The following is a 98,236-nucleotide window of genomic DNA, read 5'->3' on the forward strand; positions in this document are numbered from 1 at the left end:
GGAAAGCGGCGCCTTCTTTGTGCATGTCGATGAAGATCTCGCCGATGCGGCCGTCGTCGAATTCGCCCGTGCGCAGGTAGACCTTGTGGCCGCCGACGACTGCCTTCTGGGTGTAGCCCTTGCGGCGATTCGGCAGTTTTTCACGATCGCGGTAGAGGCGTTCGATGACGCGCTCGACGATCTTCTCGGTGACCTGCACGGCACGCTGTGAAGCGGGCGCCGCGATCAACTGCTCGACCGCATCGTCCTCGTCGTCCTCGCTGTCGGCGAGCAGCGACGAATTGAGCGGCTGCGACAGCTTCGAGCCGTCGCGATAGAGCGCGTTGGCCTTCAGCGCCAGCTTCCACGACAGCATGTAGGCGCCCTTGGCGTCTTCCACCGTCGCATCGTTGGGCATGTTGATGGTCTTGGAGATGGCGCCGGAGATGAAAGGCTGTGCCGCCGCCATCATCTGGATGTGGCTGTTGATGGACAGCGAGCGCTTGCCGATCTTGCCGCACGGGCTGGCGCAGTCGAACACCGCGAGATGCTCGGCCTTGAGGAAGGGCGCGCCTTCCAGCGTCATCGCACCGCAGACATGGATGTTGGCGGCTTCGATGTCCTTCCTGGAGAAGCCGAGCGCCGGCAGCATCTCGAACGAGAAGTCGTTGAGCTGCTCGTCGGTGAAGCCGAACGTCTCCTTCACCCAGTCGGCGCCGAGCGTCCACTGGTTGAAGACGAACTTGATGTCGAAGGCCGACTTCAGTGCTGCATTGAGCGCCGCGATCTTGTCATCGGTAAAGCCCTTCGCCTTGAGCGAGCCGGGGTTGACCGCCGGCGCCTGGTTCATGTTGCCGTGACCGACCGCATAGGCCTCGATCTCGGCGATCTGGCTTTCTGAGTAACCCAGCGTGCGCAGCGCTTCCGGCACGGCGCGATTGATGATCTTGAAATAGCCGCCGCCGGCAAGCTTCTTGAACTTCACCAGCGCGAAGTCGGGCTCGATGCCGGTGGTATCGCAATCCATGACCAGGCCGATCGTGCCGGTCGGCGCAATCACGGTCGCCTGCGCATTGCGGTAGCCATGCTCTTCGCCGAGTTCGATGGCGCGGTCCCAGGCAGCCTTGGCGTGGACGAAAAGGTCCTGCTGCTTCAGGTCGGAAGCGACCAGCGGCACCGGGTTGACGGCGAGCTTCTCATAGCCGCCCTTTTCGCCATAGGCAGCGCGGCGATGGTTGCGCATCACGCGCAGCATGTTCTGCGCATTGCGGTCGTAGTCGGCGAAGGCGCCGAGTTCGGACGCCATCTCGGCCGAGGTGGCATAGGCGACGCCGGTCATGATGGCGGTGAGTGCTGCGCAGATGGCGCGGCCCTCGTCGGAGTCATAGGGAATGCCCGAGGTCATCAGCAGGCCACCAATGTTGGCGTAGCCGAGGCCGAGCGTGCGGTATTCGTAGGACTGCTTGGCGATTTCCTTCGACGGAAACTGCGCCATCATCACCGAGATTTCGAGGACGACGGTCCACAGCCGCACCGTGTGCTCGTAAGCGGCGATGTCGATCGTGCCGTCGGCGTTGCGGTAGGGGAGCAGGTTGATCGAGGCCAGGTTGCAGGCCGTGTCGTCGAGGAACATGTATTCCGAGCACGGGTTCGACGCCCGGATCGCACCGGCCGAGGCGCAGGTGTGCCAGTCGTTCATCGTCGTGTTGAAATGCAGGCCCGGATCGGCCGACGCCCAGGCGGCGTAGCCGATCTTTTCCCACAGGTCCCTGGCCTTCAGCGTCTTCAGCACCTTGCCGTCCTTGCGGGCGGTCAGGTGCCAGTCGGCATCGTCCTCGACGGCGCGCAGGAAATTGTCCTTCAGCGACACCGAATTGTTGGAGTTCTGGCCGGAAACGGTGAGGTAGGCGTCGGAATCCCAGTCGGTGTCGTAGGTCTTGAACGACATCGAGGTGTAGCCTTGCTTGGCGAACTGGATGACGCGGTAGATGTAGTTCTCCGGCACCGCCGACTTCTTGGCCGCCTTGATCTCGCGCTTCAGCGCGGTGTTGAGCGCCGGGTCGAAGCAATCGTCGTCATGGCCTTCGCAATTGATGCAGGCCTTCATGATCGCTTCGAGGTGCTTCTTGACGATCTTGGAGCCGGTGACCAGCGACGCCACCTTCTGCTCTTCATTGACCTTCCAGTCGATGAATTCCTCGATATCGGGGTGATCGGCGTCGACGATGACCATTTTCGCCGCGCGGCGCGTCGTGCCGCCCGACTTGATGGCGCCCGCCGCGCGGTCGCCGATCTTGAGGAAGCTCATCAGGCCGGACGAACGACCGCCGCCCGACAGCTTTTCGCCTTCGCCGCGCAGCATGGAGAAATTGGAGCCGGTGCCCGAGCCGTATTTGAACAGGCGCGCTTCACGCACCCACAGGTCCATGATGCCGCCTTCATTGACGAGATCGTCCTGCACGCCCTGGATGAAGCAGGCATGCGGCTGCGGATGCTCGTAGGAGGACTTCGACTTGGTCAGCTTGCCGGTGAACGGGTCGACATAATAGTGGCCCTGGCTCGGGCCGTCGATGCCGTACGCCCAGTGCAGGCCGGTGTTGAACCATTGCGGCGAATTCGGCGCCACGCGCTGGGTGGCGAGCATATAGGCAAGCTCGTCGCGGAAGGCGCTGGCGTCTTCTTCCGACTTGAAGTAGCCGCCCTTGTAGCCCCAATAGGTCCAGGTGCCGGCCAGCCGGTCGAAGACCTGGCGGGCGTCGATCTCGGAACCGTAGCGCTCGGCTTCCGGCAGTTTTGCCAGTTCGGCCTCGTCGGCAACGGAGCGCCACAGGAAGGAGGGGACGTCGTTCTCCTCGACCTTCTTCAGGCGCGCGGGGACACCGGCCTTGCGGAAATACTTCTGTGCCAGGATGTCGGCTGCAACCTGCGAGAATTGCGCCGGCACATCGATGTTATCGAGACGGAACACCACCGAGCCATCCGGATTCTTGATCTCCGAAAGCGCCTTGCGGAATTCGATCTCCGCGTAAGCCGATTGCCCTTGCTTGGTGAAACGACGCTCGATGCGCATTGGTCCGGTCCCTTTTGTCTATATATAGCGCTTTTCCCCAGGGATTTCTGCCCCCAATGCGAAACGCGCATGTCCGCCGTCTGCCGGCGTTCGAAAACACCGGCTCTCCTAGTCGCACTCTTCGTCGCCTTGCTGGTCGAGCTTCTTACGAAGCCGCTGTTCCAACTCTGCGCCGAACCCTGCGGGTCCCTCAAAACTGAATTTTTCCTCGATTCCCTCGACCGAGGGAAATTCACACTATCTAGCGTCGAACCTGCCTGCAAACACTAAATATAGTGTTAACAGACAATTTATTCCAGTCCGACAAATCTCCCTTTTCGCTCCCGAAGCCCCACGATCCAACGCTTCCGCCAGCCTCGTAAACAGGCGGAAATCATGGCCAAAACGCACAAAATCCGGGAAAATGACCGGGCTCGAAACTCTCCGGTCGCGCCCTCAACAAGAGCACATGGCACATAAAAGGCGACTCGGTTTGCGTCGTCAAGGATTCGTTTGCGTAGCTTTTGTGACCCCAACATCTTGTGTGTCACATATGTGGATAACGGGGACAAAAAGCGGCTGAGGGAAGCCCGATTCTGCCGGCGTGGACCGCTGGTGAGCGGTTCACCCGAGACAGGCCCGGCCGGATTCTGGCTCACAGCCTTTTCATTTTAGCTGGCGTGCATTATGTCTTTGGCGTCGCGCGGGGGCGCGTCTTGTCAATTCCAAGAGCATCCGTTACGCCCCGCCCATGACAGTTACCGTCCGTTTTGCCCCCTCACCAACCGGCCGCATTCATATCGGCAATGCCCGCACCGCCTTGTTCAACTGGCTGTTTGCCATGAACAACAAGGGCCGTTTCATCCAGCGCTTCGACGACACAGACATTGCCCGCTCGAGGCAGGAATTTTCCGACGCCATCCTCTACGACCTGCACTGGCTGGGCATTTTTCCCGACGCCACCGAATACCAGTCGCGGCGCTTCGAAACTTACGACGCGGCAGTGGAGCGGCTGCAAAGGGCCGGCGTTGTCTATCCCTGCTACGAGACCCCCGAAGAACTCGACCTGCGCCGCAAGGTGCGCCGCACGCGCGGCCTGCCGCCGGTCTATGGCCGCGAGGCGCTGGCGCTTTCGCAGCAGCAGATCGCCGAATACCGCTCCGATGGCCGCCGGCCGCACTGGCGCTTTCTGCTGCCGAATTTCAGCAGCGATCCGCTGCAGCCCGAACGCACCGAAATCCACTGGAACGATCTGGTGCGCGGCGAGGAAACCGTCGATCTGGCCTCACTGTCCGATCCGGTGCTGCGGCGCGAGGACGGCACTTATCTCTACACGCTGCCTTCGGTCGTCGACGACATCGAGATGGGGGTCAGTCATGTCATTCGCGGCGACGACCACGTCACCAACACCGGCGTGCAGATCGCGCTGTTCAAGGCATTGGGCGCCGAGCCGCCTGTCTTCGGCCACCACAATCTCTTGACCACGGCCTCGGGCGAGGGCCTGTCGAAGCGCAGCGGTGCGCTGTCGATCGAAAGCCTGCGCGAGGAGGGCATCGAACCGATGGCTGTGGCTTCGCTGGCCGTCCTTGTCGGCACCTCGGAAAATGTCGCGGCGGTGCATGACATGCCGGCACTGGCCGCGCGCTTCGATCCCGCCGCTACGTCGAAATCGGCGGCCAAATTCGACCCGGACGAGCTGTTCGTGCTCAATCGTGCGCTCATGCACCACATGCCGTTTTCCGAGGCGCGGGATCGGCTGATCGTGCTCGGCATCTCCGGCGACAAGGCCGAGCCGTTCTGGCTGGCGGTGCGTGGCAATCTCGACCGGCTGAGCGACGCGGTCGGCTGGTGGCGTATCCTTGCCGACGGCCCGCAGCCCGCGCCGGAATTTTCCGACGAGGATCGCGACTTCCTGCAGCAGGCCTTCGACCTGCTGCCGGAAGAGCCGTGGACCGGCACGGTCTGGAAAGACTGGACGGCCAGGATCAGGGAAGCCAGCGGCCGCAAGGGCAAGGCGCTGTTCATGCCGCTCAGGTTGGCCCTTACCGGACTTGCTTCCGGGCCGGAGCTTGCAGATCTATTGCCGCTGCTGGGTCGGGAAGGAACGCTGGCCCGACGACCCTGACCTTGCGCTGGTCCGGCGGGATCAGCGACACCGGCGACACCACCGGCTTGACGGCAAGGCGCTTGATGGCGGCGCGGTCGAGCCCGCCTTGTACGTTCGCCAGCGTCTCCGGATCCGCGCCCGGATCGGGTTTGGCCGCCGGCACCGGAATGAATGGCGTTGTCTCGGTATCAGGCTGCGATTGCTCGGGCGGTGGCGGGTTGCCGCCGATGATCTCGAAATTTCCGGCCTGCGCATTGCAGCCACAAGCCAGCGGCCGCGACATGTTGGGCTGTTTGTAGAGATAGGCGGTCGGCAACTCGCTGTAGGGCCTGCCGGTCACCGACGACGTCATGTTGGCCGAATCGTCTTCCATGCCGCGCGAATAGAACACCTGCATTTCGGTGCCGGGGCAGCTCGATTCGCAATTCTTCTGATCGCGCTCGAAATCGCCGAGCGAAGCCGAGTTCGACATCGGGAAGAAATAGCCGTCGCAGGTGCGCACGCAGCTCGTATGGAACTCGCCGCCGACCGTCGGGAAATCCGGCACGCCGGGCTGATTGAGCACCCGGCGCACATTGCGCTCCTCGCCGGGATCATCGGGCTGATCGAGCGTGTCGATCTGCCGGTTGCCGCCGAAAAGCTGGTCGAACAGATTGCCGTCGTCGGGTTCGCGGCTGGCTTCCTGCAGCGGCTCCCGGTGCGGCGCGGGCTCGTCGCGGCAGCCATTGGCGTCGAGCGCGGCCAGGATGCGGCCGCGGTCGCCCCGCGAGCCGCCGCCGGCAAGCTGCGCGCGCTTGGCTTGCAACGCATCGAGATTGGCGTTCATGCGATCGATGCTGCTGTTCAGCGCAGCACATTGGCTGACATTGCGCGAAAACAGCGAAAACCCGCAATTCGCATCGCTCGCACGACCGCGCACCTTTGATAGCTGTTCGAACTGGCGGGAGATGGCCTTGTCATACTTCCGCACCATGCTGGAATTGCCGCCGCCATTCGATGAAGAAGCAAGCTCGGCTTCCAGTTGACGGCAAACGCGGGAGGCGGCCTGCGGTTCAGTGGTGGCGACGGCCGAAAGCACAAGCGCGCCGAGCAGCGCAGCCAGATGCTTCAGCCTCCATCGTCCGCCCGTCATTGCCCGAACCCCGCTTGCCTGCCTGTCTACCGGATTCGCGGTTAACCGTTCCCTCAATCTACAACCAAAGATGGTCTTAGCCCATAGACGCGTTGCAGGAGGCGTTTGGATAGAGCGGCAACTGTGCGATCTCACCGCTGCATGAAAAAGGCGCAATCGCCCCGGAATTATCCCACGATCCAGCAATGCCCCGGGGAGCTGGCATGATCGCGATTACCCGTCGAACCGCGCTGCAGTTCGGTCTGTTGTGCCTGGCGGTGCCCGCCGCCCGGGCGCAGGAAAATCCAGCCGCTCCGGACTGGCGCAGCAAATTGGTCGAAGCCGCGCGTGAGCAGATCGGCATCACCACCTTCTACGACCCGGCCTATGTCCGCCTCGGCTATCCCGGCGGCGACGTCGCGCCGGATCGAGGCGTGTGCACGGATGTCATCGTGCGCGCCTATCGCCGCGCCTTCAATCTCGACCTGCAGAAACTGGTGCATGAGGATATGGCCGCCAATTTCGCCGCCTATCCCAAGACCTGGGGCCTGAAAGCGACCGACCGCAACATCGACCACCGACGGGTCGGCAATCTTGCCGCTTTTTTCGGGCGCAACGGAGTTTCCTTGCCCGCCAGCGAGTATCCTCCCGACTTTCAGCCGGGCGATATCGTCACCCAGATGCTGCCCGGCAACCTGCCGCACATCGTCATCGTCTCATCCGAACGCACGGCGGACGTGCCGGAACGAGCGCTGGTCATCCACAATATCGGGTCGGGCGCCCGCGAGGAGGACACGCTGTTCGCCTTCAAGCAGACCGGGCATTACCGCTTCGCGCCTGCGTGAGAAACTCAGCCGAAATGAACCACCGCCTGCGCCTTGTGCGCCGCCTCGACCACCGCCAGCGCCGTCATATTGACGACGCCGCGCGACGTCACCGACGGCGTCAAAATATGCGCCGGCTTGTCGGTGCCAAGCAGGATCGGACCGACATGCAGCGCATCCATCATCGTGCGCAGCGCGGTCAGCGTGATGTTGGCGGAGTCGAGGTTGGGGAACACCAGGAGATTGGCTTCGCCCTTCAGCCGCGAATGCGGATAGACGCGCTGGCGCAGATGCTCCGACAGGGCTGAATCGGCATGCATCTCGCCGTCGCATTGCAGGTCGGGCGCAACGCGCGCCAGGATCGCCGCTGCCTGCCGCATCTTCAGCGCGCTGGGAGAATCGCGCGAGCCGAAATCCGAATGCGACAGCAGCGCCGCCTTCGGCTCGATGCCGAAGCGCTGGATTTCCTCCGCCGCCAATATGGTCATTTCGGCGATTTCCTCGGCCGTCGGGTCGACCGAGACATGGGTGTCGGTGAGGAAGATGATGCCGCGCTGCGAGATCAGCATCGACAGCGTCGACAGGTCGCGGTCCTTGACGCCCGCGCGTGGTCCGATGACCAGCGTCACATTGCGCAGATGCCGCTCGAAACGGCCCTCGAGGCCGCAGATCATGGCGTCGGCGTCGCCGCGCTTCAGCGCCAGCGCGGCAATCACCGTATTGTCGGTGCGCACCATGGTGCGCGCGGCTTCCGTCGTCACGCCGCGCCGGCCGGCAAGCTCGATCAACAGGTCGACATAATGGCGGTAGCGCGGATCGTCTTCCGGGTTGATCAGGCCGAAATCGACGCCCGGCTTGATACGCAGGCCGTAGCGCTTCAGCCTGACCTCGATGACGTGCGGGCGGCCGATCAGGATCGGCTCGGCAATGCCTTCCTCCAGCACCACCTGGGCTGCGCGCAGCACGCGCTCGTCCTCGCCGTCGGCATAGATGACGCGCTTGGCGTTCGAAGCCTTGGCCGACGAAAACACCGGCTTCATCACCAGGCCGGAGCGGAAGACGAAGCGGTTGAGCTGGTCGATATAGGCGGCGAAGTCGGTGATCGGCCGGGTCGCGACGCCGGTGTCGCAGGCAGCCTTGGCCACTGCCGGCGCGATGCGCAGGATCAGGCGGGGATCGAAGGGCGAGGGGATAAGGAAGTCGGGTCCGAAGATCGGCGTCTCGCCGGAATAGGCGCGGGCGGCGACGTCGGATGGTTCCTCGCGGGCAAGGGCAGCAATTGCCCTGACCGCGGCCATCTTCATCTCCTCGTTGATGGCGCTGGCGCCGCAATCCAGCGCACCGCGGAAGATGTAAGGAAAACAAAGCACGTTGTTGACCTGATTGGGGAAATCGGAACGGCCGGTGCAGATCATCGCGTCGGGACGAGCGGCGCGCGCGACCTCCGGCATGATTTCGGGATTGGGGTTGGCCAGCGCCAGGATCAACGGCTTAGGCGCCATATGATCAAGCAATTCCGGCTTCAGCACGCCGGCGGCCGACAGGCCGAGAAAAACGTCGGCGCCAGGGATCACATCGGCCAGCGTGCGCGCCTCGGTGTCCTTCACATATGGGTCTTTCCAGCGATCCATCTCGTCGGTGCGGCCCTTGTAGGCGACGCCGAAGCGGTCGGTGACCCAGATATTCTCTACCTTGGCGCCAAGCGAGACCAACAGGTTGAGGCAGGCGAGCGCTGCCGCACCGGCGCCTGAGGTGACGATCTTGATGTCGGAAATGGTCTTGCCGGCGAATTCCAGCCCGTTGAGCACGGCGGCGGCGACGATGATGGCGGTGCCATGCTGGTCGTCATGGAAGACGGGAATGCCCATGCGGGCCTTCAACTGCGCCTCGACCTCGAAGCATTCGGGCGCCTTGATGTCCTCGAGATTGATGCCGCCGAAAGTCGGCTCCAGCGCCGAGATCGTCTCGACCATGCGCTCTATGCCCGGCGCGTCGATCTCGATGTCGAAGACGTCGATGCCGGCGAATTTCTTGAACAGCACCGCCTTGCCTTCCATCACCGGCTTGGAGGCGAGCGGGCCGATATTGCCGAGCCCGAGCACGGCCGAGCCGTTGGAGACGACGCCGACCAGATTGGCGCGCGCTGTATAATCGGCCGCGGTTGCCGGATTGTCGCGGATTTCGAGGCAGGGCGCGGCAACACCCGGCGAATAGGCCAGCGCCAGATCGCGCTGGTTGCCGAGCGGCTTGGTCGCCTGAATCTCGAGCTTTCCCGGCCTTGGATGCTTGTGGAAGTAGAGGGCGGCTTCGTCGAGGTCCGAACGTGCCGTCTTCTTGTTCTCGCCTTCCATGCGGCCGCTCCCTCAAACCTGCTTTGCAGCCTTTTAGCACGCAAAAATGGTTTTTCGCGACGCCAAATAACGCAAGGGCGGCTAAAACAACTGGGGCCGGAAAGATCGAACTATTTCAAATGATTGCGCTGAAATCCTGCCGATTATCCATCGAGCCCATTAGAACGCGCTGACATAGAGGCCGCCATCGACCGGGATGTTCTGACCGGTGAGATAGCCGGCATGGACCGAGCACAGAAAGGCGCAGATCTGGCCGAACTCTTCCGGCGTGCCGAGCCGCTTGGCCGGAACGTCGGCGCTGATGCGGGTCTTGCGCGCTGCGGCCGCTGCCGGGTCTTCCATCGTGCCGGCCTCATGCGGGCCGCGCAGCCGGTCGGTGTCGAGCTTGCCCGGCAGCAGGCTGTTGATGGTGACGTTGCGGTCGATCACCGTTCGCGCCACGCCGGCGAGGAACGAAGTCAGCCCGGCTCGCGCGCCGGACGACAGATCGAGGCCGGGAATCGGGACGTAGACCGACAGCGAGGTGATGTTGACGATGCGGCCGAAGCCGCGCTTGGCCATGCCGTCGATGACGGCCTGCACCAGTTCGATCGGCGTCACCATGTTCTGCGTCACGCCTTCGAGGATCTTTGCGCGGTCGAGTTCGCGGAAATCGCGCAAGGGCGGGCCGCCATTGTTGTTGACCAGGATATCCGGGTCGGGGCAGGCGGCAAGGAGCGCGTTCTGCACGTCGGGTTTCGAGACGTCGCCGACGATCTCGGTCACCTTCACGCCGTGGCGTTCGCGCAGTTCGGCTGCGGTTTTTGCCAGCAGCTCGGCATTGCGGCCGTTGACGACGAGATCGCAGCCGGCCTCGGCCAGCGCCATGGCGCAGCCGCGGCCCAGCCCTTTGCTCGATGCGCAGACGATGGCTTTCTTGCCCTTGATGCCAAGATCCATGACGATTTTCTCCTGTGAATGGCGCGGCACGCTAGCCCTTTGGCTGGCCCAATCGCAACCGTCATACGGTTGTTGCATGAATCGGGGCATAGCCTGCGCGAAAGCAACGGTGACGATCTGATGTCCGGTACAGAAACCCGCACTTTCCGCAGCATGTTCATATCCGACCTGCATCTCGGATCGAAGGCGGCCAAGGCCGAGTTCCTGATCGATTTCCTGCGGTATCACGACGCCGATATCATCTATCTCGTCGGAGACATCGTCGACGGCTGGCGTCTGCGGCGCAGCTGGCATTGGCCGCAGAGCCACAATGACGTCGTCCAGAAACTGCTGCGCAAGGCGCGCAAGGGCACCTCGATCACCTATATCGCCGGCAATCACGACGAATTCGCGCGCCAGTTCCAAGGCGTGCATTTCGGCGGCATCGTCGTTGCCGACCGCGCCATCCACGAAACCGCCGATGGCAGGCGCCTGCTGGTCATCCACGGCGACCAGTTCGATACCGTCGTCCACAATGCACGCTGGCTGGCCTACCTCGGCGACTACGCCTATGACGCCGCGATGGTGGTCAACCGCGTGGTGACGAGGCTCCGCCATATGCTCGGCCTTCCCTACTGGTCGTTCTCGTCCTGGGCCAAGGTCAAGGTCAAGAAGGCGGTGAACTTCATCGGCTCGTTCCAGACGGTGCTGACCGAGGAGGCCCGCCGCTCGCATGTCGACGGCGTCATCTGCGGCCACATCCATCACGCCGCGATCGAGACTTATGAGGATGTGCAGTACATCAACACTGGCGACTGGGTGGAGAGCTGCACGGCGGTGGTCGAACATTTCGACGGCAAGATGGAGATCATCCACTGGGCGCTGGTGCTGCCCGAAGCACCGGACGAGCCGCTCATCCCCTTGCTGATCGAAGACAGGGTCGTCGAAGCGGCATAACCCTCCTGTTAATCGACTGGCCCAGGCAGTTTCGGACCGCTTTCGCGCATGTTAAGGGATCGATCTGCGTTGCAGCCCTTTGTGCAGCGTAATTGGATCGATTCATGTCGCTGCCGCCGCTCTCGCCCGAACAACTCGTCAAGCCGCGCCATTTCGAACTGCGCATGAGTCTGATCTTCGCGACATTATTCGTGTCGCTGGGAACGCATGTGCCTTATTTCCCGCTGTGGCTGCATGCCCAGGGTTTCCACGCCGAGCAGATCGCCATCATCCTGGCGGCGCCGATGTTCCTGCGCGTGGTGACGACGCCGCTGCTGACCGCGCTGGCGGACCGGGCGAAGGACAGGGCCGATGTCTATATTGCGCTGGTGGCCGCGACGATGGTGCTTTCCGCCGGCTATTTCCTCACTCCCACCTATGCGGCGGTGCTTGCCGTATCGCTGGCGCTGACGGTGGTGTGGACGCCGCATTCGCCGATCGCCGATTCGCTCGCGCTGTCGGGCGTGCGCCGCTTCGGCTCGAACTACACCGCGATGCGCAAATGGGGCTCGATCTCCTATCTCTGCGCCAACGTCGCAGGCGGCTTTATCCTGGCCTGGACGAGCCCGCAGGCCGTGCCGGTAATCATCTTTGCGGCATTGTCTGCCGCGCTCGTCGCCGGATTGCTGGCGCCGCGGCTTGGCCGCCCGCGCCGGGCTTCGCCGCTTTCGGCCGCCGACATCCAGCATCAGGCGCCGAGCCTTCTCAATCCGTATTTCCTGTATTTCACCCTCGGCGTCGGCATCATCACCGCCAGCCATGCCTTCCTCTACGGCTTTGTCTCAATCTACTGGAAATCGGTCGGCATCAGCGATTCCGTCGTTGGCCTGCTGTGGGCCTGGGGCGTGGTGGCCGAGGTCTGCATGTTCGTGTTTTTCAACCGTATTTTTGCCTCCGTCTCAGTCGTCAAGGTGATGCTGATCGCCGGCGTCGGCTCCATCGTGCGCTGGATCGCCTTTCCGTTGATCTGGCCACTCGGGCTTGGCGTTGCCGGTTTCTTCGGCGTCCAGACCCTGCATTCGGTGTCGGTGGCGATGGTGTTGATCGGCCTGCAGAAGATGATCGGCGAAACGGTTTCGGAAGAACGCACGGGTGCGGCGCAAGGCATTGCCTATTTCTTCAACGGCTTCTTCATGGCGGCGGTGACGCTGGCGTCCGGCCCGCTTTACGAGCGCTACGGCGTCGACGGCTTCCTGGCGATGATCCCGATCGCCATCATCGGCCTGGCGCTGATCGGGCTCGCCGCGCGTTCAGCCCCACAGCATCCTGTCAGGCGGTAACACCAGCGACCCCTGGTACACGAGGCCGGGCTGGCGGTCGCGGGCAAGCAGCAGCGGACCGTCGAGGTCGACGAAGTCGGCGCCTTGCGCCAAAAGCACTGCCGGCGCCATCGCCAGCGACGTGCCGACCATGCAGCCGACCATCACGCCGAATCCCAGCTCCCGGGCGCGGTCGCGAAGGGTAAGGGCGGCGGTCAGGCCGCCGGATTTGTCGAGCTTGATGTTGACGGCGTCATAGAGGCCGACAAGCGCTTCGAGGTCCTTCGCCTCGTGGACGCTTTCGTCTGCGCAGATCGGCACCGGATGCGCGATGTGGCGCAGGATGGCATCATGGCCGGCGGGAAGCGGCTGTTCGATCAGGGCTATGCCATGTTCGCCGGCGAAAGCGAGATTCTCGATGATGTTGGCATCGGTCCAGCCTTCATTGGCGTCGAGGATGATGCGGCTGTCGGGCGCCGCTTCGGTCACGGCGCGGATGCGGGCCATGTCGTTGTCGCCGCCAATCTTGACCTTGAGCAGCGGCCGCCCGGCATTGGCGCGGGCTTGCGCCGCCATTGCCTCCGGCTCGCCTAGCGACAGCGTGTAGGCCGTCTCCAGCGCCGACAAGGGCACAGCGTGGATGGCGTCCGCGACCGCAACGCCGCTGATCTTGGCCTCCAGGTCCCACAAGGCGCAATCGATGGCGTTGCGGGCAGCACCCGCCGGCATCGCATCGAGCAGGTCCTTGCGGCTGATGCCGCCTTCTATCTGCCGGCGCATGGCCTCGGTGGCGTCGCGCACCCCCTCCATAGTCTCGCCATAGCGCTTGTAGGGGACGCATTCGCCCCATCCGCGATTGTCCCCATCGCTGATCGTGCAGGTAATGACTTCGGCTTCGGTCTTCGACCCGCGCGAGATGGTGAAGGTGCCGGCAATGGGAAAACGCTCGGCCTCAACCGAAATGACACGCGCCATAATTTTCTGCTCCGGCTATGCGACAACGCGTCGTCGGCAAATCGACAGGTACGACCCGTCAGGCTAAACAGGACGCCATGTTGACCATCGGCAAACGCGACGCAAGCGGCAACGCCGCCAAGGAGGCCGACCACCAGCCCCGCGTTGCGGTCGGCGAGGAGGGCGGCGTCCTCGGCTGCGCTTTCTCCGGCATATGGACGACGACGACAGTGGCGCTGATCGACGCCGAGATGCGCAAGATCGAGCAGCGCAAAGGCTTCCAGACGCTCGCTTTGGATCTTTCCCACATCGAGAAGATGGACACCGCCGGCGCCTGGCTGATCGATCGCCTGGTCAGCGTGTTCGAAAAGAAGGGTGTCGAGATCAAGATGCAGGGGCAAAGCGATGTCGCCTCGATCCTGCTCGGCGCCGTTGGCGAAGCTGTCCGGCGCGAGCCCGAATCGCGCGGCGTCCGGCGCCCCAACATTATCCTCCGCGGGCTGGAGGCGGTCGGCCGCCGCATCTATGAGATGCGCGACGATTTCCTCGCCTCGATGAACATCCTCGGCGCCACCATCGGCGGCGCCCAGATGAAGCTCGGGCGCGGCCATGCCATCAACCCTGCGGCGATCTTCAACCAGATCGATCGCATGGGGGTCGGCGCCATCCCCGTGGTGGTGCTGATGTCGGCGATCGTCGGCGCCATCGTCGCCCAGCAGGGCGCCTACCAGCTCAACTATTTCGGCGCCAACATTTTCGTTGTCGATCTGGTCGGCGTGCTGATCCTGCGCGAGCTCGGCGTGCTGATGACCGCCATCATGATCGCCGGCCGTTCCGGCAGCGCCATCACCGCCGAGATCGGCTCGATGAAGATGCGCGAGGAGGTCGACGCGCTGAAGGTCATCGGCCTCAACCCGATCGGCGTGCTGGTGTTTCCGCGCCTGGTGGCGCTGGTGATCGCGCTACCCTGTCTCACCATCGTCGCCAATTTTGCCGCTCTTGGCGGCGGCATCCTAGCCGCCTGGCTTTATTCCGGTATTGCGCCGACGGCCTTCATCGACCGGCTGCGCGGCGCGATCGATATCAGCACCATCTTCGCCGGGCTGATCAAGGCGCCGTTCATGGCCATGATCATCGGCACCATTGCTTCCGTAGAAGGCATGAAGGTCGGCGGCAGCGCCGAATCGCTGGGTCTGCACGTCACCGCCTCGGTGGTGAAGTCGATCTTCGTCGTCATCATCCTCGATGGCCTTTTCGCCATCTTCTACGCGTCGATCGAGTTCTGACATGATGCGCAGAAACTCAAAGGCGACCAAGGCTATGCAGGGAACGGGCGAAAGCGATATCGTGCTGTCGGTGCGCGACATCACCGTTGCCCTGGACGACAAGCTGATCCTCGACAAACTGGCGCTCGACATCAAGCGCGGCGAAATCCTCGGTTTCGTCGGCGCCTCGGGCGCCGGCAAATCGGTGCTGCTGCGCACGATTCTCGGCCTGCTGCACAAGCAGTCCGGCACGATCAAGCTGTTTGGTCTCGACCTCGAAAAGGCCAGCGACATCGAGCGGTTGCGCATCGACATGCGGCTTGGCGTGCTTTTCCAGCACGGTGCCCTGTTTTCGGCATTGACCGTGCAGGAAAACGTGCAGGTGCCGATGCGCGAATATCTCGATCTGCCGAAGAAACTGATGGACGAGCTGGCCTTGCTCAAGATCGAACTGGTCGGCCTGCCGCCGGACGCCGCGCAGAAATTTCCCTCGGAGCTTTCGGGCGGCATGATCAAGCGCGCCGCCCTGGCACGGGCGCTGGCGCTCGACCCCGATATCGTCTTCCTCGACGAGCCGACTTCCGGCCTCGACCCGATCAGCGCGTCCGAATTCGACGAATTGGTGGTGAAGTTGCGCGATACGATGGATCTGACGGTCTATATGGTGACGCACGATCTCGACACGCTGTTTACCGCTTGCGACCGCGTGGCGGTGCTCGGCAACAAGAAAATCCTGGTCGAAGGCACGATCGACGACATGCTGAAAAGCGAAGAACCGTGGGTCAAATCCTATTTCCGCGGAAAACGCGCTCGGCAACTTGATCTTGCCGCGCGCGCATAGACATAAGTGGGGCAATGGAAACCAGAGCCAACTACGTCATTGTCGGCATTTTCACCCTGGCTGCGATCCTGGCGGCGTTCGGGTTCGTCTATTGGACCGCCCAGATCGGTGATCGCGGCGAGACGGCGGAGCTGCGCGTGCGCATTCAGGGTTCGGCCTCCGGCCTCGGCCCCGGCAGTCTGGTGCTGTTCAACGGCGTCAAGGTCGGGGTGGTCAAGCGCGTCTATTTCGACCGCAATGACCCCAATGCCGCCATTGCTACGACCGAGATCGACCAGACAACGCCGCTCACCAAATCGACGCAGGCCGATATCGGCATCGCCAGCCTTGCCGGCCAGGTCAACATCGAATTGAAGGGCGCCGATCCCAAGGAACCGAACCTGCTGGAAGAGGCGGCAAAGGAAGGCAGGACGGCCGAGATCATCGCCAATCCGTCAGCGGTCACCAACCTGCTGCAGACGGCGCAGAACATCTTCACCCGCGCCGACAAGGTGCTTTCCGACCTAGAAGGTTTCACCAGGGACGTGCGCGGGCCGCTGACCCAGACCGTCAAGAACGCCCAGACATTTTCCGATGCGCTGGCCAGGAATGCCGACGGCATCGACAAGTTCCTGACCGCCGTCAGCGCGCTGTCGGATGAGCTGAAGGGTGTTTCCGGCAAGCTCGACGGCACGCTGAAGGCTGCCGAAGGCCTGCTCAATGCCGTCGACAAGGACAAGATCAAGAGCATCGTCGCCAATGTGGACGCCGTCACCGCCAATCTGAAGGAGACCAGCGGACAGCTCGACGGCGTGATCAAGAACGTCGATACCGCGGTCGGCTCGGTCAACGATTTCGCCACGCGCACGCAAGGCACGCTGGCAAAGGTCGACAATGTGCTCGACGGCATCGATCCGGCGCAGGTGCGCGTGGCGCTCGCCAACATTCAGAAGGCCAGCGAAAATGCCAACAAGGCCGCCGCCGACATCGCCAAGGTGACCGACAAGTTCGCCGACCGGGCCGACGACATCGACGAGACGATCAAGGACGCCAAACAGCTTGCGTCGCGCCTCAACGATGCCTCGGTGCGCGTCGACGGCATCCTGAAAAGGGTCGATACGCTGCTCGGTTCGGGCCAAGCCGACGGCGTCATGGCCGATGCCAGGGACACGCTGAAGTCGTTCAAGCAGGTCGCCGACACGCTGAACGCCCGGCTTGGCACGATCACCGACAACATCGCGCGCTTCTCGGGCCAGGGCCTGTCGAATGTCGAGGCGCTGGTCCAGGACAGCCGGCGTTCGATCAGTCGCATCGAAGAGGCGGTGACCGATCTCAGCCGCAACCCGCAGCGCATCCTGTCGGGCGGCGACGGCGAGGTCCGGCAGTTCGATGGCAGGGCACGGCGTTGACTTCCGTGCCCGCCCGCAGCAATTACATGGACCGCGGATGCGGATTCATCATACGATCCGGGGACAGTGGGGATCACGCGTGACGTTCGGGTTGGGTGGGTATAAATCGGCGGCCGTTTTGCTTGGCCTGACGCTGGCTGGTTGCGCGGCATTGGGAGGCAAGCCGGCGCCACTCGATACGTTCGAGCTGTCCGCCCCGTCGATCGACGCCCATGGCCACAGCCGCCGCCAGATCCTGATCGCCCAGCCATCCGCGCTCAAGGCGCTGGACAGCCAGAACATCGTCATCAAGCCGTCAGATCGCTCGATCCAGTATCTCAAGGGCGCGCAATGGGCCGACCGGCTGCCGCTGATCGTGCAGGCGAGGCTCGCCGAAACCTTCCAGCGCTCCGGCAGCTTTGCCGGCGTCGGCAAGCCGGGCGAGGGGCTGGCGATCGACTACCAAATTATCGTCGAGATCCGCTCCTTCGAAGTCCGCGTCAATGGTGGCGAGCATGCCGAGGTCAATCTCTTCGTACGCATCCTGAACGACCGCAACGGCGAGGTGCGCGCCTCGAAGAGCTTTACCGCATCCGCTCCCGTCTCCGGCAGCGGCAATCCGGCCTATGTCAACGCGCTCGACAGCGCCTTCGGCGAGGCGGCGAAGGATATTGTGGGCTGGACGGATTCGGTTATCTGAGCGAACCCGGCGAGGCGCTTGAGACCCAGGAACCTTAGCCGCCTGCCAGACGGTTGGTGACCAGTTCTGCCTTCATCCAGTGGGTTTCACTCTGGACATGTCCTGCCCGTACATATTTGCCCATGCGAATGGGCATGTCTGCCTCAGCAAATGCTTCGGCAACCCTAGCCACAAAGCCTTCTTGCTTGGCCTTATCCAGGGACGCAGCCAGATTATCGAAGAGGTTGGGGCTGAAAGGCCCACGATAGAGCGTGGGAACAGGAGTGATGCCCAGTTCCTCAAACCGGGCCAGGGTCAAATCCCACGGTTGAATCTCGGTCCCGATGATCCATGCAAAGCCAAGAAAAAATGACGGCAGCGCATCATACGCAACCGAATGTCGGGCATAGAGGTTCTCGCCCACAATCCGTTCATCGTCAGCAAGTTGCGGTGAAACATTTGCTGCAAATGCCTTCAGCCAGTCTCGGGATGGATGATAACGGCTATCGGGACTGCGCGCGTGAGAGCCATCGCGATGAAGGGTTGTGTTCTCTCCATCCATCTTCTCGGTGACCACAAGATCAGCCACCCTTAGTCCTTCAAGCGACGCCATGACCTTGTCGTCGCTGGTGGCTCCGACCGATATCGGCAGATGAAAGGTGCGACCGTATTTCCTCATGCTGGAGGCATAGCTTGCAGCCCATCGCGCCAGCAAGGGCAGCCTGAGTTCTTTGCGCTCGTCATTGTTCGATCCATGACAAACGAAAAAGGCGGGAAATTTCCCGCCTTTTTCATTTTGATGCAGCAATCGTAGCTAGTGCAAACGGCCGCTCGCATGGGCCAGCATGGTGTAGACCTTGCCGGTGTCCGACGTCAGGTAGGTCTGCGCCATGATGTTGTCGCGGTCGTTGCGCGAGACGTCCTTGAGCAGCTTCTCGAAATCGTCGCAGTAGCGGTCGACGGCGGCGCGGAACTCCGCCTCGGCCTGATATTTGCGGCGGATTTCGTCAAAGGTCTGCTGGCCCTTGAGTGTGTAGAGGCGGCGCGTGAACACGTCACGCTCGCCGCGCCGGTAGCGGTTCCACAGCTCGATCGAGGCGTCGTGGTCGATCGCCCGGGCAATATCGACCGAGAGCGAGTTGAGCGACTCCATGACATGCAGCGGCGAGCGCTGGGCGGGAGTTGCGCGCGGTGCTTCCGCGGGCGCTGCCGGCCTGGCGACTTCCTCCTCGCGCGATGCCCCGGTCAGGAGATCGCGCACCCAGCCGCCTTGCGGCGTGCGGGCGTTGGCGTCGCGCTGGCGCGGTGCTTCGGCAGGGCGTTCGATATCGAGCGTGCCACGCAGGCCGCCGACCGGCGCCTGCGGAGCAGGGCGCTCCGGCTGTGGCGCCGGCGGCGGGCGGCGTACCGGCTCGGCCGGGCGCTGCACTGGCGCCTGCGGCGCCGGGCGCAGGGCGCGCGGTTCGGCATTGTCGCCGCCGCGTCCCGATTTCGCAACGATATCCGAAAGTTCCTTGAGCGCGTTGATCTGCTCGGCAACGGCACGGCGGATCGCCGAGGTCGATTCCTTGGCCTCTTCCGGCATCTCGATGACGCCCTTCTTGAGCTCGGCGCGGGTGAGGTCGAGCTCGCTCTTGATCGAGCTTGCGGTGCGCCGCATCTCCTCGGTCGCATCGGCGAACCGGCTGGTTGCCGAATCGACCACTTCCGTTATGGCGATGCGGATCTTGTCGGCTGATGCCAGCGTCTTGCCTTCGGCATTCTGCATCGTCTGGCCGACAAGGTTTTCGAACGAACGCATCACCTTCTCGAGGTCTTCCGACTTCTTGACCAGGCCGACGGCGAGATCTTCGAGCGACGATTGCCGCTCAAGCGTGTGCTCCAGATTGCTCTGCGCCGAGCTCAACAGATCCGAAGCCGAGGACAGCAAGCGGCTGTGCTCGTCGAACTTGGTGGCGATCGAGGCCACTTCGCGCAGGGTCGACGACGACAGTTCGGTAAGCCGCGTCGTGTTCGAATCGACCAGGCGTGCCGAGCTGGCGAAGGTCTGCGCGGCCTTTTCGGTGGTTGCCGCGAAGCTTTGCGTGCTGCCGCTCAGACGTTCGTCAACCTGGCCGAGGTTGATCGCCGCCTGTTCGATCAGCTCACCAAGCTGCGAGCTGGAGACGCTCATGCGGCCGATGAGGTCGGCGACGCTATCGGCGAGCGACGAGCGCGCGCCTTCGACGGCCGACAGCGTTTCGGCGGTGCGGCTGGCGAGCGCGTTGACGAGGGCGGCATTTTCGCTGCGCAGCTTCTCGGTCGCGCGTTCGGTGACCTGTTCCATGCTCTTTTGCAGTTCCGAGCCGCCCTGGGCGAAGCGCTCGACCAGCGGCCGCGCGGTTTCGTCCAGGATCTTCGCCATCTCGGCCGAACGCGCCGCCAGCATCGTGTTGAGCTCGCGGGTATTGGTGCCGATTGTCTTGGCAGCGTCGTTGGTGCTTTGGCCGATGTGCTGGCCGACCGCGGTAAAAGTCTCCGCAATCGTGTTGGCGCGCGAGATCAGCTGAGCTTCTGCGCTGGAAACCTGCTCGTTGAGCTTCTGGCCCATCGTCTCCGTCGTATAAAGAAGGCGGTTCTCGACGTTGGCGACCTGTTCCTCGACGCGCGAAGCTGCGGACGCAACGCTCGCGGCCAGCCGCTCATCGGCGCCGGCAAGAGCCTGCTCCATCTCGCGGGCGTGGACGGCAAGTTCCTGGCCGGTCTGGCGTGCACGTTCGGCAACACGCTGCTCGGTGCTGGCGAAGGCGCCGACGATGTTGTCGGCATGCTCGCCGATCGTCGAAGTGGAGTCGGCGATGCGCGACACCAGGCGGTGATCGGCCTCGTCGAAGATGCGGCTGATCTCGGTGGCGCGGGCTGACAGCGCGTCCGAACCCTCGGCGATGCGCGAGATCAGCTGTTGGTCGGCGGCGTCGAAGATGCGGCCAAGGTCCGAGGCGCGGGCGGCCAGCGCTTCGGCGGATTCGCCGATGCGCATGCTCAGCCGCTGGTCGGCACCCTCGAAGTTACGCAGGATGTCGCCGGCGCGGTCGGCCAGCGACTGCGCCGTCTCGACCGCGCGGGCGACCAGCTTCTGGTCGGCGGCGTCGAACGTGCCGGCGATCTCGCCGGCGCGGGCAGCCAGCCGTCCGGCCGTTTCTTCGGCGCGGGCGAGCAGCGAGTTCGACGTCTCGTCATGCCGGGCAAGCAGCACGCTCGTCGTGTCTTCGGCGCGAGCAAGCAAGGCATTCGTCGTATCCTCGGCGCGAGCAAGCAGGGCGCTCGATGTGTCCTCGGCACGGGCGTGCAGACGGCGATCCGCGTCCTCGAAGGTCCGGGCGATGTCCTCGGCCCGGGCCAAAAGGGCGGCCGAGGTCTGCTCGGCACGCTCGGCGATCTTGCGGTCGGCATCACTGAAGGCAGCACCGGCCTGTTCGTGCAGCGCGCTGGTGACTTCCATCACCTTCTCACGGAGCGCGCCGGCAACGAAGACGGCGCTCTTTTCAAGCACGCTGCGGACATTGTCGACACCCACCGACAACGCGCGCTCCATGGTTCCGGCGCGCTCTTCGATGATGCCGGTCTGCTTGCTGAAGGCCTGCTCGATTTTCTCGACATCGGCAGCGATTGCCGCCGAGATATCGGTGCTTCTGCCGGCAATCTGGTCGATATGGCCCGACAGAGAGCGGTCGACGTCCTTGCGTATGTCGGCGAGCTTTGCCAGATCGTCTTCCAGCGCCTGGGTCAACATGTTGCGGCCTTCGGCCAGCTTGCCGACATGGCCGGCGATGATGTCGTCAACCTCACCGCGGCTTGCCGACAGCTTCTGCAGGTCGGCTTCCAGCGCACGTTTCAGGATGTCTCGGCCCTCGGCCAGCTTCTCGACCTGGCCTGCGACCAGTCCGTCGATGCTCGACCGGCTCTCGGCCAGCTTGGCGAGGTCGTCCTCGAGAGCCTTCGACAGCGTCGCGCGATCCCGGACGAGCTTGTCGCTGTGGCCCTCGATCAGGCTGTTGACATTTTCCAAATCCGCTTCCAGCACCCGTGCGAACTCGCCACGGTTTTCGCTCAGCTTCTGCGACTGGTCGGCAATGGCGCTCCTGATCGCATTGAGATCGGCTTCGAGCGCCCGTGTGAGGATGTCGCGGCCCTCGGCGAGCTTCTCGACCTGTCCGGCGACCAGCCCATCGATGCTGGAGCGGCTCTCCGCCAGTTTGGCGATGTCGTCTTCCAGTGCCTTTGAGAGCGCCGAACGGTCCTGGACGAGCCTGTTTTGATGATCGGCCATGATGCCGCTGACATTGTGCAGATCGTCCTGAAGCGCCTGGGATAGCGTCGAACGATCCTGGACAAGCCGGCTCGAGTGGTCGGTGATCAGGCTGTTAACATTCTGAAGGTCATCCTTAAGCGCCTGGGATAGCGTCGAACGATCCTGGACAAGCCGGTTCGAGTGGTCGGCGATCAGGCTGTTCACATTCTGCAGGTCGGCCTCCAGTGCCCTGGAAAGCTGACCGCGCTCTTCCGCCACCTTGTCGGAATGACCCGCGATGGCGCCCTTGATGGTGTTGAGGTCGGCTTCGAGCGCGCGCTTGAGGATATCGCGCCCCTCGGCCAGCTTCTCGACCTGGCCGGCGACCAGCCCGTCGATGCTCGACCGGCTCTCGGCGAGCTTGGCGAGGTCGGCCTCGAGCGTCTGTGACAACAGGCCACGATCGTCGGCAAGCCGGCTCGAATGGTCGGAGAGCAGGCCCCTGATGCCGGATAGGTCGTTCTCCAGCGCCTTGCTGAGTTCGGTGCGGTCCTCGGCCAGTTTCGCCGAGTGGTTCTCGATCACGCCCTTGATGCCGATAATGTCGTTTTCGAGCGCCTTGGTCAGGATGGCGCGGCCTTCGGCGATCTTTTCAACCTGGCCGGCGACCAGCCCGTCAATCGAGGCGCGGCTGTCGGCGAGCTTGCCGAGATCGGCTTCCAGGGCGCGCGACAGAATGTTGCGGCCTTCGGCCAGTTTACCGACATGTCCGGCGACCATTTCGTCAATGATCGTACGGGCTTGCACAAGTTTTCCGGAGTCTTCATGCAAAGCCTGGTTGAGCCGGTTGCGGCCTTCTTCAAGCCGCTCGAGATGGCTGCCCAGCGACGCGTCGATGGCGGCGCGCGACTCGTTGACCTTGCGCAGATCCTCTTCCAGGGCGCGCGAGATCAGGTTGCGGCCTTCGGCCAACTTCTGCACCTGGTTGGTTACGGCCGCATCGATGCCGGCACGGCCCTCGGCGAACTTCGCCAGGTCCGCCTGCATGGCAGCCGCCATGCGTTCGCGGCTTTCGGACAGCTTGCGGCTGTGGTTTTCGACGGCGTCCTCGATGCCGACGCGGGCATCGGCAAGACGCTGGATATCGGTGTCGAATGAGCGCGACACGACATGGCGGGCCGCTTCCATGCGGCCGGCGAAATCGCTGGCGCGGGCTTCGAGCATCGACGAGGTCGACGAGACGATGTCGGCCATGTCGGCGCCGATCTGGGTCTTGCCCTGATCGATCATGGCCGACAAATGATCCTTGCTCTCGGCAAAGGTGTGGGCGATCTCGCGGGCGCGCTCGACCAGCGTTTCGTTGATCTGGCGGGCGCGCGCCTCGAGCGCGGCGTTGAGCTTCTGCGTGCCGGTATCGAGTGCTTCGGCGCGGGTCTGAAATTCGCTGATCAGCGCCTGGCCGCGCTCGGCCAGCGTCCGCTCGATGCCGTTCAGGCTGGACTCGAATTCCGAGCTCAGGGTGCGGGCGGCGCCGCCGAGCAGCGACACCATGCCGGTGGTGCGGTCGTCGAGCAGGTCGGTCAGCGACCGGGTCAGGCCGTCTGTGGTGTCCGTCAGCTTGGCGATGCGGGTGTCGAGCAGCGAAGCAAAGGCTTCGCCCGATGTCGACAGCCTGTCGGTGATTGAATCCAGCCGGGTTTCGACGGAATCGAAGATCGACATCGAGCTTTCATTGATGCGGTCGATCAGCGTGTCGCCGGAATTCGTGATCGTCATCGACAGCTTGGTCGACGCGTTGAGGATAGAGTCGCGAATAATGTCGGAGGCGGCGCCGATCTCGTCCTTCAGCGTTTCATGCGCGCCGGTGATCGAGGCGCGCACGCGCTCGGCATGAGTGACGACGGCTTCGCGCTCGCTGCCCAGCCCGTCGACCAGCGACCGGATGCGCGATTCATTCTCCGAATAGGAGCGTTCGATCTGGTTGACCTCGCTGTGGACCAGAGTTTCGAGCTCGACGGCGCGCGCCAGCGTGCGCTCGATGCCTTCGCCCATCGCCGCCACTTCACGGCGAACGGCCTGGCCGATCATCATCACGCGGTCTTGGGCGAGGTTTTCCGGCTCCGCCAAGCGGAAAGCCACCTCCGTCATCGATTGCGCGGCAATGCGCATTTCCTGCGCGCGGCGGATCATCGCCGCGAAGGCCCAAAACAGGACGACCGGTATGATTGCCGCGATCGCCAGGCCGATCAGTTCAGGGCGGGCCAGGATTTGATCGAACGTACGAATTTTCCAGATGCTGGGGCCAAACAGCAGATTGGCGAGGCCGCCGGCGCCGGCGATCCAGGCCAGCGACACGAACGCCACGACCCAATAGATCGTGCTAGACGCGCGCCGGTTGAGGCTGTGCAGCAGCGTCTTGTAATCTTTCTGGCGGTCATCGTTTGCCGGCTTGAAGCCGGCTGGCTGCGCGCTGTTGCGCGATTCGACCGGGCGCAGCTCGGCGGGCTTGGCTGCCGGCTTCGCACTCTGGTTTTGTTGGACGGGCGCGTTTTGAGCGGGGGCGGGCTTCTGGGGGCGGCCTTCGCGCGCCAGTTCGTCCGCGGCCTGCGATATCTGCGCTTCCAGATCTTCCATCGACGCCGCGATATCGAGATCGCCGCTGCCGTCTCCGCTGAGATCGAGGTCTAGTGCCTTTTCGAGTTCCCTGGCTACGTCGCTGTCGAGAGTTCTGGTCGTCGTTGGTTTCTTCGCCATGCCTTCGCTACCCTGTACTAGCTGCCGAGGGACTTCTTATTTTTGCCTGATTCTGGCTCGTCTTATCCCACGCAGGAGGCTGAAAATGGACCTTCGTATCGTAATGACACACAGGGGTAAAGAAAACATGCATTCCGCGAGATACGTAAAACTTTAAATATAAGGTTAACGACAACGTGATCTAACCGCCTCAACGGCAACAATTTTCCAGCCCATTCATTAACGCGTTGGCGACGGAAATCGCCTAGTTTTTTCGGCGATCAGCACAAGGAGTTTCAAATTGGTACGCGGTGAAAGCGGCATTGCCTTCTCAATGCCGGGCGGCGATGCGTCGGGACCGGCCCGTTCGCGCCCAGTGGATCTGGCCCATCTGGCCCGTCAGACTATGGGCGATCGCGCCCTCGAACAGGAGGTATTGGCGCTGTTCGTACAGCAGGCGCTTTCCGTCCGCGACAGAATAGTCGATGCCGATGTCAGGGAGCGACTGCTACTGGCGCATGGGCTGAAAGGTTCGGCGCGCGGGGTCGGCGCCTTTGCCATCGCCGACTGCGCCACCTCGATCGAACAGCAGCCGGAAGATGCGCGCATCCTCAAGCGCCTCGGCACCCTGATCGAGGAAGTGCGCGATTTCATCGCCGCCATCAGCCGGTAATGGCTGCCGCTCGGCAGCGGCCACCGGGATGAATCGACGGGGCCAGGGCGTGCTTTGGCCAGCTTTCCGAAAAAACGTCACAAAGCGGCGCTTTCGCGCCGCAGTTGACTTGTCCGGTGGAGTGATTATCTCGGCTGGGACTCCCTTCAGGTGATAAATGACCAAGCTGACCTTCATTGCCCATGACGGCACTCCTTTCGATGTCGAGGCCGAAAACGGCTCGACCGTCATGGAGAATGCGATCCGTAGCGCGGTGCCGGGCATCGAGGCAGAATGCGGCGGCGCCTGCGCCTGCGCGACCTGCCATGTCTATGTCGACGAAGCCTGGACGGCCGAGGTCGGCGAGCCGGAGGCGATGGAAGAGGACATGCTGGACTTTGCCTATGACGTCCAGCCGAACTCGCGCCTGTCCTGCCAGATCAAGGTGCGCGACGCGCTTGACGGCCTCGTCGTGCGCGTGCCGGCTCGCCAGGGTTGATCTCCCGTACCATGTGATTTTTCCCGCCGCCGCTTGGCAGCGGGCCAATGCTCATGCAGTCTCGCGCCAGTTTCGCCCCAGCTTGACAATGAGGCTCGCCTGGCATGACCGATGTAATCAAGACGGACGCACTCATTGTCGGGGCGGGGCCGGTCGGCCTGTTCGCCGTGTTCGAACTCGGCCTCTTCGACATGAAGTGCCATCTGATCGATATCCTCGACCGGCCGGGCGGCCAATGCGCCGAACTCTATCCGGAAAAGCCGATCTACGACATTCCAGGCTGGCCCTCGATCTCGGCGCAAGGGCTGGTCGACAAACTGCTCGAGCAAATTCACCCGTTCAAGCCGGTTTTTACCTTCAACCGCATGGTCTCCAGCCTGGAAAAGCTGGACGACGGCTCATTTCGGGTCACCACCGACGAGAACGAGGTGTTCGAAGCCAAGGTGGTGGTGATCGCCGCCGGTGGCGGCTCGTTCCAGCCCAAACGGCCGCCCATTCCCGGCATCGAGGCCTATGAGGGCAGGAGCGTCTTCTATTCGGTGCGCCGTATGGAGGAATTCCGCGGCCACGACCTCGTCATCGTCGGCGGCGGCGATTCCGCACTCGACTGGACGCTGAACCTGCAGCCGGTGGCAAAAAGCGTGACACTGGTCCACCGGCGCGCGGAATTCAGGGCGGCGCCCGACAGCGTCAACAAGATGTATGCCATGCAGGAGATGAAGCAGCTGGAGTTCCGGGTCGGCCAGGTGAGCGGCCTGACCGGCGCCGACGGCGAGCTGGCCTCTGCTACCATCAAGGGCGGGCCTGACGGCGACATCGAGGTGCCGTGCACGCGCATGCTGCCGTTCTTCGGCCTGACCATGAAGCTCGGCCCGATCGCCGAATGGGGGCTCAACCTTCATGAGAACCTCATTCCGGTCGATACCGAGAAATTCCAGACTTCGGTGCCAGGCATCTTTGCCGTCGGCGACATCAACTGGTACCCAGGCAAGCTGAAGCTGATCCTGTCGGGTTTTCACGAGGTGGCGCTGATGGCGCAGGCCGCCAAGCGCATCATCAGCCCCGGTGAGCGCATCGTCTTCCAGTACACGACTTCGTCGACCAGCCTGCAGAAGAAGCTCGGCGTCGTGGAGTAGGTCCTACAGGGCTTTCCGGATCACTCCACCAGAACGACTGGCGCCTCGGCGTCGTCGCGGCCGCGCAGTGACTTCTCCGGCATCAGCGCCAGCGTCATCAGCGCCAGCACGAGCGTGACGGCCGCGGCAAGGAAGATCATCATGAAGGGCGTCGCCGAGACGATCTGTCCGGCAGCCGGCGCGCCTTCGCCGGCAAGCGGCAGGCCATAGCCGAGCGCGACGGCGCCGAGCATGGCGACGCCGAGCGCGCTGCCCAGCGAACGCAGGAAGGTCAGCACGCCGGTGGCAACGCCGAGATGCGCGCGGTCGACGGCGTTCTGCACCGATACGGTGGCGACCGGGAAAGTGGTGCCGCTTCCAAGGCCGATGCAGATGGTCAAGAGCTCGACCACCAGCAGCGAGGCGCGGCCGGCGACCAGGCTGAGCACGCCAAGGCAGATAATGGCGAAGAGAACGCCGACCATGGCTATACGCTTGTAGTGGAAGAAGCGCGGTATCGTGCGGCCGCTGAAGGTCGCGCCGGCGACCGTTCCGAGCAGCAGGCCGAGCATGGCAAGGCCCGACTGGCTGACCGACAGGCCGATGATCGACTGCAGATAGACCGGCAGGTACACCGACAGGCCGATATTGGCGGCCTGCAGCAGGAACATCGACGCCGTGCCGGCAAGCACGATCGGATTGCTCAGCACTTCAAGCGAAATCAGCGGCTCGGCCGCACGCATCAGCCTGAGGGCGAACGCACCCCAGAAGACCGCCGAACAGGCGAGCAGGCCGACGATCTCGCGCGAGGCCCATGGATAGGCGCTGCCGCCCCAGTTGAGGGCCAAAAGCAGCAATGCCGTCGCCACCACCAGAAGCAGCGCGCCCGGCGCGTCGATGCGATGCCGCTTTGCGGCGACCGGCAGTTTGCGCAGCGGCTTGTTGATGATGGCCATGGCCAAGATGCCGAGCGGGATATTGATCCAGAAGATCAGCGACCAATGCAGATGTTCGGCAAATCCGCCGCCGAGCAAAGGCCCGGCGATGCTGGCGACCGCCCAGGTGCCCGAAATCCAGGCGGCATAACGCGCGCGTTCGCGCGGCGGCACCAGGTCGCCGATGACGATCTGCGCCAGGGCGAACAGGCCGCCGCCGCCCGCACCCTGGATCGCCCGGCCGACAACCAACACGAACATGTTGGGGGCCATGGCGCTGACCAGCGATCCCAGAAGGAAGATCAGGATCGCCGCATAGACGGTCGGCCGGCGGCCATAGACGTCGGAAATCTTGCCGTAGAGCGGCGCCATGGCCGTCGCCGTCAGGAGATAGCCGGTCACGATCCACGGCAGGTAGTCGGCATGGCCGAGCGAACGGCCGATGGTCGGCATGGCCGGCGCGACGATTGTCTGGTCAAGCGCTGCCAGCAGCATTGACAGTAGGATGCCGGCGATGATGACGTTCTTCTCGCTTTCCGTCAGCGGTGCGGCGGGAGGCAGCCTAGCCGGCTTGTCGACAGCTTGGTCCATATCAGTTCATCCATAAAGTTTGAGAGCGATTGCGCGGCGCCAAATGGCCGCTCCGCTACGCGCCGCCTCAATTGGTCTTGATCTGGTGTTTCGAAGCTCGCGCCTTGCCAGCCTGACATATCTTGCGAGCCTGACATATGTCGTCCCGTATAGGCCGATTTCGACCTATGCCCGAAAATTTTCTGGGGCTGGCCTCATGTTTCGGCAGAATTGGCTTGGTATCGCCGTGTTTCAGCCGGGCGGAAGCTGGCCGTTCTCGACGCGCTGCATGCGGTAGCGCAGCAGCCGCAGGATGCGGCTTTCGAAATTCACGCCTTCCACGCGGTCGAAGCGCAATTGGTCCTGGTCATGCCTGGCGAGTTCGGCCGCGGTGATCTGCGCCGCCTTCGCCTTTGCCCCGGCGCAGGTCTTTTGCGCAAAGCTCGCGTTCAGCGCGTCTTCGAGCAGACGGCCGTGGTTCTTGGCGATCTCGACATGACGCTCCTCATGGCGCTTGATGTCGGCCGACAGGGTGTCCCAGAACAGCCTGACATCGGGATCGGCCTTGCGCGGCCTGCGCCACTCCGGAAGGATGACCTTGACCTTGACGGTAACGGCGGCCTTGGCGATGCGGCAGGTGTCTGCGGTTTGCGCGTAGCTGATGCGGGTGGTGAACGCCATCTGGGTGGCGCCTGGATGCCGCATCCCGGTGCTTTTCACCTCGGGTCCATGCTTCGACAATTGCGTCTCGATGTCATCGAGCGTGCTGCCGCCGATGGCAAAATAGCTGTAGGTCTTCACCAGATTGGCAGCATTCGCCGGCAGGACGGTCAAAGCCAGCATCAGGGCGCAGAGCAGGGGTCGTTTCATCATGTTGCCTCTTCACTCACCTTGCTTTACGGCCGTTGCCGGCGCAACGGAATTGATCTTCCACCGATCACGCATCGTTGATGGATTGCAAGCGCTCGATGAGCCACATGCCAATGAGCCACATGCCAATGAGACACATGGTTGAAGGACAATGACGACAAGGCGATGGCAACTGGCGCATAAGTGCCATCTCGACCTTGGCGAGAAAGCCATTGTGGTCGGCATTCTCAACGTCACGCCCGACAGTTTTTCGGATGGCGGACTGTTCATCACGCCTGACCAGGCGGTGGCGCAGGCGCACCGCATGGTGGAAGAAGGCGCCGCCGTCGTCGATATCGGCGGGGAATCGACGCGCCCCGGCGCCTCGCCCGTGACGCCTGAAGAAGAGCAGGCCCGCATCCTGCCGGTCATCGCCGCGCTCGCCAGTTCAGGCGAAGCCCTGATTTCGGTCGACACCTATCGCGAGGAAACCGCGCGCCTCGCCGTCGCCGCCGGCGCGCATATCGTCAACGATGTCTGGGGCTTGCAGCGTGAACCCGGCATCGCCCGCGTCGCCGCCGAGACCGGCGCCGGACTGGTCATCATGCATACCGGGCGCGGGCGGCAAAAACTGCCCGACGTCATCGCCGACCAGTTTTTGTTCCTCAAGGCTTCGCTGGAAGTCGCCAGGCGCAGCGGCGTTGCGGACGATCATATCGTACTCGATGCCGGGTTCGGCTTCGCCAAGGAGACGGCTGAGGAAAACCTCGACCTGATGGCGCGGTTTTCCGAGCTTAAGGAGCTCGGTTTTCCCTTGATGGCCGGCACCTCCAGAAAACGCTTCATCGGCACCGTCACCGGCCGCGAAGCCGGCGCGCGCGCCGCCGGGACGGCAGCCACCAGTGTCATTCTGAGGCTGAAGGGCGCCGATCTGTTTCGCGTCCACGATGTCGCAATCAACGTGGACGCACTGGCGGTCGCCGATGCTATGCTGGCGCGCGAAAAGCCAGGACGCTGAGCCCAGGACAGTAAGAAATGTACGTCATCCGCATGAAGAACTGCGCCTTCTTTGCCCGGCACGGCGTGCTGGATGAGGAAGAGGCGCTTGGCCAGCGTTTTTATGTCGATGCCGAGTTGACGGTCGAGCCCAGCCGCCCGCTGGAGGATGATTCCATCGAGGACACCGTCAATTACGGCATCGCCTTCACGGTGATTGAAAAGATCGTCACTGGACATCGCCGCTTCCTGATCGAGGCGCTGGCGCTCGAAGTGGCGAAGGCGCTGACTTCACGGTTCCCGCAGATCAGGAAGGCCGAGATCACCGTGCGCAAGCCCAACGCACCGGTGCCCGGCGTGCTCGATTATGTCGAGGTGACCGTTGTCTGGCCAGAGTAACAATAACACGGTCTATCTCAGCCTTGGCGGCAATCTCGGCGATCCCTCGGCCTCGATGGCGGCGGCGCTGCGCCTGCTCGACGCCGACGAGAGCACGCGCGTCGTCGCCGTCTCCTCACTTTACCGCACGCCGCCCTGGGGCAAGCTCGACCAGCCGGATTTCCTCAACGCCGCTGCCGAAATCTCGACCTCGCTGGCGCCAAGGGCGCTGCTCGACCTCTGCCTCGAGGCCGAGCGCAAGCTGAAGCGGGTGCGCGAGGAGCGCTGGGGTCCGCGCCTGATCGACATCGACATATTGGTGTTCGGCGACCGCACAATCCACGAAACCGGGCTGGAGGTGCCGCATCCCCGAATGGTGGAGCGCGCCTTCGTGCTGGCGCCCTTGGCAGAGATCGCGCCGGATCTGGCGGTGGGCGGCAGGAGCGTGACCGAGCGGCTCAGCGCCGTCGATACGTCAGGCATAGAGCGGCTGGCTTCCGGCCGCGATTGGTGGCTGGGTTAACCGGAGAAGCCGCCGCCATCGAGAAATGCCTGTTCGTCCGCCGTCGTCTCGCGGCCAAGCATCTTGTTCCTGTGCGGAAAGCGGCCGAAGCGCTGGATGATGTCGCGGTGCTCGATGGCGTATTTCACATACTCCGGCGCCCTGGCGGTGGTGAGCTCGACCGATCTGTCCTGGTCGGCGGGCAGTTCCGAATGTTCGTAGGGCAGGTACAGGAAGACGCGCAGGTTTTCTTCCAGCGAAAGGTCATGGCCGGCCGCAATCGCCTTGGCGGCAAAGTGCCGTGCCAGCGGATCGGTGGCGTACATATGGCCTGAGCCGCGAAAGCAGTTGCGCGGAAACTGGTCGAGCAGGATCATCAGCGCCAGCGAACCCTCGGCATGCTCCGACCATGCGTCGCACTCGCGCCGCGCGGCGGCAAAGTGCAGGTCGAGAAACCTGCTGCGGAAATCCGCGTCGAAGACGTCGTTCTTCTCGAACCACGCGTCTTCGCCGGCCTCGCGCCAGAATTTGGTGACGGCGAGCGCGCGCTCATCCGATGCGGTCATCAGCTTTCCCCCTGATCGGCGGGCTCGGGCTTGTGCAGCACGCCGGCCGTCTCTTCGTTCAGCGCCTGGCCGGGCCGGCGCGGTTGCGTCAGCGGCGTCGGGATCGGCGTGCCGGTATTGCCCCTGAGGAAACGTTGCCCGGCGCGGACGCCTTCGGCCAGCTGCGTCTCCAGTCGGGCATTGTCGCGCCGTCGCACATCCTCGATGACATCGGCGACATCTTCCGGCTCGACGCCCAAAACCTCGAGCGCGGAACCGCCGAAGACGAGGGCCGATTCGAAGGTCTCGCGCAGTTGGAAGTCGACGCCGGCGCGGATGAGCGAGAGCGCGGTGCCGCGATCGTACGCGCGTGCCAGGACGGTCAGCAGCGGGAACTCCGCCTTGATCAGTTCCGCCATGCGCACCGCGGCGTCCGGCTTGTCGACGCAGATCAGCACGGCGCGCGCGCGGCCTGCACCTGCGGCGCGCAGAATGTCGAGCCGCGTGCCGTCGCCATAATAGACCTTGAAGCCGAAATCGGCGGCCGCCTGGATCATTTCGACATCATTGTCGATGATCGACACATCGATGCCGCGCAACAAAAGCGGCTGGCTCGCGATCTGGCCGAAACGGCCGAAGCCGATGACCAGCACGCTGCCGGTAAGGCCGTCCGCGATGTCGACGCCTTCAAGCGACTGCTCGTCGCGCGGCGTCAAATATTTGAGCGCAATGATGGCCAGCGGCGTCAGCACCATGGAGATGATGATGATAGCGGTCAGCGTTGCGTTGGCCCGGCTGTCGATGATGCCAACCGCCGCCGCGGCCGAATAGAGGACGAAGGCGAATTCGCCGCCTTGCGCCATGATCACGGCGCGTTCCAGCGCTTCACGATGACCGCTCTTCAGCATGCGGGCGACGAGGTAGATGCCGAGCGCATTCATCGCCATGTAGGCGACGACATAGACGGCGATCAGCCGCCAGTTGTCGGCCACCACATGCAGGTCGAGCGACATGCCGACGGCGAGGAAGAACAGGCCAAGCAGGATGCCGCGGAATGGCTCGACGTCGGCCTCCAGCTGGTGGCGGAAGGTCGATTCCGACAACAGCACGCCGGCCAGGAACGCGCCCATCGCCATCGACAGGCCGGAAAGCTGCATGACCAGCGCCGACCCCAGCACGACCAGAAGTGCTGCCGCCGTCATCACCTCGCGCGCCTTGGCGTCGGCCAGGATGCGGAAGAACGGATTGAGCAGATAGCGGCCGGCCACCACCAGCCCGACGATGGCGCCAAGACCGATGCCGACCTCCGCCAGCCTCTGCTGCAGGGTCATCTCGGCGCCGCCCGGCGCCAGGAAGGCGACCAGCGCCAGAAGCGGCACGATTGCCAGATCCTCGAGCAGCAGGATGGATACGATGCGCTGGCCCTTGGGGCTGGCCATCTCGCCACGCTCTTCCAGAAGCTGCATGACGATCGCCGTCGAGGTCAGCACGAAGCCGGCGCCGGCAACGAAGGATTGCGCGATCGGAAAGCCGCCGGCGAGACCAACACCGGTAAGCAGCAATGCGCAGACGCCGACCTGCAGCGCGCCGAGGCCGAAAATCTCGCGGCGCAGGCCCCATAGCCGCGACGGCTGCATCTCCAGCCCGATGATGAACAGGAACATGACCACGCCGAGTTCGGCGACATGCAGGATGGCTTCCGATTCGGAAAAAATGCCAATACCGAACGGGCCGATGACCACGCCTGCAGCGAGATAGCCGAGGATCGAGCCCAGCCCCATGCGTTTGAAGATCGGAACGGCGACGACGCCTGCGGCAAGCAGCGCCACCACCTGAATGAGATCGCTGCCCGATGCTTCCGCTGCCATGCCTCTGGTCCCTGTGTCTGACAGCACTCCTTGCATGCACCGGGAGCGGGAGGCAAGGGCGGGAAGCCTGCCAGAATGGGTAGGGTGCCGTGGCAGCGATTCCCCCGTGGAACAACAGTCTGCGCTTGCCTGTCGGACGGCTGGTATCTATATCTGGCAAATGCCTGATTATTCGTCCCGGCCGTCGCCGCTGCCACATATCCCGATGGATGCGCTCAGCGAAGTTCTGCAAGACTTTCGCTTGAGTGGCGTCAACTATGGCCGCTGCGAACTCCGGCACCCATGGAGCATAGACTTTCCGCAACAACAACTGCTTCGTTTTCACTTTGTCGGCCAGGGTCCATGCTGGATTCACACCGAAGCGCAAGGCTGGCAGGAGTTGCGCGATGGCGATCTGGTGCTGCTGCCGCAAGGCATCGCCCATCGGCTGGCGAGTGCGCCGGACGTGGTGGGCGATTCGCTCGAGGGCTGCCAGGTGATCAAGTTGGGCGGCAACGTTTGCGAAGTGATACGGCAGGGAACGGGCGCGACAAGCACCCTTTTCTGCGGCTCCATGTCTCTCGGCTCCTATGCGCTCAATCCGTTGATCACGTTGATGCCGCCTCTCATCAAGGGTTGCGACGTGGCCGGCAATGACCCGATGGTCGGCCCTTTGCTGGCGGCCATGACGGTGGAGGCCGCGCAACCGCAGATGGGCAGCGCCACCATCCTGTCGCGTATGGCGGATTTGCTGACAGCCAGGCTCATACGCTGCTGGGTCAATTGCAACGGCGCCTCGACCATCGGTTGGCTTGCAGCCATCCGCGACCCCCATATAGGGCGCGCTCTGGCGGCCATGCATCGCGATCCCGGCCACAACTGGACGCTGGGAAGCCTGGCCGGCGTGGCAGGCCAATCGCGTTCGATTTTCGCCGAGCGCTTCAGCGCGGTATTGGGTGAGGGCGCCGCACATTATCTCGCCCGCCTGCGCATGCAGCTTGCCCGCGAATTGCTGGGCCAAAACGGCTTGTCTGTTGCCGAAGTCGCTACCCGTTTGGGCTATGATTCCGAGGCGTCCTTCGCCCGCGCGTTCAAGCGCATCACCAATGTCTCGCCAGGCGTTGTGCGCCGCACAATTCCCGGACGAATGGATATGAATTTCGGATTTTAAGGTACATAACATCCGGGCGGACTCGCCTATCTAAGATCTCCAAACTGTGGAGATCTTCCCGTGACTGACACAACATTACAGCTTGAAGACGCCGCCATTGGCCTTGATGCCGATGCACCAGCCGCGTGGAGCGCGGCCACCTGGTTCGCGGTCCTTTCATTGGCGGCCACCAGCTTTGCCCTGGTGTCTGCCGAATTCTTGCCGGCAGGTCTGTTGACGCCGATGGCGCGCGATCTCGGCATCAGCGAGGGAACGGCCGGACAGGTCGTCACCGCCACCGCTTCCGTTGGCGCCGTGACGGCCATGTTGAGCAATGTTCTCATCGGTCGATTGAACCGCAAGGCGGTGCTGGTTGGCCTCATGGCCCTGGCGGTCGGTTCCAATATTCTTGCGGCGCTGGCGCCCAATTTCTGGCTGCTGTTGCTGGGCCGGGCCGGGTTGGGGATCGCTCTTAGCGCTTTCTGGGCACTTTCCGTTGCCGTCGTGGCGCGGCTGGTCGGCGCCAATGCGACAGGTCGCGGCATGGCGATCGTGACCCTCGGCGTCTCGCTCGCCACCATTGCCGCGCCGTCGATGGGTGCGTTGATCAGTGACTGGCTGGGATGGCGCAGCGCCATGGCCATGACGGCGGGGCTGGCCGCGCTTGCCATGCTGCTGCAGCTTCTCAGCCTGCCGACTTTGCCTGCGGCGGCAAGCAACAGCCTTGCAGACGTCTTTCGGCTGACACGGCGGCGTGGCATCCAACTCGGCATGCTTGCCATTGTTCTGCTGATGACCGGGCATTTTGCCGGCTCGGTCTATGTGCGCCCGTTCCTCGAACAGGTGACGCTCCTCACAACCGGGCCGATTGCCCTGGCGCTGCTCGGGTTCGGCATCGCCGCTGTGATCGGCAATATTGCCGGTGGTCGCCTGGCCGACACCAACATCCACATGGCCCTCGCAGTAACCGCCGCGTTGATGGCGTTTGCGGCACTCGCTTTGGTGCTTTGGGGCGCGCAAACCAGCGTTGCCTTCGGCTTTGTTACGCTGTGGGGCTTCGCCTTCGGCATGGCGCCGGTGGTGCTGCCGACCAATATGTCTCGCGCGGCACCTGATGCGCTGGAAGCAGCAGGCAGCCTGATGGTCACTTCCTTCCAGGTTGCCATCACCGTCGGTGCGGTTGTCGGCGGCTATGTCGTGGACACCTATGGCGCTACGGGACCTTTGACCCTAACCGCCGTCCTTGCCGCGGCGACGGCCGCACTGGCGCTGCTGCAGCCTCGTGGCTGAAACCTTGCTTCGTCTGACACGGGCGGCCTCAATCAGGCCGTCCGCGCCGTTGCAGCAGCGCTGCACAGGTTTATGCGCCGCATATGCGCCGCACACGTTGCGTTTTGCCGCAATCGGCGGCTATGGGACGCCAGGCTTCGGCCGTTGGAAGGCAGCGACGATCAAGTTCTGCCTTCGTGAGGAGAATGACTGACATGAAGAAGTTTTTGCTCGTCGGCGTGGGTGTCGCCATGCTTGCCGCATCGGCCTGTTCGAAGGCGCCTGAATGCACGCAGGAAATCGTGGCCAAGAAGGCGCAGGAAATGACCGCCGCGCTGCAGGAAGCGATCACCAAAGATCCGACCAAGGCCGCCGACCTGACCGCCAAGGTGCAGGCTGTGACGACCAAATATCAGGGCGCCACCACGCCGGCCGACGCCTGCAAGGCCTATGACGAGCTGACGGCCGCCATCAAGGGCTGATTCTTCGTTCGGAAATTGAGGAAGGCGGTGGCTCAAGTAGCCGCCGCCTTTTTTGCTGGTGTTCTTAAAGGGCATCGCGCTGACACGGAGGACCGCTGGCACGCACAGGACCATGACACGTTGGCCTTGCTGTGGCTTGGGCCATCGGAGACGCTGACATCATCGGTTGCGCGCCACATGTCCGGTCGCGACAGAAAGGTGCCGCCCCGAGCGGCCCGTGCTCGAGGAGCGCCAACCTGGCCGCAAGGTGGCGTGTCACTTCCTGACATCGAGCTGAGCGGAACAGCTCAGCTATCGCGCAGTGCAACCCCGTTCCGCGCTTTTTTCGGGGAACCGCTTGAGAGTCAGTTTTTGGCGATGGAGCCGACTTCGACGGCGTCGACGCGCTTGAGGCTCATGCCGATGACCGGCACCAGTTGCTGGTCGACGCGCACGGCGATAGTCACCGTCATCGAATTGTCGTCGGGAATGCGGGCCTGCATGACGCCGCGCAATTGGTTGCGGTTGATGGTGAAGACGACTTTGCGGGCATCGACCACGTTGCCGCCGATGATGTCCAGGCCCGACCCCGCGGCGCCGCCCATGAAATTGCCCTTGTAGTCGCGGCCCTTGCGCTCGACGGTCGCCGACATTTTCTGGGTGAAGACACCGACGCGGCAGTCGCCATCGAGCGTCATGCCGGTCTTGTTGTCCGGCGTCGAGCCGTCGAAGCTGCAGGTGAACTTCGTGCCCTTGTATTTGCCGGCGATGATTTCGCCCGGGCCGACCCATTTGCCTTCAACGGTGCGGAAGAACTGCTTGTCGGGCTCGGCTGCAAAGGCTTTCCCGGTCGGGCCCAGAGGTGCTGCAAGCGCGACCAGGGGCAGGACGCAGGACAAGATTACGCTTTTCATAGACGACACCCGGCAACAAGGAGGCTGTTGTTGGACGACCATGAACAAGATTGGTTAATGCTTGGTGACCGCGAGAGGGCGTTCACTTGGTCGAGGCGGGTGCTTCATTCTCTTTTCTGGCCGCAAACGAGGTCAGCGCCGACAGGAAATCGCCCATACCCGGCCGCCTGCCGGCAATGAAGGGCAGGGGCCGCGCCGTCTCCATGGCAGCAATGCCGATACGCGCCGTCATCATGCCGTTGACCACGCCTTCGCCGAGTTTCGCCGAAAGCCGTGCGGCAAGGCCATGGCCGACGATCTGCTGGACAAAGCTGTCGCCGACGGCGATCGAGCCGGTCACCGCCAGATGGGCAAGAACGCTGCGCGCCAGCCGGAAAAAGCCCAGCGTGCCCGGCCTGCCGCCGTAGAGTTCGGACAAGCGGCGGATCAGGCGCCCGGCCTCGAACACGACATAGGCAACGTCTACGAGTGCGCGGGGGCTGACGGCGGTGACCAGCGACACGCGTTTGGCTGCTTCGAGGATCATCACCTTGGCTCTCGCATCGAGCGGCCCGAGAATTTCGGTCTCGGCCAGTCGCACCAGATTGCCGCCATCGATGATCTCGCCGCGCAATTCGGCCAGGGAGCGCCTGCCGGCCGCGGTTTCGGGTTTCGCAGCGACAAAGGCCGAAAGCTCTTCGACGACGGCCCTTGCAGCCTTCGGATCGTCGCGGGCCACGGCATCGAGCGCCCGCTTTTGCAGTTTTTCGACCTCGGCCAGCCGGGCGATAGCCAGGAATTCGCGCACCAGCACGACTGCGAGGGCCAACACGGCAATTGCGGCCATTCCCGCTGCCAGCCACCCCAGCCACTCTGCGCGCTCGAACAGGTCGCGGATGAGCTGGTCGGTCCACAGGCCGACGGCGAGCGAAACCAGCACGCCGACCGCGCCGAAAAACAGGCTGGCAAACAGCGAGCGCCTGCGCGGCGCGGTCGCCGGCGGCGGTTCGGCGGCGACAATGTCCGGCTCATCGAAGACATCGATCTCGGCCGGCACGACGACGGTGCGCGGCTTGCGCGGCGGCTCGGCATGGGGGCTGCGCGTTTCCTGCTTCGGTTCGGCCTCCGGCTCGATGCGGAAAGCTGCCGGTCTGCGGGGCGCGGTCATGCCAGATGGTCTCCGATCAGGAACTGCAAGGCGCGGTCGAGCCTGATATGCGGCAGCGACAGCGTGACGCCTTCAGCGGTGCGTTCGAGCTTTGGCGGGCGAAAGCGCACGAAACGGATCGCCGGATCGTCGCTGCTCTGCCGGTGGTCGGCTTCCGAAACGTCGAAAACCGCATCAATTTTCTCCGGCAAGTCCCCGGGAAATATGGCGGTTTCGGCTTTACCATCAAAGGTTTCGCCGTTGATCTTCTCGCCCTTCAGCGGCGTGCCGATGATCACCGGCAGGGTGTCGCGGCCTTGCTTGACCGTGCCTTCGCGCGTCGCGCGCACCGCCGCCATGGCGACCACATCGACATCGGCGCCGGTGAAATTTGCCCGCGCCACGGCGCGGTCGGCAAGCCGCCGCACGATTGCCTGCAGCCGGTCATGGCTTTCGTGATGCAAATGGTCGGCCTTGGTCGCGGCAACCAGGATGCGGTCGATGCGGCGTGAAAACAGGTCGGTGAGGAAATTGCCTCGGCCAGGACGGAAACAGGAGAGGATTTCGGTCACCGCGCGTTCCAGGTCGGCCATCGCGCCGGGGCCGGCGTTCAACGCCTGCATGGCGTCGATCACCACGATCTGGCGGTCGAGGCGGGTGATGTGTTCGCGGAAGAACGGTTTCACCACATGCGTCTTGTAGGCCTCGTAGCGGCGCTCCATCATCGCTTGCAGCGAGCCGGAGCGCGGCCGTTTCTCACCCTTGAGCAGCAAGGGCGCGAAGGTCAGCGCCGGCGATCCCTCGAGGTCGCCAGGCATCAGGAAACGGCCGGGCGGCAAGGTCGAAAGCGCCCGCTCGTCGAGCTTGCAGGCCTTGAGGTAGGCGGCAAAACTCTCGGCGAGGCGCCGCGCCGTCATCTCGTCGGCTTCGGCATTGGGTTCGATCCTCGCCGACAGCGCCCGCCAGTCCTGCGACAGGTCGGCCCGCACCGGCAGCATCGCCATCTCGAACGCCTCGCGCGAAAAATCGGCGAAGGATTTGCCGAGCAGCGGCAGGTCGAGCAGCCATTCGCCGGGGTAGTCGACGATGTCGACCGACAATCGGCCGCTGGAAAACATCCGGTTCCAACCGGAGGCAGACTCATATTCGATGGTGAGCCTGAGTTCCGAAATGGCGCGCGTCGAGTCCGGCCAGACACGGTCGTTGACCAGGGCGGAGATATGGTCCTCGTACTGAAAACGCGGCACGGCATCGTCCGGCTGTTCCTCGAGGAAGGCGCGAGCGATCCGTCCCGACTTCTGCGCCTCGAACAGCGGCAGGCGCCCACCATGGATGAGATTGTGGACAAGGGCGGAGATGAACACTGTCTTGCCGGCGCGCGAAAGGCCGGTAACGCCCAGCCGAAGCGACGGCGAAAAAAGCCCGCTCGCACGCCCCGACAGCGTATCCAGGGCAATTCTCGCTTCGTCGGTGAAAGTGGTCAGCGATGATGCCAAAATCTGTTCTCTCGAGGCTTCCGTTCGCCCGATATAGGCTTTGCATCTCCAGTTTGAAATGGCGCCTGGACCTGGCCGGTTTCCGCTCAGAGATCGGCGGGCGTCAGGAAGGCTTCGAGATAGCCCGAACCTTGCGCGGCGTCGGTGAGGGTACCGTCGAAGCGCACGACCGCAAGGCCGGAGGTCGGGAAACCATGGTTCATGATGGCCCGCGCGGCCTCGTCGCCATCGCCCGAGACCGCCATGGCAAGGTCTTCCGTCATCGGATTGTGGCCGATGACCAGCAGCGAGCCGGGGCCGCCATTGCTGCGGATGATGGCGAGGTAGCCGGCGGCATCCTCGCTGTAGAGCGTGTCGAAGAACAGCACCCGGCCGGTATCGGTGTGGCCGGCGATGCCTTCCAGCGTCTGGCGCGCCCGCTTGGCGTTGGAGCAGAGCGTGATATCGGGGATGTAGTTGCGGGCACGCATCGCAGTCCCCATCATTTCGGCATCGGCAATGCCGGATGCGTCGAGCGGGCGATCGAAGTCGCGCACGCCGGGAAGGGCCCAGCCAGCCTTCGCATGCCTCAACAGATACAGTCTGCTCACCGGACCCCCAATGGTGTGCTGCCCACCAATGACACAACTGGATTAGCCACGAGAAAGGCCTGAGGCACAATGGGCGGCGACGCCCAAGCGCAGCGAATCATGTGCGAATTCGCCCGCGCCCTTGCTATGGAAGGCTTTGCTGAGGATCGCCCGCGCGGCATTAACAATTGCGTGAAACGCGCGCGGATTACGCTTGTGCAGCCTTCTCTGCGCGAATATATAGGCGCCAAATTTGGGGTTGTTGGGTGAGTCGAATGAACGATATCGTTACAGCCAATTACGTACCCTCCGAAGACGAGCCGTTCATGAACGAACGGCAGAAATCCTACTTTCGCCTGAAGCTCGTCACCTGGAAGACCGACATACTGCGCGAAGCGCGCGAAACCCTCGAAATCCTGCAGCAGGAAAACGCCAACCATCCCGATCTCGCCGATCGCGCTTCCTCGGAAACCGACCGCGCCATCGAGCTTCGGGCCCGCGACCGCCAGCGCAAGCTCATTTCAAAGATCGATTCGGCGCTGCAGCGCATCGATGAAGGCACATACGGCTATTGCGAGGAAACCGGCGAGCCGATCGCGCTGAAGCGGCTGGATGCGCGTCCGATCGCGACCTTGTCGATCGAAGCGCAGGAGCGCCACGAACGCCGCGAGAAGGTCTATCGCGACGATTGAGCCGCTGCCGTCAGGCAGGACTGTTTCATCAGAAATGGCCGGGTTTCCCGGCCATTTCTGTTTTTGGCCGAAGGGTTTAGTCCGCCCCCAAGTTAAAGCGCGTCGCGCTGAAACGGACGACACGCTTAAGCGGCGTTCGATCGGGAATCGGCAAGATGTGACGGTTCGCCGGGCTTTACCGTTTCTGGCTGGCGAGTTCGCCGAGCAGCTTGGTCATCTCGTCGTCGAGAGACTGCGGTGCCTTCGCAGCCGGCTTGCTTGCCGGTTTGGGGTGCGAATCGTCGAGCGAGACCTCGAGCTCCCGCATCAGGGTATCGTCGATGGACTCATGCTTCGGTGGCGGGGCCTGCCGGGCAGTATTGGCGGCGGAGCCATAGGCCGGCAGCGGTGTCACATTGCTCGCCTGGTAGATTTGAGCCGGTTTCGGCGCCGGCGCGGCCTGGCGCGGCGGAACGGCGGCTGGAGCAGCCCTTACCGGTTGCGGCGGTGGCGCCTGCCTTGCGGGCGCGGTGGGAGCGGGTTGTGCTGCGCGCGGCCGCGGCGCCTGTTGCTGCTGGCCAACACCGCCATCGCCGGTCAATGCCGGACGGCGTGGCGCTGCAAGCCTGATATCGCGCTCGACGACAACGTCGGTTGGGCCGCCGATCAAAAGCAGGTGTTCGATGTCGTCGCGACGGATGAGCACCAGCCGGCGGTGGCTGTCGACTGCCGTGGCGTCCATGACCGCCAGCCGTGTCTTGCGGTTCCTGCCGCCGGCAACGAAGGTGCCGAAGGTCAGGTTGCGGATCAGCCTGATGATGATGAGCACGATGACCAGCAGGACAAGGGCAGCAAACGTCCACAGCAGCGCTGCGGCATATCCGGGACCCGCCACATTATCCAGCCACTGCATCGGTGCCCCCAATCGGCTTTTGAAGTGGAGGGACACTAGACCGTTGCGGCCAGCCACCGCAAGTTGCCTTCACGCTTCGTGAACAGCTTGAAAACACCGACGCGTCATTTTTATCCGACATTTGCCGCCAAGGCCTTTTCCGGATTAGGAGAATGTGATTCAACCGGCCGGGGGCGGTGTCGGACAACTCACGAGCAGGGGGCATATGGCCAGGGAAACGCGCGGCGATTTCTATCCGGTACCGATCGTCGATCAGAACACGCGGCCAGGCGCGGTTACCCGGCTCATCGTGTTCATCATCGTCCTGACTGGGGCCGCGATCGTTTTCGGCATTTTCCGCGAGCGTCTTGGCGATCCGTTCCTGCTCGGCATGCTGGGCGTGCTTGCCATGATCGGCGTCGGCTTCCTGTTCGCCACGGCCATCGGCTTCGTGCAGATCGCGCCGCGTTCGACCGGGGACGAACTGTCGAAGGCCTTCGTCGATTCGATGTCGCAGGGCCTGATCGTCACCGACACCAAGGGCCGCGTCGTCTACGCCAACCGGGCCTACGCCGAGATGACCGGTGCCGCGTCGGCCGCCGATCTGAAGACGGTCGAAGGCCTGCTTTCCGATGTCCCCGAAGCTTCGGTGACCATATACCGGCTGGCCTCGGGCTTGCGCGATGGCCAGGCCGGCGACGGTGAGTTCCGGCTAGCACAGTCGATCCGGCCGGGCGCCGAACCCGGCGCGCGCTGGTACCGGGCGCGGGCCCGGACCTTCAGCGTTCCCGGTCAGCGCCTGCCGATGCTTGCCTGGCAGCTTGCCGATATCTCGCAGGAACGGGCCGAGCAGGAGCGTTTCTTCCTCGACTTGCAGAAGGCCATCGACCATCTCGACCATGCGCCGGCCGGTTTCTTCTCGGCCGACCAGGAAGGCCGTGTCACCTACATCAACGCCACGCTCGCCGAATGGCTGGGCATCGATCTGGCGAGCTTCACCCCTGGCGCCGTGACACTCCCGGAAATCGTCGCCGGCGACGGCATGGCGCTGGTGCGCTCGGTCAAGGCCGATCCCGGCACCACCCGCAACGCCGTCATCGATCTCGATCTTACGACGACGACCGGCGAGGCGCTGCCGGTGCGCTTTATGCATCGGGTCTCGGCCAGCCGCGAGGGGACCAACGGTCCCACCCGCACCATCGTGCTCAACCGCACCCAGGGCGAGGACGCATCGGCCGATCTTCGGGCTTCGGAGGTACGCTTCACTCGCTTCTTCAATTCGACGCCGATGGCCATTGCCGCCGTCGACAATGGCGGCCGCATCCTGCGCACCAACGCGCCGTTCCTGTCGCTGTTTTCCTCCGTCGTCGACGGCGACGCGGTTGACCGCCGCGTGCGGCTGGACACCGTGATCCATGAGCGCGACCGGCCGGCCTTTGCCGCCGCCTTCGAGAAGGCGCGGCTGAGGCAGGCCGACATCGAGCCGATCGACACGCTGCTGCCCGGCAATGAGGAGCGTCACATCCGCTTCTACGTCAACGCCGTCGCCGACGGCACCGGCGAGGGCGCCGAGGAATCGGCTATCGTCTATGCCGTCGAGACCACCGAGCAGAAGGCGCTCGAGGGCCAGATGGCGCAGAGCCAGAAGATGCAGGCGGTCGGACAGCTCGCCGGCGGCATCGCCCACGACTTCAACAATGTGCTGACCGCCATCATTATGGCGTCGGATCTTTTGCTGACCAATCACCGGCCGTCGGACCCGTCCTTCCCCGACATCATGAACATCAAGCAGAATGCCAACCGGGCGGCCTCGCTGGTGCGGCAGTTGCTCGCCTTCTCGCGCAAGCAGACATTGCGGCCGGAAGTGCTGAACCTGACCGACGTGCTTGCCGATCTCCGGATGCTGCTTGCCCGCCTGGTTGGCAACGAGATCAAGCTGAAGGTCGACCACGGCCGCGATTTGTGGCCGGTCAAGGTCGATATCGGCCAGTTCGAGCAGGTGGTGGTCAACCTGGCCGTCAACGCGCGCGACGCCATGCCGGCCGGCGGCGACCTCACCGTGCGCACCCGCAACGTCACCGCCGAACAATGCAAGAGCTTCTCCTACCGCGAGCTCACGCCTGCCGACTATGTCGTGGTCGAGGTCGAGGATAGCGGCTCGGGCATTGCCCCGGACGTGCTGAAGAAGATTTTTGAGCCGTTCTTCACCACCAAGGAAGTCGGCAAAGGCACCGGCCTTGGCCTGTCGATGGTCTATGGCATCATCAAGCAGACCGGCGGTTTCATCTTCTGCGATTCCGAAGTCGGCAAGGGTTCGACCTTCCGCATCTTCCTGCCGCGCCATATCGTGGAGGCGAAAAAGCCCGGCGACGTCAGCGAGGCGCCGGCTGCGCCGGTGAAAGCCGCCGACAGCGCCAAGGACCTGTCGGGCTCGGCCACTGTGCTCCTCGTCGAGGATGAAGACGCCGTGCGCATGGGCGGCTCGCGGGCGCTGACCTCGCGCGGCTATACCGTCCATGAGGCCTCCTCGGGCGTCGAGGCGCTGGAAGTCTTCGAAGCGCTCGGCGGCAAGGTCGATATCGTCGTGTCAGACGTGGTGATGCCGGAAATGGACGGACCGACGCTGCTCGGCGAACTGCGCAAGCGCCAGCCCGACATCAAGTTCGTCTTCGTGTCCGGCTATGCCGAAGACGCTTTCGCCAGAAACCTGCCGCCGGACGCGCAATTCGGCTTCCTGCCGAAGCCGTTCTCCCTCAAGCAACTGGCCACCGTGGTCAAGGATGTATTGGAGTCCTAGGGCGCCCTAATTCAAAGCTTGCGCAATGACGTGACACTGCCATGATTGCAGGCGAAACGGGCGGCGGGTTTTGGGGAGCATGTCGTGACGCCGCACAACGAGGCTGCCAGGGGCGACTATGCCGCAACGGTGCTGTTGCCGGGCGATCCGCAACGCGCCGAGTGGATGGCAAAGACATTTCTTGAGGCGCCGCGCTGCGTCAACCGCCGCCGGGGCGCACTCGGCTTCACCGGTCTCTATCGCGGCCGTCCCATCAGCATCCAGGCCACCGGCATCGGTGTCCCGTCCTTCCTGGTCTATGTGCATGAACTCCTGGATGTTCACGGCGTCAAAACGCTGATCCGCACAGGTACTTGCGGCGGCCTGACACCCCGCGTGCCGCTGCGCTCCTTGGTGATCTCGCAGTCGGTGCGCGCCGAAAGCGACCAAAGCGGCCAGGTCTTCGGCCTCTACGATGCTGCAGCCCGGCCCGATCCCGGCCTGTTCGCCCACGCTTTGGCCTGCGCCGCCCAGCTCGGCATTGGCCACCAGGCCGGGCTGACCATCTGCAGCGATGTCTTCTACCACCCTGAAGGGCGCGACCGCTTTGCCGAAGCGCAGGCGCTTGGCGCTCTCGCTGTCGATATGGAAACCAGCGCACTCTACCGAATCGCGGCGCATTTCGGCGCCCGCGCGCTGTCGCTGCTGACCGTCGTCGACAACATCGTGACCGGCGAACAGACTGCCTATTCCGAACGTCAGGCGCTGTTCACCGATATGGCGCGGCTCGGGCTCGACGTTGCGGCGGAAGGCTAGCTTCCTCAGGCCGCTTCGCGCTTCGGCGTCAGCTCATCCATGTCTGGCCGGTGACCGCGCAGATAGAGCGCGCAGGTGGTACGCAGCATTGACGCGAAGTTGGGAATGGCGCCGTTGATCTCGATCGCCTCGTCATAGAGTTTTGAGATGAACTTCGGCGTCGTCAGGCCCTGGCTGTCGGCAATTTCGTCAAGCAGCGCCCAGAACGTTCCTTCAAGCTGGATACTCGTAGAGTGACCGTCGATGCGGATCGACCGGTTGATCTGTCGATAGCCTTCCGGATCCTGCCCGGCAAAAACCCTGCACATCCTTACCTCCCGATATTGTTGGTTTTGGGCGCAGCGTGTCGCGCCTTCAAGTTGTGGTTGTCCCTGCATGTTCGGCCTTGTGGGCCGAATCGGCAATCGGACTTTCGTCTTTAGGCGCAGGCATAGCAGCGATTGCAAATTTAGCCGTGGTAACCGGCTGCCACCACCTTTCGCGCGTGCCGCCCATAATCGCCTCCAACATGCAGCGGCGGAGACTGATTTGGCGAAGGCAATCCATTCAATGATCCGGGTTCTCCAAGAGGCCAGATCCGTCGATTTCTACAGAAACGCTTTCGGGCTCGACGTCGCCGACAGGCTGGATTTCGAGACATTCACGCTGATTTACCTTGCCAACGCCGAAACGGGGTTCGAGCTCGAACTCACCGTGAACAAGGGCCGCACAGAGCCTTATGGGCTTGGCGACGGTTACGGCCATCTGGCGGTCTCGGTGTCCGATCTCGACAGCGAACACGACCGGATCGGCGCGCTCGGCCTCAACCCCAAGAAGATCGTCGAATTCAACCGCGACGGATCGCTGATCGCCCGCTTTTTCTTCATCGAGGACCCCGACGGCTACAAGATCGAGGTTCTGCAGCGTGGAGGGCGCTTCCAGTAGGGGATTATCAGCCGCATTTAGCCGCGCGGCGCCAGCAACGGCGCTGTTCAAGGGCGCAAACAGCAAGCAGGGAGGAACAAATGGTCACGATCTATGACGCGAGGCTCTCACGTCGTGAACTTCTCAAGCGCGGCGGCATCGGCGCGTTGCTCGTCATTTCCGGCAGCGCCGTCATCAGCCCTGAAAATGCCTGGGGGCTCGAGACATCGGCGCTCAAGCCCGAAACCATGGCAACGCTGATCCAGATGGCGCGCGACATCTATCCGCACGATCAGGTGCCCGACAAATACTACGCCATCGCCGTAAAAGGGCATGATGAGCAGGCCGGCAAGGACGCTGCCTACAAGACGATGATCGAAGACGGCATCGCCAACCTCGACAAGAAGTCGGGCGAGGGCGGCTATCGCGGCCTCGGCTGGGAGGAGCAGCGCGTTGCCGTGCTGCAGCAGATCGAGGCGACGCCGTTCTTCCAGTCCATCCGCGGCGGCCTCGTCGTCAGCCTCTACAACCAGCAGGAGGTGTGGCCGATTTTCGGCTACGAGGGCGAATCCTACTCCAAGGGCGGCTACATCGCGCGCGGTTTCGACGACATAGAGTGGCTCTGAGCCCTTCCGTCGTTCTGAAACCCCGCAAACAGGAATTCATGGGAGGAAACCATGGCAGCTTCATTTGATCTCAACAACGACGGCGTGGTCGTGATCGTCGGCTCCGGCGCCGGCGGCGGCACGCTCGGCAACGAACTCGCCCAGAAAGGCGTCGATGTCGTCATCCTCGAGGCCGGCGCGCGCCACGAATACGAGGATTTCATCAACGACGAGTGGGGTTCCTTCAGCCAGCTCGCCTGGACGGACAAGCGCACAACCTCAGGCGACTGGCGGGTGTCGAAGGATTTCCCCAATTTGCCGGCCTGGATCGTCAAATCGGTCGGCGGCTCGACCACGCACTGGGCCGGCGCCTCGTTGCGCTTCCAGAAGCATGAGTTCAGGACGCTCTCGACCTACGGCAAGCTGGAAGGCGCCAACCTGCTGGACTGGCCGGTCACATTGGCCGAGATGGAGCCGTACTACGCCAAGGCGGAAGCCAAGATGGGCGTCACCGGCACCAATGGCTGGCCGCGGCTGCCCGGCAACAACAACTTCAAGGTGCTCAAGGCCGGCGCCGACAAGCTCGGCTATAAGGAATGTCATACCGGCAACATGGCAATCAATTCGGTCGAGCGCGACGACCGCAACTCCTGCCAACAGACCGGCTTCTGCTTCCAGGGTTGCAAATGGGGCGCCAAATGGTCGACGCTCTACACCGAGATTCCCAAAGGTGAGGCGACCGGCCATCTCGAGGTCCGGCCAAACGCCATGGCGATCAAGATCAACCATGACGCTAGCGGAAAAGTGACCGGCGTCGTCTATGCCGACAAGGACGGCAATCTGCAGGAGCAGAAGGCCCGCATCGTCGCCGTCGCCGGCAACTCGATCGAAAGCCCGCGCCTGCTGCTGAACTCCGAGTCAGCGAAGTTTCCGCAAGGGCTTGCCAATTCGTCGGGGCAGGTCGGCAAGAACTACATGCGCCACACCACCGGTTCGGTCTACGCCATCTTCGACCAACCGGTGCATATGTATCGCGGCACCACCATGGCCGGCATTATCCGCGACGAGGCGCGGCACGATCCCTCACGCGGCTTTGTCGGCGGCTATGAATTCGAGACGCTGTCGCTCGGCTTGCCCTTCATGGCCGCCTTCCTCAATCCCGGCGGCTGGGGCCGTTCCTTCACCACCGCGCTCGACCACTATGATCACATGGCTGGCCTGTGGATCGTCGGCGAGGACATGCCGCGCGCGGAAAACCGCGTCACGCTGCACAAGGACGAGAAGGACGCGCACGGTATGCCGATCGCCGACGTGCATTTCGATGATCATCCCAACGACACGGCGATGCGCAACCATGCCTACAAGCAGGCCACAGCGCTTTACGATGCGGTCGGCGCGACGCGCTCCTTCCCGACGCCGCCCTATCCCTCAACCCACAATCTCGGCACAAACCGGATGAGCGAAAAGGCGGAAGACGGCGTCGTCAACAAGCACGGCCAAGCGCACGACATCAAAAACCTGTTCGTGTCGGACGGCAGCCAGTTCACCACCGGTGCGGCTGAAAATCCGACGCTGACGATCGTGTCGCTGGCTATCCGCCAGGCCGAATACATCGCTTCGCAAATGTCGGCCAAGACGATCTGAGCCGTCCTCCGGGATCGCTACGCGGAACGCGCATGGCGCGTTCCGCCCTTTTTTCCTAGGACTCACTATGCGCCGACCGGCTGTCCGTCCTTGCGGCGGATGGCGACGACGGAAGGTCGCGGCAACTGGCCGTCTTTGAAATCGGGCCATAGCGTCTGCACCTTGTCGAGCGACTCGGCGTCCTCAGCCGGGTGCTGCACCGATAGGAACAGCGTCGTGCCGTCCGGCGTGAAGCATGGGCCGGTCGCTTCCGCTCCATGCGGGCAAGTGAACAGCAGCTTCGGCAGGCCGCGCGCCGCACCTTCGGTGTCGACGCCATAGACGCCGTCCGGCAGGTCGAAATCATTGGCGCCGTCCGTCGCCACCCACAGCCGCCCCGCCGGGTCGAAGGTGATGTTGTCGGGGCAGACGAACCAGCCATTGTCCGACGTATCCGGATGAAAAGTGGCGCCGACCTTGGCATCTTTCGGATTGCCGCAGAGCACGAACAGGTCCCAGGCATACTTTTCCGCCGTGTGGTCGGCATCCGCGCCGCGGCCGCCGGGCGGGATCAGTTCGACAATATGGCCCCAGAGATTTTCCGGCCGCGTGTTGGCCGGATTGACCTTTGACTGGTCGCGCTTCTTGTTCTTGGTCATCACCGCATAGACGCGGCCGGTCACCGGATTGGTCTCGATGTCCTCGGGCCGGTCCATCGGCGTGGCGCCGAGCGCATCTGCCGCAAACCGCGTCTTCAACAGCACCTCGGCCTGGTCGGCAAAACCGTTCTCGACGGTAAGCTTGCCCTGGCCGTGCACCAACGGCAGCCACGTCATCGAGCCATCGGCATCGAAGCGGGCGACCGACAGCACGCCATCGTCGAGCAGATCGGCGCCGGAGGCCGGGTTGGCCATGTCATAGGCCTTGGCCGAGACGAAGCGGTACATATATTCGAAATAGTCGTCGTCGCCCATATAGACGACAACGCGGCCGTCCTTGTTGAGGACCACGGTCGAGGCCTCATGCGACATGCGGCCAAGTGCCGTGCGCTTCACCGGCTTGGACTGAGGATCGTAAGGGTCGATCTCGACCACCCAGTCGAAGCGGTTGGCCTCGTTCGGTTCCTTGTCGAGGTTGAAGCGGTCATGGAAGCGGCCGCGGCCATAGATGTCGGAGCCGTCGAAGCCGTAACGGTCAAGCAGATCGGCGGTCGGCGCCCTTTTCGGGTCGCCGCCGAAAATGTCGGACACGCCTTCCTCGCAGGTCAGCACCGTACCCCAGGGGGTGAAACCGCCGCTGCAGTTGTAGCTGGTGCCGAGCACTTTGGTGCCAGTCGCGTCGGCCGAGGTTTTCATCAGCGCATGGCCGGCAACCGGTCCGGAAACGGTCATTTCGGTGTTGGCGGTGATGCGGCGGTTCAGCGGACTGTCGGCTACGGTTTCCCACTTGCCGTCCTTCAATTGCACCTCGACGATCGAATGGCCCATCGCGGCCATGCCGAGATCGACCTGTTCCTTGGTCATCGTCTTGCCGGCATCGCCCTCGGTCATCCCCGGAAACATCACATTGGGCGAGATGTATTCGTTGTTGACGCAGAGCAGGCCATGATCAGAATTCACCGTGCCCTTCGGCAGCGGCATGAAGGCGATGTAGTCGCAATTGTAGCCGAAGCGCTTTTCCTGTTCCTCCGCCGCGACCTTGTTGCCGTCGAATTCGGCGAGGCCAGCTGCAAGCGGGTCGCCCCAGCGCGCGACGATGGTCGTCTCATAGCCTTCGGCGGCGGCATGGGTCTTGTCGTAGACCCGCTTCAGCTCGGGAAAGCCGAGCGTCGACTGCGCTGCGGCGGCATGCGTTTCGCCGGCAAACAAGGAGCCGACAAAGCTGCCGCCGGCAATCAGCGCGCCGGAGGCGAGGCTGCCTTTCAAAAGAGACCGGCGCGAGACGCGCTCGGCAATGATTTCGCGGATGACGGGGGAGGATGAAGACGGTGTATTGGCCATGGTGTCTGCCTCTCAGGGTGGATGTTACGGCGCACCGTTGCCCTAGTCTGCTTAGGCAACATTCACATGACATAAGAGGAAGGTTTTGCCGCAACTGGGCGCGGCACTACGCATCGCTCAGCCCTTGGTGCAGGTCGAGGCGGTGAAGGCGCCGTCGGGCTGCTTCAGAATGATGTCGAATGACGGGGCGGTCTCGCCGTCCAGTGTTGCCTGTGTCATGGAGACGGAGTTGCCACCGGTGGTATAGCCGCCCAGCGGCCCGAGCCAGGTGATCTCGCCATTGGCGTTCATCTGATAATTGTAGCCTTGCAGCGCCGTTCCGAACGTCACCGGGCCGGTATAGACATTGCCCTTGATAGTGATGTCGCCGAGGTTGAGGAAGGCGCCGAGCAAATAGACCTCGCAACGATAGGTGCCGTCAGGAAGTTTGCCCTCGCTGAAATCGGCGCGCGCGCCGCCGCTCGTTGCCATCAGCAGCAGGATGCCGGAAATCCGTGAGATGCGAGATGCCATGACGTCTCTCTTTTGAATGGCGAGCTTGCCCTATTTTTGCGCGGTGCCGCAACATTGTTCGCCCGGAATCCACGGCCGGAGATCAAAAACTAGGCATTTGTCCTATTTGGGCGAAAATTAGGCAAAAGTCGTGTGCGCTGCGCAAATTTAGCTCAATCAATTTTCACTGGCTGCCATTGTTTTCTTCAGGCTAATATACCAACCGGCTGATAACGCTCGGCTATTCCATTCTTGTGAGCGGCGCCTTTGCGTTTGGCACGGCAGTTGCATTGCATTATCGCGGTGCAATCAAACAGCTTGGGAGTCTTCGGTATGAGGGGTAATTTCTCCACAATAACAAAAATGTTTTCGGCCGGCGTGGTCGCCGCCGGCCTGTCGATGTCGTCTCCGGCCAAGGCCGCCGAAGACACGATCAAGGTCGGCATTCTGCATTCGCTGTCGGGGACCATGGCGATTTCGGAGACGACGCTGAAAGACGCCATGCTGATGCTCATCGAAGAGCAGAACGCCAAGGGCGGCCTGCTCGGCAAGAAGCTTGAGGCGGTCGTTGTCGATCCGGCCTCCAATTGGCCGCTCTTCGCCGAGAAGGCGCGCGAGCTGATCTCCAAGGACAAGGTCGCCGCCGTGTTCGGCTGCTGGACCTCGGTGTCGCGCAAATCGGTGCTGCCGGTGTTCTCGGAACTCGACAACATCCTGTTCTACCCCGTCCAGTATGAGGGCGAGGAAAGCGAGCGCAACGTGTTCTACACCGGCGCCGCCCCGAACCAGCAGGCGATTCCCGCTGTCGACTATCTCATGAGCGAGGACGGTGGCTCGGTGAAGCGCTGGGTGCTGGAAGGCACCGACTACGTCTATCCCCGCACCACCAACAAAATCCTCGAGGCCTATCTGAAGGCCAAGGGCGTCGCCGCCGAAGACATCATGGTCAACTACACGCCGTTCGGCTTCTCCGACTGGCAGACCGAAGTCTCCGCAATCAAGAAATTCGGCTCGGCCGGGAAGAAGACCGCCGTCGTCTCGACCGTCAATGGCGACGCCAACGTTCCGTTCTACAAGGAACTCGGCAACCAGGGCATCAAGGCCGAGGACATCCCGGTCATGGCCTTTTCGGTCGGTGAGGAAGAACTGGCCGGTCTCGATACCGCGCCGCTGGTCGGCCATCTCGCTGCCTGGAACTATTTCGAGAGCGTCGACACACCCGAAAACAAGAAGTTCATCGCCGACTGGCACAAGTTCATCAAGAATGACAAGCGCACCACCAACGACCCGATGGAAGCTCACTATATCGGCTTCAACATGTGGGTGAAGGCGGTCGAAAAGGCTGGCACCACCGATCCCGACAAGGTCATCGACGCCATGGTCGGCGTGTCCGTGCCGAACCTCACCGGCGGCTATTCGACCATGATGCCGAACCATCACATCACCAAGCCGGTGCTGATCGGCGAGATCCAGGCCGACGGCCAGTTCGAGACCGTGTCGCAGACGCCCGGCCTCGTGATGGGCGACGAATGGTCCGACTATCTGCCCGATTCCAAGGACCTGATTTCGGATTGGCGCGCGCCTCTGTCCTGCGGCAACTTCAACGTTGCCACCGGCAAATGCGGCGGCAAGGGCACGAACTGATCCCTCCCGGGACTGACCGATCGTGGACGCGTCCACGATCGGTACCGCCAAGCGTCCGGGCGCTTCAGCCCGCCCGGACGCGGAATTTCCCCACAGAAGAGTATCTGAACGGATGATCCTGTTGCGCACTCTCGGCCTCATGCTGGTGTTCCTGGTGGCAAGCCTATTGCCGTCGAACGCAGCCGAAGCCGATCTGCGCGCCATCGTCGCCAAATTCGCCACGGGCACGGGCTTTGCCGCCACTGAGGCTGTTGTGCGCGAACTTGCCGCCACCGGCGATCCGCTGGTTGAACGGCCGCTTGCAGCCCTCGCCGAAGGCAATCTCTACATTCGTAAAGCCGATTCAGCCGTCTTCGTCGGCAGTGAGGCCGCCGACAGCGTCACGCTGCTCGACCCGCTGAGCGGCGAGAAAGCCGGCGACGCCGCCAAGGCCGACATCACCAAGATCAAGGTCAACAACACGCTGCGCCGTGTCATCCGAGATGCGCTGGGAACGCTGACGTTGCGCGCGAAAGATCCTTCTGTCCGCATCGCCGCCGCCGACACCATGTTCAAGACCCCCGATGCCGCCAATATCGAGCCGCTCGATGCAGCCATCGCCGCCGAGACCGACGCCAAGGTCAAGGCATTGTTCGAACAGGCGCGCGCGGCATCGGTGCTGGTCTCCGATAAGCCGGAGGCCGACAAGCTTGCCGCCATTGCCCTGATCGGCGCGCGCGGCGACCGCGACGCGGTCTCGCTGCTCACCGCGGTCGAGGCCAATGCGCAAGGCGCGGTCAAGGATGCCGCGACGGCGGCAATCGCCAGCATCAATTCGAGCCTGGCGCTGTGGGATGCCGGCCAGGACATATGGTACGGCATCTCGCTTGGCTCGGTGCTGCTGCTGGCCGCCATCGGCCTCGCCATCACCTTCGGCGTCATGGGCGTCATCAACATGGCGCATGGCGAGATGGTGATGCTCGGCGCCTACACCACCTTCGTCGTCCAGCAGGTGATCCGAACCTCATTCCCCGGCCTGTTCGACTGGTCGCTGGTGATCGCGCTGCCGCTCGCCTTCCTGGTTGCCGCTTCCGTCGGCCTGATCATCGAGCGCGGCGTCATCCGCTTCCTCTACGGCCGGCCGCTGGAAACGCTGCTCGCAACCTGGGGCGTCTCGCTTGTCCTGCAGCAGGCGGTCCGCTCGATCTTCGGGCCGACCAACCAGGAGGTCGGCAATCCCTCCTGGATGTCGGGCTCGTTCGATGTCGGCCAACTCGCCGTCACCTGGAACCGCCTCTGGATCCTGGTCTTCGCGCTCACCGTCTTCGGCGTTCTGCTCTTTGTCATGAAGCGCACGCCCTGGGGCCTGCAGATGCGCGCCGTCACCGCCAACCGCCGCATGGCCGCCTCGATGGGCATCCGGACGCCTTGGGTCGACGCGCTTACCTTTGCGCTCGGTTCCGGCATTGCCGGCATCGCCGGCGTCGCGCTCAGCCAGATCGACAATGTCTCGCCCAATCTCGGCCGCGGCTACATCATCGACAGCTTCATGGTCGTGGTCTTCGGCGGCGTCGGCAATCTCTGGGGCACGCTGGTCGGCGCCTTCTCGCTCGGCATCGTCAACAAGGTTCTCGAACCCTATGCTGGCGCGGTGCTCGGCAAGATCGTCGTACTGGTGCTGATCATCCTGTTCATCCAGAAGCGCCCGCGCGGCCTGTTCGCGCTCAAGGGCAGGGCGGTGGAAACATGATCACGGGACGCTTCTTCGCCGCGGGTGCCGACCGTCGCATCGCCATCACTATTTTCATCCTGCTGACGGCCGCCATTATCGTGCCGCTGCTCAACCTCGCAGTGTCGCCGCAAAGCGCGTTCTATATTCCGTCCTACATCGTCGCGTTGACGGGCAAGTACCTCTGCTATGCATTGCTTGCCTTGGCGCTCGATCTCGTCTGGGGCTATTGCGGCATCCTCTCGCTGGGCCATGGCGCCTTCTTCGCCCTCGGCGGCTATGCGATGGGCATGTACCTCATGCGCCAGATCGGCTCGCGCGGCGTTTACGGCAATCCGATCCTGCCCGATTTCATGGTGTTCCTGAACTACAAGGAATTGCCCTGGTTCTGGACCGGTTTCGACCACTTCTGGTTCGCCGCCATCATGGTGCTGGCGGTGCCCGGCCTGCTCGCCTTCGTCTTCGGCTGGTTCGCCTTCCGCAGCCGCGTCACCGGCGTCTATCTCTCCATCATCACCCAGGCGATGACCTACGCGCTGCTGCTTGCCTTCTTCCGCAACGACATGGGTTTCGGCGGCAACAACGGCTTGACCGATTTCAAGGATATTCTGGGCTTCAACGTGCAGGCCGACGCCACCCGCTCGGCCCTGTTTGCCGCCAGCGCCATCATACTCGCGCTCGCCGTCTTCATCACCTGGGCGATCGTCGGCTCCAAATACGGCAAGCTGCTGATGGCGGTGCGCGACGCCGAGAGCCGCACCCGCTTTCTCGGCTGGAGGGCGGAGAACGTGAAGCTGTTTGCCTTCACCGTCTCGGCTGTCATGGCCGGCATCGCCGGCGCGCTCTATGTGCCGCAGGTCGGTATCATCAATCCCGGCGAATTCGAGCCGTCCAATTCCATCGAAGTCGTGATCTGGGCAGCCGTCGGTGGGCGCGGCACCATTGTCGGCCCGATCGTCGGCGCGCTGCTGGTCAATGCCGGCAAATCCTGGTTCACCGGCCTGCTGCCGGAGTTCTGGCTGTTTGCGCTCGGCGGCCTGTTCGTCGCCGTAACCCTGTTCCTGCCCAAGGGCATCGTCGGCATGTGGGATTCCTGGCGCGGTAACGCTCGGGCGATGCGGGCTGCAGCGATTGCAGAGGAAGCGGGCACAGACCCTGATGCCGCGCCGCCATTGAAGATCGTGCGCAGCGCAGCAACAACGCCCGGTGCCTGGTCCGCGTCCGGGCCTGAACCGCAGCCGGCGGAATAGAGCGATGTCGAAGTCCAACACCATCCTCTATCTCGACGGCGTCTCGGTCTCCTTCGACGGTTTCCGCGCCATCAACAATCTGTCGCTGGTGCTCGACAAGGGCGAGATGCGCGCCATCATCGGTCCCAACGGCGCCGGCAAGACGACGATGATGGACATCGTCACCGGCAAGACCCGGCCCGACGAGGGCGAAGTGTTCTTCGACGGCCAGGTCGATCTGACCCGGCACGACGAGGCGGAGATCGCCATGATGGGCATCGGCCGCAAATTCCAGAAGCCGACCGTCTTCGAAAGCCACAGCGTCGAAGACAATCTGATGCTGGCGCTGAAGGGCCCGCGCTCGATCTTTCCGGCGCTGTTCCATCGCCGCTCGGCCGCCGGAGCCAGACAGATCGACGACATCCTCGGCATCATCAGGCTGGGCGACAAGCGCCACGATCTGGCAGCCAATCTCAGCCATGGCCAGAAACAGTGGCTGGAGATCGGCATGCTGCTGGCGCAGGACCCGAAGCTGCTTTTGGTTGACGAGCCGGTCGCAGGGATGACCGATGCCGAGACCGAGGAAACCGCGCGGCTGCTCAAGGACATAGCGCGCGACCATTCGGTCATCGTCGTCGAGCACGACATGCATTTCGTGCGCGAACTCGGCGTCAAGGTCACCTGCCTGCATGAGGGCTCGGTGCTGTCGGAAGGCTCGCTCGATTTCGTCTCGGCCGACGAGCGGGTCGTCGAAGTTTATCTCGGGAGATGAGCATGGTCTGGCGGGTGCAATTCCATCGCTTCGACTTTTCGTTCCTCCGCTTCTGGAGAAGGCGCTGACATGCTCGAAGTTTCCAACGCCACGCTCCATTACGGCGCTGCTCAGGCGTTGCGCGGTGTGTCGCTGACGGCGGGTGCCGGCAAGATCACCTGCGTGCTCGGCCGCAACGGCGTCGGCAAGACCAGTTTGATGAGATCGATCGTCGGCCACCACCGGCTGACGAGCGGAAGCGTTGCCTTCGAGGGGAAGGCGCTCGACCGGAGCGCGGCGTATGATCGCGCCCGGTCGGGCATCGCATTCGTACCGCAGGGCAGGGAGATCTTTCCGCTGCTGACGGTGCGCGAAAACCTGGAGTCCGGCTTTGCGCCGTTGAAGCGCGCCGACCGCAACGTGCCGGCGCATGTCTTCGAACTGTTTCCGGTGCTGAAGCAGATGCTGGGGCGGCGCGGCGGCGATCTCTCAGGCGGCCAGCAGCAGCAGCTCGCCATCGGCCGGGCGCTCGTCATGCGGCCGAAACTGCTGGTGCTCGACGAGCCGACCGAAGGCATCCAGCCCTCGATCATCAAGGACATCGGCCGCGCCATCCGCTATCTGCGCGACCAGGCCGGTATCGCCGTTCTGCTGGTCGAGCAATATCTGGATTTCTGCCGCGAGCTCGCTGACGAGGTCAACATCATGGACCGCGGCCAGATCGTCCACACCGGCCCGGCCGAAGATCTCGACCGGGCGGACGTCAGGAAGTTTCTGACGGTTTAACGCAGGTCGACGGCTGCACGGATCGTACACGTCGAAGATTGGCTGAAATGCCCACAATCACTTCGTCATTCTAGGGCGGAGCCAAGGAGCGGAGCGACGCGCGCAGACCCTAGAATCCATGCCGCGACATCAGCCAAAGAGCGCCGCGATGCAGAACAAGATCGCTTCTGCGGCACATTGGCATTCCACATTCTGCACCGTTAATGACGCTTCTTCGTCCCGGCATGGATCCCTGGGTCTTCGCTCCGCTTCGCGTCGCTACGCCCAAGGATGATGAAGTCGCGAAGGTCCGCACCCGTTGCGTCGGACTTTCGTCCGAGGCCGCCACACTCTGGCACGCCGAATACTGCATACTAGTCTTTCCTAGGCCTCGGTGAGTCGGCCGCTTCCGTATCAGTCTGGTTCTGTAGCAGATCGAGGGAATATGCTGGCTCAGCCTGCAAGTTCCACGCAAGCAAGCCACCCTAGCTTCCCTCGCAGTTCTGATTGTCGGTCAATGCGTTCAGATAATCTTGCCAGGAGAATAGGGCTATGGAACGGTTCGTCGAGGACCACCAGAAACGACGGCTGACAGAGCGTGTCGACATCATCACCGCCATCAACATTCTGCGCTCGCAAGGCTACCAGCAGGATGAGCTGATCGGCGAAATCACCAAGGTTTTCTACGTCGACCTCGACACTTACAACGAGATCGTCATAGCGGCCTAAAAGCGCGTCGCGCCTGAACGGCCTCATGCGACGCGCTTTGGGGTGTTGTTTTACGTGTGGTGAGGTTCAGGCCGGCTGAATATCAGCCCAGCCTACCCGGCGCGCCGGAAGGCGAGCACACGGTTGCGGCCGCCGCGCTTGGCGCCGTAAAGCGCTTTGTCGGCGGCGCTGAGCACCTTGTCGAATTTGGTGCCGCCCTCGCTGCCGAAGGCGTAGCCGGCGCTGACGGTGCAGGACAGCAGGCGGGTCTCGGTATCGATCCGGCGCATGGCAAAACTGGCCCGGATCCGCTCGGCTATGAATTCCACCTTTTCAGGCAAGGTGCGATCGAGCACCAATGCAAATTCCTCTCCGCCCATGCGCGCGGCGACATCGCCCGGCTGGAGATTGGCGGTCAAATCCTTGGCGAACAGTTTCAGCACCTCGTCGCCGGTGGCATGGCCGAACTCGTCATTTATCGCCTTGAAGCCGTCGAGATCGAACACGATCACGGCGGTGAAGGACCGGACAGGTGTTTTGCCGTGCAGGTCGAACAAAGCGCGCCGGTTGAGCAGTCCGGTCAGCGGATCGGTCAGCGCTTCGCGGCGATGATACTGCGCCAGGCGTCCCTGGTTGAGCGCCAGCGAGAGCGCGCCGATGCCGGTCATGCACGCGATGACGACGATGAGGCTGAAATCCTCGGCCCAGTTGCTCGGCGCATGGCCAAGCACCAGCCTGCCATCCCAGACAAGTGCACCGGAGCACAGCACGAAGGAAATTGCGGTGGCTGTGTAGAGCCCGGCAATGCCGAGGATCGGGGCCGGGAATTCGGTGCGGCCCTTCCAGTATTCATAGGCCGTCGCAAACAAAAGCAGCGCGGCGAAGGCATTCTCCAGCATGAAGCCCAGCCCGTCATAGCCAAGCGCCATCGGCGGCAAGGCGACTGCCAGCGAGACGCCGGCGCCGACAGCAATGCGGGGCAGCGGTGACCTCCCTGTCGTGAACTGATGGGCAGCGCCCAGCATGGTCGCGAAGCCGAGCAGCAGGAACGTGAAGCTGGCGAGGCCGAGCAGGCGCCCGGGCGCGTCGATATAGGCCTGGTAGGCGAAGACGTCGGCAACGATAAGAAGCACGCTGACGGCCCAGGTCAGCAGGAATTTTTCCGAGCGCGCGGTAAGCCAGATGCCGAACAGCGTCAGGCCGAGGCAAGCGGCGGAAAACCCGACAGCCAACAGAAGGGAACTGTAGTCGAGCGACATGCCCTCGTCCTTGCGCGCGGCGGCCGGCCTCTAGAAAGGACCCGCACCGGATTTATGCAGGAAGGAGGTATCGATAAGGTTACGATGCGCATAAGCTATCACGCTTCGGTTGATCGTAGCAATTCTGGGTTGAAACCCTTTTCAAGGGAAAGCGCTACCCGGATTTCCGGGAAAACCGGTCCGCACTTTTCCTGGAATTGCTCCTAATGCATGTCGCCCAGAAGTGTGCCGCGGTTCTGGGACAACGGCATGCATCAAGACAAAGACTTAAATCGCGCCGTATGAATCCGTTTCAGCGCGACGCGCTTTAACCGATCAGCTCACCCGCTTCATCAGCGCCATGGCGCCGAACGGCGCGCGCACCTTGCCCTCGGTGATGAAGTAGACGAACACGTCGCGCGGTTTCACCGGCGCGTCGAAAGTCGGATCGGCGCGCCGCAGATCGGCCGGCTGCTTGCCTTGCGCCCAGGTCTTCACCCGCGCTGCCCATTCGTCCAAGCCATTCGGCGTATAGCAATCCGGATTGTCGTCGCTGCCGGTCTGCAGCCGCGCATAGATAAAATCGCCGGTGATGTCGGCGATACCAGGATATTTGGCATGGTCGGCATAGACGATTGCCGCCTTGTATTTGCGCGCCAGGCCCACAAATTCCGGCACGCTGAAACTGTCGTTGCGCACTTCCAGCGCATGGCGCAGCGCCACGCCATCCTGCTTTTCCGGCAGCAGCTTCAGGAAGGCCTCGAAATCGTCGGCGTCGAACTTTTTCGTCGGCGCGAACTGCCACAGGATCGGGCCCAGCTTGTCGCCCAGCGCGGCAATGCCGGAGCCGAGGAAGCGCGTGATGGACTCGCCGGCTTCGCCAAGCACGCGGCGGTTGGTGACGAAGCGATTGCCCTTCAGCGAATAGACGAAACCGTCCGGCGCCTCGCCCGCCCATTTGACGAAGGTCGGCTCCTTGAAGCTGGAATAGTAGGTGCCGTTGACCTCGATGCTCGGTACCTGGCGGGTGGCGTAACTCAGCTGTTTGGCCTTGGAAAGCTTGTCCGGGTAGAAGGACGTATCCCAGGGTTCGAAAGTCCAGCCGCCCATCCCGGCGCGGATTGTTCCTTGGCTGATCATCGTCTTCCTCCCAGTTCTAAAAATGCGGTCAGGCTATTTTTCCAACCGGTTTGATCATGTCGACCACGGTCCATCCGGGACGGTGGGGATTGGCTCGGCGGCCCGTTTCGTGGAAGCCATAGGCCGTATAGATCTCGATGTTCCGCTCCATGCGCGAATTGGTGTAGAGCCGCACCTCCGGCACCCCCCATAGCCGCGCCTGTTCCTGGGCGAAGTCGAGCAGCGCGGTGCCGAGTTTCCTGCCCTGGAAAGCGGGGGAGACCGCGACGCTGAAGATCATCGCATGATCGGGATGGCGCTCAATAACGATCAGCCCGGCGAGTTCCGCGCCGCTCTCCAAGAGCCAGACCTCGCCACGCTCGATGCGTGGCGCATAGTCCTCGGTGACTGGGAGCGGCGGCGCGCCTAACAGGGGCGTGTAGTGCTCATAGGCGGTCTGCGTCAGCGAGACGACTGCGTCGAGATCACCGGCAAGCGCCTGTCGGACTGTCATTCAAAGCTCTCCAGGCGCCCGACCGGTCTGTCAGTTACTCCGCCGCTTCGCGCTTGCCTCCGGGCCGCCGCTCCAAAAGCTCCTTCAGGAACTGGCCGGTGTAGCTGCGCTTTTCGCGCACGATGGCTTCCGGTGTGCCCTGTGCCACCAGTTCGCCACCGCCATCGCCGCCTTCGGGGCCGAGGTCGAGCACCCAGTCGGCGGTCTTGATGACTTCGAGATTGTGCTCGATGACCACCACCGTGTTGCCCTGGTCGACCAGTTCGTGAAGCACTTCCAGCAACTTGGCGACGTCGTGGAAGTGCAGGCCGGTGGTCGGCTCGTCGAGGATGTAGAGCGTCTTGCCGGTCGCCTTGCGCGACAATTCCTTGGCGAGCTTGATGCGCTGCGCCTCGCCGCCCGACAGCGTCGTCGCCTGCTGGCCGATATGGATGTAGCCGAGGCCGACCTGCTTCAGCGTCTCCAGCTTGTCGCGCACCCCGGGCACGGCGGCAAAGAAATCGACGCCTTCCTCGACCGTCATGTCCAGGACGTCGGCGATCGACTTGCCCTTGAACAGGACGTCGAGCGTCTCGCGGTTGTAGCGCTTGCCGTGGCAGACGTCGCACGTGACGTAGACGTCGGGCAGGAAGTGCATCTCGATCTTGATGACGCCGTCGCCCTGGCAGGCTTCGCAGCGGCCGCCCTTGACGTTGAAGGAGAAGCGCCCCGGCTGGTAGCCGCGGGCCTTGGCTTCGGGCAGACCGGCGAACCAGTCGCGGATCGGTGTGAAGGCGCCGGTGTAGGTGGCCGGGTTCGAACGCGGTGTGCGGCCGATCGGCGACTGGTCGATGTCGATGACCTTGTCGAGGAATTCGAGGCCCTCGATGCGGTCGTGATCGGCCGGATGCTCGCGCGAGCCCATGATGCGGCGCGACGCCGCCTTGAACAGCGTCTCGATCAGGAAGGTCGATTTGCCGCCGCCAGACACGCCGGTGACGGCGGTAAAAGTGCCGAGCGGGATTTCGGCAGTGACGTTCTTGAGATTGTTGCCGCGCGCGCCGACGATCCTCAGCCGGCGGTTTTTCTTGGCCTCGCGCCTGACACCGGGCGTGGCGACTTCGAGCGCGCCCGACAGATATTTACCGGTGATCGAGTTGGGATTGGCCATCACCTGCTGCGGCGTGCCCTGGGCGATGATCTCGCCGCCATGAATGCCGGCGGCCGGACCCATGTCGACGACATAATCGGCATGCAGGATGGCGTCCTCGTCATGCTCGACGACGATCACCGTGTTGCCGATGTCGCGCAGATGCTTGAGCGTGTCGAGCAGGCGGGCATTGTCGCGCTGGTGCAGGCCGATCGACGGCTCGTCCAGCACATAGAGCACGCCGGTGAGGCCGGAGCCGATCTGCGACGCCAGCCTTATGCGCTGGCTCTCGCCGCCCGACAGCGTGCCGGAATTGCGCGACAGCGTCAGATAGTCGAGGCCGACATCGTTGAGGAAGCGCAGGCGGTCACGGATTTCCTTGAGAACGCGCACCGCGATCTCGTTCTGCTGGTCGTTGAGATGTGGCGGCAGTTCGGTGATCCACTGGTCGGCCTTGCGGATCGACAGCTCTGTGACTTCGCCGATATGCTTGCCGGCGATCTTCACCGCCAGCGCTTCCGGCTTCAGCCGGTATCCCTTGCAGACCGGGCAGGGCGTCGCCGACATGAAGCGCTCGATCTCCTCGCGCATCCAGGCGGATTCGGTTTCCTTCCACCGCCGTTCGAGATTGGGAATGACGCCCTCGAACGTCTTGGTGGTCTTGTAGGAGCGCAGGCCGTCATCATATTGGAAGGTGACCTCGCGCTCGCCGGTGCCGCGCAGGACGGCTCCCTTGGCCTCTTCGGTCAGGTCTTTGAACTTGTCGCCGAGCTTGAAGCCATAGGCTTTGCCCAGCGCTTCCAGCGTCTGGGCGTAATAGGGTGAGGTCGACTTCGCCCACGGGCTGACGGCGCCGTCGCGCAGCGAGACGTTTTCGTCCGGCACGATCAGGCTGGCGTCGATGGCGCGCTGGTTGCCGAGGCCGTCGCAGGTCGGGCAGGCGCCGAACGGGTTGTTGAACGAGAACAGCCTGGGCTCGATCTCCGGAATGGTGAAGCCGGAAACCGGGCAGGCGAATTTTTCCGAGAACAGGATGCGCTCATGCGTCTCGTTCTTCGATTTGTTGACCGAGTCCTCGCCGGTCTGGCTGGCGTCGAGCGGCCGGTCGGCGAACTCGGCCACCGCCAGCCCTTCGGCGAGCTTCAGCGCCGTTTCGATGGAATCGGCAAGCCGTGTCGCCAGGTCGCCGCGCACGACGATGCGGTCGACGACGACGTCGATGTCGTGCTTGTACTTCTTGTCCAGCGCCGGCACGTCGGCGATCTCGTAGAAGACGCCGTCGACCTTGACGCGCTGAAAGCCCTTCTTCTGCAGCTCCAGCAGTTCCTTGCGATATTCGCCCTTGCGGCCGCGCACGATCGGCGCCAGCAGGAAAAGGCGCGTGCCTTCCTCGACAGCCAGCACCCGGTCGACCATCTGGCTGACCGTCTGGCTTTCGATCGGCAGGCCGGTCGCCGGCGAATAGGGGATGCCGACGCGCGCGAACAGCAGGCGCATGTAGTCGTAGATCTCGGTGACGGTGCCGACTGTCGAGCGTGGGTTCTTCGACGTGGTCTTCTGCTCGATCGAGATGGCCGGCGACAGCCCGTCGATCTGGTCGACATCCGGCTTCTGCATCATTTCGAGGAACTGGCGCGCATAAGCCGACAGGCTCTCGACGTAACGGCGCTGGCCCTCGGCATAGATGGTGTCGAAAGCAAGCGACGATTTGCCGGAGCCCGACAGGCCGGTCATGACGATCAGGCTGTCACGCGGCAGGTCGAGATCGACATTCTTCAGGTTGTGTTCGCGTGCCCCGCGAATGGAAAGGTATTTATGGTCGGCCATCGCCGGTCGCCGCCTCAGGTCTGGTGTCAGTGGGATCGGCGGGTTTTCCCGGCCATTCCCTATGTAGGTATTTTTGCCGCCACGTCGAGAGACGCCACACTTCTCGACCAAGGCCGTTTAACCGTCTTTCGCGCGAAGGGGCAAGCGGAAAGAACAAAGGCCGAACACGCTCCTGACAAAGCTGTGCAGAAACTGACAAGGGTGTTTCAGAAACTGACCGTGACGCAAGCTCCCGGCGATCACATTTTCCGTAACCGGCTATTCAAGGTTGACGTCGTCGAATCGGGGGCGCACTCTGCCGGAGTCAACGGAGCCGGCCGTCTTTGATGGCCTCGCCGCCCATAGCGGCCTGCGAGACGCCGCAGGTTTTTGCGATTTGTGCTTCGGATTGACACCTGTCGCAACGGACATAGGAGCGGAGCATGACGCCACCGGATAGTCCCTTGAGGCTCCACCTGCTAGTGGAGCCGCGGCGGGCATAAGTGCCAGGTAGTTTCGAGGCATTGAAGTGTATGTGTCCAAATGGACGCATCGCGACAATCCAACAAACCACCCGACAAACCGTGACCTGCCGAATCCCACAAAAATCAGAGACGGCTAGTCGGATCGTCGGCTGAACGCCGCGTAGCATCCGAAATCAAAGTCGGTATAACACTACCGGCAGTTTGGATTTGGAATCCAAAAAAAGCCCCGACCGTTAGCGGAAGCAACGGCGGGGCTGTTCTTTTGTGAGGAAGTCGTCGGCGCAGGGTTTCTCTCCCGTATAATAACTGGGAGAAGGGGCTACCGGTGCGGCGGCTTGATCCCACCCGTGCCGACATCGACAGTGATGTTGCCGGAAATCCTGACATCGGTGTCGCCGATCTTGAACGTGCCGTTCTCGCCGGCAGGCAGCGCGTCGTCCGGCTCCGGCTGCGGCGCGGGCTTGGCGATGCGGTAGTCGCCGGCCACGCCGGGCAGGGCGCCTTTCGGCGACGTGCTGCTGCTGTCCCCGGCAAATGCCATGCTCGATGTCGCCGCCGTGATGGCAATGGCTATGGTCAGTCTGTTCAGGTGGTAGCGCATGGCAAGACTATAGTGCCGCGCTCAAGGCGAGGCCAGACCAGCGGTGTTGAAATGAGGGAACACCGGCCTGCATTCAATCCGCCGATCAGGCCGCCGCCTTTTTGCGGGTGTCGAACACATGGTCGACGAGGCCCCACTCCTTGGCCTCCTTGGCGGTCATGAAGAAATCACGGTCGAGCGTGCGTTCGACCTCTTCATAGGTGCGGCCGCAATGCTGCGCATACAGTTCCGTCATGTGCCGTTTGGTGCGCAAAATGCCTTCGGCATGGCGCTGGATGTCGGAGGCCTGGCCCTGGAAGCCGCCCAAAGGCTGGTGCAGCACGATGCTGGCGTTGGGGAGCGCGATGCGCCGCCCCGGCGTTCCCGCCATCAGCAGGAAGGAGGCCATCGACGCGGCAAAGCCCATGCACACGGTCGACACCGGGCAGCTGACATATTGCATCGTGTCGTAGATGGCGAAACCGCTGGTCACCACGCCGCCCGGCGAGTTGATGTAGAGCGAGATCTCCTTGTCGGGATTGTCCGATTCCAGCGACAGGAGCTGGGCGCAGACCAGCGCCGACATGCCGTCATTGATCTCGCCATTGACGAAGATGATGCGCTCGCGCAGCAGCCGCGAGAAAATGTCGAAGGCGCGTTCGCCGCGGCTCGATTGCTCGATCACCATCGGCACCAGATTGGCAAAGCCGCTCATCTCATTGTCTCCGTTTTGATTTTTCCGGTTCAGGCAGCGCGCAGCAACAGGCGCGGCGCGTTGGCGGCGACTGGCGGCTTGGGCTTGTATGCGCGCAGCGAGAGCCGGCAGGCGGCGCCCGCCATCGCCACCGCAGGCGTTGCCGCCGCGGCAAACCCGTCATGAACAATGCGCAAATGCGTGCCACCGGAAACAGTGCGGGCAAGCGTGAAGGTCACGATACTGTCCAGCCCATTGGCATCGCCGGTTTCAGAACGCTCGCGCCAGGAATAGCGCAGCAGGCGCCCCGGTTCGGCATCGAGCACTTCGCACTCGATCGGCTTCTCAGGCCCGGCAAAGGCAAAGCGGCTGCCGGTTTCCGGATTGATGTCGTTCGGCATCATCCATTCCGCCAAGAGGTCCGGCACGGTCAGTGCCCGCCACACTTTTTCCGGTGCGTCCGGCAGATCGCATTCGAAGGCGAGGGCATCCTTGGCGGTCTGCGTCTGCTTTTCGTCGGTCATTGGTCCATGTCCTTCAAAACGGCCTTCAGTCTTTCGATGCGCTCCGGCCAGAATGCGCGGTAGCGTTCGATCCAGCCGAGCAGCGGCTCGAGCCCTTGCGGATCGGCGCGATAGTAGGCGTTGCGGCCGGCGCGTCTTTCGCTGACCAGGCCTGCGCCGCGCAGCACGGCAAGGTGCTGCGACACCGCCGGCTGCGACACGCTCATGCCGGTGCGCAACTCCGACACGCTCATCTCGCCGGAAGTCAGCCGCTCGTAGACGGCGCGTCGCGTCGGGTCGGCCAGGGCGCGAAAAATCTCTGCTTCGATCATGGCAAAAGCATAAGTCGATACTTATCGATTTGGCAAGGGGTGTTTTGAATGCCGCGTATTGATTGGATCCTGCCGGGCCTCTAAGCCGTGGGGAACAAGATGGGCCGATCATCGCGAGGCAGGAGTAGTATTTATGAATTCCAACGTCGATCTTTCGTCCGCCGAGAACCTCAACGAGGCTCTGAGGCTCTATCGCCGCCTCGTACTCGGTATAGGAGCGATCGCCGTCATCGGTTTCGTGGCCGTGATCTTGTTGGCCAAGCTGGGTACGGCGCTATCCCCGCCATACGGGATTTACATCTTCGGCGAAGGATTGGGGACCTGGGGCCTGATCGCGGTGGTAGCGGCGCTCGTCGCTCAGGTGTGGTGGCACGGGCGCGCGATCGGGAAATTGCTGAATGACCCGGCTCTGAAATCTGAACCTGCAGTCGGGCTGATGTCGGCGCCAACCGTGATCGCACAGCGCGCCCATGGCATGGGCATGGAGTGGAGCGGCTTTTTCGGTCCGTTGCCACCAGTTAAAAAACGGCGCTGACGACACCGCTTCTCGCCCCTGCGTGTCAGCTAAATCCACGCGCCCGCGTCGGCGATTGCTGCCATTCCTTGACAATCCGTGGGTAACAGTATAGGAACGAAAAGGGAACAAAAACCTTGTGGGAAAAGCCAGCCGCGGCAAGCCAGGATTGTCCGCGGCCTGTAAGGTGAACGACTTGATATTTGTTTCGGATGAGCGCGGAGAATTGTCATGGCGGGTAGCGTCAACAAGGTCATTCTGGTCGGTAACCTCGGCGCGGACCCTGAAATCCGCCGCCTGAATTCTGGTGACCCGGTCGTCAACATCCGCATCGCCACGTCGGAAAGCTGGCGCGACAAGAACTCCGGCGAGCGCAAGGAAAAGACCGAATGGCACAACGTGGTCATTTTCAATGACCAGATCGCCAAGGTCGCCGAGCAGTACCTGAAGAAGGGCATGAAGGTTTACGTCGAAGGCCAGCTGCAGACACGCAAATGGCAGGATCAGACCGGCGCCGACAAGTATACGACCGAAGTCGTGTTGCAGAAATTCCGCGGCGAGCTGCAGATGCTCGATTCTCGCGGCGAGGGCGGCGGTCAGGTCGGCAACTATGCCGCCGGCGGCGGCAGCGCGAGCCGTGGCTCGGATTTCGGCCAGTCTGGCCCCAATGAGAGCTTCAACCGCGGCGGCAACAGCGGTGGCGGCGGTTCCAAGGGCGGCGGTGGCGGCGGCTCGTCGCGCGAACTGGACGACGAAATCCCGTTCTGAGCTGACGGTAGTCAGCGATATCTGAGGAGAGGGCGCGATGTCGCTCGGACCGCTTCTATCGGCGCGCCCTCCCATTCCATGGCACGCCTTCGCGGCCCTTGCCGCGCTGGCCATTGGCGCTACGCAACTGGCGCTGCCGAAAGGCACGACGCGTCATCGTGTCGTCGGCTATACCTGGGCGGCGCTGATGCTGGTCGTCGCCATCTCCAGTTTCTGGATCCAGCAGATACGCCTCGTCGGTCCGTTCAGCCCGATCCATCTCTTGTCGATTTTAGTGTTGATCGCCGTGCCGCTGGCGGTCTGGCACGCGCATATGCATCGGGTCGCCAAACATCGCAGGGTCATGATATCGCTGTATGTTTTCGCCCTGATCGGCGCCGGCGTGTTCACGCTGCTGCCGGGGCGGATCATGCACACGGTCGTCTTCGGCCAGTGACGCTTTCTGAAGGAAGATTGCCGTGAAAGCACGGATCAAATGGGTCGAGGAGCGCACCTTCGTCGGCGAGTCCGGCAGCGGCCACAAGGTTGTGCTGGGAACCGCCTCCGGGCCGGAAGGCAAGACGCCGGGTCCGAGCCCGATGGAACTGGTGCTGATCGGCACCGGCGGCTGCTCGGCCTATGATGTCGTCCACATCCTCGAAAAAGGCCGCGAGGCGATCGAGGACTGTGTTGTCGAACTCGACGCCGACCGGGCCGAAACCGACCCCAAAGTCTTCACCCGCATCCACATGCATTTCATCGTCACGGGCCACGCGCTGTCGCGCGACAAGGTCCAGCGCGCCATCAACCTGTCGATCGAGAAATACTGCTCGGCCTCGGCCATGCTGGCCAAGACGGCTGTCATCACCCACGATTTCGAGGTCGTCGATACGGCGGTGGAGTAGGGAGCAGGGAGCAGGGAGCAGGGAGCAGGGAGCAGGGGCTGCCGTTCACCCCGCCATCAGCGCCTTGATCCCATCCGCGACGAACTGAACCGCAAGCGCGGCCAGGATGACGCCGAGCAGGCGGGTGAGGATCGAGCGGCCGGTCTGGCCGAGGATGCGGTCGATGCGCTCCGACAGCACGAACACCAGATAGGTGATGGCAAGGCAGACGAAGATGATGCCGACCAGCGCCGCTTGTGCTGCAAAACCCTGAAACGAGCCCGACAGTAGCACGGTCGCCGAAATCGCACCGGGGCCGGCGATCAGCGGGATCGCCAGCGGGAAGGCCGCGATGTTGTGGATCATGTCCTTGGTGATGGCGACGTCGCCGATCTTCTCCTTGCGATCTTGGCGGCGCTCGAACACCATTTCGAAAGCGATGAAGAACAGCAAAAACCCGCCGGCGACACGGAAAGCCGGCAGCGTGATGCCGAACACCGACAGGATGGACGCCCCGGCCACCGCAAACAGCGCCATCACGAGGAAGCCGATGATCGAGGCGCGCACCGAAACCTGCTGACGTTCCTCGCGGTTCATGCCGCGTGTCACCGCGAGGAAGAGCGGCGCGAGACCTGGCGGGTCGATGGTCACCAGAATGGTGACGAAGGCGTTGAACAGGCTGTCGAAACTCGGCATCGCTGACCCCTCCCGCCGGGCCGGACCCCTGCGCCACCATAGTGGTAGAGCAAAGCCCGACCGGTGGGAACCGTCTGACATGGCGATACCGGAGACGGCGTCAGTGTTAGGCGGCAGCGTTGCAATAGGCCTCCAGACGATAGCCGTCGGGATCGACGACGAAGGCAGCGTAATAGTTCTCGCCATAGTCGGCGCGCAGGCCCGGCGCGCCATTGTCGCTGCCGCCTGCACGCAAGGCGGCGGCATGGAAGGCAACGACACTCTGCCTCGTCGGCGCGCTAAAGCAGAAATGCAGACCGGACTTCTCGTCCGATGACACTGGCCGCGCCGCATCGTTCACCCACAGCGCCACGGTTTGCGCACCATAACCCAGTGAGCCTGGCGACTGGCTGAGGCAGGAATAACCGAGCGGCTTTAGCGCGGCATCGTAGAAGGGGTTCGAAAAGTTGGTGTCGCGGACACCGATCGAGACATGGTCAAGCATGTTTTTTCACCTTTTTTGCAATATGTTGCGTCATCAGTCCTGGGCGACGCGGCGCGCCAGGAACTCGACTTCGAGACGCCATGTCTTGCCATCGTCGTGCGAACGCTCGCCGAGCCAGCGGAAGCTGTCTTTGGTGATGCGCGAAAAGCTCCAGCGGACCGAGGAACCAGTGCCGTCGGCGCCGACCTGCACAATTGTGTCGCCTTCGGCGCGACCAAGCTGGCGGCTGTAGTATTGGTTTCGCGGGTCGCTCCAGAAGATGTGCCAGGCATCCGAGCCGGGATCATAGGCCCGCAGCGTTGTGCCATAGAAAGTCCATCTGCCGACCGAGGGCGAGGGGCCGGCATCGCGCGCGGGCAGGATCCATACATCCTGGATCGCCCTGCCTTCCAGGACCCAGCCGAAATGCACCTCGCCGCGTCCGGTGAGAACCGTGCCGTCCTCGAGATGGCGCGTGGCATCGAATGTCCAGGCGCCGACGAAGCGGCCGTAGAGATCCAGCTTTTCAGCCAGGCCGGGATTGGGGCCGTCGCTGTGGAGCGCTTCGGCAAAGGAGGATGTACCGATCATACTTGCTGCCTTCGTTGTGTCAGGAGGCTGCAAGCGATAGGCCCCGACCGGGTGTCGCGCTTGGGAAAAATTGCTATCTTTCAAGCCATGACGACGAGCGAACAAAACCTGGCATCGGGGCAGGGCTGGCATGTGTCCGACGTGCTGTGCACGGCCGGCGCCGGCGACCGCCCGTTCGAGGAGGCGCACGACACCTTCTGCGTTGCCGCTGTCACCAGCGGCACCTTCCGCTACCGCACGAGGCAAGGCGCCGCCATGCTGGCGCCGGGCGCGATCCTGCTCGGCAATGTCGGCACCTGCTATGAATGCGGGCATGAGCATGGCGCCGGCGACCGTTGCCTGTCCTTCCACTTCGCTCCGGCCTATCTCGACAGCATCGCCAGCGACGTGCCCGGCGCGAGCAAGCTCGCCTTCGGCGTGCCGCATATGCCGCCTTTGCCGGCGCTCGCATCGCTGCTGGCCGAGGCGGAAGCGGCGCGCGAGATGGTCGACATCGACGCCTTTGAGGAGCTTGGCCTGCGAATTGCCGGCGCAGCACTGGCAGTTGCCGGCGCAGCACTGCCTGTGGCCAGCGATGCGGTGCCTGGCGTTCGACCGCCGAGCCGCCGCGACCAGAAACGGGTTGCCGAGGCGGTGCGGCAGATCGAGCTCAATGCCGACAGGCCGGTCTCGCTTTCCGAGCTTGCCTGCGCGACGGCGACCAGCCCGTATCATTTCCTGCGCACCTTCCGGCAGGTCGCCGGCATGACGCCCTATCAGTTTCTGCTGAGAACCCGGCTGCACCGCGCGGCGGTGCGGCTGCGCATGTCAGGCGATGCCATCTCGGCAATCGCCTTCGAGGCCGGTTTCAACGATTTGTCGACGTTCAACCGCCGTTTCCGGCGCGTCATGGGTGAGACGCCTGGCCACTATCGCGCCCGGCGGGTGGCTACCCGCTGATGCGTCCGCCTGCCTCCTGATACGCTCTTTGCTTTGAAAACGGTCCATCGCAGGCTTTTGCCCTTGCGGCGGCGAAATGCGTTATGGCCAAATCGTCGCAATCAGAGGTATCCATTTGAAATTGCCGCCAAAATTGTCGTTGGAAAAGCACCACGAATATTGGAGTTTCGGCCGTGCTTCCTATATAAGCGGTCAGTGATTCCTGATTAGATTGTGATCCGATTTGACCGACCAAAAACCCCCGCGCGGCGCCGACGGCGGCCCTACCGGCATCGAGCCCATCTCCATCATCGAGGAGATGCAGAGCTCCTACCTCTCTTATGCCATGAGCGTCATCGTCAGCCGTGCGCTGCCCGATGTACGCGACGGCCTGAAGCCGGTTCACCGCCGCATTCTCTATGCGGCGCATGAGAGCGGTTACCACTGGAACCGCAAATATGTGAAGTCGGCCCGCCCGGTCGCCGACGTGATGGGTAAATACCATCCGCATGGCGACGCCTCGATCTACGACGCCTTGGTGCGCATGGCGCAGGACTGGTCGCTGCGCGTTCCGCTGATCGACGGGCAGGGTAATTTCGGCTCCATCGACGGCGATCCGCCGGCGGCGATGCGCTACACCGAATCGCGGCTGACCAAGGTCGCGCATGAACTCTTGGAGGACATCGACAAGGAAACCGTCGATTTCCAGGAGACTTATGACGCATCCGACACCGAACCGAAGGTGCTGCCGGCCCGCTTCCCCAATCTTCTGGTCAACGGTTCCGGCGGCATCGCCGTCGGCATGGCCACCAACATCCCGCCGCACAATCTGGCCGAGATCTGCAACGGCGCCATCGCCATCATCGACAATCCGGCGATCGATTTGCCGGCGCTGATGGAGATCATTCCGGGTCCCGATTTCCCGACCGGCGGCATCGTGCTCGGCCGTTCCGGCATCTACAGCGCCTATGCGACGGGCCGTGGCTCCATCGTCATGCGCGGCAAGGTCAATGTCGAACAGCGCGGCAACGACCGTGAATCGATCATCATCACGGAAGTCCCGTACCAGGTGAACAAGGCCTCGATGATCGAGAAAATGGCCGAGCTGGTGCGCGACAAGCGCATCGAAGGCATTTCCGACATTCGCGACGAAAGCGACCGCCAGGGCTACCGCGTCGTCATCGAGCTGAAGCGCGACGCTGTCGCCGACGTCATTCTCAACCAGCTTTACCGCTTCACGCCGCTGCAGACCTCCTTCGGCGCCAATATGGTGGCGCTGAACGGCGGCAAGCCGGAAGTGATGAACCTGACCGACATGCTGAAGGCGTTTGTCAGCTTCCGCGAAGAGGTGATTAGCCGGCGCACGAAATTCCTGCTGCGCAAGGCGCGCGACCGCGCCCACGTGCTGGTCGGCCTCGCCATAGCCGTCGCCAACATCGACGAAGTGATCAAGCTGATCCGCACCGCGCCCGATCCGCAGACGGCGCGCGAGCAGTTGATGGAGCGGCGCTGGCCCTCCGGGGACGTGGAGTCATTGATTCTGCTTATCGACGATCCGCGCCATCGCATCAATGAGGATGGCACCTACAACCTCTCCGAGGAACAGGCGCGCGCAATCCTCGAACTGCGCCTGCAGCGCCTGACCGCGCTCGGCCGTGACGAAATCGCCGACGAGCTGAACACCATCGGCGACGAGATCAAGGATTACCTCGACATTCTGTCGTCCCGCGCCCGCATCCAACAGATCGTCAAGGACGAGCTTGCCGCCGTGCGCGACGAGTTCGGCACGCCGCGCCGCACCGAGCTCACCGACGGCGGCGCCGACATGGAAGACGAGGACCTGATCCAGCGCGAGGACATGGTCGTCACCGTCAGCCATTCCGGCTACATCAAGCGCGTGCCGCTGTCGCTCTACCGGGCGCAACGCCGCGGCGGCAAGGGCCGCTCCGGCATGTCGACCAAGGAAGAGGATTTCGTCACCCGGCTGTTCGTCGCCAACACGCATACGCCGGTGCTGTTCTTCTCCTCGCGCGGCATCGTCTACAAGGAAAAGGTGTGGCGGCTGCCAATCGGCAATCCGCAGTCGCGCGGCAAGGCGCTGATCAACATGCTGCCGCTGGAGCAGGGCGAGCGCATCACCACCATCATGCCGCTGCCCGAGGACGAGACCAGCTGGGGCGAACTCGACGTCATGTTCGCCACCACGCGCGGCACCGTGCGCCGCAACAAGCTGTCCGAATTCGTCCAGGTCAACCGCAATGGCAAGATCGCCATGAAGCTGGAGGAGGAGGGCGACGAGATTCTCGGCGTCGAGACCTGCACAGACAATGACGATGTGCTTTTGACCGCCAGCTCCGGCCAGTGCATCCGCTTCCGCGTTGGCGATGTGCGCGTCTTCCAGAGCCGCAATTCGGTCGGCGTGCGCGGCATAAGCATGGCCGAGACCGACCGCATCATCTCCATGTCGGTGATCGAGCATGTCGATGCTTCACCGGCGGAACGCTCCGCCTACCTCAAGCGGGCAGCACTGGAGCGGCGGCTTGCCGCCGAGGTGACCGGCGAGGAAGAAGAGATTGCACTCACCAATGAGGAGATTGGCGAGGAGACCGAGCTTTCCGACAGCCGTTACGAAGAGCTCAAGGCGCATGAGCAGTATGTGCTGACGGTGACCGAATATGGCTACGGCAAGCGCTCGTCATCCTACGATTTCCGCCTGACCGGACGCGGCGGCAAAGGCATCCGAGCCACCGACGTGTCGAAGGTGGCCGAGATCGGCCAGCTGGTGGCGACTTTCCCGGTCGGCAATGACGACCAGATCATGTTGGTTTCGGATGGCGGCACGGTCATCCGGGTGCCGGTCAACGGTATCCGTTTCGCCAGCCGCGCCACCAAGGGCGTGACCATCTTCAACACCGCCGAAGGCGAGAAGGTCGTTTCGGTCGAACGGATTTCGGAGCCGCAGGCCGACGAGGATGTCGAAGAGGGTGTCATTGAGGCCGGCGCCGGAGATGCCGTACCGGACAGCACCGAATAGGTTTGAGCAACAACGCCGGCCCGATGGGCCGGCGCAAACAAGAAACTAGCAATAAATCAGGGGCGACGGTGGGGCCAGCGAGCGCCGAAACCTTCGAACCGCTTTGTGCGGACACGGACGCGCTCTGCCTCGCTATGCAATCCGAATGCGGTGGCGATCAGCATGGCGACGGTCATTGCGGTGGCGAGCATGTAGATCAGCATGTGCGTGTTCTCCTGCGCCTATCCAACGGTTAGATCGGGTTTTGGTTTCATCTTCCGAAGTGCAAACTAGCGAACGCGGCGTGAAGTCTTCGTGATCAAGGCATTCATCTGTCGTTCATGTCTGCGAAAAGGTTCACGCAGATGTTCCCAATCGCATTTGCCTTCCGCCCAATGCCCCGCTAGAAGCACCTCCCATGACCGATCGCATCGCCCTTTATGCCGGCTCCTTCGACCCGCTGACCAACGGCCATCTCGATGTGCTGAAGGCATCGCTGGCTGTCGCCGACACGGTATATGCGGCGATCGGCACCCATCCCGGCAAGACGCCGCTGTTTTCCTTCGACGAACGGGTGAAGCTAATCGAGGCCGCGACGAACGCCGAATTCGGCCGCGACGGAGCCCGCATTAGGGTTGTCGCCTTTGACGGGCTGGTCATCGACGCGGCCCGCAAGCATGGCGCCTCGATCATGATCCGAGGCCTGCGCGACGGCACCGATCTCGATTACGAGATGCAGATGGCTGGCATGAACGAGACCATGGCGCCGGAACTGCAGACGGTTTTTCTGCCCGCCAGCCCATCGGTACGCACCATTACCGCCACACTTGTGCGCCAGATAGCCTCGATGGGCGGAGACATCCGTCCCTTCGTACCGGCCGCCGTTGCCGGTGCGCTCACCGCCAAATTCGCGAAATAGTGCATGTCGCCCCAAAGTGGATGCCGGTTTTTTGGGGCAACGACATGCACCCTAACAAAGACCTTCGGAGATCCCTTATGCAGCTGAAAAAGCTCGCCTCGTTCCTCGTCGTGCTTGCCGGTCTCGTGACCGCATCCGTTTCGGCCTTCGCCGCCGAACCGGAAAACACCATGGTCATCACCTTGAAGAACGGCGACGTCACCATCGCGCTACGCCCCGACCTGGCACCCAAGCATGTCGCGCAGATCAAGAAGCTGGTGCGTGAAGGCGCTTATAACGATGTCGCATTCCACCGGGTCATCAACGGCTTTATGGCGCAGACCGGCGACGTCAAGTTCGGCAACATGAAGAAGGGGTTCAGCCCCGAGGCCGTCGGCACCGGCGGTTCAGACCTGCCCGACCTGCCGGCCGAATTCTCGCAAAGCGAACATTTCAAGCGCGGCACGCTCGGCATGGCCCGCTCGCAGGACCCGAACTCCGCCAATTCGCAGTTCTTCATCATGTTCGCGCCGGCGCCGAACCTCGATGGCCAGTACACCATCGTTGGCAGTGTCGTCAGCGGCATGGAGCTGGTGGACAAGATCAAGAAGGGCGACGAGGCCGACAACGGCACGGTCAGCGAGCCCGACCGCATGATCAAGGTACGCATCGCCGCCGACAAGTAAACCAATCAAATCAATCTGTTTTCTGAGATAAAGGATATACGACATGGCTGAGATCAAGGACCGCGAGAACGCGCTCATCCTGGAAACGACCAAGGGCAAGGTCGTCATCGAACTGTTCCCCGATTTGGCTCCCGGCCACGTCGCCCGCATCAAGGAACTGGCCCGCGAAGGCGCCTATGACGGCGTGGTCTTCCACCGCGTCATCGAAGGCTTCATGGCGCAGACCGGCGACGTGAAGTTCGGCAATTCGTCGAAGCCGACCTTCGCGCCTTCGCGTGCGGGCATGGGCGGCTCGGAAAAGCCGGACCTGAAGGCTGAGTTCTCCAACGCCAACCATGGTCGCGGCACCTGCTCGATGGCCCGTTCGCAGAACCCGAACTCGGCCAATTCGCAGTTCTTCATCTGCTTCGACGATGCCGCTTTCCTCAACCGCCAGTACACGGTCTGGGGCCAGGTCATCGAAGGCATGGACAATGTCGACAAGATCAAGCGCGGTGAGCCGGTGGTCGATCCCGACAAGATCGTGTCGCTGAAGGTCGCGGCCGACGTCAAGTAAGGACAAACGAAGATGATGGGCGTGGTCTGGTCGCTGCTCGGCATCCTGTCAGGCGCCTTCATCGCCGTCCAGGCGCCGATCAACTCGCAGCTGGCGCGCGGCCTGGGGCTCCCGGTCGCGGCTGCTGCGTTTTCGTTCCTGTCGGGCGCGATCGTGCTTGGTATCATCTCCATTGCCGTTGTGCGGCTGCAGGACATCTCGCTCGACTGGAAGGCGCCGGCGCCTTGGCTGTTCATCGCCGGCGGCATGCTCGGCGGTTTCTATGTTACCCTGTCAACCATTCTTACGCCGCGCATTGGTGCAGCCGCGTTGATGGCGTTCCTGGTTGCCGGCCAGTTGCTGGCCGGCATGCTGATCGATCGCGTCGGCTTTCTCGGCGTGGCGGTGCGCGAGATTTCGCTCGGCCGCATCGCCGGCGCGGTGCTGCTGTTGGCCGGAGCGCTGCTCGTCCGGCTCTACTGATGCGCGTCGACCTCTTCGACTTCGACCTGCCTGAGGAGCGCATCGCGCTTCGCCCGGCCGAGCCGCGCGACAGCGCCAGAATGCTGGTGGTCAGGCCGGGCGAGGGTCTTTCGGATCGCACGGTTGGCGACCTTCCGTCCTTGCTCAGGGCTGGCGATGTTCTGGTCTTCAACGACACCAAGGTCATTCCTGCCCAGTTAAGAGGCATCAGGCGGCGCGGCGAAGCGCAGGCGCAGGTGGACGCCACGCTGCATATGCGCATGGCGCCGGACCGCTGGCTGGCCTTCATGCGGCCTGGCAAGCGCATCGCCGCCGGCGACCGCATCCATTTCGGCCATGACGGCAATTCCTGTTTTCTCGGCCAACTCGACGCCACGGTGATCGAGAAGGGCGAGGCCGGCGAGGCGTTGCTCGGCTTCGACCTCTCCGGCCCGTTTCTCGACGAAGCGCTGCGCGCCGTCGGCCACATCCCGCTGCCGCCCTATATCGCCTCCAAGCGCAACGACGACGCGCGCGACCTGACGGATTACCAGACCATCTATGCCAAGGAGGAGGGCGCAGTCGCTGCCCCCACCGCAGGCCTGCATTTCACGCCGGAGCTGTTTGCCGCGCTCGACGCCAAAGGCATCGAACGCCGCTTCGTCACCTTGCATGTCGGCGCCGGCACCTTCCTGCCGGTCAAGGCGGACGATACCGCTGACCACAAGATGCATGCCGAGACCGGCTCGGTCAGCGAAGCAACAGCCGACGCTCTGAATGGCGCCAAGGCGCGGGGCGGGCGTATCATCGCTGTCGGCACGACCTCGCTGCGCCTGCTGGAGAGCGCGGCACGGCCTGATGGCTCGCTGACCGCCTGGTCCGGCCCGACCGACATCTTCATCACGCCGGGCTATCGGTTCAAGACCGCCGACCTGCTGATGACGAACTTTCATCTGCCGCGTTCGACGCTGTTCATGCTGGTTTCGGCCTTCAGCGGCCTAGATACGATGCGTGCGGCCTATGCTCATGCCATCGAGAACCGTTACAGATTCTACTCTTATGGAGACGCAAGCCTGCTTTATCGAGCGGAGATGAGCGATGGACGATGATCTGCAAGCCTTTGATCGCGAGAGCCTGATCGCTGAAGTGAAGAAATTGCGTGCCGGCATTCGCCAGCACCGAGATTCTACCGGCCATGATTTATGCTGGCATCATCCCAACCTGTGGGACCTGCTGCCGGAAAAGACCGATCCATCGATTGCTGTGCCGCCATGGCCGAAATTCATGCGCGGCTGCATCCAATACCGGCAGTCGCTCGACAGGCAGGCGCCAGGCGCGCCTGTCCATGACAAGGAATTCAATGGCTGAGACATTCACCTTCAAGATCCTCGCCACCGACGGCAAGGCGCGGCGCGGTGTCATCGACATGCCGCGCGGCGAAATCCGCACGCCGGCCTTCATGCCGGTCGGCACCGGCGGCACGGTCAAGGCCATGTATATGGACCAGGTGCGCGGCGTCGGCGCCGACGTCATTCTGGGCAATACCTATCATCTTATGCTGCGGCCAGGCGCCGAGCGCGTGGCGCGGCTTGGCGGCCTGCATGAGTTCGCCCGCTGGCCACAGCCGATCCTGACCGACAGTGGCGGTTTTCAGGTCATGTCGCTGTCGAAGCTCAGAAAATTGACCGAGAAGGGCGTCACCTTTCGCTCGCACATTGACGGCGCTGCCTACGAGATGTCGCCGGAGCGCTCGATCGAGATCCAGGGCCTGCTCGATTCCGACATCCAGATGCAGCTTGACGAATGCACAGCGCTGCCGGCCGACCTCAAGGAGATCGAGCGCGCGATGGAGCTGTCGCTGCGCTGGGCCGAGCGCTGCAAGACAGCGTTCGGCGACCAGCCCGGCAAGGCCATGTTCGGCATCGTCCAGGGTGGCGACAACGCAGCACTCAGGGTGCGCTCGGCGCAGGCGCTGAGCGCGATGGAGCTGAAGGGCTATGCCGTCGGCGGCCTGGCCGTCGGCGAGCCGCAAGCGGTGATGCTGAATATGCTGGAGATCACCTGTCCGGAATTGCCTGACGACAAGCCTCGATATCTCATGGGCGTCGGCACGCCGGACGACATCGTGAAATCGGTGGCGCGCGGCATCGACATGTTCGACTGCGTCATGCCGACCCGCGCCGGCCGCCATGGCCTGGCTTATACCAGGCGCGGCAAGGTCAATCTCAGGAATGCCCGCCACGCGGACGATCCGCGGCCGCTGGATGAGGAGAGCGACTGCCCGGCCGCGCGCGACTACTCACGCGCCTATCTGCACCATCTCGTGCGCTCGCAAGAGGCGCTGGGGGCGATGCTTCTGACCTGGAACAACCTGTCCTACTATCAGAAGCTGATGCAGGACATTCGCGCCGCGATCGAGGCCCGGGCCTTTGAGGCGCGCACGGCTGAGATTTCCGAGGCATGGGCGAGGGGTGATATTCCGGTGCTGTAGCCGGGCCTCAGGTACTGAGCGAATTCGCTGCGCGCAAGCTGCAGCCGGTGATCTGAAAGCTGCCGTCGGGCTGCTGTTCCAGCGTGTAGACCGCCTCATAGTCCTTGCCGTCGGGTCCGACGATCAGCACTTGCTGGATTATCGAAGTTGGCCCCATCTGCTCGACCTTGCCGAAGGAATAGCTCTGCGGCTGGCGCACCGGCGGATAGCCGTTGGTCACCATGTTCATGAAGGTGTCGACGGTCGGAAAGATGCGCTTCACATTTGGAGCGGCGAAACTGTACGCCTTGGCGCCATCATTGGCGATGAGCGCCTTCAACTGACCATCGATGACGGCCTGGCCGGCCTTGACTTCGGCGTCGCCGGCAAGGGCTGCCGAGACGAACAACGCGAACAGCAATGAAACGACTGCGAATGCGATGCGGCGCATGGCCTGTCTCCATTGTCCTCAACAAAACCTGTCCCAGGACGCATCATACCATACGCTTGGCGGAGCCTCACGGTTTCAGCAACCGCAATATTTGCCACGCAAGTGCCACAAGATCATGCTTAAGCCTCCTTTAACGCGGGGCGCGCATCGTAGGGACGGGTGGGGACCCGTTCGCGCAACCAGGGGACGACCATGTTCAAGCAGCCGATCGACCGGCGCCTTTTGCTGAAGGGCGCGGCAAGCCTCGCAGTTTTGGCTCCCTTGCCCGCCTGGGCAAGCACTGGGCCGACCGTCACGGAAGTCGCCTTCGACCCCGCCATTCCAGCGCTCGGCAACCCCGATGGCGATGTCACCATCGCCGAATTCGTCGACTATCAGTGCCCGATCTGCAAACTCGTTTTCGTCGAGCTGAAGAAGTTGATGGAAGAGGACAGCGGCATTCGGCTTGTGATGAAGGACTGGCCGATCTTCGGCGACGTGTCGCGCGACGCGGCGCGGGTGACGCTGCTGAGCGGCGAACACTATGCCGCGGCGGTCGATGCGCTGATGACCAACCAGCGCGGCCTTTCGGAACGCCGCACCAACGACATCCTTTCTTCCGTCGGTGTCGATGTGGCGATGGTGCGTGCCGACCTCGCCATCCGTGAACCCGACATCGACGCTGCCCTTGTCCGCACGGAAGTCCAGGCGACGGCTTTCAAGCTGCGCGGCACGCCGGCCCTGGTCATCGGCGGCAACTTGTATCGGCGCGGCATGCCGGTGTCCGAACTGAGACAAGCCGTCGCCAAGGCGCGCTCGGCCTGATGCTTGAAAGCCGGGCGGCAGTCTGCCACAAGGGCCGCTTGTGTGCTGAAGCTTGATCGGGACCGGCAATGAAGACGTTTTTCATGCAGATAAAGTGCGATCTGGGCAAGTCCTATGAGGTCGCCAGCGCGCTCGCCGATGCCGAAATCGCCTCGGAAATCTACTCGACCGCCGGCAATTACGACCTGCTTGCCAAATTCTACGTCGACGACGAGGAAGATGTCGGCCACTTCGTCAACGAGAAGGTGCAGATTATTCCCGGAATCAAGGACACCTTCACGGTCGTCACTTTCCGCGCATTCTAAAGCAATTCCAGGAAAAGTGTGAAGCGGTTTTCCGCCCGGAATTGCGTCGAAGCAAAAAGCCATGGCAGGTCGCCGTTTCCATGAAACGGTGAACTGCTATGGCCGCATCAGGCACTTGCCCGGCGACAAGGCAGAGCCTGATTAAGGTCCTGTTCCGACTGCCCGAATTTTGGGCAGTCGGAACATACTGATCGCCGATATCCTCCAAATCACCGATTGCGCTTGATTTTCTCCCGCGACGCCAGTGAAATGGCGTCACAGGGGAGTATGCGATTGGCAGCGTTCGATGAAATGCTTCCGGAAGTTTCCGGGCTTAGACAACCGTATACGGCTTACGACCGCTGGCTGAAGGAGCAGGACCCGGCCAGGCTTACCGAAAAGATGCAGGACGCCGAGCGCGTCTTCCGCAAGACCGGCATTACCTTCGCCGTCTATGGCGAGCAGGAAGCCTCCGAGCGGCTGATCCCCTTCGACATCGTGCCGCGCATCATCTCCGGCAATGAATGGCGAAGGCTGACGCAAGGCATCGAGCAGCGCGTGCAGGCGCTGAACGCTTTCCTCGACGACATTTACCACCGCCAGGAAATCCTGCGCGCCGGCCGCGTGCCGAGGGAGCTGATCGCCAGGAACGAGGCGTTCCTGCCGGAAATGATCGGAGTGCGGCCACCGGCCGGCGTCTACACCCACATTATCGGCGTCGATATCGTCCGCATCTCGGAGAACGAGTTCTACGTGCTGGAGGACAATGCGCGCACGCCGTCGGGGGTCTCCTACATGCTGGAGAATCGCGAGACGATGATGCAGCTATTTCCCGAGCTGTTCCAGCAGATCAAGGTGCGGCCGGTGGAGAATTATCCGCAATTGCTGCGCCAGTCGCTGGCGGCAGTGCGGCCGCAAAGCACCAAGGGTGCACCGACCATTGCCGTGCTGACGCCGGGCAGCTTCAACTCCGCCTATTTCGAACATGCCTTCCTCGCTGACCAGATGGGCGTGCAGTTGGTCGAAGGCCAGGATCTGCGCGTTGTAGACGGCCACGTCGCCATGCGCACGACCGAAGGCTACAAGCAGATCGACGTGCTTTACCGGCGCGTCGACGATTCCTTCCTCGATCCGCTGACCTTCCGGCCGGACTCGGCCCTTGGCGTGCCCGGCATCATGGACGTCTACCGCGCCGGCAACATCACCATCGCCAACGCGCCGGGAACCGGCATCGCCGACGACAAGGCGATTTATTCCTACATGCCCGACATCGTCGAGTTCTACACCGGCCGCAAAGCCATCCTCGGCAACATCCCGACCTGGCGCTGCTCGGAGCCCGACAGCCTGAAATACGTGCTCGAACACATCCATGAGCTGGTCATCAAGGAAGTGCACGGCTCCGGCGGCTACGGCATGCTGGTGGGGCCGGCTGCGACCAAGAAGGAATGCCAGGATTTCGCCAAGAAGCTGCAGGCGAAGCCTTCCAACTACATCGCCCAGCCGACGCTGGCGCTGTCGACCTGCCCGATCCTGACAGAAAAAGGCCTGTCGCCGCGCCATGTCGACTTGCGACCCTATGTTCTGGTCTCCGACCGAATCCAGATCGTGCCCGGCGGCTTGACGCGGGTGGCGCTGAAGGAGGGGTCGTTGGTCGTGAATTCCTCGCAAGGCGGCGGGACGAAGGATACGTGGGTGTTGGACGATTAGGTAGGCAGTAGGCAGTAGGCAGTAGAGGGACAAGAAATGCCATATTCCACAGAGATTCAAATGCTTACTAATCCCTACTCACTATTCCCTACTCACTAGCCCGAAGGCCACTTCACATGCTTCTCGGCCGCACCGCCAACGGGCTCTACTGGATGAACCGCTATATCGAGCGGGCGGAAAACATGGCGCGTCTGGTCGATGCCGGCCTTCGCATGGCTCTGACCCGCACCCAGAGCGCGTCGGAAGAGTGGAATTCGGTGCTGCTCAGCGCCGGCTCCGACGTCACCTTCACGCAGAAATACAAGGACTATACCGCCGCCAACGTCGCCGACTTCCTGCTGCGCGACACCTCGAACCCGTCGAGCACGATGTCGGCGATCGAGACCGCTCGCAACAATGCCCGCATGGTGCGCACCGCGCTGACGCGCGAGACCTGGGAGAGCATCAACGAAGCCTGGATGGCCCTGAAGCGCATGCTGGCAAAGCCGATCGACGAGCGCGACCTGCCGAGTGTGCTCGACGCCATCAAACGCGAGACGGCGCTGATCCGCGGCTCGTTCTACGGCACGATGCTGCGCAACGAGATCTTCGACTTCTCGCAGCTCGGCACCTATGTCGAGCGGGCCGACAACACGGCACGCATCCTCGACGTGAAATATTACGTGCTGCTGCCGTCGATCTCCTGGGTCGGCTCGAGCCTCGACAACTACCAATGGGAATCGATCCTGCGCTCGGTGTCGGCGCACCGTTCCTATCGCTGGGTCTATGAGGCCGACTACAAACCGACCAATATTGCCGACTATCTGATCCTCAATGTGCGCATGCCGCGTTCGCTGACCTTCTGTTATCGTTTTCTCGCCGAGCATCTGAAGTTCCTGGGCGACGACTATGGCGACCGTCATGCCTGCCACGCCACCGTCGACAGGACACAGGCGATGCTGCAGGCAGGGTCGATCAAGGACATATTCGACGCCGGCCTGCACGAATTCCTGGCCAGGTTCATTCAAGACAACACCAAGCTTGGCGAAGAGATCGCACAAGATTACCGGTTCAATTGAGCATGATCGCGAACCGGAGGGCCGCGCTAGCGACAAGTGGGACCCGGTTTTCGGATAAGATCATGCTTACAAACGGAAAATAGGCATGCGGCTCAAGATCACCCACCGTACCGAATACCGCTACGACGCGCCGGTGCACTATCTGTTGCAGCGGCTGCGCCTGTTACCGGTCAGCGGACCGACGCAGACCGTCTTGTCCTGGGCGCTGAAGATCGAGGGCGCGCGCGAGGAAGTCCGCTTTAACGACCATTTCGGCAACGATAACAGGCTGTTGAGCGTCGATGGCGAGCGCGACTTCATCACCGTCGAGGCCTCCGGCGAGGTTGTCACGCGCGACACAGCAGGCGTCTCGGGTCCGCATCACGGCTTTGCGCCACTGTGGCTGTTCAGCCAGGAGACAGCTTTGACCATCCCCGGCGAGGGCATAAGCGAGCTTGCCGCGGCGGTCGGCAAAGGTACCGACATCGAAAGGCTGCATCGGCTGATGGCCCTGATCGTCGAGCGCGTCGCCTACACGCCGGGCACCACCAGCGTGACGACCCCGGCGGAAGAGGCATTGGCGCTGAAGACCGGCGTTTGCCAGGATCACAGCCACATCTTTGTCACCGCAGCCCGCGTCATGGGTTTTCCGGCCCGCTATGTCAGTGGCTATCTGATGATGGATGCGGCCATCGAGCAGGCGGCAAGCCATGCCTGGGCCGAAGCCCATGTTCAGGGTCTCGGCTGGGTCGCCTTCGACGCCGCCAACGGCATTTCCCCCGATGAACGCTATGTCAGGGTAGCCACCGGCCGTGATTATCGCGACGCCTCGCCGGTGTCGGGAATTCGACTGGGACAGGCGGAGGAACAGCTTGCAGTCACCGTCACGGTAGAGCAGTAGTCTCCGGCAAGATTGCTGCCTGAAGAGATTCCATGACTTATTGCGTCGGCCTCAAGATCGATCGTGGACTCGTGTTCATGTCGGACACGCGCACCAATGCAGGGATGGATTCGATCTCCACTTTCAAGAAGATGCATGTCTGGGAAGAGCCAGGCGAGCGCGTCATCGTACTGATGTCGGCCGGCAATCTGGCTACGACGCAGGCCGTGGTCAGCCTGCTCGACGAGCGCACCAAGGCGGTGGCGGAACGCCACGCGACGCTGCTCGAGACCCCATCCATGTACCAGACGGTTCGGCTGGTCGGCGACACCGTCAAGGAAGTCATCGCCAGCTCGTCGCCTGCCGGCGAAAAGGCGGATTCCTATTTCAACGCCTCCTTCATCCTCGGCGGCCAGATCAAGGGCAGCCCGCCACGGCTGTTCATGATCTATCCCGAGGGCAATTTCATCGAATCGACCGACGACACGCCGTTCTTCCAGATCGGCGAGACCAAATACGGCAAGCCGATCATCATCCGTGCCTATGAAAGGACGATGAGCCTGGCTGAAACGGTCAAGCTCTTGCTGGTGTCGTTCGATTCGACGCTGAAATCGAACCTGTCCGTCGGCCTGCCTCTCGACCTGCTGTTCCTGGAGGAGGACACGTTCACGGTGGGTTTGAAAAAGCGCATCGGCCAGGACGATCGATATTATCGTGCTATTTCCGAAGGCTGGTCGAACGCGTTGAAGACGGCCTTTGCCAGCCTGCCGGATTTTCCGGGGTAGCGCGGGAACCTTCGTCGCGGTTGCCTGTCTCTATTTAACATGTTAATCAAAATTCAAACGGCTGGCTGATCGGCGCGTCGGGAGGATCCATGGACAACGAGCAATTCCGCGACTGGTCGAGGCGCGCCGCCGACTGGGGCGCTGATTACCGCGCCGGCCTTCGCGATCGGCCCGTGCGACCTGCCATAGCGCCGGGCGAGATCTTCAGGAGCATCGAAGCTTCTCCGCCGGAGGCCGCGGAATCGATGGAGACGATCTTCGCCGATTTCGAAGCCAAGATCGTGCCCGGCATGACGCATTGGCAGCATCCGCGTTTCTTTGCTTATTTCCCGGCCAATGCAGCACCCGTCTCGGTGGTGGCCGAATATCTGGTCTCTGCGATGGCCGCGCAGTGCATGCTGTGGCAGACCTCGCCGGCGGCGACAGAGCTTGAGACGCGCATCGTCGACTGGATGCGCCAGGCGCTCGGCCTGCCCGAAGGCTTTTCCGGCGTGATCCAGGACTCCGCATCATCGGCGACGCTGGCCGCCGTGTTGACCATGCGCGAGCGCACGCTCGACTGGCAGGGCAACAAGAAGGGTCTTTCCGGGCAGGGCAGGCTGCGCGTCTATTCCTCCGACCAGGTGCACACCTCGATCGACCGCGCCATCTGGGTCGCCGGTATTGGCGAGGAAAACCTCGTCCGCATTCCCGTCGCTGGCACCTACCGCGCCATGGATACCGCGGCTTTGGAAGCGGCGATTGTTGCCGACCGCGCCGCCGGCCTATTGCCGGCCGGCATCATCGCGTGCGTCGGCGGCACCAGCACCGGCGGCACCGACGACATCGCTGAAGTGGCCGCGGTGGCCAAACGCCAGGGGCTCTATCTGCATATCGACGCCGCCTGGGCCGGATCGGCGATGATCTGTCCGGAATACCGGCATTTCTGGACCGGTGTCGAGGGCGCGGACTCGATCGTCTTCAACCCGCACAAATGGCTGGGCGCGCAATTCGACTGCTCGATCCAGTTCGTCCGCCAGCCGGAGGATCTCGTGCGCACGCTGGCGATCAAGCCGGACTATCTGAAAACTCGCGGCCATGACGGCATCATCAACTACTCCGAATGGTCGGTGCCTCTCGGCCGTCGCTTCCGGGCGCTGAAGCTGTGGTTCCTGCTGCGCGCCCATGGCCTTGAGGCGCTGCGCACCATGATCCGCAATCACGTCGCCTGGAGCGAAGGCATAGCAGCGCGCCTGGCCGAGGAGGAGGATTTCGAGCTCGCCAGCCAGCCGATGCTGTCGCTGTTCTCGTTCCGGCATCGCGCCGCATCCGGCGCTGACTGCGACGAGCACAATCTGCGTCTGGTCGACGCCATCAACAATGACGGCCGTATCTACCTGACGCAGACGCGTGTCGATGGGCGGGTCGCCATCCGCTTCCAGGCAGGCCAGTTCGAGACAACCGCGGCCGATGTCGATACCGCCTTCACTGTCATCTGCGAGTGTGCAAGATCCCCGAAGGACTGACAGGGATTGCCCGGGTGGTTGCCGCCGCCGGGGCAAGCCAGCAAGGATTTGCGAGCAAGCATATGGCCGGAAGGGCTGAAGGGGTCAGCCAGAATCTGACGGGCGTCTGGAGCGGGCGCTATTTCTATCCGCGCGAACTGCCGCCGGTTTCCTTCGTTGCAACGCTGATCGAGACGGCAACCAGCTTGACGGGGATGACCCACGAACCGGCGGCGACCAGCACGGCAAGATACGCAAGCCTGCAGGGGCAGCGAGAGGGCAACGCCGTCTCCTCTACCAAGACATACGACAAGGCCCAATTGAAGGCGCACCCGATTCACTACAGCGGCATCATCAACGGTGATGCAACCGAGATCAAAGGCACTTGGCGAATCCCGGGATACTGGTCCGGCAATTTCCTGATGATCCGCTCGCCAGGTAAAGTCGCGGCTGTCACCCGCAAGGTGGCGGAGCGGGTCTGAGCCGTATCTGCCCGGTTCGCCTTTGCAATCATCGATATTTCATTAGCCGGCGTCTCCCTTTTCATTGCTTTCGTTTTCAGCTACAAACAAGAAAAACGAAAACGGGAGGTTCTCAGTGTATTTGTCGCCGCGCCATGCCGAAATCATCCAGATGGCGAAGGACCATGGCCGTGTGCTGGTCGATGGCCTCGCCACGCACTTCAACGTGACGCCGCAGACCATCCGCAAGGACCTCAACGATCTCTGCGATCAGCGGCTGCTGACGCGCATTCATGGCGGGGCCTTGTTCCCGTCCGGCATCGAGAACATGGAGTATGAGGCGCGCCGCAAGATTGCCGCCGACGAGAAGGAGGCGATCGGCCGCGCGGCGGCCAGGCTGATACCCGACAACGCATCTTTGTTCATCAATATCGGCACCACGACCGAGTCGGTCAGCAAGGCGCTGCTCGACCATACCGGGCTCATGGTCATCACCAATAATATCAATGTTGCCAACAGGATGCGCATCTATCCTTCGATCGAGGTGGTAATCGCCGGCGGCGTCGTGCGCGGCTCCGACGGCGGCGTTGTCGGCGAGGCCGCGGTCGATTTCATCAGGCAGTTCAAGGTCGACTATGCGGTGATCGGCGCCTCGGCCATCGACCATGACGGCGCGTTGCTCGATTTCGACTTTCGCGAAGTGAAAGTGGCGCAAGCCATCATCGCCAATGCCAGGCATGTCATCCTGGTGTCCGACCAGACCAAGTTCGAACGCACCGCGCCGGTTCGCATCGGCCATCTCTCGCAAGTCAACACCTTCATCACCGACCGTTGCGACATCCCGTCGGTGCGCAAGATCTGCGAGGAAGCGGAGGTTCAATTGATCGAAACGTCGCTCGGCTAAGCTATCGATCACGGTCCCGTTACATTTCGTTTGACATTCGTTCTTATTTCGAAATAATCCCGCTACGGTTTCGTAAAAACCTAAAAATGCTGCAATGCGAAATCGCGGGAGGGCTTTGTGGACGCAGTCCGTGACATCTTCGTCATCGGTGGCGGCATCAATGGCTGCGGCATCGCCCGCGACGCCGTTGGGCGGGGCTTTTCGGTGTTTCTGGCCGAGATGAACGACCTCGCCAGCGGAACCTCCTCCGGTTCGACCAAGCTGATCCATGGCGGCCTGCGCTATCTCGAATTCTACGAGTTCCGGCTGGTGCGCGAGGCGCTGATGGAGCGCGAGGTTCTTTGGAAGAACGCGCCGCACATCATCTGGCCGATGCGCTTCGTGCTGCCCTATGCCAAGGGCCTGCGCCCGGCCTGGCTGATCCGGCTCGGCCTGTTCCTCTACGATCATATTGGTGGCCGCAAATTGCTGCCGGCGACCCGAACACTGGACATGTCCAAGGATCCGGCGGGCAAGCCGCTGAAGCCGCTGTTTCACAAGGCCTTCGAGTACTCGGACGGCTGGGTCAACGATGCCCGGCTGGTGGTGTTGAACGCGCGTGACGCCGCCGACCGCGGCGCCACCATCCGCACCCGCACGAAAGTCGTCGGGGCGCGGCGCGAAGGCGATCTATGGGCGATCCGCGTGGAAGACGTGCGGACGGGAGATGCCGACGAGGTCAAGGCCCGGCTGCTGGTCAATGCCGCCGGTCCATGGGTCGATCACGTCCTGTCGACCACCGTGGGCCAGAACGACGTGCACAATGTGCGCCTGGTGCAGGGCAGTCATATCGTCATCAAAAAGAAGTTCGATGATCCGCGCGCCTACTTCTTCCAGAACAAGGACGGGCGCATCATTTTCGCCATCCCTTACGAGGAAGAATTTACGCTGATCGGCACCACCGATCGCGACTATCCCGGCGATCCGCATGACGTGAAGATCAGCGACACCGAGATCGACTATCTCTGCGCGGCGGCGAGCGAATATTTTGCTGAAGCCGTGACGCGTCCCGACATCGTCTGGACCTATTCGGCCGTGCGCCCGCTCTATGACGACGGTGCTTCGAAGGCGCAGGAAGCGACCCGCGACTATGTGCTGAAAGCCGATGGCGGCGGGGGCAAGGCGCCGATCGTCAACGCTTTCGGCGGCAAGATCACCACCTACCGCCGGTTGTCGGAATCGATGCTGGAAAAGGTCGAAGGTTTTCTCGGCAAGCGCGGCAAGCCGTGGACGGCGAACGCGCCCTTGCCGGGCGGCGATTTCCCGGCCACCGGTTTCGACGCCCAGGTGGCGAAGCTGAAGAGCGCCTATCCTTTCCTCGACCAGCGCCTGGCGCGTCGGTTGACCAGGCTTTACGGCACGCGCGCGCAAATGTTGCTCGGCCTCGCCAAGTCGAACGCCGATCTCGGCCGCAATTTCGGCGCCGATCTCTATGAGGCCGAGGTACGCTACCTCTGCGAAAACGAATGGGCGCTCACCGCCGAAGATGTATTGTGGCGTCGCACCAAGCGCGGTCTGCATCTCAGCCGCGAACAGGCCTCGGCGCTTGACGAATTCATGCGCGGCATAAGCCGGCGCCATGTCGCGGCAGCGGAATAGGGAAGGCGATTGATGCACAAAGCCTGGGAGGAGGCATCATGCTGGAACTGAGAAACGTGACGAAGATGGTCGGCGCGGTGGAGCATATCCGCGACGTGTCGCTGACGCTTCAGCACGGCTCGCTCAACGTTTTGCTCGGGCCGACACTGTCGGGCAAGACCAGCCTGATGCGGCTGATGGCCGGACTCGACGTGCCGACCACCGGTTCAGTCTGGTTCGACGGCCAGAATGTCACCGGCATGCCGGTGCAGCAGCGCAAGATCGCCATGGTCTATCAGCAGTTCATCAACTACCCCGCGATGACCGTCTACGAGAACATCGCCTCGCCGTTGCGCGTCGCCGGCACCGACCAGGCCAAGATCGACAAGGAAGTCCGCAACGCGGCAGGGCTTTTGAAGCTCACACCCTATCTCGACCGCACGCCGCTCAGCCTGTCCGGCGGCCAGCAGCAGCGTACGGCGCTGGCCCGCGCCATCGTCAAGAATGCCAGTCTGGTGCTGCTCGACGAGCCGCTCGCCAATCTGGATTACAAGCTGCGCGAGGAGTTGCGCGCCGAGCTGCCCAAGATATTTGCCGCCGCCGGCACCATTTTCGTCTACGCCACGACCGAGCCGCATGAAGCCTTGCTGCTCGGCGGCAATACGGCGACGCTGTCCGAGGGGCGGATCACCCAATTCGGGCCGACCATCGACGTCTTCCGCAAGCCGATCGACCTGGTGACGGCGAAAACCTTTGCCGATCCGCCGCTCAACACCATCGTGCTGGCCAAGAAAGGTCCGGATTTCCTTCTCGAGGGCGGCGTCAAGCTGCCGGTACCTGCCGAACTCGCCGGCATTGCCGACGCCAACTACACGATCGGCTTCCAGCCGCATCATCTGTCGCTCGAGCGGCCCAACGCCGCCGCGGTGCCGGTGCGCGCCAAGGTGACGATCACCGAGATCACCGGCTCGGAAAGCTTCATCCATCTCGATTTTGCCGATGCGCGCTGGGTCATGCTGACCCACGGCATCCGCGATTTCGAGCCCGACGCCGAGATCGAGGTGTTTATCGATCCGCGCCACATCATGGTCTTCGACAGCAACGGCAGCGCCGTCGCCGCGCCGAAGCTTGCGGCCTGAGGGGGAAGAGATGGCGCGCATCGACGTCAACCATGTCAGGCACTCCTACCTGCCCAACCCGCAGAAGGATGCCGATTTTGCGCTGCGGGAAGTGCACCACACTTTCGAGGATGGCGGCGCCTATGCGCTGCTTGGGCCCTCGGGTTGCGGCAAGACCACGCTGCTCAACATCATTTCGGGACTTCTGCAACCCTCGCACGGTGAGTTGCTGTTCAACGGCAAGGACGTCACCAATCTGTCGACGCAGGAGCGCAATATTGCGCAGGTGTTCCAATTCCCGGTCATCTACGACACCATGACGGTGTACGACAATCTGGCCTTCCCGCTGCGCAACCGCGGCGTGCCGGAGGCCGATGTCGACCGCAAGGTGCGCGAGACGTTGGAGATGATCGACCTGGCGTCGTGGGCGAAGAAGAAGGCGAGGGGCCTGACCGCCGACCAGAAGCAGAAGATCTCGCTCGGCCGCGGCCTGGTGCGCTCGGATGTCAATGCCATCCTGTTCGACGAACCGCTGACGGTCATCGATCCGCATATGAAGTGGGTGCTGCGCTCGCAATTGAAGCAACTTCACCGCCGCTTCGGCTACACCATGGTCTATGTCACCCATGACCAGACTGAAGCGCTGACCTTCGCCGACCAGGTCGTCGTCATGTATGATGGCGGTATCGTCCAGATCGGCACGCCGGCCGAATTGTTCGAGCGCCCGCGCCACACTTTCGTCGGTTATTTCATCGGCTCGCCCGGGATGAACGTCATGCCGGTGGCGATCGACGGCAAGACCGCGACCATCGGCAGCCAGCGGATCGAGCTGCCCGGCGCGCCAAAGACCGCCGCTGGGAGCTCCGGCGCCATCGAACTCGGCATCCGCCCCGAATATGTCAGGCTCGGCCGTGACGGCATGGCGGTTAAAATCAGCAAGGTCGAGGATCTCGGCCGCCACAAGGTGGTGCGCGCCAGCCTCGAAGGCCGCGAGATCGCTGCCGTCATCGGCGAGGACGAGAGCGTGCCGGCCGACCCAAAGGTTCGCTTCGATCCGGCCGGCATCAACATCTATGCCGATTCCTGGCTGGTTGAGATGGGGCGTGTCGAGATGGGGGCATAGATGGAAAAGACCTGGAACAACAAGGCCTGGTTCCTGGTGCTGCCGGTGCTGGTGCTGGTGGCGTTCTCGGCCGTCATTCCGCTGATGACGGTCGTCAACTATTCGGTGCAGGACACCTTCGGCAACAACGTCTTCTTCTGGGCAGGCACCCAGTGGTTCGAGGAACTGCTGTCGTCCAGCCGCTTCTGGGAAGCGATGGTGCGCAACCTGATCTTCTCCTTCATCATCCTGGCCATCGAAGTGCCGCTCGGCATATTCATCGCGCTCAACATGCCGAAGAAGGGGTGGGGCGTGCCGGTCTGCCTGGTGCTTATGTCGTTGCCGCTGCTCATTCCGTGGAACGTCGTCGGCACCATCTGGCAGGTCTTCGGCCGCAACGACATCGGCCTGCTCGGCTACTACGTCAACGCGCTCGGCATCGACTACAATTACGTGCAGGATTCGTTCGACGCCTGGGTCACCATCATCATCATGGACGTCTGGCACTGGACCAGCCTTGTCGTGCTGCTCTGCTATGCCGGCCTGGTTTCGATCCCGGATGCCTTCTACCAGGCGGCCAAGATCGACGGCGCCTCGCGCTGGGCGGTGTTCCGTTATATCCAGCTGCCGAAGATGCAGCGTGTGCTTTTGATCGCCGTGCTGTTGCGCTTCATGGATAGCTTCATGATCTACACCGAGCCCTTCGTCGTCACCGGCGGCGGCCCCGGCAACTCGACCACCTTCCTGTCGATCGACCTCGTCAAGACCGCGCTCGGCCAGTTCGACCTCGGTCCGGCGGCCGCCATGTCGCTGGTCTACTTCCTGATCATCCTGTTGTTGTCGTGGGTGTTCTACACCGTGATGACCAACTACGACGCGGAGCGCTGAGATGAGCGGCGCCAACGAAAGAGCCGACAGAGTGAGCGAAACCACCGCTTCGGGAAAATTGGCGAGCACGCTTTCGCAGGATCAGGTCGCCCGGCTGATGCGCAAGCGCGGCGAGGAATCGCGCTGGTGGTGGATCGTGCCGACGATCTACATCATCGTGCTTCTGCTGCCGATCTACTGGCTCATCAACATGAGCTTCAAGACCAATGCCGAGATCGTCTCCTCGCTGACGCTCTATCCGCATCAGCCTACGATCGCCAACTACGTCACTATCTTCACCGATGCGTCCTGGTATTCGGGCTACATCAACTCGATCACCTATGTTGTCATGAACATGGTGATTTCCGTGGCTGCGGCGCTGCCGGCGGCCTACGCCTTTTCGCGCTACCGCTTCCTCGGCGACAAGCATCTGTTCTTCTGGCTGCTGACCAACCGCATGGCGCCGCCGGCAGTGTTCGCGCTGCCGTTCTTCCAGCTCTATTCGGCTTTCGGCCTGATCGACACCCACATCGCTGTGGCGCTGGCGCACTGCCTGTTCAACGTGCCGCTGGCGGTGTGGATCCTCGAAGGCTTCATGTCGGGCGTGCCCAAAGAGATCGACGAAACAGCCTATATTGACGGCTACTCCTTCCCGCGCTTCTTCGTCAGGATATTCATGCCGCTGATCGCCAGTGGCATCGGTGTCGCCTGCTTCTTCTGCTTCATGTTCTCATGGGTCGAGCTTTTGATCGCTCGCACGCTGACGACCACCGATGCCAAGCCCATCGCCGCCACCATGACCCGCACCGTTTCGGCCGCCGGCATGGATTGGGGCCTGCTCGCTGCCGCCGGCGTGCTGACGCTGATCCCCGGCGCGCTCGTCATCTGGTTTGTCCGCAACTACATCGCCAAGGGCTTCGCCCTGGGGAGGGTGTGATGAAACAAAAGCACGGGTTCACCCTCACCACTACCGCCAAGGGCTTTGCCCTGGGGAGGGTGTCACCATGAATCTCGACCTCACCTGGATGGCGTGGACGTGGCCGACGGCGGCGTTCTTCGGCACCATTCTTCTGCTGCTGTGCGGCATGGCGTTTTGGGAATTTGCCTCGCCGGGCGGCAATCCGCGCGTCGGCATCCTGCGCTTCGAGACGACGCGCGGCGACCGTCTTTTTCTGTCGCTGCTTGGCAGCGCCTTTATCCATCTCGCTTGGCTGGGTCTTGTCGGATCCAACCTGTGGTGGGCTCTCGCTCTCTCCGTGGTCTACGCCGTCGGCGTGTTCCGCTACGTATAGAGGGGGAAACTGTTGGATCGACCGCGTGCCGGCGGCCGTTCCAGATCGCACTTGAAACCTAAATGTGGAGGAAACCTATGCGACGGCAATTTTTAACATCAACAACTGCCCTTGTCCTGTTGCTCGGGGTAGGCAACGCCTACGCCGGAATGGATGAGGCCAAGGCGTTTCTGGACAAGGAAATCGGCCCGCTGTCGACGCTCGACCGCGCCGGCCAGGAAGCAGAAATGCAGTGGTTCATCGATGCCGCGAAGCCTTTCGCCGGCATGGACATCAAGGTCGTGTCCGAAACCATCGCCACCCACCAGTATGAATCGCAGGTGCTGGCGCCGGCCTTTACCGCCATCACTGGCATCAAGATCACGCATGACGTCATCCAGGAAGGCGACGTCGTCGAGAAGATCCAGACCCAGATGCAGACCGGCCAGAACCTTTATGACGGCTGGGTCAACGATTCCGACCTGATCGGCACCCACTGGCGCTACCAGCAGGTCCGCAACCTGACCGACTGGATGGCGGGCGAGGGCAAGGACGTTACCAATCCGAACCTCGACCTGAAGGATTTTATCGGCACCTCCTTCACCACCGCGCCGGACAAGAAGCTCTATCAGCTGCCCGACCAGCAGTTCGCCAACCTCTACTGGTTCCGTTACGACTGGTTCAACGACGAGAAGAACAAGGCCGACTTCAAGGCGAAATACGGCTACGACCTCGGCGTTCCCGTCAACTGGTCGGCCTATGAGGACATCGCCGAGTTCTTCACCGGCCGCGAGATCGACGGCAAGAAGGTCTATGGCCACATGGACTACGGCAAGAAGGACCCGTCGCTCGGCTGGCGGTTCACGGATGCCTGGCTGTCGATGGCCGGCAACGGCGACAAGGGCCTGCCGAACGGCCTGCCGGTCGACGAATGGGGCATCAAGGTCAACGAGAAATCACAGCCGGTCGGCTCCTGCACGGCGCGCGGCGGCGACACCAACGGCCCGGCTGCCGTCTACTCGATCCAGAAATACCTCGACTGGCTGAAGGCCTACGCTCCGGCCGAAGCCCAAGGCATGACCTTCTCCGAATCCGGCCCGGTGCCGGCACAGGGTGCGGTCGCGCAGCAGATATTCTGGTACACCGCCTTCACCGCTTCGATGGTCGACGCCGGCGCCAAGGCGGTGCTGAACGACGACGGAACGCCGAAGTGGCGCATGGCCCCGTCGCCGCATGGCGTCTACTGGAAGGACGGCATGAAGCTCGGCTATCAGGACGTGGGTTCCTGGACGCTGATGAAGTCGACGCCGACCGATCGCGCCAAGGCCGCCTGGCTCTACGCGCAGTTCGTGACCTCGAAGACGGTCGACGTGAAGAAGAGCCATGTCGGCTTGACCTTCATCCGCGAAAGCACGATCCACGACAAGAGCTTCACCGAACGTGCGCCGAAGCTCGGTGGTCTGATCGAGTTCTACCGCTCGCCGGCCCGCGTTCAGTGGTCGCCGACCGGCACCAACGTGCCCGATTATCCGAAGCTGGCACAGCTCTGGTGGCAGGCGATCGGCGATGCCTCGTCCGGCGCCAAGACGGCGCAGGAAGCCATGGACTCGCTCTGCGCCGAGCAGGAAAAAGTCATGACCCGCATCGAGAAGTCGGGCGTCCAGGGCGATATCGGCCCGAAGATGGCCGAAGAGCATGACCTCGCCTACTGGAACGCCGACGCGGTCAAGAACGGCAATCTCGCGCCTCAGCTGAAGATCGAGAACGAGAAGGAAAAGCCGATCACCATCAACTACGACGAACTGGTGAAGAGCTGGCAGAAGTAATCTTGGCGTACGCGCCAGGATCATAGTGAACGGGGAGGCGGCATCTTGCCGTCTCCCCTGTTTGTATAGGCGAGCTACCGGGAGGACTAATGACCGGATACATCCTTGCAATCGACCAGGGTACGACATCGACCAGGGCGATCCTGTTCGACGGCGCGATGAAGGTCGCCGGCAGCAAGCAGCAGGAATTCACGCAGCATTATCCTGCCTCCGGCTGGGTGGAGCATGATCCGGAAGAGATCTGGGCAAGCGTCGTCGCGACGGTCAAAGGCGCGCTGAAGGCCGCCGGCCGCGAGGCCTCGGATGTGGCGGCGATCGGCATCACCAACCAGCGCGAAACCGTCGTCATCTGGGACAAGGCGACCGGCAAGCCGATCCACAATGCCATCGTCTGGCAGGACCGCCGCACCGCGCCGCTGTGCCAGAAGCTGAAAAAACACGGCCTGGAGAAAAAGTTCACCAAAAAGACCGGCCTGCTGCTCGATCCCTATTTCTCCGGCACCAAGATCGCCTGGATGCTGGACAAGGTAAACGGTGCGAGAAAGCGCGCCGAAAAGGGCGAACTGCTCGCCGGCACTATCGACAGTTTTTTGATCTGGCGGCTGACCGGCGGCAAGGTGCATGCGACGGATGCCACCAACGCCTCGCGCACGCTGGTCTATAACATCGAGAAAAATGTCTGGGACGACGAGCTGCTCTCCATCCTGCGCATCCCGGTGGCGATGCTGCCTGAGGTCAAGGATTGCGCCGACGACTACGGCGTGACGGAAAAAAGCCTGTTTGGCGCCGAAATCAAAATCCTTGGCGTGGCCGGCGATCAGCACGCAGCGACCATCGGCCAGGCCTGTTTCGAGCCAGGCATGATGAAATCGACCTATGGCACCGGCTGCTTTGCGCTGCTCAACACCGGCGCCGATCTGGTGCGCTCGAAGAACCGGCTGTTGACCACCATCGCCTATCGGCTGAACGGCAAGACCACCTATGCCTTGGAAGGCTCGATCTTCATCGCCGGTGCCGCCGTGCAATGGCTGCGCGACGGCATCAAGGTGATCGGCAAGGCCGAGCATAGCGGCGTTTTGGCTGCAACCGCCGACCCCACGCAGAACGTCTATCTGGTGCCGGCTTTCGTCGGTCTCGGCGCGCCGCATTGGGACGCCGAAGCGCGTGGCGCGATCTTCGGGCTGACGCGCAACTCAGGCCCGGCGGAGTTTGCCCGCGCGGCGCTTGAATCCGTCGCCTACCAGACGCGCGATCTCCTCGACGCCATGCGCAAGGACTGGAAGGGGGCATCGGCCAAAACCGTGCTTCGCGTCGACGGCGGCATGGTGGCCTCCGACTGGACCATGCAGCGGCTGGCCGATATCCTCGATGCCCCGGTCGATCGCCCGACCATTCTGGAGACGACGGCGCTGGGCGCAGCGTGGCTTGCCGGCTCGAAGGCGGGTGTGTTGCCGAAGGCGAAGGATTTTGCCAGGAGTTGGGCGCTCGAGCGCCGCTTCAAGCCGGACATGGATGCCACGGTGCGTTCGGCAAAACTGGCCGGCTGGCGCGATGCGGTGCGCCGGACGCTGAGCGTACGGTAGTAAATCGTGGCGGGGGAAGGGGATGAATCCACACTGGTATGTCGCCTGGCGCGACGAGGCTGTCGAACAATTGGATGCAAAGAATGCACGCTTGCACCAGAAATTCCGACTCGGCAGTTGGCCTCGCTATGACTATGATCTGACAGAAGGAAAGCTTCTGTTCTCGGACAACGGCATCACCAAGGTCGTCGCCGAAATCCAAATCGCCGGATCGACGAGTGCCAAGGCCAGCAACTGGCTCTGGGCTTGGGCAAATTCAAACCTGCCTGGCGAACTGCTTGCCGACGCAAAGCTGGTTCGGTCATTCGGACAGGAGCATTCCATTGATGAGCTGGCTCAATCCTATGCGATAGATTTGAACAACGACCTGGAAGTGCTCGGCTGGAAGACGACCGCAGTTGCGGTTCGAATCTGCAACGGCCTCGGCGCATACCGTTCTCCGCGTGGTGAAGGCGGAGCCCTGTATCTGATCTTCAAGAGCGTCAATTGGGCCAGCTAATCCGCCGCGCCCGTACCCAAGCAACCTACGGAAAAGCGCCCCCCGGTGACCGGCCGGGGGGTTTTTGATAACCCAAGGGATCAAATCAACAAAATAAAGAGCAATGGGAGCTTTAAGCGG

Annotated in this window: 94 protein-coding genes (1 of these 94 running past the window's edge); 62 read left to right on the top strand and 32 right to left on the bottom strand. The window is 62.8% G+C overall.

The genetic code is table 11. The annotated features are described in order from the left end of the window. Window positions 1–3,049, bottom strand: the 5' portion of a protein-coding gene (locus tag NKJ88_RS16600) for a vitamin B12-dependent ribonucleotide reductase (protein WP_352444736.1). 716 nt of this gene lie to the left of the window's left edge; only the first 3,049 of its 3,765 coding nucleotides appear in the window; it begins with the start codon at window positions 3,047–3,049; its stop codon lies off the left edge, out of view. A gap of 730 nt (window positions 3,050–3,779) precedes the next feature. On the opposite strand from NKJ88_RS16600, the gene gltX reads away from it, so the two are divergent. After that, window positions 3,780–5,153 carry a glutamate--tRNA ligase gene (gene gltX, locus NKJ88_RS16605; RefSeq protein ID WP_023690149.1) on the top strand — a complete coding sequence of 458 codons (1,374 nt, stop codon included), beginning with the start codon at window positions 3,780–3,782 and terminating at the stop codon, window positions 5,151–5,153. On the opposite strand, the gene NKJ88_RS16610 is transcribed toward gltX, so the two are convergent. After that, on the bottom strand, window positions 5,071–6,267 hold the full coding sequence (locus tag NKJ88_RS16610; RefSeq protein WP_352444738.1) for a DUF2865 domain-containing protein: 1,197 nt from the start codon (window positions 6,265–6,267) through the stop codon (window positions 5,071–5,073). The genes gltX and NKJ88_RS16610 overlap by 83 nt on opposite strands. A gap of 203 nt (window positions 6,268–6,470) precedes the next feature. Between NKJ88_RS16610 and NKJ88_RS16615 the strand changes: the two genes are divergently transcribed. After that, entirely contained in the window at window positions 6,471–7,091 is a 621-nt protein-coding gene (locus NKJ88_RS16615) for a DUF1287 domain-containing protein (protein ID WP_050590581.1), read from the top strand. 5 nt (window positions 7,092–7,096) lie between these two features. Here NKJ88_RS16615 and NKJ88_RS16620 read toward each other — a convergent pair whose 3' ends face one another. Next, window positions 7,097–9,421: an NADP-dependent malic enzyme gene (locus NKJ88_RS16620; protein WP_023825089.1), complete on the bottom strand. Its 2,325-nt coding sequence runs from the start codon at window positions 9,419–9,421 to the stop codon at window positions 7,097–7,099. 159 nt (window positions 9,422–9,580) lie between these two features. Then, on the bottom strand, window positions 9,581–10,360 hold the full coding sequence (locus tag NKJ88_RS16625; RefSeq protein WP_023825088.1) for an SDR family oxidoreductase: 780 nt from the start codon (window positions 10,358–10,360) through the stop codon (window positions 9,581–9,583). A 120-nt stretch (window positions 10,361–10,480) separates the two neighbouring features. Between NKJ88_RS16625 and NKJ88_RS16630 the strand changes: the two genes are divergently transcribed. After that, entirely contained in the window at window positions 10,481–11,296 is an 816-nt protein-coding gene (locus NKJ88_RS16630; protein ID WP_023739351.1) for a UDP-2,3-diacylglucosamine diphosphatase, read from the top strand. 104 nt (window positions 11,297–11,400) lie between these two features. Further along, window positions 11,401–12,615, top strand: coding sequence for an MFS transporter (locus tag NKJ88_RS16635; RefSeq protein WP_023715970.1), 1,215 nt, complete (start codon window positions 11,401–11,403; stop codon window positions 12,613–12,615). Here the strand turns inward: NKJ88_RS16635 and dgcA are convergent. Beyond that, window positions 12,586–13,569 (bottom strand): N-acetyl-D-Glu racemase DgcA, encoded by a 984-nt coding sequence (gene dgcA / locus NKJ88_RS16640; protein WP_023825087.1) that lies wholly within the window; start codon window positions 13,567–13,569, stop codon window positions 12,586–12,588. The genes NKJ88_RS16635 and dgcA overlap by 30 nt on opposite strands. Window positions 13,570–13,646: 77 nt before the next feature. On the opposite strand from dgcA, the gene NKJ88_RS16645 reads away from it, so the two are divergent. Genes NKJ88_RS16645 through NKJ88_RS16660 form a run of 4 tightly spaced genes read left to right on the top strand, consistent with a single transcriptional unit; the run spans window position 13,647 to window position 17,721 of the window. Continuing rightward, window positions 13,647–14,834, top strand: coding sequence for an MlaE family ABC transporter permease (locus NKJ88_RS16645; RefSeq protein WP_023708615.1), 1,188 nt, complete (start codon window positions 13,647–13,649; stop codon window positions 14,832–14,834). Window position 14,835: 1 nt separating this feature from the next. Continuing rightward, a complete protein-coding gene (locus tag NKJ88_RS16650) occupies window positions 14,836–15,654 on the top strand; it encodes an ABC transporter ATP-binding protein (protein ID WP_023694175.1) in 819 nt (272 codons plus the stop codon). 14 nt (window positions 15,655–15,668) lie between these two features. After that, window positions 15,669–17,042, top strand: a complete 1,374-nt coding sequence (locus tag NKJ88_RS16655; RefSeq protein WP_023690141.1) for an MlaD family protein — start codon at window positions 15,669–15,671, stop codon at window positions 17,040–17,042. A 37-nt stretch (window positions 17,043–17,079) separates the two neighbouring features. Continuing rightward, window positions 17,080–17,721 carry an ABC-type transport auxiliary lipoprotein family protein gene (locus NKJ88_RS16660; protein ID WP_460221856.1) on the top strand — a complete coding sequence of 214 codons (642 nt, stop codon included), beginning with the start codon at window positions 17,080–17,082 and terminating at the stop codon, window positions 17,719–17,721. 34 nt (window positions 17,722–17,755) lie between these two features. Here NKJ88_RS16660 and NKJ88_RS16665 read toward each other — a convergent pair whose 3' ends face one another. Together NKJ88_RS16665 and NKJ88_RS16670 are read right to left on the bottom strand one after the other, a co-directional pair. Further along, complete coding sequence (locus NKJ88_RS16665; RefSeq protein ID WP_245260146.1) at window positions 17,756–18,508, bottom strand: RNA ligase family protein; 753 nt, start codon at window positions 18,506–18,508, stop codon at window positions 17,756–17,758. A 6-nt stretch (window positions 18,509–18,514) separates the two neighbouring features. Then, window positions 18,515–24,724, bottom strand: coding sequence for an apolipoprotein A-IV repeat region-like domain-containing protein (locus tag NKJ88_RS16670; protein ID WP_352444742.1), 6,210 nt, complete (start codon window positions 24,722–24,724; stop codon window positions 18,515–18,517). 313 nt (window positions 24,725–25,037) lie between these two features. Here NKJ88_RS16670 and NKJ88_RS16675 point away from each other — a divergent pair, with 313 nt between their 5' ends. From NKJ88_RS16675 to NKJ88_RS16685, 3 genes are all read left to right on the top strand, one after another. Continuing rightward, window positions 25,038–25,376 carry an Hpt domain-containing protein gene (locus tag NKJ88_RS16675; RefSeq protein WP_023688665.1) on the top strand — a complete coding sequence of 113 codons (339 nt, stop codon included), beginning with the start codon at window positions 25,038–25,040 and terminating at the stop codon, window positions 25,374–25,376. Window positions 25,377–25,533: 157 nt separating this feature from the next. After that, window positions 25,534–25,854, top strand: a complete 321-nt coding sequence (locus tag NKJ88_RS16680) for a 2Fe-2S iron-sulfur cluster-binding protein (RefSeq protein ID WP_023673507.1) — start codon at window positions 25,534–25,536, stop codon at window positions 25,852–25,854. 104 nt (window positions 25,855–25,958) lie between these two features. Further along, window positions 25,959–26,990, top strand: a complete 1,032-nt coding sequence (locus tag NKJ88_RS16685) for an NAD(P)/FAD-dependent oxidoreductase (protein ID WP_352444744.1) — start codon at window positions 25,959–25,961, stop codon at window positions 26,988–26,990. Between the two features lie 20 nt (window positions 26,991–27,010). Here NKJ88_RS16685 and NKJ88_RS16690 read toward each other — a convergent pair whose 3' ends face one another. Together NKJ88_RS16690 and NKJ88_RS16695 are read right to left on the bottom strand one after the other, a co-directional pair. Next, window positions 27,011–28,495: an MDR family MFS transporter gene (locus NKJ88_RS16690; RefSeq protein WP_023673505.1), complete on the bottom strand. Its 1,485-nt coding sequence runs from the start codon at window positions 28,493–28,495 to the stop codon at window positions 27,011–27,013. 231 nt (window positions 28,496–28,726) lie between these two features. Continuing rightward, the gene (locus tag NKJ88_RS16695) at window positions 28,727–29,347 is read right to left on the bottom strand and encodes a DUF922 domain-containing Zn-dependent protease (protein WP_023728091.1); all 621 of its coding nucleotides are present in this window, start codon (window positions 29,345–29,347) and stop codon (window positions 28,727–28,729) included. 148 nt (window positions 29,348–29,495) lie between these two features. Here NKJ88_RS16695 and folP point away from each other — a divergent pair, with 148 nt between their 5' ends. Genes folP through folK form a run of 3 tightly spaced genes read left to right on the top strand, consistent with a single transcriptional unit; the run spans window position 29,496 to window position 31,220 of the window. Further along, the gene (gene folP, locus NKJ88_RS16700) at window positions 29,496–30,341 is read left to right on the top strand and encodes a dihydropteroate synthase (protein ID WP_023742509.1); all 846 of its coding nucleotides are present in this window, start codon (window positions 29,496–29,498) and stop codon (window positions 30,339–30,341) included. A 17-nt stretch (window positions 30,342–30,358) separates the two neighbouring features. Then, the gene (gene folB / locus NKJ88_RS16705) at window positions 30,359–30,718 is read left to right on the top strand and encodes a dihydroneopterin aldolase (RefSeq protein ID WP_023673502.1); all 360 of its coding nucleotides are present in this window, start codon (window positions 30,359–30,361) and stop codon (window positions 30,716–30,718) included. Further along, a complete protein-coding gene (folK, locus tag NKJ88_RS16710) occupies window positions 30,702–31,220 on the top strand; it encodes a 2-amino-4-hydroxy-6-hydroxymethyldihydropteridine diphosphokinase (RefSeq protein ID WP_023685987.1) in 519 nt (172 codons plus the stop codon). Before folB ends, folK begins: the two co-directional genes overlap by 17 nt. On the opposite strand, the gene NKJ88_RS16715 is transcribed toward folK, so the two are convergent. Next, the gene (locus tag NKJ88_RS16715) at window positions 31,217–31,765 is read right to left on the bottom strand and encodes a DUF924 family protein (protein WP_023673500.1); all 549 of its coding nucleotides are present in this window, start codon (window positions 31,763–31,765) and stop codon (window positions 31,217–31,219) included. The two genes, folK and NKJ88_RS16715, sit on opposite strands and share 4 nt — an antisense overlap. Beyond that, the gene (locus NKJ88_RS16720; RefSeq protein WP_352444747.1) at window positions 31,765–33,612 is read right to left on the bottom strand and encodes a monovalent cation:proton antiporter-2 (CPA2) family protein; all 1,848 of its coding nucleotides are present in this window, start codon (window positions 33,610–33,612) and stop codon (window positions 31,765–31,767) included. The genes NKJ88_RS16715 and NKJ88_RS16720 overlap by 1 nt, the downstream gene beginning before the upstream one ends. 160 nt (window positions 33,613–33,772) lie before the next feature. Here NKJ88_RS16720 and NKJ88_RS16725 point away from each other — a divergent pair, with 160 nt between their 5' ends. The 3 genes from NKJ88_RS16725 (at window position 33,773) to NKJ88_RS16735 (ending at window position 36,492) form a co-directional block, all read left to right on the top strand. Then, a complete protein-coding gene (locus NKJ88_RS16725) occupies window positions 33,773–34,762 on the top strand; it encodes an AraC family transcriptional regulator (protein ID WP_023706171.1) in 990 nt (329 codons plus the stop codon). Between the two features lie 60 nt (window positions 34,763–34,822). Further along, window positions 34,823–36,031, top strand: a complete 1,209-nt coding sequence (locus NKJ88_RS16730) for an MFS transporter (protein WP_023827001.1) — start codon at window positions 34,823–34,825, stop codon at window positions 36,029–36,031. Window positions 36,032–36,225: 194 nt separating this feature from the next. After that, complete coding sequence (locus tag NKJ88_RS16735) at window positions 36,226–36,492, top strand: hypothetical protein (RefSeq protein ID WP_352444750.1); 267 nt, start codon at window positions 36,226–36,228, stop codon at window positions 36,490–36,492. A gap of 344 nt (window positions 36,493–36,836) precedes the next feature. Here the strand turns inward: NKJ88_RS16735 and NKJ88_RS16740 are convergent, their stop codons facing one another. From NKJ88_RS16740 to NKJ88_RS16755, 4 genes are all read right to left on the bottom strand, one after another. Beyond that, window positions 36,837–37,385: a hypothetical protein gene (locus NKJ88_RS16740; protein ID WP_023673495.1), complete on the bottom strand. Its 549-nt coding sequence runs from the start codon at window positions 37,383–37,385 to the stop codon at window positions 36,837–36,839. An 82-nt stretch (window positions 37,386–37,467) separates the two neighbouring features. Then, a complete protein-coding gene (locus NKJ88_RS16745) occupies window positions 37,468–38,532 on the bottom strand; it encodes a YcjF family protein (protein ID WP_023693368.1) in 1,065 nt (354 codons plus the stop codon). Then, complete coding sequence (locus tag NKJ88_RS16750; RefSeq protein WP_023673493.1) at window positions 38,529–40,007, bottom strand: YcjX family GTP-binding protein; 1,479 nt, start codon at window positions 40,005–40,007, stop codon at window positions 38,529–38,531. Before NKJ88_RS16750 ends, NKJ88_RS16745 begins: the two co-directional genes overlap by 4 nt. A gap of 86 nt (window positions 40,008–40,093) precedes the next feature. Further along, a complete protein-coding gene (locus NKJ88_RS16755) occupies window positions 40,094–40,597 on the bottom strand; it encodes a SixA phosphatase family protein (RefSeq protein WP_023696494.1) in 504 nt (167 codons plus the stop codon). A 69-nt stretch (window positions 40,598–40,666) separates the two neighbouring features. Between NKJ88_RS16755 and NKJ88_RS16760 the strand changes: the two genes are divergently transcribed. Both NKJ88_RS16760 and dksA read left to right on the top strand, forming a co-directional pair. After that, entirely contained in the window at window positions 40,667–40,846 is a 180-nt protein-coding gene (locus NKJ88_RS16760) for a hypothetical protein (RefSeq protein ID WP_023696495.1), read from the top strand. 5 nt (window positions 40,847–40,851) lie between these two features. Further along, window positions 40,852–41,268: an RNA polymerase-binding protein DksA gene (gene dksA, locus NKJ88_RS16765; protein WP_023673491.1), complete on the top strand. Its 417-nt coding sequence runs from the start codon at window positions 40,852–40,854 to the stop codon at window positions 41,266–41,268. A gap of 175 nt (window positions 41,269–41,443) precedes the next feature. Here the strand turns inward: dksA and NKJ88_RS16770 are convergent, their stop codons facing one another. Then, window positions 41,444–42,160: a flagellar biosynthetic protein FliO gene (locus NKJ88_RS16770; RefSeq protein ID WP_023834140.1), complete on the bottom strand. Its 717-nt coding sequence runs from the start codon at window positions 42,158–42,160 to the stop codon at window positions 41,444–41,446. Between the two features lie 205 nt (window positions 42,161–42,365). Between NKJ88_RS16770 and cckA the strand changes: the two genes are divergently transcribed. Together cckA and NKJ88_RS16780 are read left to right on the top strand one after the other, a co-directional pair. Beyond that, a complete protein-coding gene (cckA, locus tag NKJ88_RS16775; protein ID WP_023670922.1) occupies window positions 42,366–44,936 on the top strand; it encodes a cell cycle histidine kinase CckA in 2,571 nt (856 codons plus the stop codon). Window positions 44,937–45,020: 84 nt separating this feature from the next. Then, the gene (locus NKJ88_RS16780; RefSeq protein ID WP_023815808.1) at window positions 45,021–45,731 is read left to right on the top strand and encodes a purine-nucleoside phosphorylase; all 711 of its coding nucleotides are present in this window, start codon (window positions 45,021–45,023) and stop codon (window positions 45,729–45,731) included. 5 nt (window positions 45,732–45,736) lie between these two features. Here NKJ88_RS16780 and NKJ88_RS16785 read toward each other — a convergent pair whose 3' ends face one another. Next, window positions 45,737–46,039 (bottom strand): ribbon-helix-helix domain-containing protein, encoded by a 303-nt coding sequence (locus NKJ88_RS16785; protein WP_023670924.1) that lies wholly within the window; start codon window positions 46,037–46,039, stop codon window positions 45,737–45,739. Between the two features lie 220 nt (window positions 46,040–46,259). Here NKJ88_RS16785 and NKJ88_RS16790 point away from each other — a divergent pair, with 220 nt between their 5' ends. The 3 genes from NKJ88_RS16790 to NKJ88_RS16800 all read left to right on the top strand — a co-directional run bounded on the left by NKJ88_RS16790 (window position 46,260) and on the right by NKJ88_RS16800 (window position 48,883). Further along, window positions 46,260–46,655, top strand: coding sequence for a VOC family protein (locus NKJ88_RS16790; protein ID WP_023684616.1), 396 nt, complete (start codon window positions 46,260–46,262; stop codon window positions 46,653–46,655). A gap of 80 nt (window positions 46,656–46,735) precedes the next feature. Next, window positions 46,736–47,260 (top strand): twin-arginine translocation pathway signal, encoded by a 525-nt coding sequence (locus NKJ88_RS16795; RefSeq protein WP_023684617.1) that lies wholly within the window; start codon window positions 46,736–46,738, stop codon window positions 47,258–47,260. Between the two features lie 51 nt (window positions 47,261–47,311). Further along, entirely contained in the window at window positions 47,312–48,883 is a 1,572-nt protein-coding gene (locus NKJ88_RS16800; protein WP_023752196.1) for a GMC family oxidoreductase, read from the top strand. Between the two features lie 65 nt (window positions 48,884–48,948). Here NKJ88_RS16800 and NKJ88_RS16805 read toward each other — a convergent pair whose 3' ends face one another. Beyond that, window positions 48,949–50,862: a PhoX family protein gene (locus NKJ88_RS16805; protein WP_352444755.1), complete on the bottom strand. Its 1,914-nt coding sequence runs from the start codon at window positions 50,860–50,862 to the stop codon at window positions 48,949–48,951. A gap of 117 nt (window positions 50,863–50,979) precedes the next feature. Next, on the bottom strand, window positions 50,980–51,375 hold the full coding sequence (locus NKJ88_RS16810; RefSeq protein WP_352444757.1) for a hypothetical protein: 396 nt from the start codon (window positions 51,373–51,375) through the stop codon (window positions 50,980–50,982). 312 nt (window positions 51,376–51,687) lie between these two features. Between NKJ88_RS16810 and urtA the strand changes: the two genes are divergently transcribed. The 6 genes from urtA to NKJ88_RS16840 all read left to right on the top strand — a co-directional run bounded on the left by urtA (window position 51,688) and on the right by NKJ88_RS16840 (window position 58,180). Continuing rightward, window positions 51,688–52,998, top strand: a complete 1,311-nt coding sequence (gene urtA / locus NKJ88_RS16815) for an urea ABC transporter substrate-binding protein (protein ID WP_023670931.1) — start codon at window positions 51,688–51,690, stop codon at window positions 52,996–52,998. A 112-nt stretch (window positions 52,999–53,110) separates the two neighbouring features. Further along, window positions 53,111–54,727, top strand: a complete 1,617-nt coding sequence (urtB, locus tag NKJ88_RS16820) for an urea ABC transporter permease subunit UrtB (RefSeq protein WP_023688642.1) — start codon at window positions 53,111–53,113, stop codon at window positions 54,725–54,727. Further along, entirely contained in the window at window positions 54,724–55,956 is a 1,233-nt protein-coding gene (urtC, locus tag NKJ88_RS16825) for an urea ABC transporter permease subunit UrtC (RefSeq protein WP_023688641.1), read from the top strand. Before urtB ends, urtC begins: the two co-directional genes overlap by 4 nt. A 4-nt stretch (window positions 55,957–55,960) precedes the next feature. Then, window positions 55,961–56,707: an urea ABC transporter ATP-binding protein UrtD gene (urtD, locus tag NKJ88_RS16830; protein WP_023688640.1), complete on the top strand. Its 747-nt coding sequence runs from the start codon at window positions 55,961–55,963 to the stop codon at window positions 56,705–56,707. A 69-nt stretch (window positions 56,708–56,776) separates the two neighbouring features. Next, on the top strand, window positions 56,777–57,472 hold the full coding sequence (gene urtE / locus NKJ88_RS16835) for an urea ABC transporter ATP-binding subunit UrtE (RefSeq protein WP_023688639.1): 696 nt from the start codon (window positions 56,777–56,779) through the stop codon (window positions 57,470–57,472). A gap of 531 nt (window positions 57,473–58,003) precedes the next feature. Next, the gene (locus NKJ88_RS16840) at window positions 58,004–58,180 is read left to right on the top strand and encodes a hypothetical protein (RefSeq protein ID WP_023670936.1); all 177 of its coding nucleotides are present in this window, start codon (window positions 58,004–58,006) and stop codon (window positions 58,178–58,180) included. A 92-nt stretch (window positions 58,181–58,272) separates the two neighbouring features. On the opposite strand, the gene NKJ88_RS16845 is transcribed toward NKJ88_RS16840, so the two are convergent. The 4 genes from NKJ88_RS16845 to uvrA form a co-directional block, all read right to left on the bottom strand. Continuing rightward, window positions 58,273–59,418, bottom strand: a complete 1,146-nt coding sequence (locus tag NKJ88_RS16845; RefSeq protein WP_023688638.1) for a GGDEF domain-containing protein — start codon at window positions 59,416–59,418, stop codon at window positions 58,273–58,275. Between the two features lie 315 nt (window positions 59,419–59,733). Beyond that, window positions 59,734–60,537: a DUF72 domain-containing protein gene (locus tag NKJ88_RS16850; protein WP_023696502.1), complete on the bottom strand. Its 804-nt coding sequence runs from the start codon at window positions 60,535–60,537 to the stop codon at window positions 59,734–59,736. A gap of 28 nt (window positions 60,538–60,565) precedes the next feature. Further along, window positions 60,566–61,030, bottom strand: coding sequence for a GNAT family N-acetyltransferase (locus tag NKJ88_RS16855; RefSeq protein ID WP_023706185.1), 465 nt, complete (start codon window positions 61,028–61,030; stop codon window positions 60,566–60,568). Between the two features lie 34 nt (window positions 61,031–61,064). Next, on the bottom strand, window positions 61,065–63,986 hold the full coding sequence (gene uvrA, locus NKJ88_RS16860; RefSeq protein ID WP_352444761.1) for an excinuclease ABC subunit UvrA: 2,922 nt from the start codon (window positions 63,984–63,986) through the stop codon (window positions 61,065–61,067). Here uvrA and NKJ88_RS16865 point away from each other — a divergent pair. Further along, window positions 63,975–64,313: a hypothetical protein gene (locus NKJ88_RS16865; RefSeq protein ID WP_155923317.1), complete on the top strand. Its 339-nt coding sequence runs from the start codon at window positions 63,975–63,977 to the stop codon at window positions 64,311–64,313. The two genes, uvrA and NKJ88_RS16865, sit on opposite strands and share 12 nt — an antisense overlap. A 456-nt stretch (window positions 64,314–64,769) precedes the next feature. Here the strand turns inward: NKJ88_RS16865 and NKJ88_RS16870 are convergent, their stop codons facing one another. The 4 genes from NKJ88_RS16870 to NKJ88_RS16885 all read right to left on the bottom strand — a co-directional run bounded on the left by NKJ88_RS16870 (window position 64,770) and on the right by NKJ88_RS16885 (window position 66,559). Beyond that, window positions 64,770–65,051, bottom strand: a complete 282-nt coding sequence (locus NKJ88_RS16870) for a hypothetical protein (RefSeq protein ID WP_031199587.1) — start codon at window positions 65,049–65,051, stop codon at window positions 64,770–64,772. A gap of 85 nt (window positions 65,052–65,136) precedes the next feature. Beyond that, window positions 65,137–65,745 (bottom strand): ATP-dependent Clp protease proteolytic subunit, encoded by a 609-nt coding sequence (locus NKJ88_RS16875; protein ID WP_023712389.1) that lies wholly within the window; start codon window positions 65,743–65,745, stop codon window positions 65,137–65,139. Between the two features lie 29 nt (window positions 65,746–65,774). Further along, on the bottom strand, window positions 65,775–66,248 hold the full coding sequence (locus tag NKJ88_RS16880; RefSeq protein WP_023824846.1) for an SRPBCC family protein: 474 nt from the start codon (window positions 66,246–66,248) through the stop codon (window positions 65,775–65,777). Continuing rightward, complete coding sequence (locus tag NKJ88_RS16885) at window positions 66,245–66,559, bottom strand: ArsR/SmtB family transcription factor (protein ID WP_023670944.1); 315 nt, start codon at window positions 66,557–66,559, stop codon at window positions 66,245–66,247. Before NKJ88_RS16885 ends, NKJ88_RS16880 begins: the two co-directional genes overlap by 4 nt. Before the next feature lie 133 nt (window positions 66,560–66,692). Here NKJ88_RS16885 and NKJ88_RS16890 point away from each other — a divergent pair, with 133 nt between their 5' ends. From NKJ88_RS16890 to NKJ88_RS16905, 4 genes are all read left to right on the top strand, one after another. Next, window positions 66,693–67,094 (top strand): hypothetical protein, encoded by a 402-nt coding sequence (locus NKJ88_RS16890; RefSeq protein WP_023824847.1) that lies wholly within the window; start codon window positions 66,693–66,695, stop codon window positions 67,092–67,094. A gap of 210 nt (window positions 67,095–67,304) precedes the next feature. Continuing rightward, on the top strand, window positions 67,305–67,841 hold the full coding sequence (gene ssb, locus NKJ88_RS16895) for a single-stranded DNA-binding protein (protein ID WP_023746156.1): 537 nt from the start codon (window positions 67,305–67,307) through the stop codon (window positions 67,839–67,841). A 37-nt stretch (window positions 67,842–67,878) separates the two neighbouring features. Next, window positions 67,879–68,277, top strand: a complete 399-nt coding sequence (locus NKJ88_RS16900) for a DUF2306 domain-containing protein (protein WP_023752202.1) — start codon at window positions 67,879–67,881, stop codon at window positions 68,275–68,277. Window positions 68,278–68,299: 22 nt separating this feature from the next. Beyond that, complete coding sequence (locus tag NKJ88_RS16905; protein WP_023693390.1) at window positions 68,300–68,725, top strand: OsmC family protein; 426 nt, start codon at window positions 68,300–68,302, stop codon at window positions 68,723–68,725. A 45-nt stretch (window positions 68,726–68,770) separates the two neighbouring features. Here NKJ88_RS16905 and NKJ88_RS16910 read toward each other — a convergent pair whose 3' ends face one another. The 3 genes from NKJ88_RS16910 to NKJ88_RS16920 all read right to left on the bottom strand — a co-directional run bounded on the left by NKJ88_RS16910 (window position 68,771) and on the right by NKJ88_RS16920 (window position 70,454). Further along, window positions 68,771–69,400, bottom strand: coding sequence for a MarC family protein (locus NKJ88_RS16910; RefSeq protein ID WP_023670949.1), 630 nt, complete (start codon window positions 69,398–69,400; stop codon window positions 68,771–68,773). A 106-nt stretch (window positions 69,401–69,506) separates the two neighbouring features. Continuing rightward, window positions 69,507–69,884 (bottom strand): VOC family protein, encoded by a 378-nt coding sequence (locus NKJ88_RS16915; RefSeq protein ID WP_023824848.1) that lies wholly within the window; start codon window positions 69,882–69,884, stop codon window positions 69,507–69,509. A 33-nt stretch (window positions 69,885–69,917) separates the two neighbouring features. Then, on the bottom strand, window positions 69,918–70,454 hold the full coding sequence (locus NKJ88_RS16920; RefSeq protein ID WP_352444766.1) for a hypothetical protein: 537 nt from the start codon (window positions 70,452–70,454) through the stop codon (window positions 69,918–69,920). Between the two features lie 87 nt (window positions 70,455–70,541). Between NKJ88_RS16920 and NKJ88_RS16925 the strand changes: the two genes are divergently transcribed. Beyond that, complete coding sequence (locus NKJ88_RS16925) at window positions 70,542–71,393, top strand: helix-turn-helix transcriptional regulator (RefSeq protein ID WP_023824850.1); 852 nt, start codon at window positions 70,542–70,544, stop codon at window positions 71,391–71,393. 223 nt (window positions 71,394–71,616) lie between these two features. Further along, entirely contained in the window at window positions 71,617–74,406 is a 2,790-nt protein-coding gene (gene gyrA, locus NKJ88_RS16930) for a DNA gyrase subunit A (protein WP_023696506.1), read from the top strand. Between the two features lie 56 nt (window positions 74,407–74,462). On the opposite strand, the gene NKJ88_RS16935 is transcribed toward gyrA, so the two are convergent. After that, window positions 74,463–74,609 carry a hypothetical protein gene (locus NKJ88_RS16935; RefSeq protein ID WP_023670953.1) on the bottom strand — a complete coding sequence of 49 codons (147 nt, stop codon included), beginning with the start codon at window positions 74,607–74,609 and terminating at the stop codon, window positions 74,463–74,465. Between the two features lie 194 nt (window positions 74,610–74,803). Between NKJ88_RS16935 and coaD the strand changes: the two genes are divergently transcribed. The 7 genes from coaD (at window position 74,804) to tgt (ending at window position 79,457) form a co-directional block, all read left to right on the top strand. Further along, complete coding sequence (gene coaD / locus NKJ88_RS16940; RefSeq protein ID WP_023726681.1) at window positions 74,804–75,304, top strand: pantetheine-phosphate adenylyltransferase; 501 nt, start codon at window positions 74,804–74,806, stop codon at window positions 75,302–75,304. A gap of 170 nt (window positions 75,305–75,474) precedes the next feature. Then, window positions 75,475–75,969 (top strand): peptidylprolyl isomerase, encoded by a 495-nt coding sequence (locus NKJ88_RS16945; protein WP_245260126.1) that lies wholly within the window; start codon window positions 75,475–75,477, stop codon window positions 75,967–75,969. Between the two features lie 43 nt (window positions 75,970–76,012). Then, window positions 76,013–76,525 carry a peptidylprolyl isomerase gene (locus NKJ88_RS16950; protein ID WP_023696509.1) on the top strand — a complete coding sequence of 171 codons (513 nt, stop codon included), beginning with the start codon at window positions 76,013–76,015 and terminating at the stop codon, window positions 76,523–76,525. A 12-nt stretch (window positions 76,526–76,537) separates the two neighbouring features. Next, window positions 76,538–76,987 carry a DMT family transporter gene (locus tag NKJ88_RS16955; RefSeq protein ID WP_023693398.1) on the top strand — a complete coding sequence of 150 codons (450 nt, stop codon included), beginning with the start codon at window positions 76,538–76,540 and terminating at the stop codon, window positions 76,985–76,987. Next, the gene (queA, locus tag NKJ88_RS16960; protein WP_023824851.1) at window positions 76,987–78,075 is read left to right on the top strand and encodes a tRNA preQ1(34) S-adenosylmethionine ribosyltransferase-isomerase QueA; all 1,089 of its coding nucleotides are present in this window, start codon (window positions 76,987–76,989) and stop codon (window positions 78,073–78,075) included. The genes NKJ88_RS16955 and queA overlap by 1 nt, the downstream gene beginning before the upstream one ends. Beyond that, on the top strand, window positions 78,065–78,334 hold the full coding sequence (locus NKJ88_RS16965) for a hypothetical protein (protein WP_023684641.1): 270 nt from the start codon (window positions 78,065–78,067) through the stop codon (window positions 78,332–78,334). Before queA ends, NKJ88_RS16965 begins: the two co-directional genes overlap by 11 nt. Further along, complete coding sequence (tgt, locus tag NKJ88_RS16970) at window positions 78,327–79,457, top strand: tRNA guanosine(34) transglycosylase Tgt (RefSeq protein WP_023824852.1); 1,131 nt, start codon at window positions 78,327–78,329, stop codon at window positions 79,455–79,457. Before NKJ88_RS16965 ends, tgt begins: the two co-directional genes overlap by 8 nt. Before the next feature lie 7 nt (window positions 79,458–79,464). Here the strand turns inward: tgt and NKJ88_RS16975 are convergent, their stop codons facing one another. Further along, window positions 79,465–79,887, bottom strand: a complete 423-nt coding sequence (locus NKJ88_RS16975) for a DUF4864 domain-containing protein (protein ID WP_023730151.1) — start codon at window positions 79,885–79,887, stop codon at window positions 79,465–79,467. 192 nt (window positions 79,888–80,079) lie between these two features. Between NKJ88_RS16975 and NKJ88_RS16980 the strand changes: the two genes are divergently transcribed. From NKJ88_RS16980 to NKJ88_RS17065, 18 genes are all read left to right on the top strand, one after another. Beyond that, the gene (locus tag NKJ88_RS16980) at window positions 80,080–80,691 is read left to right on the top strand and encodes a DsbA family protein (protein WP_352444770.1); all 612 of its coding nucleotides are present in this window, start codon (window positions 80,080–80,082) and stop codon (window positions 80,689–80,691) included. A gap of 68 nt (window positions 80,692–80,759) precedes the next feature. Then, window positions 80,760–80,996 (top strand): Lrp/AsnC family transcriptional regulator, encoded by a 237-nt coding sequence (locus NKJ88_RS16985; protein WP_023670963.1) that lies wholly within the window; start codon window positions 80,760–80,762, stop codon window positions 80,994–80,996. 273 nt (window positions 80,997–81,269) lie between these two features. Further along, window positions 81,270–82,682 carry a circularly permuted type 2 ATP-grasp protein gene (locus NKJ88_RS16990; protein WP_023670964.1) on the top strand — a complete coding sequence of 471 codons (1,413 nt, stop codon included), beginning with the start codon at window positions 81,270–81,272 and terminating at the stop codon, window positions 82,680–82,682. A 116-nt stretch (window positions 82,683–82,798) separates the two neighbouring features. Beyond that, window positions 82,799–83,740 (top strand): alpha-E domain-containing protein, encoded by a 942-nt coding sequence (locus tag NKJ88_RS16995; protein WP_023693403.1) that lies wholly within the window; start codon window positions 82,799–82,801, stop codon window positions 83,738–83,740. An 85-nt stretch (window positions 83,741–83,825) separates the two neighbouring features. Beyond that, window positions 83,826–84,620, top strand: a complete 795-nt coding sequence (locus tag NKJ88_RS17000) for a transglutaminase family protein (protein WP_023739978.1) — start codon at window positions 83,826–83,828, stop codon at window positions 84,618–84,620. Window positions 84,621–84,652: 32 nt separating this feature from the next. Then, window positions 84,653–85,384 (top strand): proteasome-type protease, encoded by a 732-nt coding sequence (locus tag NKJ88_RS17005; protein ID WP_023684646.1) that lies wholly within the window; start codon window positions 84,653–84,655, stop codon window positions 85,382–85,384. A gap of 89 nt (window positions 85,385–85,473) precedes the next feature. Continuing rightward, on the top strand, window positions 85,474–86,889 hold the full coding sequence (locus NKJ88_RS17010) for a pyridoxal phosphate-dependent decarboxylase family protein (protein WP_023688617.1): 1,416 nt from the start codon (window positions 85,474–85,476) through the stop codon (window positions 86,887–86,889). 14 nt (window positions 86,890–86,903) lie between these two features. Next, window positions 86,904–87,350: a hypothetical protein gene (locus tag NKJ88_RS17015; RefSeq protein WP_352444773.1), complete on the top strand. Its 447-nt coding sequence runs from the start codon at window positions 86,904–86,906 to the stop codon at window positions 87,348–87,350. A gap of 115 nt (window positions 87,351–87,465) precedes the next feature. Continuing rightward, on the top strand, window positions 87,466–88,233 hold the full coding sequence (locus NKJ88_RS17020) for a DeoR/GlpR family DNA-binding transcription regulator (protein ID WP_023734329.1): 768 nt from the start codon (window positions 87,466–87,468) through the stop codon (window positions 88,231–88,233). A gap of 117 nt (window positions 88,234–88,350) precedes the next feature. Further along, complete coding sequence (glpD, locus tag NKJ88_RS17025; RefSeq protein ID WP_023829657.1) at window positions 88,351–89,871, top strand: glycerol-3-phosphate dehydrogenase; 1,521 nt, start codon at window positions 88,351–88,353, stop codon at window positions 89,869–89,871. 38 nt (window positions 89,872–89,909) lie between these two features. Further along, the gene (locus tag NKJ88_RS17030; protein ID WP_023684650.1) at window positions 89,910–90,989 is read left to right on the top strand and encodes an ABC transporter ATP-binding protein; all 1,080 of its coding nucleotides are present in this window, start codon (window positions 89,910–89,912) and stop codon (window positions 90,987–90,989) included. A 10-nt stretch (window positions 90,990–90,999) separates the two neighbouring features. Further along, window positions 91,000–92,091 carry an ABC transporter ATP-binding protein gene (locus NKJ88_RS17035; RefSeq protein WP_023696519.1) on the top strand — a complete coding sequence of 364 codons (1,092 nt, stop codon included), beginning with the start codon at window positions 91,000–91,002 and terminating at the stop codon, window positions 92,089–92,091. Next, a complete protein-coding gene (locus NKJ88_RS17040; RefSeq protein WP_023712374.1) occupies window positions 92,092–92,958 on the top strand; it encodes a carbohydrate ABC transporter permease in 867 nt (288 codons plus the stop codon). Window position 92,959: 1 nt separating this feature from the next. Beyond that, on the top strand, window positions 92,960–93,874 hold the full coding sequence (locus NKJ88_RS17045; protein WP_023670976.1) for a carbohydrate ABC transporter permease: 915 nt from the start codon (window positions 92,960–92,962) through the stop codon (window positions 93,872–93,874). A gap of 67 nt (window positions 93,875–93,941) precedes the next feature. Continuing rightward, a complete protein-coding gene (locus tag NKJ88_RS17050) occupies window positions 93,942–94,229 on the top strand; it encodes a DUF2160 domain-containing protein (protein ID WP_023670977.1) in 288 nt (95 codons plus the stop codon). A 77-nt stretch (window positions 94,230–94,306) separates the two neighbouring features. Beyond that, a complete protein-coding gene (locus NKJ88_RS17055) occupies window positions 94,307–96,034 on the top strand; it encodes an ABC transporter substrate-binding protein (protein ID WP_023670978.1) in 1,728 nt (575 codons plus the stop codon). 89 nt (window positions 96,035–96,123) lie between these two features. Next, window positions 96,124–97,617, top strand: a complete 1,494-nt coding sequence (gene glpK / locus NKJ88_RS17060; RefSeq protein ID WP_023806044.1) for a glycerol kinase GlpK — start codon at window positions 96,124–96,126, stop codon at window positions 97,615–97,617. Window positions 97,618–97,639: 22 nt separating this feature from the next. Next, a complete protein-coding gene (locus NKJ88_RS17065) occupies window positions 97,640–98,116 on the top strand; it encodes a DUF6882 domain-containing protein (protein WP_023739973.1) in 477 nt (158 codons plus the stop codon). The last annotated feature ends 120 nt before the right edge of the window (window positions 98,117–98,236 follow it).

Origin of the sequence: Mesorhizobium sp. M0016 (genome assembly GCF_040324035.1) — a bacterium.
Taxonomy (GTDB): domain Bacteria; phylum Pseudomonadota; class Alphaproteobacteria; order Rhizobiales; family Rhizobiaceae; genus Mesorhizobium.

Coding starts and splice junctions, on each gene's coding strand:
- NKJ88_RS16890 (WP_023824847.1), top strand. CDS start 66,693: ATGAATTCCAACGTCGATCTTTCGTCCGCCGAGAACCTCAACGAGGCT.
- NKJ88_RS17040 (WP_023712374.1), top strand. CDS start 92,092: ATGGAAAAGACCTGGAACAACAAGGCCTGGTTCCTGGTGCTGCCGGTG.
- NKJ88_RS16900 (WP_023752202.1), top strand. CDS start 67,879: ATGTCGCTCGGACCGCTTCTATCGGCGCGCCCTCCCATTCCATGGCAC.
- NKJ88_RS16920 (WP_352444766.1), bottom strand. CDS start 70,454: ATGATCGGTACATCCTCCTTTGCCGAAGCGCTCCACAGCGACGGCCCC.
- NKJ88_RS16795 (WP_023684617.1), top strand. CDS start 46,736: ATGGTCACGATCTATGACGCGAGGCTCTCACGTCGTGAACTTCTCAAG.
- urtE (WP_023688639.1), top strand. CDS start 56,777: ATGCTCGAAGTTTCCAACGCCACGCTCCATTACGGCGCTGCTCAGGCG.
- NKJ88_RS16660 (WP_460221856.1), top strand. CDS start 17,080: ATGCGGATTCATCATACGATCCGGGGACAGTGGGGATCACGCGTGACG.
- NKJ88_RS17005 (WP_023684646.1), top strand. CDS start 84,653: ATGACTTATTGCGTCGGCCTCAAGATCGATCGTGGACTCGTGTTCATG.
- uvrA (WP_352444761.1), bottom strand. CDS start 63,986: ATGGCCGACCATAAATACCTTTCCATTCGCGGGGCACGCGAACACAAC.
- NKJ88_RS16785 (WP_023670924.1), bottom strand. CDS start 46,039: ATGTGCAGGGTTTTTGCCGGGCAGGATCCGGAAGGCTATCGACAGATC.
- NKJ88_RS16690 (WP_023673505.1), bottom strand. CDS start 28,495: ATGGACCAAGCTGTCGACAAGCCGGCTAGGCTGCCTCCCGCCGCACCG.
- coaD (WP_023726681.1), top strand. CDS start 74,804: ATGACCGATCGCATCGCCCTTTATGCCGGCTCCTTCGACCCGCTGACC.
- NKJ88_RS16615 (WP_050590581.1), top strand. CDS start 6,471: ATGATCGCGATTACCCGTCGAACCGCGCTGCAGTTCGGTCTGTTGTGC.
- tgt (WP_023824852.1), top strand. CDS start 78,327: ATGGCTGAGACATTCACCTTCAAGATCCTCGCCACCGACGGCAAGGCG.
- queA (WP_023824851.1), top strand. CDS start 76,987: ATGCGCGTCGACCTCTTCGACTTCGACCTGCCTGAGGAGCGCATCGCG.
- NKJ88_RS16725 (WP_023706171.1), top strand. CDS start 33,773: ATGCCTGATTATTCGTCCCGGCCGTCGCCGCTGCCACATATCCCGATG.
- NKJ88_RS16645 (WP_023708615.1), top strand. CDS start 13,647: ATGTTGACCATCGGCAAACGCGACGCAAGCGGCAACGCCGCCAAGGAG.
- NKJ88_RS16760 (WP_023696495.1), top strand. CDS start 40,667: ATGGGCGGCGACGCCCAAGCGCAGCGAATCATGTGCGAATTCGCCCGC.
- NKJ88_RS16770 (WP_023834140.1), bottom strand. CDS start 42,160: ATGCAGTGGCTGGATAATGTGGCGGGTCCCGGATATGCCGCAGCGCTG.
- glpK (WP_023806044.1), top strand. CDS start 96,124: ATGACCGGATACATCCTTGCAATCGACCAGGGTACGACATCGACCAGG.
- NKJ88_RS16675 (WP_023688665.1), top strand. CDS start 25,038: ATGCCGGGCGGCGATGCGTCGGGACCGGCCCGTTCGCGCCCAGTGGAT.
- NKJ88_RS16745 (WP_023693368.1), bottom strand. CDS start 38,532: ATGACCGCGCCCCGCAGACCGGCAGCTTTCCGCATCGAGCCGGAGGCC.
- NKJ88_RS16735 (WP_352444750.1), top strand. CDS start 36,226: ATGAAGAAGTTTTTGCTCGTCGGCGTGGGTGTCGCCATGCTTGCCGCA.
- NKJ88_RS16650 (WP_023694175.1), top strand. CDS start 14,836: ATGATGCGCAGAAACTCAAAGGCGACCAAGGCTATGCAGGGAACGGGC.
- NKJ88_RS16965 (WP_023684641.1), top strand. CDS start 78,065: ATGGACGATGATCTGCAAGCCTTTGATCGCGAGAGCCTGATCGCTGAA.
- NKJ88_RS17035 (WP_023696519.1), top strand. CDS start 91,000: ATGGCGCGCATCGACGTCAACCATGTCAGGCACTCCTACCTGCCCAAC.
- NKJ88_RS16915 (WP_023824848.1), bottom strand. CDS start 69,884: ATGCTTGACCATGTCTCGATCGGTGTCCGCGACACCAACTTTTCGAAC.
- NKJ88_RS16955 (WP_023693398.1), top strand. CDS start 76,538: ATGATGGGCGTGGTCTGGTCGCTGCTCGGCATCCTGTCAGGCGCCTTC.
- NKJ88_RS16945 (WP_245260126.1), top strand. CDS start 75,475: ATGGTCATCACCTTGAAGAACGGCGACGTCACCATCGCGCTACGCCCC.
- NKJ88_RS16630 (WP_023739351.1), top strand. CDS start 10,481: ATGTCCGGTACAGAAACCCGCACTTTCCGCAGCATGTTCATATCCGAC.
- NKJ88_RS16950 (WP_023696509.1), top strand. CDS start 76,013: ATGGCTGAGATCAAGGACCGCGAGAACGCGCTCATCCTGGAAACGACC.
- NKJ88_RS16935 (WP_023670953.1), bottom strand. CDS start 74,609: ATGCTGATCTACATGCTCGCCACCGCAATGACCGTCGCCATGCTGATC.
- urtA (WP_023670931.1), top strand. CDS start 51,688: ATGAGGGGTAATTTCTCCACAATAACAAAAATGTTTTCGGCCGGCGTG.
- NKJ88_RS17050 (WP_023670977.1), top strand. CDS start 93,942: ATGAATCTCGACCTCACCTGGATGGCGTGGACGTGGCCGACGGCGGCG.
- NKJ88_RS16875 (WP_023712389.1), bottom strand. CDS start 65,745: ATGAGCGGCTTTGCCAATCTGGTGCCGATGGTGATCGAGCAATCGAGC.
- NKJ88_RS16695 (WP_023728091.1), bottom strand. CDS start 29,347: ATGATGAAACGACCCCTGCTCTGCGCCCTGATGCTGGCTTTGACCGTC.
- urtC (WP_023688641.1), top strand. CDS start 54,724: ATGATCACGGGACGCTTCTTCGCCGCGGGTGCCGACCGTCGCATCGCC.
- NKJ88_RS16885 (WP_023670944.1), bottom strand. CDS start 66,559: ATGATCGAAGCAGAGATTTTTCGCGCCCTGGCCGACCCGACGCGACGC.
- NKJ88_RS16740 (WP_023673495.1), bottom strand. CDS start 37,385: ATGAAAAGCGTAATCTTGTCCTGCGTCCTGCCCCTGGTCGCGCTTGCA.
- NKJ88_RS16850 (WP_023696502.1), bottom strand. CDS start 60,537: ATGATCAGCCAAGGAACAATCCGCGCCGGGATGGGCGGCTGGACTTTC.
- gltX (WP_023690149.1), top strand. CDS start 3,780: ATGACAGTTACCGTCCGTTTTGCCCCCTCACCAACCGGCCGCATTCAT.
- NKJ88_RS17065 (WP_023739973.1), top strand. CDS start 97,640: ATGAATCCACACTGGTATGTCGCCTGGCGCGACGAGGCTGTCGAACAA.
- NKJ88_RS16635 (WP_023715970.1), top strand. CDS start 11,401: ATGTCGCTGCCGCCGCTCTCGCCCGAACAACTCGTCAAGCCGCGCCAT.
- NKJ88_RS16800 (WP_023752196.1), top strand. CDS start 47,312: ATGGCAGCTTCATTTGATCTCAACAACGACGGCGTGGTCGTGATCGTC.
- NKJ88_RS17030 (WP_023684650.1), top strand. CDS start 89,910: ATGCTGGAACTGAGAAACGTGACGAAGATGGTCGGCGCGGTGGAGCAT.
- ssb (WP_023746156.1), top strand. CDS start 67,305: ATGGCGGGTAGCGTCAACAAGGTCATTCTGGTCGGTAACCTCGGCGCG.
- NKJ88_RS16610 (WP_352444738.1), bottom strand. CDS start 6,267: ATGACGGGCGGACGATGGAGGCTGAAGCATCTGGCTGCGCTGCTCGGC.
- NKJ88_RS16655 (WP_023690141.1), top strand. CDS start 15,669: ATGGAAACCAGAGCCAACTACGTCATTGTCGGCATTTTCACCCTGGCT.
- NKJ88_RS16855 (WP_023706185.1), bottom strand. CDS start 61,030: ATGACAGTCCGACAGGCGCTTGCCGGTGATCTCGACGCAGTCGTCTCG.
- NKJ88_RS16975 (WP_023730151.1), bottom strand. CDS start 79,887: ATGCGCCGCATCGCATTCGCAGTCGTTTCATTGCTGTTCGCGTTGTTC.
- dksA (WP_023673491.1), top strand. CDS start 40,852: ATGAACGATATCGTTACAGCCAATTACGTACCCTCCGAAGACGAGCCG.
- dgcA (WP_023825087.1), bottom strand. CDS start 13,569: ATGGCGCGTGTCATTTCGGTTGAGGCCGAGCGTTTTCCCATTGCCGGC.
- NKJ88_RS16715 (WP_023673500.1), bottom strand. CDS start 31,765: ATGACCGCATCGGATGAGCGCGCGCTCGCCGTCACCAAATTCTGGCGC.
- NKJ88_RS17010 (WP_023688617.1), top strand. CDS start 85,474: ATGGACAACGAGCAATTCCGCGACTGGTCGAGGCGCGCCGCCGACTGG.
- NKJ88_RS17000 (WP_023739978.1), top strand. CDS start 83,826: ATGCGGCTCAAGATCACCCACCGTACCGAATACCGCTACGACGCGCCG.
- NKJ88_RS16685 (WP_352444744.1), top strand. CDS start 25,959: ATGACCGATGTAATCAAGACGGACGCACTCATTGTCGGGGCGGGGCCG.
- urtB (WP_023688642.1), top strand. CDS start 53,111: ATGATCCTGTTGCGCACTCTCGGCCTCATGCTGGTGTTCCTGGTGGCA.
- cckA (WP_023670922.1), top strand. CDS start 42,366: ATGGCCAGGGAAACGCGCGGCGATTTCTATCCGGTACCGATCGTCGAT.
- NKJ88_RS16810 (WP_352444757.1), bottom strand. CDS start 51,375: ATGGCATCTCGCATCTCACGGATTTCCGGCATCCTGCTGCTGATGGCA.
- NKJ88_RS17045 (WP_023670976.1), top strand. CDS start 92,960: ATGAGCGGCGCCAACGAAAGAGCCGACAGAGTGAGCGAAACCACCGCT.
- NKJ88_RS16880 (WP_023824846.1), bottom strand. CDS start 66,248: ATGACCGACGAAAAGCAGACGCAGACCGCCAAGGATGCCCTCGCCTTC.
- NKJ88_RS16680 (WP_023673507.1), top strand. CDS start 25,534: ATGACCAAGCTGACCTTCATTGCCCATGACGGCACTCCTTTCGATGTC.
- NKJ88_RS16865 (WP_155923317.1), top strand. CDS start 63,975: ATGGTCGGCCATCGCCGGTCGCCGCCTCAGGTCTGGTGTCAGTGGGAT.
- NKJ88_RS17055 (WP_023670978.1), top strand. CDS start 94,307: ATGCGACGGCAATTTTTAACATCAACAACTGCCCTTGTCCTGTTGCTC.
- folB (WP_023673502.1), top strand. CDS start 30,359: ATGTACGTCATCCGCATGAAGAACTGCGCCTTCTTTGCCCGGCACGGC.
- folP (WP_023742509.1), top strand. CDS start 29,496: ATGACGACAAGGCGATGGCAACTGGCGCATAAGTGCCATCTCGACCTT.
- urtD (WP_023688640.1), top strand. CDS start 55,961: ATGTCGAAGTCCAACACCATCCTCTATCTCGACGGCGTCTCGGTCTCC.
- NKJ88_RS16620 (WP_023825089.1), bottom strand. CDS start 9,421: ATGGAAGGCGAGAACAAGAAGACGGCACGTTCGGACCTCGACGAAGCC.
- NKJ88_RS16625 (WP_023825088.1), bottom strand. CDS start 10,360: ATGGATCTTGGCATCAAGGGCAAGAAAGCCATCGTCTGCGCATCGAGC.
- NKJ88_RS16805 (WP_352444755.1), bottom strand. CDS start 50,862: ATGGCCAATACACCGTCTTCATCCTCCCCCGTCATCCGCGAAATCATT.
- NKJ88_RS16995 (WP_023693403.1), top strand. CDS start 82,799: ATGCTTCTCGGCCGCACCGCCAACGGGCTCTACTGGATGAACCGCTAT.
- NKJ88_RS16910 (WP_023670949.1), bottom strand. CDS start 69,400: ATGCCGAGTTTCGACAGCCTGTTCAACGCCTTCGTCACCATTCTGGTG.
- NKJ88_RS16870 (WP_031199587.1), bottom strand. CDS start 65,051: ATGCGCTACCACCTGAACAGACTGACCATAGCCATTGCCATCACGGCG.
- NKJ88_RS16720 (WP_352444747.1), bottom strand. CDS start 33,612: ATGGCAGCGGAAGCATCGGGCAGCGATCTCATTCAGGTGGTGGCGCTG.
- NKJ88_RS16670 (WP_352444742.1), bottom strand. CDS start 24,724: ATGGCGAAGAAACCAACGACGACCAGAACTCTCGACAGCGACGTAGCC.
- NKJ88_RS16925 (WP_023824850.1), top strand. CDS start 70,542: ATGACGACGAGCGAACAAAACCTGGCATCGGGGCAGGGCTGGCATGTG.
- NKJ88_RS16845 (WP_023688638.1), bottom strand. CDS start 59,418: ATGTCGCTCGACTACAGTTCCCTTCTGTTGGCTGTCGGGTTTTCCGCC.
- NKJ88_RS16980 (WP_352444770.1), top strand. CDS start 80,080: ATGTTCAAGCAGCCGATCGACCGGCGCCTTTTGCTGAAGGGCGCGGCA.
- NKJ88_RS16840 (WP_023670936.1), top strand. CDS start 58,004: ATGGAACGGTTCGTCGAGGACCACCAGAAACGACGGCTGACAGAGCGT.
- NKJ88_RS16985 (WP_023670963.1), top strand. CDS start 80,760: ATGAAGACGTTTTTCATGCAGATAAAGTGCGATCTGGGCAAGTCCTAT.